101 protein-coding genes (1 of these 101 running past the window's edge) are annotated in these 112,811 nt (G+C 65.2%); 56 read left to right on the forward strand and 45 right to left on the reverse strand.

Annotated features, from left to right (window positions below; translation table 11 throughout):
- The first annotated feature begins 243 nt into the window (after positions 1-243).
- Positions 244-1,929: a transcription termination factor Rho gene (gene rho / locus LJ737_RS08040; protein WP_317206648.1), complete on the forward strand. Its 1,686-nt coding sequence runs from the start codon at positions 244-246 to the stop codon at positions 1,927-1,929.
- Positions 1,930-2,024: 95 nt separating this feature from the next.
- Here the strand turns inward: rho and LJ737_RS08045 are convergent, their stop codons facing one another.
- Positions 2,025-3,257, reverse strand: a complete 1,233-nt coding sequence (locus tag LJ737_RS08045; RefSeq protein WP_227764482.1) for a T9SS type A sorting domain-containing protein — start codon at positions 3,255-3,257, stop codon at positions 2,025-2,027.
- Between the two features lie 198 nt (positions 3,258-3,455).
- On the opposite strand from LJ737_RS08045, the gene LJ737_RS08050 reads away from it, so the two are divergent.
- Both LJ737_RS08050 and LJ737_RS08055 read left to right on the forward strand, forming a co-directional pair.
- Positions 3,456-4,115 carry a DsbA family protein gene (locus LJ737_RS08050; RefSeq protein ID WP_227764483.1) on the forward strand — a complete coding sequence of 220 codons (660 nt, stop codon included), beginning with the start codon at positions 3,456-3,458 and terminating at the stop codon, positions 4,113-4,115.
- Position 4,116: 1 nt separating this feature from the next.
- Positions 4,117-4,983, forward strand: a complete 867-nt coding sequence (locus LJ737_RS08055; RefSeq protein WP_227764485.1) for an SDR family oxidoreductase — start codon at positions 4,117-4,119, stop codon at positions 4,981-4,983.
- A gap of 4 nt (positions 4,984-4,987) precedes the next feature.
- On the opposite strand, the gene LJ737_RS08060 is transcribed toward LJ737_RS08055, so the two are convergent.
- The 3 genes from LJ737_RS08060 to LJ737_RS08070 form a co-directional block, all read right to left on the reverse strand.
- Positions 4,988-5,632: a hypothetical protein gene (locus LJ737_RS08060; RefSeq protein ID WP_227764487.1), complete on the reverse strand. Its 645-nt coding sequence runs from the start codon at positions 5,630-5,632 to the stop codon at positions 4,988-4,990.
- Positions 5,633-5,672: 40 nt separating this feature from the next.
- Complete coding sequence (locus LJ737_RS08065; protein ID WP_227764488.1) at positions 5,673-6,566, reverse strand: UbiA family prenyltransferase; 894 nt, start codon at positions 6,564-6,566, stop codon at positions 5,673-5,675.
- Positions 6,567-6,689: 123 nt separating this feature from the next.
- Positions 6,690-7,481: a class I SAM-dependent methyltransferase gene (locus tag LJ737_RS08070; RefSeq protein ID WP_227764489.1), complete on the reverse strand. Its 792-nt coding sequence runs from the start codon at positions 7,479-7,481 to the stop codon at positions 6,690-6,692.
- Positions 7,482-7,661: 180 nt separating this feature from the next.
- On the opposite strand from LJ737_RS08070, the gene LJ737_RS08075 reads away from it, so the two are divergent.
- From LJ737_RS08075 to LJ737_RS08125, 11 genes are all read left to right on the forward strand, one after another.
- The gene (locus tag LJ737_RS08075; protein ID WP_227764491.1) at positions 7,662-8,378 is read left to right on the forward strand and encodes a hypothetical protein; all 717 of its coding nucleotides are present in this window, start codon (positions 7,662-7,664) and stop codon (positions 8,376-8,378) included.
- A gap of 95 nt (positions 8,379-8,473) precedes the next feature.
- Entirely contained in the window at positions 8,474-8,773 is a 300-nt protein-coding gene (locus LJ737_RS08080; RefSeq protein ID WP_227764493.1) for a winged helix-turn-helix domain-containing protein, read from the forward strand.
- Between the two features lie 41 nt (positions 8,774-8,814).
- Complete coding sequence (locus LJ737_RS08085; protein WP_227764496.1) at positions 8,815-9,189, forward strand: hypothetical protein; 375 nt, start codon at positions 8,815-8,817, stop codon at positions 9,187-9,189.
- Positions 9,190-9,241: 52 nt separating this feature from the next.
- Positions 9,242-10,903 (forward strand): DUF4153 domain-containing protein, encoded by a 1,662-nt coding sequence (locus tag LJ737_RS08090; RefSeq protein WP_227764498.1) that lies wholly within the window; start codon positions 9,242-9,244, stop codon positions 10,901-10,903.
- A gap of 25 nt (positions 10,904-10,928) precedes the next feature.
- The gene (locus tag LJ737_RS08095; RefSeq protein WP_227764499.1) at positions 10,929-11,429 is read left to right on the forward strand and encodes a hypothetical protein; all 501 of its coding nucleotides are present in this window, start codon (positions 10,929-10,931) and stop codon (positions 11,427-11,429) included.
- Positions 11,430-11,468: 39 nt separating this feature from the next.
- Positions 11,469-11,798, forward strand: coding sequence for a hypothetical protein (locus LJ737_RS08100; RefSeq protein ID WP_227764501.1), 330 nt, complete (start codon positions 11,469-11,471; stop codon positions 11,796-11,798).
- Positions 11,799-11,806: 8 nt separating this feature from the next.
- Complete coding sequence (locus tag LJ737_RS08105) at positions 11,807-12,211, forward strand: hypothetical protein (protein WP_227764503.1); 405 nt, start codon at positions 11,807-11,809, stop codon at positions 12,209-12,211.
- Positions 12,212-12,337: 126 nt separating this feature from the next.
- A complete protein-coding gene (locus LJ737_RS08110) occupies positions 12,338-13,096 on the forward strand; it encodes a ferritin family protein (RefSeq protein ID WP_227764504.1) in 759 nt (252 codons plus the stop codon).
- 27 nt (positions 13,097-13,123) lie between these two features.
- Positions 13,124-13,516: a hypothetical protein gene (locus LJ737_RS08115; RefSeq protein WP_227764506.1), complete on the forward strand. Its 393-nt coding sequence runs from the start codon at positions 13,124-13,126 to the stop codon at positions 13,514-13,516.
- Positions 13,513-13,866: a hypothetical protein gene (locus tag LJ737_RS08120; protein WP_227764508.1), complete on the forward strand. Its 354-nt coding sequence runs from the start codon at positions 13,513-13,515 to the stop codon at positions 13,864-13,866. Before LJ737_RS08115 ends, LJ737_RS08120 begins: the two co-directional genes overlap by 4 nt.
- Positions 13,867-13,955: 89 nt before the next feature.
- Complete coding sequence (locus LJ737_RS08125; protein ID WP_227764509.1) at positions 13,956-16,352, forward strand: transglycosylase domain-containing protein; 2,397 nt, start codon at positions 13,956-13,958, stop codon at positions 16,350-16,352.
- A 69-nt stretch (positions 16,353-16,421) separates the two neighbouring features.
- Here the strand turns inward: LJ737_RS08125 and LJ737_RS08130 are convergent, their stop codons facing one another.
- From LJ737_RS08130 to LJ737_RS08145, 4 genes are all read right to left on the reverse strand, one after another.
- Positions 16,422-17,567 carry a hypothetical protein gene (locus LJ737_RS08130; protein WP_227764511.1) on the reverse strand — a complete coding sequence of 382 codons (1,146 nt, stop codon included), beginning with the start codon at positions 17,565-17,567 and terminating at the stop codon, positions 16,422-16,424.
- 147 nt (positions 17,568-17,714) lie between these two features.
- Positions 17,715-18,644 carry a TIGR01777 family oxidoreductase gene (locus LJ737_RS08135; RefSeq protein WP_227764512.1) on the reverse strand — a complete coding sequence of 310 codons (930 nt, stop codon included), beginning with the start codon at positions 18,642-18,644 and terminating at the stop codon, positions 17,715-17,717.
- A 95-nt stretch (positions 18,645-18,739) separates the two neighbouring features.
- Positions 18,740-19,405, reverse strand: a complete 666-nt coding sequence (gene folE, locus LJ737_RS08140; RefSeq protein ID WP_227764514.1) for a GTP cyclohydrolase I FolE — start codon at positions 19,403-19,405, stop codon at positions 18,740-18,742.
- Positions 19,398-19,805 carry a 6-pyruvoyl trahydropterin synthase family protein gene (locus tag LJ737_RS08145; protein ID WP_227764515.1) on the reverse strand — a complete coding sequence of 136 codons (408 nt, stop codon included), beginning with the start codon at positions 19,803-19,805 and terminating at the stop codon, positions 19,398-19,400. Before LJ737_RS08145 ends, folE begins: the two co-directional genes overlap by 8 nt.
- 266 nt (positions 19,806-20,071) lie before the next feature.
- Between LJ737_RS08145 and LJ737_RS08150 the strand changes: the two genes are divergently transcribed.
- The gene (locus LJ737_RS08150; RefSeq protein WP_227764517.1) at positions 20,072-20,776 is read left to right on the forward strand and encodes a DNA repair ATPase; all 705 of its coding nucleotides are present in this window, start codon (positions 20,072-20,074) and stop codon (positions 20,774-20,776) included.
- Positions 20,777-20,853: 77 nt separating this feature from the next.
- Here LJ737_RS08150 and LJ737_RS08155 read toward each other — a convergent pair whose 3' ends face one another.
- From LJ737_RS08155 to LJ737_RS08205, 11 genes are all read right to left on the reverse strand, one after another.
- Entirely contained in the window at positions 20,854-21,435 is a 582-nt protein-coding gene (locus LJ737_RS08155) for an inorganic diphosphatase (protein WP_227764518.1), read from the reverse strand.
- A 28-nt stretch (positions 21,436-21,463) separates the two neighbouring features.
- On the reverse strand, positions 21,464-24,454 hold the full coding sequence (locus tag LJ737_RS08160) for a M1 family metallopeptidase (RefSeq protein ID WP_227764520.1): 2,991 nt from the start codon (positions 24,452-24,454) through the stop codon (positions 21,464-21,466).
- Positions 24,455-24,839: 385 nt separating this feature from the next.
- Positions 24,840-25,196, reverse strand: coding sequence for a 50S ribosomal protein L19 (gene rplS, locus LJ737_RS08165; protein WP_227764522.1), 357 nt, complete (start codon positions 25,194-25,196; stop codon positions 24,840-24,842).
- Between the two features lie 91 nt (positions 25,197-25,287).
- A complete protein-coding gene (gene trmD / locus LJ737_RS08170) occupies positions 25,288-26,025 on the reverse strand; it encodes a tRNA (guanosine(37)-N1)-methyltransferase TrmD (RefSeq protein ID WP_227764524.1) in 738 nt (245 codons plus the stop codon).
- A 35-nt stretch (positions 26,026-26,060) separates the two neighbouring features.
- A complete protein-coding gene (rimM, locus tag LJ737_RS08175) occupies positions 26,061-26,657 on the reverse strand; it encodes a ribosome maturation factor RimM (RefSeq protein ID WP_227764526.1) in 597 nt (198 codons plus the stop codon).
- A 95-nt stretch (positions 26,658-26,752) separates the two neighbouring features.
- Positions 26,753-27,292, reverse strand: a complete 540-nt coding sequence (locus LJ737_RS08180) for a 30S ribosomal protein S16 (protein ID WP_227764527.1) — start codon at positions 27,290-27,292, stop codon at positions 26,753-26,755.
- A gap of 390 nt (positions 27,293-27,682) precedes the next feature.
- Positions 27,683-28,450, reverse strand: coding sequence for an acyl-CoA desaturase (locus tag LJ737_RS08185; RefSeq protein ID WP_227764529.1), 768 nt, complete (start codon positions 28,448-28,450; stop codon positions 27,683-27,685).
- A gap of 209 nt (positions 28,451-28,659) precedes the next feature.
- Entirely contained in the window at positions 28,660-29,376 is a 717-nt protein-coding gene (locus LJ737_RS08190; protein ID WP_227764531.1) for an RluA family pseudouridine synthase, read from the reverse strand.
- A gap of 12 nt (positions 29,377-29,388) precedes the next feature.
- Positions 29,389-30,864 (reverse strand): cell envelope integrity protein CreD, encoded by a 1,476-nt coding sequence (gene creD / locus LJ737_RS08195; RefSeq protein ID WP_227764533.1) that lies wholly within the window; start codon positions 30,862-30,864, stop codon positions 29,389-29,391.
- A 174-nt stretch (positions 30,865-31,038) separates the two neighbouring features.
- Positions 31,039-31,854, reverse strand: coding sequence for a 3-methyl-2-oxobutanoate hydroxymethyltransferase (gene panB, locus LJ737_RS08200; RefSeq protein WP_227764535.1), 816 nt, complete (start codon positions 31,852-31,854; stop codon positions 31,039-31,041).
- Positions 31,855-32,031: 177 nt separating this feature from the next.
- Positions 32,032-34,788: a putative LPS assembly protein LptD gene (locus tag LJ737_RS08205; protein WP_227764538.1), complete on the reverse strand. Its 2,757-nt coding sequence runs from the start codon at positions 34,786-34,788 to the stop codon at positions 32,032-32,034.
- Between the two features lie 172 nt (positions 34,789-34,960).
- Between LJ737_RS08205 and LJ737_RS08210 the strand changes: the two genes are divergently transcribed.
- From LJ737_RS08210 to LJ737_RS08230, 5 genes are all read left to right on the forward strand, one after another.
- Complete coding sequence (locus LJ737_RS08210; protein WP_410779947.1) at positions 34,961-35,794, forward strand: N-acetylmuramoyl-L-alanine amidase family protein; 834 nt, start codon at positions 34,961-34,963, stop codon at positions 35,792-35,794.
- Between the two features lie 83 nt (positions 35,795-35,877).
- On the forward strand, positions 35,878-36,912 hold the full coding sequence (locus LJ737_RS08215; RefSeq protein ID WP_227764541.1) for an MlaD family protein: 1,035 nt from the start codon (positions 35,878-35,880) through the stop codon (positions 36,910-36,912).
- Between the two features lie 267 nt (positions 36,913-37,179).
- Positions 37,180-38,835 carry an acyl-CoA carboxylase subunit beta gene (locus LJ737_RS08220; RefSeq protein WP_227764543.1) on the forward strand — a complete coding sequence of 552 codons (1,656 nt, stop codon included), beginning with the start codon at positions 37,180-37,182 and terminating at the stop codon, positions 38,833-38,835.
- Between the two features lie 36 nt (positions 38,836-38,871).
- The gene (locus tag LJ737_RS08225) at positions 38,872-39,402 is read left to right on the forward strand and encodes a hypothetical protein (RefSeq protein WP_227764545.1); all 531 of its coding nucleotides are present in this window, start codon (positions 38,872-38,874) and stop codon (positions 39,400-39,402) included.
- A gap of 266 nt (positions 39,403-39,668) precedes the next feature.
- Entirely contained in the window at positions 39,669-41,282 is a 1,614-nt protein-coding gene (locus LJ737_RS08230; protein WP_227764548.1) for an ArnT family glycosyltransferase, read from the forward strand.
- Between the two features lie 169 nt (positions 41,283-41,451).
- Here LJ737_RS08230 and LJ737_RS08235 read toward each other — a convergent pair whose 3' ends face one another.
- The gene (locus LJ737_RS08235) at positions 41,452-42,942 is read right to left on the reverse strand and encodes a serine hydrolase domain-containing protein (protein WP_227764550.1); all 1,491 of its coding nucleotides are present in this window, start codon (positions 42,940-42,942) and stop codon (positions 41,452-41,454) included.
- A 164-nt stretch (positions 42,943-43,106) separates the two neighbouring features.
- Here LJ737_RS08235 and LJ737_RS08240 point away from each other — a divergent pair, with 164 nt between their 5' ends.
- Together LJ737_RS08240 and LJ737_RS08245 are read left to right on the forward strand one after the other, a co-directional pair.
- A complete protein-coding gene (locus LJ737_RS08240) occupies positions 43,107-43,688 on the forward strand; it encodes an HPP family protein (protein ID WP_227764551.1) in 582 nt (193 codons plus the stop codon).
- A gap of 250 nt (positions 43,689-43,938) precedes the next feature.
- The gene (locus tag LJ737_RS08245; protein WP_227764553.1) at positions 43,939-45,252 is read left to right on the forward strand and encodes a DUF2268 domain-containing putative Zn-dependent protease; all 1,314 of its coding nucleotides are present in this window, start codon (positions 43,939-43,941) and stop codon (positions 45,250-45,252) included.
- A 94-nt stretch (positions 45,253-45,346) separates the two neighbouring features.
- On the opposite strand, the gene LJ737_RS08250 is transcribed toward LJ737_RS08245, so the two are convergent.
- Both LJ737_RS08250 and LJ737_RS08255 read right to left on the reverse strand, forming a co-directional pair.
- Positions 45,347-46,411, reverse strand: a complete 1,065-nt coding sequence (locus LJ737_RS08250) for a UDP-glucose--hexose-1-phosphate uridylyltransferase (RefSeq protein WP_227764555.1) — start codon at positions 46,409-46,411, stop codon at positions 45,347-45,349.
- 311 nt (positions 46,412-46,722) lie between these two features.
- Positions 46,723-47,223, reverse strand: coding sequence for a helix-turn-helix domain-containing protein (locus tag LJ737_RS08255; protein WP_227764557.1), 501 nt, complete (start codon positions 47,221-47,223; stop codon positions 46,723-46,725).
- 457 nt (positions 47,224-47,680) lie between these two features.
- On the opposite strand from LJ737_RS08255, the gene LJ737_RS08260 reads away from it, so the two are divergent.
- From LJ737_RS08260 to LJ737_RS08280, 5 genes are all read left to right on the forward strand, one after another.
- Positions 47,681-48,715 carry a LacI family DNA-binding transcriptional regulator gene (locus tag LJ737_RS08260; RefSeq protein ID WP_227764559.1) on the forward strand — a complete coding sequence of 345 codons (1,035 nt, stop codon included), beginning with the start codon at positions 47,681-47,683 and terminating at the stop codon, positions 48,713-48,715.
- 142 nt (positions 48,716-48,857) lie between these two features.
- The gene (locus LJ737_RS08265; protein WP_227764560.1) at positions 48,858-49,193 is read left to right on the forward strand and encodes a low molecular weight protein tyrosine phosphatase family protein; all 336 of its coding nucleotides are present in this window, start codon (positions 48,858-48,860) and stop codon (positions 49,191-49,193) included.
- A 37-nt stretch (positions 49,194-49,230) separates the two neighbouring features.
- Positions 49,231-49,758 (forward strand): hypothetical protein, encoded by a 528-nt coding sequence (locus LJ737_RS08270; protein WP_227764562.1) that lies wholly within the window; start codon positions 49,231-49,233, stop codon positions 49,756-49,758.
- Between the two features lie 74 nt (positions 49,759-49,832).
- Positions 49,833-51,560 carry a ubiquinone-dependent pyruvate dehydrogenase gene (poxB, locus tag LJ737_RS08275; RefSeq protein WP_227764563.1) on the forward strand — a complete coding sequence of 576 codons (1,728 nt, stop codon included), beginning with the start codon at positions 49,833-49,835 and terminating at the stop codon, positions 51,558-51,560.
- A 350-nt stretch (positions 51,561-51,910) separates the two neighbouring features.
- Positions 51,911-52,798, forward strand: a complete 888-nt coding sequence (locus tag LJ737_RS08280; protein WP_227764566.1) for a transglutaminase-like domain-containing protein — start codon at positions 51,911-51,913, stop codon at positions 52,796-52,798.
- On the opposite strand, the gene LJ737_RS08285 is transcribed toward LJ737_RS08280, so the two are convergent.
- From LJ737_RS08285 to LJ737_RS08295, 3 genes are all read right to left on the reverse strand, one after another.
- Positions 52,767-54,110 (reverse strand): hypothetical protein, encoded by a 1,344-nt coding sequence (locus tag LJ737_RS08285; RefSeq protein WP_227764568.1) that lies wholly within the window; start codon positions 54,108-54,110, stop codon positions 52,767-52,769. The genes LJ737_RS08280 and LJ737_RS08285 overlap by 32 nt on opposite strands.
- Positions 54,111-54,317: 207 nt before the next feature.
- A complete protein-coding gene (locus LJ737_RS08290; protein ID WP_227764569.1) occupies positions 54,318-54,923 on the reverse strand; it encodes a redoxin domain-containing protein in 606 nt (201 codons plus the stop codon).
- Positions 54,924-54,938: 15 nt separating this feature from the next.
- Positions 54,939-55,610 (reverse strand): 4'-phosphopantetheinyl transferase family protein, encoded by a 672-nt coding sequence (locus tag LJ737_RS08295; RefSeq protein WP_227764571.1) that lies wholly within the window; start codon positions 55,608-55,610, stop codon positions 54,939-54,941.
- A 125-nt stretch (positions 55,611-55,735) separates the two neighbouring features.
- On the opposite strand from LJ737_RS08295, the gene LJ737_RS08300 reads away from it, so the two are divergent.
- The 9 genes from LJ737_RS08300 (at position 55,736) to LJ737_RS08340 (ending at position 67,209) form a co-directional block, all read left to right on the forward strand.
- Entirely contained in the window at positions 55,736-56,668 is a 933-nt protein-coding gene (locus LJ737_RS08300) for a WD40 repeat domain-containing protein (RefSeq protein WP_227764573.1), read from the forward strand.
- Positions 56,669-56,774: 106 nt separating this feature from the next.
- A complete protein-coding gene (locus LJ737_RS08305) occupies positions 56,775-57,782 on the forward strand; it encodes a DivIVA domain-containing protein (protein ID WP_227764575.1) in 1,008 nt (335 codons plus the stop codon).
- Positions 57,783-57,941: 159 nt separating this feature from the next.
- Positions 57,942-58,313 carry a dihydroneopterin aldolase gene (folB, locus tag LJ737_RS08310; RefSeq protein WP_227764576.1) on the forward strand — a complete coding sequence of 124 codons (372 nt, stop codon included), beginning with the start codon at positions 57,942-57,944 and terminating at the stop codon, positions 58,311-58,313.
- A 206-nt stretch (positions 58,314-58,519) separates the two neighbouring features.
- Complete coding sequence (locus LJ737_RS08315; RefSeq protein ID WP_227764578.1) at positions 58,520-58,942, forward strand: BlaI/MecI/CopY family transcriptional regulator; 423 nt, start codon at positions 58,520-58,522, stop codon at positions 58,940-58,942.
- Positions 58,929-61,553, forward strand: coding sequence for a M56 family metallopeptidase (locus LJ737_RS08320; RefSeq protein WP_227764581.1), 2,625 nt, complete (start codon positions 58,929-58,931; stop codon positions 61,551-61,553). The genes LJ737_RS08315 and LJ737_RS08320 overlap by 14 nt, the downstream gene beginning before the upstream one ends.
- A gap of 213 nt (positions 61,554-61,766) precedes the next feature.
- The gene (locus LJ737_RS08325) at positions 61,767-64,349 is read left to right on the forward strand and encodes a DUF5916 domain-containing protein (protein ID WP_227764583.1); all 2,583 of its coding nucleotides are present in this window, start codon (positions 61,767-61,769) and stop codon (positions 64,347-64,349) included.
- A gap of 79 nt (positions 64,350-64,428) precedes the next feature.
- A complete protein-coding gene (locus tag LJ737_RS08330) occupies positions 64,429-65,082 on the forward strand; it encodes a hypothetical protein (protein WP_227764585.1) in 654 nt (217 codons plus the stop codon).
- A complete protein-coding gene (locus LJ737_RS08335) occupies positions 65,082-65,471 on the forward strand; it encodes a VOC family protein (protein ID WP_227764586.1) in 390 nt (129 codons plus the stop codon). Before LJ737_RS08330 ends, LJ737_RS08335 begins: the two co-directional genes overlap by 1 nt.
- Before the next feature lie 100 nt (positions 65,472-65,571).
- On the forward strand, positions 65,572-67,209 hold the full coding sequence (locus LJ737_RS08340; RefSeq protein ID WP_227764588.1) for a carboxylesterase/lipase family protein: 1,638 nt from the start codon (positions 65,572-65,574) through the stop codon (positions 67,207-67,209).
- Between the two features lie 122 nt (positions 67,210-67,331).
- Here LJ737_RS08340 and meaB read toward each other — a convergent pair whose 3' ends face one another.
- Positions 67,332-68,306, reverse strand: coding sequence for a methylmalonyl Co-A mutase-associated GTPase MeaB (gene meaB, locus LJ737_RS08345; protein ID WP_227764590.1), 975 nt, complete (start codon positions 68,304-68,306; stop codon positions 67,332-67,334).
- A gap of 162 nt (positions 68,307-68,468) precedes the next feature.
- On the opposite strand from meaB, the gene LJ737_RS08350 reads away from it, so the two are divergent.
- Positions 68,469-69,869 carry a DUF5723 family protein gene (locus LJ737_RS08350; protein ID WP_227764592.1) on the forward strand — a complete coding sequence of 467 codons (1,401 nt, stop codon included), beginning with the start codon at positions 68,469-68,471 and terminating at the stop codon, positions 69,867-69,869.
- 241 nt (positions 69,870-70,110) lie between these two features.
- Here LJ737_RS08350 and LJ737_RS08355 read toward each other — a convergent pair whose 3' ends face one another.
- From LJ737_RS08355 to LJ737_RS08375, 5 genes are all read right to left on the reverse strand, one after another.
- The gene (locus LJ737_RS08355) at positions 70,111-71,208 is read right to left on the reverse strand and encodes a YncE family protein (RefSeq protein WP_227764594.1); all 1,098 of its coding nucleotides are present in this window, start codon (positions 71,206-71,208) and stop codon (positions 70,111-70,113) included.
- 83 nt (positions 71,209-71,291) lie between these two features.
- Positions 71,292-72,017: a hypothetical protein gene (locus LJ737_RS08360; RefSeq protein ID WP_227764596.1), complete on the reverse strand. Its 726-nt coding sequence runs from the start codon at positions 72,015-72,017 to the stop codon at positions 71,292-71,294.
- 87 nt (positions 72,018-72,104) lie between these two features.
- Complete coding sequence (locus LJ737_RS08365; RefSeq protein WP_227764598.1) at positions 72,105-72,671, reverse strand: NUDIX hydrolase; 567 nt, start codon at positions 72,669-72,671, stop codon at positions 72,105-72,107.
- Positions 72,659-73,126 (reverse strand): VOC family protein, encoded by a 468-nt coding sequence (locus LJ737_RS08370; protein ID WP_227764600.1) that lies wholly within the window; start codon positions 73,124-73,126, stop codon positions 72,659-72,661. Before LJ737_RS08370 ends, LJ737_RS08365 begins: the two co-directional genes overlap by 13 nt.
- 118 nt (positions 73,127-73,244) lie before the next feature.
- A complete protein-coding gene (locus tag LJ737_RS08375) occupies positions 73,245-73,973 on the reverse strand; it encodes a L,D-transpeptidase family protein (protein ID WP_227764601.1) in 729 nt (242 codons plus the stop codon).
- A 184-nt stretch (positions 73,974-74,157) separates the two neighbouring features.
- Here LJ737_RS08375 and LJ737_RS08380 point away from each other — a divergent pair, with 184 nt between their 5' ends.
- Complete coding sequence (locus tag LJ737_RS08380; protein ID WP_227764604.1) at positions 74,158-74,712, forward strand: hypothetical protein; 555 nt, start codon at positions 74,158-74,160, stop codon at positions 74,710-74,712.
- Positions 74,713-75,023: 311 nt separating this feature from the next.
- On the opposite strand, the gene LJ737_RS08385 is transcribed toward LJ737_RS08380, so the two are convergent.
- Positions 75,024-75,815: an SDR family NAD(P)-dependent oxidoreductase gene (locus tag LJ737_RS08385; RefSeq protein WP_227764606.1), complete on the reverse strand. Its 792-nt coding sequence runs from the start codon at positions 75,813-75,815 to the stop codon at positions 75,024-75,026.
- Positions 75,816-76,031: 216 nt separating this feature from the next.
- Between LJ737_RS08385 and LJ737_RS08390 the strand changes: the two genes are divergently transcribed.
- On the forward strand, positions 76,032-76,517 hold the full coding sequence (locus tag LJ737_RS08390; protein ID WP_227764608.1) for an ankyrin repeat domain-containing protein: 486 nt from the start codon (positions 76,032-76,034) through the stop codon (positions 76,515-76,517).
- 42 nt (positions 76,518-76,559) lie between these two features.
- Complete coding sequence (locus LJ737_RS08395; RefSeq protein ID WP_227764609.1) at positions 76,560-77,531, forward strand: alpha/beta hydrolase; 972 nt, start codon at positions 76,560-76,562, stop codon at positions 77,529-77,531.
- Positions 77,532-77,549: 18 nt separating this feature from the next.
- Here the strand turns inward: LJ737_RS08395 and LJ737_RS08400 are convergent, their stop codons facing one another.
- The 5 genes from LJ737_RS08400 to LJ737_RS08420 form a co-directional block, all read right to left on the reverse strand.
- Complete coding sequence (locus LJ737_RS08400) at positions 77,550-78,281, reverse strand: metal-dependent hydrolase (protein WP_227764612.1); 732 nt, start codon at positions 78,279-78,281, stop codon at positions 77,550-77,552.
- A gap of 78 nt (positions 78,282-78,359) precedes the next feature.
- A complete protein-coding gene (locus tag LJ737_RS08405; RefSeq protein ID WP_227764614.1) occupies positions 78,360-81,632 on the reverse strand; it encodes an AsmA-like C-terminal region-containing protein in 3,273 nt (1,090 codons plus the stop codon).
- Positions 81,633-81,936: 304 nt separating this feature from the next.
- A complete protein-coding gene (locus LJ737_RS08410) occupies positions 81,937-82,173 on the reverse strand; it encodes a hypothetical protein (protein WP_227764616.1) in 237 nt (78 codons plus the stop codon).
- Positions 82,174-82,302: 129 nt separating this feature from the next.
- Complete coding sequence (locus LJ737_RS08415) at positions 82,303-83,268, reverse strand: hypothetical protein (RefSeq protein WP_227764618.1); 966 nt, start codon at positions 83,266-83,268, stop codon at positions 82,303-82,305.
- A 146-nt stretch (positions 83,269-83,414) separates the two neighbouring features.
- Positions 83,415-84,404 carry a hypothetical protein gene (locus LJ737_RS08420; protein ID WP_227764620.1) on the reverse strand — a complete coding sequence of 330 codons (990 nt, stop codon included), beginning with the start codon at positions 84,402-84,404 and terminating at the stop codon, positions 83,415-83,417.
- Positions 84,405-85,198: 794 nt separating this feature from the next.
- On the opposite strand from LJ737_RS08420, the gene LJ737_RS08425 reads away from it, so the two are divergent.
- Positions 85,199-86,803: an ABC-F family ATP-binding cassette domain-containing protein gene (locus LJ737_RS08425; RefSeq protein WP_227764621.1), complete on the forward strand. Its 1,605-nt coding sequence runs from the start codon at positions 85,199-85,201 to the stop codon at positions 86,801-86,803.
- A 406-nt stretch (positions 86,804-87,209) separates the two neighbouring features.
- Here LJ737_RS08425 and LJ737_RS08430 read toward each other — a convergent pair whose 3' ends face one another.
- The 4 genes from LJ737_RS08430 to LJ737_RS08445 all read right to left on the reverse strand — a co-directional run bounded on the left by LJ737_RS08430 (position 87,210) and on the right by LJ737_RS08445 (position 92,835).
- Complete coding sequence (locus tag LJ737_RS08430) at positions 87,210-88,154, reverse strand: hypothetical protein (protein ID WP_227764622.1); 945 nt, start codon at positions 88,152-88,154, stop codon at positions 87,210-87,212.
- A 194-nt stretch (positions 88,155-88,348) separates the two neighbouring features.
- On the reverse strand, positions 88,349-88,693 hold the full coding sequence (locus tag LJ737_RS08435) for a hypothetical protein (RefSeq protein WP_227764624.1): 345 nt from the start codon (positions 88,691-88,693) through the stop codon (positions 88,349-88,351).
- Positions 88,694-88,708: 15 nt separating this feature from the next.
- Positions 88,709-90,835, reverse strand: a complete 2,127-nt coding sequence (gene scpA, locus LJ737_RS08440) for a methylmalonyl-CoA mutase (RefSeq protein ID WP_227764626.1) — start codon at positions 90,833-90,835, stop codon at positions 88,709-88,711.
- Positions 90,836-91,011: 176 nt separating this feature from the next.
- Positions 91,012-92,835: a methylmalonyl-CoA mutase family protein gene (locus LJ737_RS08445; protein ID WP_227764627.1), complete on the reverse strand. Its 1,824-nt coding sequence runs from the start codon at positions 92,833-92,835 to the stop codon at positions 91,012-91,014.
- A 148-nt stretch (positions 92,836-92,983) separates the two neighbouring features.
- Here LJ737_RS08445 and LJ737_RS08450 point away from each other — a divergent pair, with 148 nt between their 5' ends.
- The 4 genes from LJ737_RS08450 (at position 92,984) to dnaA (ending at position 97,929) form a co-directional block, all read left to right on the forward strand.
- Positions 92,984-94,246 carry an outer membrane beta-barrel protein gene (locus tag LJ737_RS08450; RefSeq protein WP_227764629.1) on the forward strand — a complete coding sequence of 421 codons (1,263 nt, stop codon included), beginning with the start codon at positions 92,984-92,986 and terminating at the stop codon, positions 94,244-94,246.
- 137 nt (positions 94,247-94,383) lie between these two features.
- On the forward strand, positions 94,384-95,133 hold the full coding sequence (locus LJ737_RS08455; protein WP_227764631.1) for a 5'-nucleotidase C-terminal domain-containing protein: 750 nt from the start codon (positions 94,384-94,386) through the stop codon (positions 95,131-95,133).
- 124 nt (positions 95,134-95,257) lie between these two features.
- The gene (locus LJ737_RS08460) at positions 95,258-96,196 is read left to right on the forward strand and encodes a bifunctional metallophosphatase/5'-nucleotidase (RefSeq protein ID WP_227764634.1); all 939 of its coding nucleotides are present in this window, start codon (positions 95,258-95,260) and stop codon (positions 96,194-96,196) included.
- Between the two features lie 131 nt (positions 96,197-96,327).
- On the forward strand, positions 96,328-97,929 hold the full coding sequence (dnaA, locus tag LJ737_RS08465) for a chromosomal replication initiator protein DnaA (protein WP_227764636.1): 1,602 nt from the start codon (positions 96,328-96,330) through the stop codon (positions 97,927-97,929).
- A 106-nt stretch (positions 97,930-98,035) separates the two neighbouring features.
- Here dnaA and LJ737_RS08470 read toward each other — a convergent pair whose 3' ends face one another.
- Together LJ737_RS08470 and LJ737_RS08475 are read right to left on the reverse strand one after the other, a co-directional pair.
- On the reverse strand, positions 98,036-98,533 hold the full coding sequence (locus LJ737_RS08470; RefSeq protein ID WP_227764638.1) for a hypothetical protein: 498 nt from the start codon (positions 98,531-98,533) through the stop codon (positions 98,036-98,038).
- A 315-nt stretch (positions 98,534-98,848) separates the two neighbouring features.
- Positions 98,849-99,280, reverse strand: coding sequence for an OsmC family peroxiredoxin (locus LJ737_RS08475; RefSeq protein ID WP_227764639.1), 432 nt, complete (start codon positions 99,278-99,280; stop codon positions 98,849-98,851).
- A 94-nt stretch (positions 99,281-99,374) separates the two neighbouring features.
- On the opposite strand from LJ737_RS08475, the gene LJ737_RS08480 reads away from it, so the two are divergent.
- The 9 genes from LJ737_RS08480 (at position 99,375) to LJ737_RS08520 (ending at position 106,829) form a co-directional block, all read left to right on the forward strand.
- Positions 99,375-99,926: a hypothetical protein gene (locus LJ737_RS08480; protein ID WP_227764642.1), complete on the forward strand. Its 552-nt coding sequence runs from the start codon at positions 99,375-99,377 to the stop codon at positions 99,924-99,926.
- 57 nt (positions 99,927-99,983) lie between these two features.
- Positions 99,984-101,480: a GH3 family acyl-acid amido synthetase gene (locus LJ737_RS08485; protein WP_227764644.1), complete on the forward strand. Its 1,497-nt coding sequence runs from the start codon at positions 99,984-99,986 to the stop codon at positions 101,478-101,480.
- A gap of 15 nt (positions 101,481-101,495) precedes the next feature.
- Complete coding sequence (locus LJ737_RS08490) at positions 101,496-101,984, forward strand: hypothetical protein (protein ID WP_227764646.1); 489 nt, start codon at positions 101,496-101,498, stop codon at positions 101,982-101,984.
- A gap of 30 nt (positions 101,985-102,014) precedes the next feature.
- On the forward strand, positions 102,015-102,461 hold the full coding sequence (locus LJ737_RS08495) for an HAD family hydrolase (protein ID WP_227764648.1): 447 nt from the start codon (positions 102,015-102,017) through the stop codon (positions 102,459-102,461).
- Positions 102,462-102,504: 43 nt separating this feature from the next.
- A complete protein-coding gene (locus tag LJ737_RS08500; RefSeq protein ID WP_227764650.1) occupies positions 102,505-102,900 on the forward strand; it encodes a hypothetical protein in 396 nt (131 codons plus the stop codon).
- Complete coding sequence (locus LJ737_RS08505; RefSeq protein WP_227764652.1) at positions 102,897-103,358, forward strand: 3-oxoacyl-ACP synthase; 462 nt, start codon at positions 102,897-102,899, stop codon at positions 103,356-103,358. Before LJ737_RS08500 ends, LJ737_RS08505 begins: the two co-directional genes overlap by 4 nt.
- A gap of 159 nt (positions 103,359-103,517) precedes the next feature.
- Positions 103,518-104,684: a 1-deoxy-D-xylulose-5-phosphate reductoisomerase gene (locus LJ737_RS08510; RefSeq protein WP_227764654.1), complete on the forward strand. Its 1,167-nt coding sequence runs from the start codon at positions 103,518-103,520 to the stop codon at positions 104,682-104,684.
- A 156-nt stretch (positions 104,685-104,840) separates the two neighbouring features.
- Complete coding sequence (locus LJ737_RS08515) at positions 104,841-106,232, forward strand: site-2 protease family protein (RefSeq protein ID WP_227764656.1); 1,392 nt, start codon at positions 104,841-104,843, stop codon at positions 106,230-106,232.
- Between the two features lie 99 nt (positions 106,233-106,331).
- Positions 106,332-106,829: a DUF6702 family protein gene (locus tag LJ737_RS08520; RefSeq protein WP_227764660.1), complete on the forward strand. Its 498-nt coding sequence runs from the start codon at positions 106,332-106,334 to the stop codon at positions 106,827-106,829.
- 242 nt (positions 106,830-107,071) lie between these two features.
- On the opposite strand, the gene LJ737_RS08525 is transcribed toward LJ737_RS08520, so the two are convergent.
- Together LJ737_RS08525 and LJ737_RS08530 are read right to left on the reverse strand one after the other, a co-directional pair.
- Entirely contained in the window at positions 107,072-107,746 is a 675-nt protein-coding gene (locus tag LJ737_RS08525) for a hypothetical protein (RefSeq protein ID WP_227764662.1), read from the reverse strand.
- Between the two features lie 90 nt (positions 107,747-107,836).
- Complete coding sequence (locus LJ737_RS08530; RefSeq protein ID WP_227764664.1) at positions 107,837-109,843, reverse strand: OmpA family protein; 2,007 nt, start codon at positions 109,841-109,843, stop codon at positions 107,837-107,839.
- A 369-nt stretch (positions 109,844-110,212) separates the two neighbouring features.
- On the opposite strand from LJ737_RS08530, the gene lon reads away from it, so the two are divergent.
- Together lon and LJ737_RS08540 are read left to right on the forward strand one after the other, a co-directional pair.
- Positions 110,213-112,720, forward strand: coding sequence for an endopeptidase La (gene lon / locus LJ737_RS08535; RefSeq protein WP_227764666.1), 2,508 nt, complete (start codon positions 110,213-110,215; stop codon positions 112,718-112,720).
- 72 nt (positions 112,721-112,792) lie between these two features.
- Positions 112,793-112,811 carry the start of a DUF7660 family protein gene (locus tag LJ737_RS08540; RefSeq protein ID WP_227764668.1) on the forward strand. It continues 224 nt past the right edge of the window, so the window shows 19 of its 243 coding nt (coding positions 1-19); it begins with the start codon at positions 112,793-112,795; its stop codon lies off the right edge, out of view.

A 112,811-nucleotide genomic window follows, 5' to 3' on the forward strand; every position in this document is an offset into this window, starting at 1 on the left:
GCCGAAGCTGCCGCGCCGGCCCCAGCTGTCAACGGCCGTGCCCCCCGCGGCGCCCAGCGCCCGGCCCGCGGCGGCCGCCCCGCCGCTCCGGAAGCGGCCGGTGAAGCTGCACCGACCCCGGATGCACCCGTCGTAACGCCGGTAGCAGAAGCTCCGGCTGCCCCCGAGGCTGCTCCGGCTGCTTCGGCCCCCGCCGAGCCGGCCGCCCGGCCCGCCGAAGAGGCGCCGCGCGAGCAGCGCCCCGTGCGGTTTGTGGTGCCCCAGCCCGGCCGCGAGCCACGCGAAATTCGGCCCGCCGACTACCGCCGCGACGCACCCCGACCCGACCGCAACCGCGCCTCCGAAACCGCTCCGGTAATGCCCCAAGGCCAGCCGGCGCCGCGCCCCGCCGGCCAGGACGTGGCCCAGCCGCCGCGCATCATCATTCCGCAACCGCCCCGCGGTGAGGAGCGGGAGCAGCGCGAAGGCCGTGAGCCGCGCGACCTGCGCCGCGACGAACCCCGCCGCCGCGACGAACCGCGTCGAGACGATTTGCGCCGCGACGAGCCCCGCCGTGAGGAAGCGCGCCGGGAAGAACCGCGTCGGGAGGAAATTCGCCGCGACGAAGCACGGCCGGAAGAGCCGCGCCGGGAAGACGGTGGCCGCCGCGACGAACTGCGGCGGGACGAGCCGCGCCGCCCGGAAGATGGCCGCGACTTGCGCCGCGAAGACCGGTTCAGCCGCGAAGGACGCCAGCAGCGCCCCGGCGAACCGGGCCAAGCCCAAGGCCAGCCCCAGCAGCGACAGCCCCAGCCGCCGCGCGTGGAATCCCTGGAAATTGCTATTCCGAGCGAAGGTGCCCTGGAAATGATGCCCGACGGCGGCTACGGCTTCCTCCGCTCGCCTTACTACAACTACCTCGCTTCGCCCGACGACATTTACGTGTCGCCGCAGCAGGTGAAGCAGTACTCGCTGAAAGCAGGCGACACGGTAAAGTGCCAAGTGCGTCCGCCTAAGGAGGGCGAAAAGTACTACGTGCTGCTGTCGGTGGACACCATCAACGGCCGCTCGGTGGAAGATGTGCGGGACCGGATTTCCTTCTCCCACCTCACGCCGCTCTTCGCCGATGAGCGTCTGAAGCTGACCACCACTCCGAACCAGCTCAGCACCCGTATTCTGGACCTGTTTGCTCCCATCGGCAAAGGCCAGCGCGGGCTGATCGTGGCGCAGCCGAAAACCGGTAAAACGGTGCTGCTGCAGGAAATTGCCAACTCCATCGCCGAAAACCACCCCGAGGTGTACCTGATGATTCTGCTCATCGACGAACGCCCCGAGGAAGTAACCGAGATGCAGCGAACGGTAAAGGCCGAGGTGCTCAGCTCGACCTTCGACGAAACGGCTGACCGCCACGTGAAAATCGCGGCCATGGCCCTCGACAAGGCCAAGCGCCTCGTGGAGTGCGGCCACGACGTGGTAATCCTGCTCGACTCCATCACCCGCCTGGCCCGCGCCTACAACACGGTGCAGCCTTCGTCGAGCCGCATCCTCTCGGGTGGTATCGACGCCGGTGCGCTGCAGAAGCCCAAGCGCTTCTTCGGGGCGGCCCGCAACGTGGAAAACGGCGGTTCGCTCACCATCATTGCCACCGCGCTGATCGACACCGGCTCGAAGATGGACGAGGTTATCTTCGAAGAGTTCAAGGGCACCGGCAACATGGAACTGCAGCTCGACCGGAAGCTGGCCAACAAGCGCATCTTCCCGGCCATCGACGTGCCGGCTTCGGGCACGCGCCGCGAGGACCTGCTCATGGGCAAGGACGAGCTCAACCGCGTGTGGGTGCTGCGCAAGTTTATGTCCGATATGTCGGCTACCGAGGCCATGGAGTTCCTCAAGGACCGCATGAAGGGCACCCGCGACAACCTGGAGTTCCTCGTATCGATGAACGGCTAAGGGCGCAAGCCTCCCGCCACGAAAAAGCCGGCTGCAAGCAATTGCAGCCGGCTTTTTGCGTAAACAGCAAAACCAGATAGGGCCGCCCGTGCCGTCTACAGCCGCACGACGCGCTGAGTAATGGTGCCGCCCGCGGTGAGCACCCGCACCAGGTACACGCCCGCCGGCTGGCGGCGCAAGTCCACCAGCGGCAATTCCTCGTGGTCGTTGATGCTGTAGGTGCTGATGAGCCGGCCGGCGGCCGAGTATACGGCTAGTTGCCCGCTGCCCACCAGGCCCGGCAGCAGGGCCCGGAAAGTGCCTTCCGCCGCCGGCTGTAGTTCCAGATCGAGGGTGGTGCGGCCGTTTTTGACGACCATCAGCGGGGAGTAGTGCACCGCGCCGTCGAAGTCGGTTTGGCGCAGGCGGTAATAGCTCAGGCGGGAGGGCAGAGGTTTGGCGTCGAGGTAGGCGTAGGAGCGCGGCACCAGGCTGGTGCCTGCCCCGGGCACAGTGGCCACGGCCTCAAATTCGCGGCCGTCGGCAGAGCGCTCCACCGCAAAGCCGGCGTTCTGCTCCTCGGTGGCCGTGGCCCACTGCAGTTGCACGGCCGCCTGCTTGGCTTGCCAGCTGGCCCGGGCGTAGAGCAACGTCACGGGTAGCACCGGCAGCACGGAGCGGCAGGCCGCGTCGTTGTTGATGGGCGCGTTGGGCGTGCAGGTACCGGACCCCGCGCCGCAGTTGTTGGCCACGATTTCCTGCACGCAGATGGTCAGCGAGCTGCTGTAGTTGTTGAAGCCCCCGTTGGACGACGTCACGCAGCCCGCCACGCGCATCCGCCCCGTCCCGTTGGCCGAAACGTTGCCGGTGGTGATGTTGAGCGTGCCGAGTAGGTTGATGTCGCCGTCGAGCGTGATGTTCGACTGGTTGCTCTGCGTCAGGTTGCAGTACAGCGTCAGCACGGCGCCGGAGCTGATGGTGAGGTTGGATTTGTTGATGGCCAACGCGGATACCGCAACCCGACCGGCTTGCGTCAGCCGGACGGTCTGGCTGCCCGTGCCGTCCCCAAGGGTGAGGGTGCGGCCGGGTTGGTCCTGCACCAAGGCCCCGTTGGCGGTGATAACGAGGCTTCCTTCGCCGTTCACCGTATAGTCCCCGGTCAGGGCAACGTTGTGGCCGACGGTTACGGTGGCGCCGGCGCCTGGCACGGAGGCGCAGCCGGTGCCGGTGGCTTTCCAAGTGCTCGGGTCATTCCAGTTACCGTCCTTTTGAGAAGAATATGAGCACTGGGCCTGAGCCGAGTGCAGCAGCCCCAACAGGGCGAAAGTGAGCAAGTAGGCGTTACGCATATCAAAAGGGGAAAGAGTGTTATTTTGCTTTATTGAGATTTTGTATGAATATATATGATAAGTAAATGGTAAATAAATATTAATAATAAAAAAAGTTATAATATGTACTATTCCTCACCAGTTGAATTCTGGTGAGTCAGCTTCCAATCACTTTCACCAATAGCCCACTCCCGGGGCAAAAGCCACCATATTTGCCCTATGGCGACTGACCGACTTGAGCTGCTCTATATTTTCGATCCGCTCTGCGGGTGGTGCTACGGCACGAGCCCGGTAATCGAGCGGCTGGCTGACGAGTTTGCTGACCGCGTCAGCGTGACGGTGCTCAGCGGCGGCATGATTACCGGCGAAGAGGCCGGGCCGATCCGGCAGATGTGGCCCTACATTCAGCAGGCCTCGCAACAGGTGGCAGGGGTGACCGGCGCCGAGTTCGGTGCCGCGTTTCAGGAGTTGGGCGAAGCCGGCGCGTACCACCTCGATTCGGAGCCGCCGAGCCGGGCGTTGACGGTGTTCAAGCAACTCGACCCGTTGGAGCGCGAGGCCGCGTTTGCCCACGCCCTGCAGCGCGCTCATTTTGCCGAAGGACAAGATTTGAACGACCCCGCCACGTACGCCGCCCTGGCCCGCGCCTTTAGCCTCGACGCGGACGAATTTCTGCGCTGGTGGGACAACGACGCCAGCCGCCAAGCCACGCAGCACGAATTCGACGTGGTGCAGCGCCTCGGTGTGCAGGGCTTTCCCACGCTGGTACTGGCCCACGGCAGCCAAGGCTACGTGTTGGCGCGCGGCTACCAGCCCTACGAGCAGCTGAAAGCCGGTCTGGAAGAATTGCTGCGCACCATCGACGCCCCCAGCCGCTAAGATGGACGCCGTGCGCAAGGTGCTGGTAATCGGCGCGACCGGGATGATCGGCCGGCCGGTGACGGCCGAGCTGGTGGCGGCCGGCTTCGAGGTAACCGCGTTGGTGCGCGACGCGGCCCGGGCCCGGCCCTTGCTGCCCGCCGCTGTGCGCCTGACTGCCGGCGACGTGGCCGATGCGGCTAGCCTGCGGGCGGCGCTGACCGGGCAAGACGCGGTGTACCTCAACCTTTCGGTGCGGCAGACAGAGCGGGAAAACGAGTTTCACCCCGAGTTGCAGGGCCTGGAGCACGTACTGGAAGAGGCCCGCGCGGCGGGCGTCCGCCGGGTGCTCTACCTCTCGTCGCTGATAAAGGATTACGCCGGCTTCCGGTGGTGGGTGTTTGAGCTGAAAAAGCAAGCCGCCGAACGGGTGCGCCGCAGCGGGGTGCCCTACACCATTTTTCACCCGTCGGCCTTCATGGAGACGCTGGTGAATACCCAGCTGGCCGGGCCGTTTATCCTGGTGGCCGGGCAGGCGCGGCATCCCATGCACTGGGTGTCGGGCCGCGACTACGGCCGGCAGGTGGCGGCTGCGCTGCGCCTGCCCGCGGCGGCCAACCACGAGTACGTGGTGCAAGGCCCGCAGGCGCTAACCACCCTGCAGGCCGCGCGCGAAGTGGCCCGGCACCACGGCCGGCGCCGGCTGCGCGTGGCTTACGCGCCGCTGGGACTGATCAAACTCTTCGGCCGGCTGCTGCCGCGCATGAATTACGGCTACCACCTCATCGAAGCCCTGAACGAAATGCCCGAACCCTTCGGGGCCGAGGCAACGTGGCAAGAACTAGGGCCGGCCACCGAAACCCTGCGCGACTTCGCCGCCCGGCAGTAGGCTGCTAGCTGCCCACGCCGCCGAGGCGCACCACCTGCTTTTTCAGCGGCGACCAAGCAATGCGCCGTCGGTCTTCCTTGCCCACCAGATACTCGAAGCTGACCACCCCGCTGCGGCGGCGCAGGTCGTCCCAGGTGGTGCGGTCCATGCCGCCGGGCTGGTAAGCGTCCTTAGGACCGATGGCGGGCGTGCGGAACTTGGCCGGGGCGAAAAATTCGTCCATGCGGCGGCGCACGTAGGCCTCGCGCTGCTGCCGGGTCGCGCCGGGCTTGGTCATCTCGTACACCATGCTGGCCTCGAGGTCGGCCGAGCTGAGGGCCTCGCGAAAGATGACGGTGCCGTCGGCGGCGGTGATGGTGAAGGTGGCCTCGCTGCTGAGCACGGAGTCGCCGCGGAGCACCAGCTGGAACAGGTCGGGCGCCGAGGGCGAGGAAAACAGGTGGCGGGCCCGCACCACCTTGAGCGTGTCCGACTGCGCGTTGGCCACAGAAGCGGCGGTGGTGTCCATGGGCTCCGGGGCGGGCGCGTCGGATACCGTGGCTGTGTCGGCGGCGGAAGCGGGGGCGCCGGTGCGCTCGGAGGAGGGTGTGGAGCAGGCGGCCAGGGTGGCCAAGGCCAGCAGGGCGGGGGTAAAGCGGCGGGTCAACATAGCTCGGTTGTACGCACCGCGGCGCCGCGGCGTTTGGCGGCTACAGCGGCAGGCCGCGCTGCTGCCACAGCAGCATCAGCATAAACGCCGCGCTCAGGCACAAAGACGACACCTGGTTCATGCGCATGGTGTGGCGGAAGTCGGCCGCGGCCGGGTCGCGCCACACCTGCCAGACCCAGCAGGTGAAGAGCACCACCACCGGCAACGTGGCCACGGCAAACACGGCCAGGAAGGGCAGCTCGGCCCGCCGCAGATAGGCGTAGCCCAGCACCAGTGCCCCGGCCAGCAGCCCCAGCCCAGCAAACACGAAGGTGCCGCGCAGGCCCAGCAGCAGGCTCAGCGTCTGGTCGCCGCGCTGGCGGTCCTCGCGGTGCTGGTACACCTGCGTGAGCGGGTAAGAGCCGCAGAGAAACAGGCTGCTCACGGCCGCCAGCAGCAGGTTATCGGCCGATTGGATTTCGCCCGCGGCGGCCCCCACGCCCACCTGCGTCATCAGAAACGTAAACGCGCCCTGAAACACGACCACCACCACGGTGCTGATGATGGGGTACTTCTTGAGCCGAATCCGGTCGTAGCTATAGGCTTTCGACACGAGCAGGTACACCGCAAGCAAGGCGGCAAAAGCCGGTGAAATCAGCAGGGCCCCGAGCACGGCCGCCACGTCGAAGAGCACGACCAGGCGCCACAGCTCCGGCGTGACCTGCGGGGGGCGCTCCAGGCCGCCGATGCTGCCCTCGTCGCGGTCGAACCAGGAATTGTAGCCGTTGGAAGCGGGGTAGGCCAGTAGGTGCAGCACCACGAACACGCCCACGGCCCGGCCGGCCGAAAATGGCTCCCGCAGCGCGCTGAGCGCAAACCAGTACACCGGCATCAAATACACCGAAAACGGGATGCGCAGCAGCGGCAGGGCCTTTTTGTAAGGAGCAATGACCAACGAGCAGGGCTAGTAAAGGGTGAGCAGGTGTGCAAGAATAGTCCGAAGGCCTCGACCACAAGCGGCCGCGGCTCCCGCAGCGGCAAGAAACCAATTATTACCCGCTCGGGCCAACTGCCGGGCTCAGGACTCCTGCGGCCAGCCGACGAGGTAGGTCACTTCCGGGCCCCAAGCGTGGCGCACGCGGCCGGCTTGCCAGTGGTAGCGCCCGGAGGGGTCGGCGCGGCGGGCCAGGGCCAGCAGCTGCTCGGGCGGGTACATTCGCAGGATGCTCACCATGCCGTCCCAGATGGTAAACAAGGGAATCAGCGGAATGAGGTAGGTGAACAGCAGCCGGCTCAGGCTGAACGGGCGCACGAAGGGCATGATGCACAGCAGTGCCACCGGCATGACGGTGCAGGCCAGCAGCAACTCCAGCCAGTGCTTGCCCGCGCCCTCGAACACGCCCACGCCGCGGCCGGCCTGCACCGCGTCGCGCAGCAGGGCCTCGGCGGCGGCGGGCCGGAAGTGGTGAAAGGCCGAAAACACCGCCCGGAAGCCCGGCAGCGCCGGCGGCACCTGCAGGGCATTCACCGGCGCGGGCTCGTAGCCGATGGCGCCCGCGGTTTGCGCCTGGAGGTGGCGCCAGGCGGCGGGCTGGGGGTAGAGGTCGGTGAGGGTAACGCGGGCTTCGGGCAGGCCCGCGGCGCGCAGGGCCTGCAGCACGTCCTCGGTGCCGCCGCCGCCGCCCGCGCACAGCTCCAGCACCTGCGTCTGGCCGCTGCGGCGCAGCCCCTCGGCCAGCAGCGGCGCAATGGGGCGGTAGGTGTGCAGGTGCGTAATCATGAAGCGCAGATAGTCCATCATGCCGGCCCGCACCGGGGCCGGAAACCAGGGCTGGTCCTCGAATTCGAACAGGTGCAGACGTAGCTTCATGGCGTCAAGATAGGGGCCGGGGCGCAGTGCGGGCAGGAGCGGGGGCTCGGACCAGCTGCTCGGCCCCGGGAATGGGAAGCGGAGGGCCGCCTCAGCCGGCAGCCGCGGGGAAGTTTTTTTCGGGGCGCAGTTGTGAAACCGGAAAAGTTGTGAAACTTTGCAGCACAAAGTGCTCTGTATATGAAGCCAGCCGTCGACCCATTAGCCCAGCTTGCCGAAATCCGCACCATCATGGAGCGCTCCTCGCGCTTCATTTCCCTGAGCGGGCTGTCGGGGGTAGGGGCGGGGGTGGTGGCGCTGGCCGGGGCCGGTTTTGGGCACTGGTATTTGCACACGCAGTTTGCGGGCCCGGCCCGCACCAACCCATACGAGGCCGCACCCGCCGGTGGCACCTTCGGCAATTCCTCAGGGTTTGTGCAGCTGATGGAAGGCTCGGCCGACGCCCGGCTGGCCACGCTGCCCTTTTTGCTGGCGCTGGCCCTGGGCATCATCGTGCTGGCCGGGCTGGTGGCGGTGTACTTCACCCAGCGCCGCTCGCGCAGCACCGGCCGCTCGCTCTGGGACCCGGTGGTGCGCCGCCTGTTCTGGAGCATGGCCATTCCGCTGGTGGCCGGCGGCCTGTTTTGCCTGAAGCTCTACCTGCACGGGGCCGCCGGGCTGGTGGTGCCGGCCATGCTGCTGTTCTACGGCCTGGCCCTGCTGAACGCCAGCAAGTACACCCTGGCCGAAATTCGGCTGCTGGGCCTTTCCGAACTGGTGGTGGGGCTGGTGGCCATGCTGTTTCCCAACTGGGCCTTCCTGTTTTTCGCCATCGGCTTCGGACTCTGCCACATCGGCTACGGGCTGCTGATGTACAACCGCTACGAACGGCAGGACAACGCGGCCCCGGCCGCCTGACCGTGCCGCCCAACCCGGCCGCGGGTGTTACCTTCGCGCCCCGGCCGCTTTAGCCCCACTGCCGACTTCCGCCCGCCGGGCCGCTTCTCTTCCCCGTGAAACACGCCATCCACCAGCTCAACAAAGCCTTCGACCACCGCGTGCGGCTGGGCGTGATGGCCGTGCTCATGGCCAACGAGGAGGTGAGTTTCGGCGACCTGAAAGAAACCCTGGACCTGACCGACGGCAACCTCGCCAGCCACGCCGCCGCCCTGGAAAAAGCCGGCTACATCCAAGTCAACAAGCAGTTCATCGGCAAGAAGCCCAACACCACTTTCACAGCTACCAAGGAAGGCCGCCAAGCATTCCAGGAGCACCTCGACACCCTCGAAAAACTGCTGCGCCGCGACGGGTAATTTTTTTGCCGACAAACTTTGAAATACAAAGCTCTTTTAAAATGAGTATTCTGCGGTACGAGAAGCCCGAATGGGAGCTGCCTGATTGGGAGTTGCCGGCGGTAATCGATGCGTTGCTGGCCTTGATTGCCTTGGTCGGCGGGGCTGCTGTTCTGGCGCTGCAGGGCCTAGGGCTCATGTTCGTCGCCGAAACCCTGCCGGCCAGGGGGCTGGGAGTGGCGTTGTTCCTCGTGGTGGTGCTGGGCGGCCCGCTGGCCATCGGAGCTTGGGTAGTGCGGCCCATGTGGCTGCGGTGCCGCCATGGTTTTTCGCTTGGCGCCTTGTGCATGTTGCTGCTGGGCAGCACGGCGCTGCTGCTGTGGCTCGGCGCAATCGGCTGGGTGGGCGCCTTGCTGGTCAACGGGGCTACCTTCTAGTAGCAGACGTCTCTTTTTGTCTACAAACTTTGAAATACAAAGCACTTTAAACATGCAAGCTCTACCTCTTTTTACCCCCAGCACGGCTCGGGCCGAAGAAGCGCCCTACGCGGCGCCGCTGTGGCGCCCCGCACAGCTGGTCCTGACCACCACCCAGAAATGGCTGCTGCCGCTGGGCGTTGTGGCCTTCGACGTGCTGTTCTGGCAGCAGGGGCGGGGCCTGAACCTGGCCCTCTTCACCCTGCTGGCGGTGGCCGCGCTGCTGGCGGGGCAGCCCCGCGCCGCTTGGCGCTCCGGGTATTTTCGCCTGAGCCTGGTGGGCGCGCTGGTCAGCTGCGGGGCCGTGACTTGGTACGGCTCGTTCACTGCCGGCTGGGCCTGCATCGGCTCCCTGCTGATGCTGTGGGGCTACGCCAACCAGCCCTTGCTCAAGCAAGCCTCGCTGGCGCTGCTGACGGGCCTGGGCGCGGCCGCGCAGGTGGTGCTGGGCCTGCCTGCCCTGCTGCTGCGCGCCCTGCCCAGCCGCGACACCAAAGCCGGCCGCGTGGGCTGGTACGGACGGCTGCTGCTGGTGCCGGTGCTGATTCTGGGTGTGTTTCACATGCTGTTCGTGCTGGCCAACCCGCGCTACCGCCAGCTGACCGACCGGGCCTGGGCGGCGCTGGGCGAGTGGCTGGGGCAGTTCTTCGAGCTGTTGTCGTTGGGCCACCTGATCTTCTTGGTGCTGGGCCTGGCGGTGACGGCCGCGGTGCTGCTGCGGGTGCCGCTGCCGGGGCTGGCGCAGTGGGAAGCCGGGTTTGGCGAGGTGGTGCGCCGCCGCCGCGACGGGGTAGCGTCCTTCAGCGTGCGGCGCCCTGACTTCCGCCGCCGCGACTTCCGCACGGCCGACCTGCGCAAGGAGTACCTGGCGGCCCTGGCCGTGTTCGGGCTGGTCAACGTGCTGCTGCTGGCCGTCAACGTCATCGACATCAGCTGGATCTGGATTGACTTTCGCCCCGAGCCGGGCTTCGACCTGGCGCAGTTCGTGCACGAGGGCACCTACGTGCTCATCTTCAGCATCCTGCTGGCCATGGGCATCGTGCTCTGGTTTTTCCGCCGCAACCTCAACTTTTACCAGCCGGGCCTGCCCGTGCTGCGCTGGGGCGCCACGGTGTGGGTGCTGCAAAACGCGGTGCTGGCCGTGTCGGTGGGCCTGCGCAACTACCACTATATCACGCGTATGGGCCTGGCCTACAAGCGCATCGGGGTGTGCTTTTTCCTGCTGCTGACGCTGTTCGGGCTCGTTACCATCCTGCTCAAAATCTGGCAGCGCCGCTCGGCTTTCTCGCTGGTGCGCCTCAACAGCGTGGCTGCCTACTTGGTGCTGCTCGCGCTGGCCCTGGGCAACTGGGAAGTCTGGATTGTGCGCTACAACCTTACCGTGGGCTTTCAGCAGGTCGACTACGGCTTCCTGCTCGACCTGCCGGGCCGGGTGCTGCCCGCGCTGGTCAAGCACCGCGCCATCCTGAACCGCACCAAGCACATCACCCGCGACGCCGGCGGCGTCTACAGCCTCTATGAGGAAGTCAGCGCGGCCACGGCCCAGCGCATGCTCGACGAGCGGGTGCGCCGCTGGCAGCAGCGCTACGCGGCCGAGGCCAGCTGGCAGGACTGGAACTACATGGACTGGCAGGCGCACCAGCAGCTGCCGACGGCCGCGCCGGCCGGGCGCTAGCCTTTATTCCAGCCGCTGCTGACCGATGATGACCGTGTTGCATACCGCTTATAGTGCCTACCAGCGCCTGATTTGCCAGCTTGTGGCCGGGGTGTTTACCGCCGTGCTGATTCCGCTGAGCTGGCGCCTGCACGGGCCGCAGGGCGTGGCCGAGCAGCTACGGTTTCTGCAAGACCTGCCTGGCGGCACCCTGGGCCGCGCCGTGGCCGATTGCCTGCAAGCGCATGCGCTGGAGCTCATTCCCGGCTACGAGGACCACGACCTCAAGCACGTGCTGCTGGGCTACGCCATGACGCCCGAAGACGAGCTCAAACTGAAGGCTTTTGCCCTCGGCAACGGCGACTACACTCCTCTCACGTTGGCGCTGGTGGGCACGGGCCTGCTGCTGCCCGCCCTCTGGCCCGAGTTGCGCGCCCACTACCGCCGCGGCCGCCGTGTGCCGCCCGGCGTGTACCGCTGGCGCCTGCGCGACTACGCAACCCGCGACTTGGCCGCGCTGCGCCGGGAAATCGGGCTGGCGGCCTGAGCCGAAGCCCGCTACCTCCATCCATTTTCTCCCTTTGCTATGCGTATTCCCCTCGATTTTCCCGCTGCGCACCGCCCCTGGCTGCGGCGAAGCTTGGGCCTGCTATCCGGCGTGGGCGTGCTGGTGCTGCTGTTTCGCACCATTGACGACTTCCCCGAGTCGCTGCAGCGTACCCTCTTCTTCCTAGGCCTGTTGTTGGCCAACGTGCTGGTGTACCTGCTGGTCACGCGCCGGGGCGGCTCGACGCCCGGCGCCGGCCAAGCGGCGCAGACGCTGCTGGTGGCCGCGGGCGTGCTGCTGCACATGCTCAGCGTGTGCGCGCTGCTGCTTGCCTGCCTGTTTATTGCCCTGGATGTGAACCCGCACTAGCCCGACCGATGAACCGGGCCGTCATCTTGCGGGACAACCCGCCCGCTTCCCTGGGGCAATGGCTGCTGCGGAGCCTGGGCTGGACGCTGCTTGGTCTACTGCTGACCGGATTGGGCTGGCGCGGCTGCGACCCGGCCCTGCTGGATTGGACCCGGCCAGACGGCGGTACGCTGCTGTTTCTGCTGGCGCAGCTCGTAGCCGCCCTGCTGCTGCAGCGGCAGTTGGCCGGCTTCAAGCCCGAGAAAGGCCCGCTGGCACCCGCCAACCGGCTGGTGCACGCAGCCGCCTACAGCTGGTGGGCAATGCAGGCGCTGCTAACCGGCCTCTGGATCATGCTTGACGTGTTTCTGCTGCTCGATTGGCTGTTTACCCAGCTGCTCGGGCGACTCGGCGCGGCGCCCGTTCACCTCTGAGCAAGCGGCCCCTGAACCGGCTCAACCACTCCAAGCGGCGGATGGGTGCGCAAAATGCCCGCGAGTAAGCCCCCATTTTTTCCCATTGCTCTTAATTTCTCGCCGCCTCACCGCGGCCCCACTGCCATGACCTTTGCCGACTGGGCCCGGTACTTCCGCGCCAACCACGCCCACCTCGCCGACCTGAGCTGGGACGACCCGTACCAACTCACCCAACGCGAAAAGCGCGCTGCCGGCCGCTCCCTGCAGCACTTTCAGCGCTTCGAAACCTCCGAGGGGCAGCAGCTGCAGCGGCGGGCTGCCGCCCTGCCCGACCCCGAGTACGCGGCCGCCATCCGCGGGCTCATCAGCGAGGAGGGCGACCATTCTCTGGCCTTAGGCCGGTTTCTGGATCAGCAAGGCCTGCCGCGCCTGCGCCGCAGCTGGGTCAACACCGCCTTTCGCGGCTTGCGGCGCTGGGGCAGCCTCGAAACCACCGTGCGCGTGCTACTCACGGCCGAGGTGGTGGGCACTGTGTACTTCCGCGCCCTCTACCACGCCAGCTTTTCCGGCCTGCTGCAGCAGCTCAGCCTGCGCATCATCCGCGACGAGCAGATGCACGTCAACTTCCAGTGCTTCACCCTCACGCAGCTGCGGCCGCGGGCGTCGCGCCTGGGCTGGGGCCTGCGCCAGCTGCTGCACGGTGGCCTCACGGCGGGCACGGCCCTGGTGGTGTGGCTGTGCTTCAACCGCACGCTCTGGGCCGGCGGCATGGGGCCGGTGGGCTTCTTCGCCGCCGTAGCCGAGGAGTGGGACCGGGCTTGCGCCCTGCTGCGCCACCCCGAAACCATCTGCATCAACCCGCCCCGCACGCCCCAGCGCCCGGTGGCGGAGCGGGCGGCCTAAGTTGCCCATCCGCTTTTCCCTCGATACATGACCTTACTTGCCCGCCCGGCGCCGGCCGCCGAAGCCGCGCGCATCCTGGCCCTGCTCCAACAAGTCAAGGATACCGTCACCATTGCGTGCATGAACCTGCTGCTGCTCGTGCCCATTGCCTGGCCCGGCCTGGTGCTGTACGCCCTGCGTTGGCGCCTGACCAAGCGCGGCGCCAGTCCCTTCGGTAGTTTGCTCTTGTGGCTGCTTACGTTGTTGCACGAAGCATTATGCGTCAAACTGTTTACCGGCAACGAGCACGACCCCGACATGGCTGGCATGCTGCCTTACGAGTACGGCTACCTACTCGGCGTGCTGCTGGCCGTGGGCGGCCTCGTAGCCACGCTGCTAGCTCCGGCCACTGCCGCCGACCCGGCAGAATCGGCCCCATGAGCCCGCTGTTGCTGGCGTGGTACGGCCAGAGCCCGACCACACGCGGCCTGTGGTGGGCCGCGGGCGCCGGGCTGCTGTTGGGCGGCTTGCAGGAGCGGTTTGCGGCCGATATGTGGCTGCAGCCCGACCCGGCGCGGCTGGCGGCGCGGGCGGTGCTCGGCCTGAGCCTGCTGCTGCTGGCGTGGCTGGGGCCGGGCCTGCTCTGGGAGCTGGGCAAGCACTGCCGGCGCTGGTGGGTACGGCTGCTGAGCATGGTCTTCGCCTGCGCGGGGTGGTGCGCGGCCCTGCTGTTCTCGCTGCTCGGGGCGCCGTTGGGGCTGGTTTGGTGGCTCATCAGCGCCAGTAGCTGACCGGCACTGGCACGCGCCCGGCCGGTAAGCGGTATATTTGCACTTCCGCCGGTGCGTGCGCGTTGTGGCAGCCCGGTATATTCTGCCCGATGCCCTCGAAAGACGCCCCGAAAACGCCCGCCCGCCCGTCCAAAGCCCCGCGCCCGAAACGCTCCTGGCCCAACCGCCTTTCGCGTCTGGCCTGGGCCACGTTTGCGCTGGTCGCCGGGTTTTTCTTCCTGCTGCCCATTCTTGTGGCTAGCAATTTCATGTTCCTGTTCGGCAAGTCGCCGAGCCTGGAGGAGCTGGAAAACCCCAAAGTAGAGCAGCCCTCGGAGGTGTACACCGCCGACGGCGTGCAGCTGGGCCGCTACTACCGCGAAAACCGCTACCCGGTGCCGCTCGACAGCATGTCGCCCTGGCTGGTGAAGGCGCTGGTGGCCACCGAAGACATCCGCTTCCAGGAGCACGCCGGCATCGACCCGGAGGCCCTGGCGGGCTCAGTAGCGGCGGCCCTGCGCGGGCAGAAGCGCGGCGGCTCCACCATCACCCAGCAGCTGGCCAAAAACCTCTACAAAACGCGCCGCGAGGAGCAGGGCGCCCTCGGCAAAGTCCCGGTAGTGGGTACCGTGGTGGCCAAGCTCAAGGAATGGCTCACGGCCGTGGAGCTGGAGCGCCGCTATACCAAGGACGAAATCCTGCGCATGTACCTGAACACCGTGGATTACGGCTCGCAGGCTTACGGCATCAAGGTGGCGGCCAAGACCTTCTTCAGCACCACGCCCGACAGCCTCACGCCCGAGCAGGCGGCCGTGCTCATCGGCGGGCTGAACAACCCCACGGCGTTTAACCCCAAGTTTCACCCCGAAGCCGCGACCCGCCGCCGCAACCTCGTGCTCACGCGCATGGCCCAGGCCGGCGTGCTGCCCGCGGCGCAAGCCCAGGCCCTGCAGGCCCAGCCCATCGCGCTGCGCTACCAGGTGGAAAAACACGTCGACGGGCCCGAAAACTACTTCCGCTCGGCCATCAGCCAGTTCGTGAACCGCTGGTGCGAGCAGAACGGCTACGACATGTACCGCGACGGGCTGAAAATCTACACCACCATCGATTCGCGCATGCAGGAGCACGCCGAGGAGGCGGTGCAGAAGCGCATGAAAGCCCTGCAGCGCACCTTCGACAACTTCTGGCGCAACCGTGACTCGGCCCCGTGGGTGGACGAGCAGGGCCACGAAATTCCGAACTTCATCGAGACGCAGATCAAGCGGACCGAGCTCTACAAGAGCCTCGCGGAGCGCTACAAAGGCAACCCGGCCCGCCTCGACTCGGCCCTGCACGCCAAGCGGCCGATGAAGGTGTTTACCTGGAAGGGCGACGGCGACACCACCCTGGTCATGTCCCCGCTCGATTCGCTGGCCTACTACAAGCACTTCCTGCACGCGGGCATGATGTCGATGGACCCCTACACCGGCCACATCAAGGCCTGGGTGGGTGGGCTGAACTACCGCTTCTTCCAGTACGACCACGTGAAGCAGGGCCGCCGCCAGGCCGGCTCCACGTTCAAGCCCTTCGTGTATTTGACGGCCCTCGACAAGGGCTACGCGCCCTGTGACCGGATTCGGGACCAGCGCGTGACCATCAAGTACGTGGAAAACGGCAAGCCCATGGAGTGGCAGCCCGACAACGTGACGCGCGAGTACACCGGCTCGAACATGACCCTGCGCCACGCCATGGCCCGCTCCGTCAATTCCGTGACGGCCCAGCTGACCGAGCGCGTGGGCTGGGAGGAAGTGGCCAAATACGCCCACAAAGTCGGGATTCGCAGCAAGCTGCTGCCGGTGCCCAGCATCGGGCTGGGCTCGGCCGGCGACGTGAGCGTGTACGAAATGGTCAACGCCTATAGCACCTTCGTCAACGGCGGTTTCCGGCCCGAGCCGCTCATCGTCACCCGCATCGAGGACCGCAACGGTAACGTCATCAAGCAGTTCGACCCGCAGCAAACGCCCGCTATTTCGGCCGAAACGGCTTGGCTGATGCTTTACATGCTGCGCGGCGGCATGGAAGAGCCCGGCGGCACCTCCCAGGGCCTGTGGGACTACGACCTGTGGAAAAATGACAACCAGATCGGCGGCAAAACCGGCACTACCTCCAACTACTCCGACGGCTGGTACATGGGCGTGACCAAGGACTTGGTCACCGGCGTGTGGGTTGGCGGCGAGGACCGCTCCATTCACTTCTTCCGCTCCGAGCAGGGCGAAGGCGGCCGCATGGCCCTGCCCATTTTCGGCATGTACATGGAAAAGGTGTACAAGGACTCCGAGCTGGGCATCACGCCGGGCCACTTCGCCAAGTACCCCGGCAAAATCAACAAAAAGTATATCTGCTACAGCGAAGACGACCGGCCCCGCCGCAAAAAGATTGAAATCGACTCCATTGCCACCGACGATTTGCTGGAGCGCATCAACAGCGGCGAAGCCCCGATTCCGGACAGCCTGAAAGTGCCGCAGTAAGTCGGAGTTTAACTCAGTGAAAAGGCCGCCCTCTGGCGGCTTTTTTATTTGGGGTGTATCAGCAGTAGGCTAGCGCCGGCGCCAGAGCCAGAAAAGCAAGCCACTCGCTGCGGCAGCCACCAGCAACGAGTAGAGCTGAAAGCGCCAGCGCCAGTTGTGCGCCGGCGCGGGCTGTGGTTGGATAGCCGCCGCGTTGCCCCAGACCAGAAACGCATCGGCCAAGGGCAGCTGCCCAAACAGGTAGGCCCGCTTGCCGTCCGCGGTGCTGGCCAAGCCGAATGCTTCCATGCTGCCGCGCAGTGCTTCTGCCAATTCCGTTTCGCCGTAGAGCTGTACCGCCCGCCGCCCCACCACCGAGGCTGCCCCGCCGATTTCCCAGATTACAGGCCCCGAGTCGACATCCGCGCCGAGCGTGCTGCCAAACGGGTACTCGCGGATGCCCAGCAGCCCCAGGCGCCGGTCGACGAAATAGCGCTGGTAGCCTTGGAATTGCCGACGCCCAAACGCCGGGTCGATATCGGCAAGCAAGCAAAGCATGAGACTTTGAGAAGAGCCCCGGGCACCTTCGCGCGGTTGTCCGCTGGTAAACTCGACTTCGTGCGGTAGCAGCCCCGAGGAGTCGGTAAAGGCCGCGACCCGCCGCAGCCAGCGGCGGATGGTGCGCTGGTAGCGCGGCGGATAGAGCCGGTCGTGCACGGCCAGCGAGGCCACGCCCACGGCCACATCGGCCGGCCAAGCCAGGTTGCGGTAGGTTTCCAAGTACGGCGAGTCCGCGGAGTCGAGCACTTGGGCCAAGTGGGCGCAGCTGCGCCGAAACGCGGCCGTATCCGCGGCCTGCCGTTCGGCGGGAGTTTGCGCGCCGAGTTGTTTGCCGAGAGCGTAGTTCAACCAGCCGACGTAAAACGCGCCGTAGGGCAGGGGCAGGTCGGGGTTGAAAATGGCCTTGCCTTCCGGCGAAGCAAGTTGCTGCACGGCCCAGCGGCTTTCGGCCACGGCCGCTTGGTGCAGGCGGCTGGCCGGCGGCGCGGCCGCGGCCACTTCACTCCAACTCAGGCTGTAGAGCGCGTTGGTAAACACAAACCCTTCCGGAAATAGCCCCTGCATGTCGGTGGCGGCGCCGGCGTGCAGCCTGGGCTGCAAGTGCCGCAACTGCGCCAGCACATCGGCATTCAGCCGCTGCCCGCCAACGTTAACGTAGATGGGCCGGCGAAGCAAAGCGGCATTCAGGTACAGCAGAAGCGCTAACGCCAGCAGCAAGGGCAGGCTTAGCAGCGACTTAACAATTCGGCGTGGAAATATTGTTGCCATCGAGCCATCGGCCCGAAGTCAGCGCCGACCGGCGTCAAGTTATAGCAAGACGGACTACTCTTCCTCGCGCTGGTAGAAGGAGCGCAGCGCCCCGCGCAGCTCCGGGTACTCGAACTGAAAACCTTGCTGCTCGATTTTCTGGGCACTCACGCGCTGCGAGGCCAGCACAATTTCGCTCATTTCGCCCATCACCAGCTTTAGGCCGAATTCGGGCACTTTGGGCAGCACCAGCGGGCGGTGCAGGGCCTCGGCCAGCGTTTCGGTGAAGACGCGGTTGGTCACCGGGTTCGGCGACACGGCGTTGTAGGTGCCCTTCCACTCCGGTTCCTCCATCATCTGAATGAGCAGGCGGCAGAGGTCGTCGATGTGAATCCAGGACATGTACTGCCGGCCCGAGCCGAGCACCACGCCCGCGCCCAGCTTCACCGGGCGGGCAATGGTGGGCAGGGCGCCGCCCTCGTCGCTGAGCACGATGCCGATGCGCGTGATGACCGTGCGGATGCCCAACGCCTGCACTTGCTGGGCCGCCCGTTCCCACTGCGTCGACACTTCGGCCAAGAAGTCGTCGGCGGGCGCGGGCGGGGCGTCTTCGGTCAGCAGCCGGTCGTCGGCGTCGCCGTACACCCCGATGGCGGAGGCCGATATAAAGGCCTTCACGTGGTGGGGCTTGTCGCGCAGCTCCCGGGCCAGCAGGTTGGTGCCGCCCACGCGGCTGGCCAGGATGTCCTGTTTTCGCTCGTCGGTCCACTTGCCCTCCGAGACGCTTGCGCCGGCCAAATTCACCACGAAATCGGCGTAGCCGATGGCGGCCTCGTCGATTTGCCCGGTGGTGGGGTCCCAGCGGAAGGAGCAGTAGTGGCCGTAGGAGGTTTGCCGGCTGAGGTGCGCTACTTCGTAGCCGGCGTCAATCAGCATTTCCGACAGCCGCATGCCAATCAGGCCGCGGCCACCCGAAATCAACACTTTGCGCAAGGAAGGTTTCATGGAGAGGGTGCTACGTCTTCGGCCCAGAGCGGGGGAAAAGCCGAAACGGGCCGCAAATGTACTGCCCAAACGCAAATCGGAAGAGGGTCAGTTCGTTATTTGCCGATCAGGCGCAGGAACTCCCGGCGCAGGCTCTCGTCCTGCCCGAACCGGCCGCCGTACTCGGCCGTGAGGGTCGAGCTGCTCGTGTCGTTCACGCCGCGGCTCATCACGCACAAGTGGTCGGCCTCGATGAGCACGGCCACGTCGTCGGTTTGCAGGCTTTGCTTGAGCTCCTCGGCAATCTGGCGGGTAAGGCGCTCCTGCACCTGCGGGCGGCGGGCGTAGTACTGCACCACGCGGTTGAGCTTGGAGAGGCCCACCACGTGCTCCCCGGGCAGGTAGGCCACGTGGGCCTTGCCGATGATGGGCACAAAGTGATGCTCGCAGCAGCTAAACAAGGTGATGTCGCGCTCCACCAGGATTTGCTCGTACTGGTAGCGGTTGTCGAAGAGGCGCACCTCGGGGCGCTGCGCGGGGTCGAGGCCGCGAAACCACTCGTGCACGTACATCTTGGCTACGCGCCGGGGCGTGCCCGCGAGGCTGTCGTCGGAGAGGTCGAGGCCGAGCAGGTCCATGATGTGGCGGAAGTGCTCGGTGATGCCGGCAATTTTTTCCTCCTCGCTCAGGGCAAAGGCGTCGGGGCGCAGCGGGGTGCGCAGGGAAGGGGCCAAGTGGGCATCGGCCTGCGGGGCCGCGCTGGGGTCGGGCTGGTTAGCCATGGTATTCTACAAAATTGCGGTCCGTTTCGTGGAGCGTGACCGAAAGGGCCAGGTGCTCCGCCAGATGCGGCCGCAGACGACGCCAGCAGACGGCCGCAATGTGTTCGGCCGTGGGGTTGAGCTGGCGGAAATCCTCGGTGTCCAGATTCAGGTTCCGGTGGTCAAAGGTATCCAGAATCTCGCGCTTGATGAGGTGGCTCAAGTGCTTCAGGTCGTATACGTAGCCGGTGTCCGGGTCGGGCTGCCCGGTCAGGCGTACGGTCAGCACGTAGTTGTGGCCGTGGTAGTTGGCGTTGCTGCACGGCCCGAAGACGGCCGCGTTCTGCTCGTCCGACCACGCCGGATTATACAGGCGGTGGGCGGCGTTAAAGTGCTCAGTTCGACCGATGGTAACTTTCATGGGGCCCATAACCTGCGGAAGATAAACTTTGTTTCGACTTTTGCAACACGTTCAATAACAGTACTTTGGCAAGGATGTATTTTTATGATATTGTATTTAATAAATATGTACAATCATTAATCAAATAAAAGTACAGTATTCCGAAAAAAATCAAGGGTGGCCGAGTGGTGCTTTGTGAGGAGGTGGTTAAATTTGGTGAGTTGTTAACCAAGCCTACTCCTGGTTGACCTCTTTCCCAACGTTTCTTCCAACTCATTTCACTTCTTATGAAATCAGGCGTACTCCTTTCTCTGTTGCTGTTCGTCCTGACGACTGCCGGGTTTGCGCAACGTTCGCCCGTTGACGAAACGGAAATGGCCGTGAAAGGCATTCCGCGCAAAGGTCAGCGCGTCACCATCCAGCTTGACAGCAAGCGCGTCGAAGACTCGTGGGTGAAGCTCATCAACGAGAAAATCGGCAAAGTGAAGGCCGACAAAGGCGTTTACTCCATGGACGGCGTCGTGGTTGAATCCATCTCCAAAACCCCGATCCGCATCATCTCGAAAGTAGATGCCGTGCCGACCGGCACCACCGTGTGGTGGTCGATTGACCTGGGCAATGCCTACCTGAGCAAGGAAGCTACCCCGCAGCAGTGGAAGTCGGCCGAAGCTTACCTGAAAGACTTCGCCCGCAGCCTCTACCGCGAAGACATTGCCCTGCAGGTGCAGGAAGCCGAAAAGGCCCTGATCAACTCGCAGAACAACCACATGGCCGTTATTGCCAAGCAGGACGCCATCAAGAAGGACATCGAGAAGAACAAAGCCAAGAAGCTTGAAATTCAGCAGCAGCTGGCCGAAAACGCCGCCGACCTGGTGAAGCTCAACAACATGGTGGACTCCAACCTGAAAGAGCAGGAAGCCGCCCGCGCCGACATTGTGAACATGCGCGTGCAGCTGGAGTCGGTGAAAGACCGCCTCAACAAAATCGAGTAGTCGCTCCGACGCTCATATGTTTAAAACGGCCCCGCCACTACTGGCGGGGCCGTTTTGCGTTTGGCCCGGGCGCTAACTCAGTCGGCTTTTTGCTGCACCTGCCGAATTTGCTGTTCGGCGGCTTGCTCGTCGCGCCAACTTACCACGCGCACCTCCCCGTGCTCGGCCGAGCGCAGCAGCCACAGCCGCAGCATCTCGCGGGCGGCCGGGTACTGCTGCAGCAGCTCGCGCCAGCTGGTGACGGGCATGATGCGTTGGCTGGGGCGGGCCGGCACGGCCAGCACCACCGGCTCCATCTCCCCGGCCCGGTCAAGCGTGACGAGGCCCACGGGCAGCACTTCCAGCACCGTGCCGGCGGGCAGGCTTTCGGCCAGCACCAGGGCCGGCAGCGGCTGCCCGGCCGGGTGCTGGGGCGAGGCCGGCAGCTTGGTCGACGGTACGAAGCCCGCGTTGGCGGGGTAGGGCAGAAAGCTCACCAGCCGGTCGACGCCGGCGCGCTGCTCGGGTTTGAAGTCGTTGGTGGCCGCGTCGTAGCGGAGCACGCGGTTGGTCCCGGCGGGCGTTTCCACCACCACCTGCAGCAATTGCCGGTCCTCGGAGTAGGTTGGCAGCTCATTAAAACGCGGCTGGCAGCCGACCACAAGGCCGGCTGCCAGCAACAGGAACGCACCAGACCGCAGCCCGCGTTTAGCGCAGGACTTGGTCGAGGAGGCGGAAGGGGTTGACTTTTTGTAGATCAAGCACAAAGCGGATGCGGTGGCTGAAGTCGCGGAAACCGTTGGGCAGCCCGTCGGTGTACTGGGAGCCAGCTACGGGCAGGTACAGACGGAACACGTTGTTGAACAGAGGCACCGCCAGGCCCGCGTCGTAGAACAGGCGCTGGTTGCGGCCGTCGGGCAACAGCTGCCGGCGGTTGACGGCTCCAAAGTCGGCAAAAACGTTGAATGACGTCACCGGCAGCTCGGCTTCCAGGTTCAGCGTGGTCAGCCATTTGTCGGCCGCCACCGGAATGTAGGCCTTGAAGGCTCCGTCACGGTCATCGGTTTGGTGGCGCTGAGCGGCGTAGGTATCCGAAATCTGCTGACGGTCGAGGAAAGCCGTTTGGCGGCGGTAGTCGAAGCTGCCGCTCAGGCCCATGAAGTAGCGGCGGGCGTCGCCTTCGGTTTGCTGGAAGAAGTAGCCGCCGAACAGGCGGGCGCGCACGCTCTTGCCTTGCTTGTAGTAATGCTCGTAGCGCAGGGCAGCGCGGCCGAGCACCGGCGAATCGTAGCTGGTGCCTGCATTGCGCGGGCTAAAGGCGTTCAGCTCGAGGTCGGCGCCGTACTGCTTCACGGCGTCGCCGCCGTCCAAGTTGTAGCGCAGCGTCGGGATGATGTTGTCGCTCAGCTCGTCCTTGGCCCGCACGATGGTGTAGGCCAGCTGCACGGTTTGCTGGGGGCCGGCGGGGCGGTTGCGGCGCAGCTCCAGGGTCACGCTGGGCTCCAGTTTGGTGTAGCGCTCAAAGCGCGTCGCCAAGAAGCTCGTCGTCACGCGCTGCAGCAGGCGGCCGGTGGGCAGCGCGTTCAGGTTGAGTTGCCCGATGCCCTTCAGCTCGGCCTTGCCGAAGCTAAACATGGGCATAGCCAGGTAGCTGATTTTGTTTAGCACCAGCGGATTGTTGTAGAAGGCCGCGCCGAGCATGAACTTGTCGTAGGTGTTGGCCCCGAGCACCGGCAGCCAGTTCAGCGAGGCGTGGTCCCAGCGCTCCGCGCTCAGCAGGGGGCGCAGGCGCACCGATTCCAGCGTCGGCAGGGCCCCGCTGAGGCGGCGCTGGTCGTCGCGGCGGTTGAGCTGGGGCGTGAGGTACTGGGCGTCCACCACCACGGCGGCCACGGCGGGCGTGCGGCGGAAGTTGAGCTGGGTAACGTCCGTGTCCTCGGTTTCCGATTTTTCCTCGGCTTCGCGGCCGCCGAATACCGGCGTCCAGAGCGTTTCCAGCACCTTGCCCGAGGCGTCGACGGTCGATACTGGTACGGCCCAGGGCGCGTTGGATTCGTTGCGCACCAGCACTTTTATTTGTTGGTCGGTGCTCATGATGTCGGCCACCGCGGCGTTGTAGCGGCCGGTGGTGCCCATCATCTGCTGGAAAAACCAATCGAGCTTCTGCCCGCTGGCTTCTTCGAAGGCGGCCTGAAAATCGGCCGGGCCAGGGTGGCGGAACTTCCACCGGTCGAAGTACAGGTGCATGCCCTGGTCGAATTTCTCCTGGCCCAGGTAGGCGGCGAGGTAGCGCAGCAGCCCGGCCGTCTTGCCGTACACCACGGCCCCGTAGTTGTAATTCACGTACTGGGCCGCCGGCAGGGTCACGGCCTGGTCGTAGCCGCGGCTGGCCGGCACCTGCCACTGCAGTTGCGACACGGCGTAGGGCGGCAGGCCCTGCAAATCGAAGCCCTTGGCCACTTTGGGCATTGTTGCCGCCTTGGCAATGGGGTCGGTCAGCTCGGCGCCGGAGGCTTCCGACACGCGGGCTTCCAGGTAGCTGTTCACGCCCTCGTCCATCCACGGGAACTCCCGCTCGTTGGAGGCCAGAATGCCGTAAAACCAGTTGTGGCCCACTTCGTGGATGGTAGCAAACGGGTCCGTCACGGTCACCATCGGGTACTCCATGCCCGAGCCCGCGCTCAGCGCCCCGTCGACGGCCGTGGCGGCGGAGTAAGGGTACTCGCCCACCCAGCGCGAGTAGCCCTGCAGGGCGTAGCGCAGGTCGTTGCGGTGTTTGAGCCAGTCGGCGGCGTTGCGGTTGGTAAACAGCATCCAGGTCGTTACCACGCGCTCCGAGCCGGGCAGCTTCACGGTGTCCTTGAGCACGTTGAAGCGCTTGTCGGCAAACCAGGCGAAGTCGTGCACGCGGTCTTGGGTGTAGCGCAGCGTTTTGGTCGTCGCGGCCGACTGCGGGAAGCTCACGTCGGAGCCGAACGTTTCCGCGCCCTTGGCGGCCGTGGTGGCGGCCAACTGGTCGAGGCGGGCCCGCTCGTCGGGGTTCTGCAGCTCGCCGGTAGCGCCCACCACGTAGTTGTCGGGCAGGGTGATGCGCACGTCGAAGGAGCCAAACTCGGAGTAGAACTCGCCCTGGTCGAGGTAGGGCATCTGGTGCCAGCCGGTGCGGTCGTACACCGCCGGCTTGGGGTACCACTGGCTGATTTGGTAGCTCTGGCCCACGTGGCCCATGCGCGAGAAAGAGTCGGGCAGCTTCACCCGGAAGGGCGTGCTGATGGTCACGCGCTGGCCCGGCTGCAGCGGCTGCGGGAGCGTGAGCTTGGCTATGTCGGGGTTCTTGGGGTCGTAGTCGAGCTTTACCACCTGCCCTTCGACGCGGAAATCGAGTTGGTCGATGTAGCCGCGCTGGTTGGCCTTGGCAAACTCAAACTTGCGCTTGCCCTGCTCGCGCTGCTGGCGGGCAAACGCCGAGGAGTTGTCCTTGTAGGCGTTGGGCCAGAGGTGAATCCAGATAAAGGGCAGCGCGTCGGGCGAGTTGTTGACGTACTGCATTTCCTCGCGGCCGGTCAGCACGTGCTGTTGGTCGTCGAGGGTCACGTCGATGGAATAGTTGACTTCCTGCTGCCAGTAGGGGCGCGGGGCTTGAGCCACGGCCGCCAGCGGCAGCACCGCCAGCGCAAGGCCGGGTAGTAGTTTGTGCATAAAGAGGGAGAGCGAAAGGACGCGACGAAAGTACGCGTTCGGGCCCGATTGGGGTTTGGCGGATGGATTAGAACGTCATTCTGCGCGCAGCCGAAGCGTCTCGCGTGCTGACATTGAACAGCGGCTCGCTCAGACCAAAGTAAAAAGAACGTCATGCTGAGCCTGTCGAAGCATCTCCGCTTCGTCAGATACAATCCAATGAATCGGTAGACATGCTTCGACAGGCTCAGTATGACAATACTGGCGGATGTCAGCCCGCGAGATGTCTTGACAAGCTCGACAATGACGTTCTTTTGGCGCGTGCAGCAACAGCCGCATCGAACACAAAAAACCGGGCCTCCACCGCGAGGGTAGAGGCCCGGTTTGAGCTTGGAGGCAGGATGCCTTAGGCGCGCTTCTCTTTGATACGAGCAGCTTTGCCCGAGAGGCCGCGCAGGTAGAACAGGCGGGCGCGACGCACTTTACCGCGGCGGATCAGCTCGATCTTGTCGAGGTTCGGCGAGATGATCGGGAAGATACGCTCGGTGCCGATTTGGTTCGACACTTTGCGCACGGTGAAGGTCTCACCGTTGGTGCCCGAGTTCCGGCGCTGGATAACCACGCCCTGGAACTGCTGGATGCGCTCCTTGTTGCCTTCGCGGATCTTAACGTGCACGTTTACGGTGTCACCGGCAGCGAATTCCGGGAAGCTGGCGCGGCGCTCTTTGGCTTCCTGGTTGATGAGGTCGAGAAGTTGGCTCATGACAGCAAAAAATCTAAAAAAGGCGGCGCCGCCGCCCGAGTGGTTTCAGTAAGGAGGCGCAAATATAGTGAGTTTCGGCCGAGCTACAACACTAAGCATTAGGTTTTTTCCGGCGGCGCGGCTTGCGCGGCTCCTCAAACGCCTCCGCGGGCATATCCGCCAGCAAATCGGGGCGGCGCTGCTGGGTACGCTGCAGGGCCTGCTCGTGGCGCCAGTCCTCCACCTTGGGCGTGTCGCCCGACATGAGGATGGCCGGCACCGTCCGCCCGCGCCACTCCGCGGGGCGTGTGTACACCGGCGGGGCCAGCAGGTTGTCCTGAAACGAGTCGCTCAGGGCCGATTCCTCGTTGCCGAGCACGCCCGGCAGCAGGCGCACCACGGCGTCGACCACCACGGCCGCACCCAGCTCCCCGCCGCTGAGCACGAAGTCGCCCACGCTGATTTCCTCGGTCACGTACTCCTCGCGGATGCGTTCATCCACGCCCTTGTAGTGTCCGCAGAGCAGAATCACGTTCCGCAGCAAGGACAGTCGATTCGCCGCCGCCTGCCGGAACGTGGGCCCGTCGGGGGTGAGGTAGATGATGGCGTCGTAGGCGCGCTCGGCCCGCAGCCCGTCGATGCAGGCAGCAATGGGTTCGGGGCGCAGCACCATGCCCGCGCCGCCGCCGAAGGCGTAGTCGTCGATCTGCCCGTGCTTGTTGATGGCAAACTGGCGTAGGTCGTGCAGGTGAATGTCGGCCAGGCCTTTCTCCTGGGCCCGCTTCACAATGGAGTGCGCGAAGGGGCTGACGAGCAGTTCGGGCTGGCAGGTGATGATGTCGAAGCGCATGGCGCAGGCGGCGGGGTGAGGCGTGGGTACGGCGGTTACTTGGCGGCTTGCGCGTCCTCCGACGGCTCCGCGTCGTCCTCGTCGTCCGGGGCGCCGGGGTTGAGGTAGATGTCGAGCAGGCCGTCGGGCAAGGTCACGTGCAGCTCCTTGGTGTCCTCGTCGGCGTGTTGAATCAGCTCGTCGACCACCGGAATCAGCACTTCCTGCCCTTGGTAGCGCATGGCCAGCAGCACCTGCTCGGGCAGCTCGTAGAACGACTCCACGGTGCCCAGTGGGCCCAGGTTCGCGTCGACCACGGCGTAGCCCACGACCTCGTGGAAGTAAAACTGGTCTTCTTCCAGCTCGGGCAGGTCGACCAGGGGGCGGTACAGCTTCAGGCCCCGAAACAGCTCGGCGTCCTCGATGCGGTCCACGGTTTTGAGCTTGAGCAGCACGCGGGTGCCGGCCTGCGGCGTGAGGCGCTCCACGCCGAAGCGGTGCAGCTTGCCCGAGCCGGCGGGGCGCTCCACGAAGACTTCCTCCACGCGGCGGTAGTCGTCCACGCTGTCCACGTCCAGCTCGGCCACCAGTTGCCCGCGCAGGCCGTGGGTTTTCACCACGTAGCCCAGTTCGTAGCTTTCGTCAAGGTTCATAGCAGTCGATGAGTTGGCGGGTTAAAAAGTTTAGGAGTTCAAGAGCCTCCCGAAGGCGACTCTTAAACTCCTAACCTCAAAACGCTAAACCTGAATTAGGCGTTTTCCTCGGTGCTTTCGGCGGGAGCCTCGGCAGCTTCGGGCGCTTCAGCGGCCGGAGCGTTGGCAGCGGCGGCAGCGGCTTGCTTCTGGCGCAGCGCCTCGGCGCGGGCTTCGCGCACTTTGGTTTCGGCGGCCAGTTGCTGCTTGCGGGCTTCGTCTTTGGCGGCGCCCACGTTGGTGCGCTTGCCTTCGATTTTGGCCGTCTTCTCGTCGTTCCACTGCTGCAGACGCTGGTCGGCTACGTCCTGCGTGATGGCGCCTTTGATAACGCCGAGCTGCAGGTGCTTGCGGAACAGTACGCCGCGATACGACAGCATGGCGCGCACGGTGTCGGTGGGCTGGGCGCCCTTCATCAGCCAATCGAAAGCCTTGTCGGCGTCGAAGTTGATGGAGGCCGGGTTGGTCAGCGGGTTGTAGGTGCCGAGCTTCTCGATGAAGCGGCCGTCACGCGGAGCGCGCGAGTCAGCAACTACGATGTCGTACATAGCGGCCTTTTTGCGGCCGCGGCGGGCGAGGCGGATTTTAACTGCCATAAACCGTGTCGGTTAGGTGACGCAACTCGTGCGTCGGATGAAAAAAGATTTGGGCTGCAAAGGTAAGAAATAATGCCGCAGATTGGTGCTGGGCGCAAATATTTGTCATAGAACGACCTGCAAAATGGTCATCCTGAGCAGCGCGAAGGACCTCGCATCTTGTACCAACTGAAAAGCGCAGCCGCCAACACCCGGTTACACGGGCTGCGGTGGCTGCGCTTGTTAGGTTGCTGCATTTGCTGAAAAAGAGGCGGTGCTTTGTCGGCAGCGGCGCTGCGGGGGGAGGAAAACCTCTCGCTCTGCTCAGGATGACCGTTCATTTTGCTTCGGCACAATAAAAAAGCCACCCCGGTTTCCCGAAGCGGCTTTTGATGCTCGTGTGGTTCGGCCTTATGCCGCCATCGATACCGGCTGCTTGGCCGATTTCTCGCGCTTGATCTTGATGATGCCGACTTTGTCCAACGTCCAGATGACGGGATAGGTCGGGTCCAACTCCCACCACTTCACGCCGAAGTTGACGCGCATGGGCAGCTTGTGGTGGTTGTTTTGAAACAGCTCGCCGCCGGTGAGAAAGTCGAAGAACAGCGAGTTGCGCGACTTGTCGTTGTTGTCGAAGTTCTGGTAGCCGTACTTATGGCCGCTCCAGTTCACGATGGCGCCGTGCACCGGGCCCATCAAGAAGTGGAAGGGCAGCAGCAGGTAGAGGTACCACATGCTGGCCGGCACCAAGGCCACGTAGAACAGCACGTAAGCCGTGCCCCAGCTCACGCGCGACACCCAATGGTCGCCGATACGCTCCAGCGCGCCCCAGGTGGGGTAGTCGCCCTCGAAGCGCTTGGCCAGCTCGTACTGGTCGTTGAGCACCGAGTTGTAGATGTTTTTCGTCTTCCACATCATCGTGAAGGCGTTCGACGAGAAGTGGGGGGAGTGCGGGTCGTGCTCGGTATCGGAGTACGCGTGGTGCATGCGGTGCAGCAGCGCGTAAGCCCGGGGCGAGAGGTACGACGAGCCCTGCGCCACGTAGGTCAGCAGGAAGAAGAAACGCTCCCAAAAGCGGTTCATCGTGTACATCTTGTGGGCCGCGTAGCGGTGCAGGTAGAACGTCTGCACGAACAGCGACAGGTACCAGTGCCCGACGAAAAACAACAGAATCGGCATGAGGCGGGGTGAAGGGAAAAAGGTTAAAGCCTTGACGCCTAAACGCGTGCAGGGCTGTTTTGTTTGTCCGAAGCGCAAACGTAGCGCCGGGCCGCGGTCCGGCCAATGACGTTCGTCAGCGCCGGCGCATAGCCGGAGCGGGAAGTCGGGGCAGGGGCAAGTTGGCCGTTCAACGGCATTGGCAGCGGTACAAGTTCACCGCCGGGCGGTTAATTCACCAGCTCGCCGCTGCGGATCGGGTCCCACACTTCCGCGTCGGGCAAGGGGGCCACGATGTCCATTTCCTGCTGGGTGACCGGGTGCTTGAACTGCAACCGGCGGGCGTGCAAGGCAATGCTCAGATCGGGCAGGGGGGCCATGGCGCCGTACTTCACGTCGCCGGTGATGGGCGTACCCAGGCCGGTGCTCAGCTGCACCCGGATCTGGTGCGGGCGGCCGGTGATGGGGTTGACTTCGAGTAGGTAGCGGTGGCCCACCTGGCCCAGCACTTTGTAGTTCAACTCGGCGCGCTGGCCCTGCGGGTGCTTCTGGGCGTAAGCCTTGGTCACGTTGCGCATCGGGTCCTTCAGCAGCCAGTGCACCAGGGTGCCCTCGGGCTCCTGCGGGGCTTTGCCCACCAAGGCCCAGTAGGTTTTGTGCATCTGGTTGTCGCGGAACATTTCGTTCAGCCGGCTCAGGGCCTTGCTGGTTTTGGCCAGCACCACGATGCCCGACACGGGCCGGTCGATGCGGTGGCACACGCCGATAAAGGCGTTGCCGGGCTTTTTGTACTTCAACCGCAGGTACTCGGCGGCTTTCACGGAGAGCGGCTCGTCGCGGGTTTCGTCGGCTTGCACCAGCGTGCCGGCGGTTTTGTTGACGATGAGCAGGTGGTTGTCTTCGAACAGAATTTCTTTCTGTTCCGACCAGATGGCAGGTCTATTCACGAGGTAAAAGTACTATTCAGAAAGCGTTTCGGGCGCCGCGCTGTCGTACCAGCGGATGCGGCGCGAGAGGAACATCACAATGCCGAGCACCAGCAGCAGGCCCAGGCTACCAATCAGCAGGGCGTAATCCTGCAACTGAATGACGACGAACACGAAGCCGTAAATGAGCGTGAGCACGCCGGCCGTAATCAGCACCAAGCGCCGCTGCCGGAACACCGCCGCGGCGTAGGCCGTGACCAGCCCGATGATGGCGGCGCCCGCCAAGCCATAAGCCGCATTGAAGGGCATATGTTCCGACAAAGCTAGCAGCAACACGTAAAAAATTACCAACGCCAGCCCCACTAAGATATACTGAAACGGGTGAATGCGCCGCCGGTTGAGCACTTCCACGAAAAAGAAAATCAGGAAGGTGAGCGTGAGCGGCAGCAGCGCGTACTTGGCGGCACGCATGGTTTTCTGGTATTCATTGACGGGCACCAGCAGCCGCACGCCGAACGTGGAGCCGTTCACGTTGGGCTGAAACGCGGCCGTGCGCCAGCGCTGCGGGTAGTTGCGGTTCAGGTGCAGCACCCGCCAATCGGCCGTGAACTGCTGGGCCGTAACCTGCCGCTGGGCGGGCAAAAACGCGCCGATAAAGCTCGGGTCGGGCCAGGGCGCGGCGAGACGGGCGGTGGTTTGGCGGCCCAGCGGCGCCAGCAGCAGGCCGGTGCTCCCGTTCAGGTCCAGCTCGAAGCTGAAGGTGTGGCGCCCGACCAGCGCGGCGGCGTTGGGCACCGGCACCGGGGCGCTCAGGCCGCTGTTGTTGCTGCCGTCCTCCGCGGGCACCTCGTCGGTGCCCTGAAACTTGGAGTAGCGCTGCCGCTCGTTGCGCACGGCGGTTTCGTCGGAGGCCACGCCGGGGGGCGTGCCCACGGGCAGCAGCTGCGGCGAGGGCACGCCCGGCTCGAAACCGCGCGGCTGCCCGTCCCAGCTCAGGCGCAGGCTGTTGCGGATGCCTTTCAGGTCGGAAATGCCGAGGGCCACGAAGGCTTCGGCCCAGTGTATATCAGCCGGGTCCAGGTCGAGGTCGGCCAGGGAGGCGGTTTGAAACACGCCGCGCACCCGAAGCCGGGCCCGGTACACCACCGCCTCGTAGATGCCGCGGTGCCGCCGCTCGGGCTCCAGCTGCCCGGTGGTGGCGAGGCTGTCGGGCAAGAAGCAGAGGTATTCGGTGGTGCGCTGCGGGCGGCCTTTTTCGTCTTGGCTGCGGGCCGTGTAGGGCAGGGCCAGCACGGGCCCGAGCACCAGCTGCGGCCCGCCCCACTTGCCGCTGATTTCGCGGGTGGCGGCATCCCGGTTTTCGGCGCGCTCGGTTATCAGGCTTTCCACCATCGTCGACGGAATCAGCAGCAGGAGCAGCAGAAAGCCGATGGAGAGCAGCTTGATGGTAATCGAGTTGCGCAGCCAGGCGTTGAGCCGATCAACCAAGGAGACGGGGGAAGTAGACATGGGCTAGAACGAGACGCGGCGGAACCAGCCGCCAAACAAGACCGCCGGCCTGCGCAATGCAAGCCGGCGGTAAGCTAAGTCAGAACGAACAGAACCGTCGTCGGCAACCCGGGCACCGACGCCCAGGCATAACGCCGGCGGCGCGCCCGGGCGCATGCGCGGCGGCCGAAATACCTAGTAGGCTTCCTTCTCGTTGGGAAAGTCGCGGCTCTTCACGTCGCTCACGTACTGGGTCACGGCTTGGTGCATCAGGTCGCCCAACTCAGCGTAGCGGCGCAAAAAGCGCGGCTTGAATTCCTGCGTGATGCCCAGCATGTCGTGCACCACCAGCACCTGCCCGTCCACTTCCGGGCCCGCGCCGATGCCGATAACCGGGATGGTGAGCTGCTCGGCCACTTGCTTGGCCAGGGCCGAGGGAATCTTTTCGAGCACCAGGGCGAAGCAACCCAGCTCCTCCAGCAGCTTGGCGTCCTCGATGAGCTTCTGGGCCTCGGCGTCTTCCTTGGCCCGCACGGTGTAGGTGCCGAACTTGTAAATGCTCTGCGGGGTGAGGCCCAGGTGGCCCATCACCGGAATACCGGCCGTCAGGATGCGAATAATCGAGTCCTTGATTTCGGCGCCGCCTTCCAGCTTCACGCCGTGCCCGCCCGATTCCTTCATGATGCGGATGGCCGAGCGCAGCGCCTCCGACGAGTTGCCTTGGTAGGAGCCAAACGGCATATCGACCACCACGAAGGACCGCGTCACAGCCCGCACCACCGAGGCGGCGTGGTAAATCATCTGGTCCAGGGTGATGGGCAGGGTGGTTTCGTGGCCGGCCATGACGTTGGAGGCCGAGTCGCCGACGAGCAGCACGTCGATGCCCGCCCCGTCGAGGATTTTGGCCATCGAGTAATCGTAGGCGGTGAGCATGGAGATTTTCTCGCCGCGCTGCTTCATGGCCTGCAACTGGTGCGTGGTCACGCGCTTGATTTCCTTGTGCTGCGACATCGGAACGGTGCTTGGGTAGCCTGGGTAAAAGGTGAGGGATGCGGAACGGGGCAAAGCTGCGGCTTTTTCCGCAAAAGCCGGGGCCGCGGTGCCTGGTACCGGGCCATAAACAACTTGCCGCCCCTTTCGGCTAGGCAGCGAAAGGGGCGGCAAGACACCGGGCGGCAACGGGCGCGCTTAGCGGTTGAGGAAGGTGCGGTTGCGGTTTAGCTTCAGGTCCTGCAGCAGCGCCGATTTAGCCCCGATGGTCACGTTGAAGCCCTGGATCTGGCCGGTCGGAATCCAGGAACCGGTGATTTGCCAGCAGTGCAGGTCGCGGAAGAAGTTGATGGACGTCACCGTGACCTTGCGCGAGACGAAGTCGTAGCCCGAGGTGTAAGTCAGGCGCATCTTGTCGGTGAGCTTGATTTCGCCGCTCACGTTCATGGCCACCGTGGGCCAGGAGCGGTTGCGGGTGGTGCCGGCGCGGGCCACGCGCGGACCGGGGTCGGAGTACAGGGCGCCGAGCGAGGCATTCAGCGTCCACGGAATCGTGAAGTCGAGGTAGTCGACGTAGGAATCGGGCTGGTTGGGGTTGCCGAGCACCGGGTCGTTGACCGGGGCCGTGCGCTGGTTGCGGTTGACGGGCTGGCCCGGGCGGCGGTTGCTGTCGAACTGGTAGCTCAGCTGCACCGAGGCCTGGTCCAGGCGGGCCAAGCGCCGGCTGTCCTGCTCGAAGAGGTACTTATTGATCAGCGCGCCCGCCGAGTCGCGCTGGTAAAAGTTGAGGGTGCTTGCGACGAGCACGCTCAGCTTCTGAGCTACCTGCGTGCGCAGGCTCACGTTGAGCGGCGCCAGCCTAAACGCCGTGGCCGCGAAGTTGTAGCCCGAGGAAAGGTCGAAGCCGTCGATGAGGCTGACCTTCTTGGTCGGCTCGGTGCCGGTGGTGTCCTTGTCGTTGCGCACCTTCATTTCCACCTGGTTTTGCAGGCTGAAGCTTACCTGGCTGACCTGCCCGCCGCCCGGTCCGGTGCCCGCGAAGCCCTGGTAGCGCGAAAACTGCGAGGGCGTGAACAGCGCCCCGGCCGAGTTGCGCAGGTCGACCGGCAGCAGGCTCTGCGTCGGGTCCAGGGGGTTGTAGGGCTGCTGGTAGTAATTGGAGTTGGCCAGGTAATTGGGCGAATAGGAGTAGCTCAAGCTCGGCGCCAAGCGGTGGCGGATGGCTTGAATGCGCTTGGTTTTGCCGAAGTTAACGGTGCCGTACAGGTTGGTCGACAGCGCGGCGCCCCCGCTGAAGTTGCCCACCCGGAACAAGCCGCGGGCGGTGTCCACGCGAATGGCCTGCGCCTCGGGCACGTAGCGGTAGTTCAGGCGCTTCACAAACCACGATTCGCCGTACGAGGCGCTGGGAGCGAAGGAGAGGTGGCGCAGCAGGGTGTAGTTGCCCAAAGACAGGCCGAAGCGGTGCTGCAGGCTCGTCTGGTAGTTGCGCAGCAGCGGGCCGAGGTTGCTCAGTTGCACCGGCACAGTGCGCGAGGCCGCGTTGCCGCCGAGCAGCGGCAAACCCGACGGCAGCGAGCGAGCGGCCTCCGTGTTACTCAGACGGTTTTGGCCCGTAAACTGGTAATCCACCGAGAACTGCTCGTAGAACCGGCCGCGCGTGGGCATGCCCAGCAGCTGGTAGATGTTCTGGCGCTGCACGGCCAACGACACGTCGGGCAGGGTCAGGTTGACCGTGCCGGTGATGGTGTTCAAGTCCTGCGTGGCCTGCAGCGAGTAGTTGATGGGCAGGTTGCGCAGCTGCTTGGAGTAGCTGATGGAGGAGTTGAAGGCCGGCGTGAGGTAGTTGCGCACGTCCAGGGAGTTCTGCTGGTTGAACTCCGGGCTGCCCGTGCGCACGCTGGCGGCAAAGCGGCCGCCGCCCGGGCGGGGCGTCGGGTTGTGGCTCCACGTCAGCCAGAAGGTGCGCGGCTTGAAGTTCTTGCGCAGGTTGGCGTTGGCACTCAGGTCGCCGGAGCGCAGGATCAGGCCCGCCGGGCGCCGCGAGTAGTTGAATTCCAGCCGGCCCTCGTAGCTGTAGCGCTTGCGGTAGGTCAGGTCGCTGTTCACGCCCCAGCCCCCGAAGGAGTCGGCGTTGCCGGAGTACACGCTGCCGGTCACCCGCAGGCCGATGTGCTCGTTGACCACGAAGTAGTACCCGCCGTTGGTCAGGTAGAAGCCGCGGTCCAGCGCCTGCCCGAAGGTCGGGATGATCAGGCCCGAGGCGCGCGACTTGCCCGGGGTGGGGAAGTAGCCGAACAGAAAGCCCAGCGGCGTGGGAATGTCGCCGATGACGAGGTTGAACGGGCCGGTCACCACCTGCTTGCGCGGCACCACCTTCATTTTCGAGGCGTTGATGAAGAAGTGCGGGTGCTCCAGGTTGCACGTGGTGTAGCGCCCGTGCAGGCCGTAGATTTCGTTCAGCTCGTTTTTCTTCACCACCTCGGCGTGGATGTAACCCTCGCCCTGCTGGGTTATGGCCTCCGCAATCTTGCCCTTGCGCGACTTGAAGTTGTAGGCAATGCGGCCGGCCTGGTAGGTTTCGGCCCCGTCCTTGAACACGGGCTTGTCTCGCACCTTGCCGGTGGAGTCAGCCAAGCCCTCGGCCGTGAGCACGTTCTGGTTGTAGTCGACGGTGATGACGCCCGCTTTCAGGTCCATTTCGCCGTAATTGACGCTGGCCTTGTTGTAGAGCACGGCCTTCTTCTCCTGCACATTGAAGCGAATCGAGTCCTTGGCCTGGTACTTCACCGTGGTTTCGATGTCGCCCTTGGGCTTCACACCCACGCGCAATGAGTCGCCGGTGGCGGCGCGGGCCGTGTCGGGGCGGGCGGCAATGGTGGGAGTGGCAGCGGGCTGACCGGCGGGGCGGGTCGGCGGAGTGGCCGGGCGCTGCTGGGCTTGCGCCAGCCCCACCAATAGGCAATAACTAATCAGCAGGGCGAGCGTACGCCAAGGGCGAAGCACCCGTCTGCTGCGGCATAGCGTTTGAATATGCGCCGCGGAAAGAGTCACGTAGGGCAGATTTGCTTTATTTTGTGGCTAAGAGTGCAAAAATAGCGGGTAGCCGCCCCATCTAACGAACACCGTGCGGAATATTGTCCTTCTCGCGGCGGCGCTGCTGGCGCTGGGCCTCGGCCCGGCCGCGAGCGTAGCGCAGCAGCCCGATTCCAGCGCCGATGCCCGTGGCCGCCAGCCGGCTGCCGCCTACCGCCTGCGCACCGTGGTGCTCGACGCCGGCCACGGCGGCAAAGACAAGGGCTGTGCCGGCCCCGAGGGCGCCCGCGAAGCCGCTGTCGCGCTGAAAATTGTGCTGGAGCTGGGCCAGCTCATCGAGGAGAACATGCCCGATGTGAAGGTGGTGTACACCCGCAAAACCGACGTGTTCGTGGAGCTGGCCGACCGCGCCGGCGTGGCCAACAAGAACAACGCCGACCTCTTTATCTCGGTGCACTGCAACGCCGGCCCCTCGGCCGCCCGCGGCACCGAGGTCTGGACCATGGGTCCGCACAAAACGGAAGCCAACCTGGCCGTGGCCAAGCGCGAAAACGCCGTCATTCTGCAGGAAGACAACTACAAGGAGCGTTACAGCGGCTTCGACCCCCGCTCGCCCCAATCCCACATCCTCTTCTCGCTCTACCAAAGCGCCCACATCGACAACTCCCTGCGCTTCGCGGCCAAAGTCGACCACGAGTTTCGCACTACCGTCAAGCGGCCGTCCCGCGGGGTGAAGCAGGCGGGCTTCCTGGTACTTTGGAAATCCACCATGCCCTCGGCCTTGATCGAAGTGGGCTTTCTGACCAACCCCGGCGAGGAGCAGTACCTAAACGATAAGGGCGGACAGTCGTATATGGCAGCGGGTATTTACCGCGCCTTCCGCCAATACAAGCAGGACCTGGAGGCCAGCAGCGCCGCCGACTAACTGCGCGCCGTTCGCCTATCTTGCCCCGCCATTCGTCGGCGGCCCCGTTATTTCTCTTCCTCCTTCTCTCTCCGCCTTTCCCCGTGTCCAAAGAAGCCAAAGTTGCCTTGTTGGCCGTTGTCGCCCTGGTGGCGTTGTTTGTTGGCTTTCGATTCTTGAAAGGCAGCAACGTATTTTCTTCCGACCGCACTTTCTACGCCGTCTACGACAACGTGGATGGCCTTAACGACGGGGCGGCCGTGTTGCTCAACGGCGTGGCGGTCGGCCAGGTAAAGAAGCGTGAGCTGCTGCCCGCCCAGGCCAATAAGGTGCGCGTGTCCCTTGAAATCCGGAAAGACGTGGAAGTCGGCGACTCCACGCTGGCCAGCCTCAGCGGCTCGCTGCTGGGCTCCAAGTCGGTGACGCTGCTGCAGGGCCGCAACACCAAGATCTTTGAGGGCGGCGAAGAGCTGCGCAGTTACCACGCCGCCAGCCTCACCGACGCCTTCCAGGCCAAAGCCCTGCCCGTGCTCGGCACCGTCGATTCCACGCTGATCCGCGTCAACCAGTTTTTGAGCAAGGAAGCCCGCCTGAGCCTGCAGCAGACGCTGCTGAACTCGCAGGCCACCACCGAGGCCCTACGCAACCTGCTGGTGGCCAACCAGCGCAACATCAACCGCATCACCACCAACATGGCCGAACTGAGCTCGTCGCTGGCCGTGACGGAGCGCAAATTCGACGCCGTGGCCACCAACCTGGCCCTCATTACCGACACGCTCAAGCGCGCCCCGCTGGCCAAGACCGTGCGCGACCTAAACACCACCGTGGCCCAGACGCAGGCCACCATCAAGGGTCTGAACCAGCAGCTGAATTCTACCAAAGGCTCCCTGGGCCTGTTGCTCAACGACGACTCGCTCTACACCAACCTCAACGCCACTTCGGCCTCGGCCAACGCCCTGCTAGTGGATTTGAAGGCCAATCCCAAGCGCTACGTGCACTTCTCGGTGTTTGGCGGGGGCGGCAAGGAGAAGAAAAAGTCCGAATCGGAGGTGAAGCCCGATGGCACCCGCAAGCGCGAAACCAAAACGGTGACCCAGCAAACCTCGCCGGCGCCGGTGGACACCGCCGTGCGGCCCTAAACCGGCCGATTTGCTTTCGAACGGAAAGCCCGCGCCGCATGGTGCGGGCTTTTTTGTGTCGGTGCTATACTGCTCGTAATCCTCATCTGGCGTACGCGCAGCGAAGGCTGCTGCGTTGAGCGCCTCGTGCCAACCCAAGGATGAGAGGCTACTCTTCCAGCCGAAGCATCCTTGCCTAACACTCGTTAGGCTGATGCGTTAAATCAATTACCTTTGGAATCGGCCCGCGCAGGCGGGCATTTCGTCTCCCCAACGCCTCTCATTCCCGTGAATCAGCCCGCAGCCCCCACCCGCCAAGACCTCGAATTCAACAAAAACGAAGACCAGCTCAAGCAGCTGAACTTCCAGCTGCAGAAGCGGCTGGAAAAAGTGCGGCTCGGCGGCGGTGAAAAGCGCATTGCCGCCCACAAGGCCAAGGGCAAGCTCACGGCCCGGGAGCGGATTGACTACCTCATCGACAAAGGCTCGGAAACCGTCGAAATCGGCGCGTTTGCCGGCGAGGGCATGTACAAAGAAGAAGGCGGCTGCCCTTCCGGCGGCGTGGTCGTGGTTATCGGCTACGTGCAGGGCCGGCAGTGCGTCATCGTGGCCAACGACGCCACGGTGAAGGCCGGGGCCTGGTTCCCGATTACGGCCAAGAAAAACCTGCGCGCCCAAGAAATCAGCATCGAAAACAAGCTGCCGATTATCTACCTCGTCGACTCGGCCGGCGTGTACCTGCCCATGCAGGACGAAATCTTCCCCGACAAGGAGCACTTCGGCCGCATCTTCCGCAACAACGCGGTGATGAGCAGCATGGGCATCGTGCAGCTGGCGGCCATCATGGGGCCGTGCGTGGCCGGCGGGGCGTATTTGCCGATTATGTCCGACGAGGCCATGATTGTCGACGGCACCGGCTCGGTATTTCTGGCCGGTTCGTACCTGGTGAAGTCGGCCATCGGCGAAACCATCGACAACGAGACGCTCGGCGGGGCCACCACGCACTCGGAAATTTCGGGCGTGACGGACTACAAGTTCAAGAACGACGAGGAGTGCCTCGACCACATCCGCAACATCTTCGACAAGCTCGGCGCCCAGCCTACGGCCGGCTTCTCGCGCAAGGCCCCGCAGGCGCCGGCGCTGGACGAGAAAGAAATCCTGGGCCTCTTGCCCTCGGACCGCGTGAAGCCCTACGACATGATGGACATCATCCTGCGCCTAGTGGACAACTCGGAGTTTGAGCCCTACAAGGACCTCTACGGGCAGACGCTCATCTGCGGGTTGGCGCGCATCGACGGCTGGGCGGTGGGCATCGTGGCCAACCAGCGCAAAATCGTGAAGACCAAGAAGGGCGCCATGCAGATGGGCGGGGTTATCTACTCCGATTCGGCCGACAAGGCCGCGCGCTTCATTATGAACTGCAACCAGAAGCGCATTCCGCTGGTGTTTTTGCACGACGTGTCGGGCTTCATGGTCGGCTCGCAGTCGGAGCACGGCGGCATCATCAAGGACGGGGCGAAGATGGTCAACGCCATGTCCAACTCCGTGGTGCCGAAGTTCTCGGTCATCGTGGGCAACTCGTACGGGGCCGGCAACTACGCCATGTGCGGCAAGGCCTACGACCCGCGCCTGATCGTGGCTTGGCCCACGGCCCAGCTGGCGGTGATGAGCGGGGCCGCCGCGGCCAACACGCTGCTGCAGATTCAGGTGGCGGCCGCCGAAGGCAAGGGCGAAAAGCTCACCGAGGAGGCTAAAAAGGAAATGTTCGACAAGATCAAGGCCCGCTACGACGAGCAGCTCTCGCCCTACTACGCCGCCGCCCGCCTCTGGGTCGACGCCATCATCGACCCCTTGGAGACGCGCAAGCTGATTTCGGAAGGCATCAGCATGGCCAATCACGCCCCGATTGAGAAGCAGTACAACGTGGGCGTGATTCAGGTGTGAGGCAAGCACCTGAGGGCGTAACGACTCGGCCGGATTATGGCAAATAACGCTTGGGAAACGGCTGCCAAAGCGGTGTGGGCGTGGCTGCGCGGGCCCGTTGCGAACGGGCTGCCGCCCATTGCCCACCCGCGTTCCGCCAAGAACAACCCCGGCCGCTGGGTCGACGCGTCGGCCGACTGGCGCATCACCGAGCGCAGCAGCCTCGCCACGCCGTTGACCACGGCCGCGCTCCAGCACTGGCAAGAAAGCACCTGCTCCTACGCAAGGCTGCGGGTGGACGAGTACCGGCGGCTCTATTTGGACCTGCGCTTTGACTGGCCCGCCGACAGCTACTTCGGCCGGGAAGAGCTGCAAGCCACCGAAGCGGACGCGGCGGCGTGCCAAGGCGTCTATTTGGCGGCGTTTCGGCGGTATGCGGACGATACGGCCGAGCTGGTGGTGAAACAGTCGCCGGGCTTTGCCGGAAGCTTGAGCCTGGTGCTGGAAGGGGTGACGGCGGCGGAATGGCAGCGCCTGCAAAGCCAAGCCTCCAACCTGTATAACTGGCTACCCGAGCAGCACGCGTAAATACTACTGGATGCCTCTTATCAAAGCGCCCCGGCCACTCCGCCGGGGCGCTTTGGCGTTGACGCGGTACATCCCAATGCGAAACGTCTTACTCGACCGGCAAAGCTCCGATGCGTGTGCGATGCAGCCTGCAGGTGGGTGGATTTGCCCACTCCGGGGTAGAGGGAGTGGGCGGGGCCGTTGCCGGCTGCGGCGGGCGCCGATAGTGCGCCGTGGGTACCGTTCGTTGCTATCTTTGTAGCTGTTCAAAACCCAAGCTGCTGCCAATGCTCGTTCAATTAAAGAATTATAGCCGACGTGATTATTTGGTTTTTATCCTGGTATGCGTGCTGCTGATAATTGGCTTTTTGCTGCGCTATTTACAGCTGGAAGAATATCCGCTTACGGTTAATCAGGACGAGCTGTCGAATATTTACGACGGGTACAGCATAGCTCGTACCGGAGCCGACAGGTGGGGTGAAAAGTATCCCGTTATTTTGCGTGCTTTCGGGAATATGGATTACCGTCCGCCCATGTATGCGTGGCTCTGCGCTATTCCAATTGAGCTGTTTGGGTATTCCATTTATTCCGGACGTTTGGTGTCCGTCGTGTTGGGCTTTGTTTCCCTGCTGCTGATTTATTTGGTGGGCGAGAAAATGGGGGGACGCTTGTTTGGGCTATTGGCCTTGTTGCTGGCTACTTTCTCACCCTGGCATATTGTCTTCTCCCGCGTAGCGTCGGAGGGCACGATGTTGCCACCTTTCTTTCTCATCTGCTCCTGCTACCTCTGGCAAAAAGCGCAGGAAAAAGGCTATAGCCTCGCCAGCCTTGCGTGGCTAGGGCTGAGCATCGGGCTCGGTACCAATACCTACCAAGCGGGCAAGCTGACCTTCTTTCTCTTCACTTTGCTGGTGCTGATTGACCTTTGGCGCTACGCTAGCCGCTTCTTTCAAAAGGCTTTGGTACTTGGTATCAGCGCCTTGGTGGGGGCCGGTCCGCAGCTCATAGCCGCCGTGACCATGCCGGACCGCTTCTTGTCCCGGGCCGACGGCAGCATGATGGAGTTTTCGTGGTCGTTTCAATACTTCAATACGCTCTTTAAAAATATCGCGCTGAATTTATCCCCGGATTTCTTGTTCTTTAATTTTGGTGTTGGTAATTATTTTACAGTAGCCCGACTGCTGATGATTGAGTGCCTGTTTTTCTATTTGGGCATGTTTCTCATTCATAAAGTTGTTTCTAAAAACCAAGCTATTAAGCCAGCTTATATTTATGCGCTGCTGTTCATGGCGGTGCTGCCCAGCGCCCTGACGCGGGAAAACCCGCACGCCCTGCGCGCTTCCGGCCTGACGGTATTATTGCCCCTGCTCAGCGCCGCCGGAATTGTGCTGGTATACAAGCATATTAACAACGCGGTGCTGCGCAATGCTTTTGTTGCAGTTACGGTCGGGCTGGCACTGTGGAATGCGAAGTATTTTTTGCAGGAATACACGGCTTCGGATACCCTGATCAAGGAAACAATGCCGGCCTTGACGGCGAAGGGCATTGAGCGGTTGAACAACTACAAAGACTGGTACGATACGGTGGTGCTGGATAAGACCGGTGATGGTTCCCAGATGTACCTGTACGTAGCCAGCTACTGCGGCATGACGCCCGAAGAATTCCAGCGGGCCGAAAAGCGCTACGACGCTTACGGGTGGGACGAATTCAAGCAACTCGGTAAATACCACTTTCTCAACCAAAGCGAGTTGGATGAGCTGTTACAGAAGACAGAATCGAAGGTGCTCATCATGACGCGGACCCGGCATACCAACTACACCGCAGTCGATAGCGTTGAGTTGCCTGGTGAAAAGATGTACATCTACTCCAGCGGGCCGGCGCAGTTGCTGTCGAAAAACTAACCCGCGCCGCGGCCGGCGTCCACGCCGCTACCGAAAGCGCCCCGGCTACTCCGCCGGGGCGCTTTCGTTGGGTTGGCACGAGGCGCTCAACGCAGCGGCCCTCGCGTGCCTTGCTAAATCACGTCCGTTGCTGGCTACGTGGATAGGCTGGGGTGGCCTGCCGGAAAAGCTACTGCTGCTTCAAGTACTCGGCCGCGGTTCGGTTTTTGGGGTTTAGGGCCAGGGCGCGGGTGTAATACTGGGTCGCGAGCTTCTTGTTGCCGAGGGCGGCGTAGGTTTCGGCCAAGCTGTCGTAGGTATTGGCGCTGCCAGGGTAAAGACGCACGTTGAGCTGGAACACCGCCAGCGCATCAGCCAGCTGGCCCTGCTCCACCAGGGAGTAGCCCCAGGCGTTGACGGCCTGCTCGGGCAGCGCGTAGGCCGGGTCGTGGCGGCGGGCTTTCTTTACTTCCTCCTCCAGGTGGCTGAACCCGCGCTGGCGCAGGGTGCGGTGCAGGGCGCGCAGGGTAGGAGGCAGGCCGAAGCCGTCGGCCACGCGCATGTCGGGCAGGTAGCAGGCCGCTAGCGCGTCGACGAACCGCTCGGGGCTGGCGCCTTGCAGGTTGGTCAGCACCACGATGGCCAGGTCGTCCTGCGGGTAGAGGAACACGGCGGAGCGGCCTCCGCCCACCGGCGCCACGGCCGGGTGTTCGGCGCGCGTGACGGTGGGCCAGCCCAGGGCGTAGCCGGTGAGCTTGCCGCCGAAGCCGCGTTCGGTGCCGTCGGTAAGGCGGCCGGGTGTCCAGAGCGTAGTCAGGCTGGCGGGTTGCAACAGCTTGCCGTGTTGCAGGGCTATCAGCCAGCGGGCCATTTCCTCGGCGGTGGAGCTCATGCCCGCGGCCGTGCGCAAGGAGGGCGGAAACACTTCGAACAGATTTTGCAGCTCCTTGCCGCGGCGCACTTGCCCGTCGATGTACTGGGTGAAGGTGTAGCCGCGGGCCATGCGGGGCAGCACGGCGTGGGCGTCGCCGGAGGTGGTGCGGGGCATGCCCACCACGTCGAGCTGCCGCTGCTGGATGAACTGCGCGAAGGGCTGGCCGCTGAGTTTATCAATCAGGCGGCCCAGCAGCAGGTAGTTGGTTTGGTTGTAGGCGAACTGCTGGCCGGGCGGGAAGTCGAGCGGCTGCTTCTGCACCTCGGCCCAGGCGGTTTTTTCGTTGTTTTCGCTTACCAGCGCGTCCTCGGGCATGATGTCGGGCAGACCGGAAGTGTGCGTGAGCAGCTGCCGCACCGTGACCGGGTGCCAGGTTGCCGGCAGCTCGGGCAGGTAGCGGCCCACCGGCGCGGCTAGGTCGAGCTGGCCGGCTTCCACCAACTGCATCACAGCCACGCCCACGAAGGCCTTGGTAATGGAATTCAGGAAAAAGCGCGTCTGCGTGGTCACCGGCACCGAGTCCTGCACGTTGGCCAAGCCGTAGTTGCCCAGCTTGACTAACTGGCCGTGGCGGACCACCGCCAGCTGCACGCCCGGAATGCGCAGCTGGCGCATGGCCTGCCGCACGAGCCGGTCGACGCTGTCGGGAGCAGCCGGCGCTTGGGCCACAAGACGGGGGGCCTGCAACAGCAAGACCAGCAGAGCCGCGGTGCAACGCAACCAAACGAGAGGGGAGAGTAGGCGCATGAACGGTGGAATAAGGAAGAAAGCGGCCGCCGCAGGGCGAAGGAATGCCAGTTAGATGGCAGACCGGCGCCCACCGTTGCCCGGAGCGGACAAGGGGCGGCAAAAATGGGGCGCGTATTTTTGCCCCCAAGAAAACACCGCCGGCTGCGGCCGGCCACCAGGGTATGCGAAGAAGACTGCAGGGGCACGCGCGCCGGATCCGGCTCATTGTGTATGAGGAAACGTTGTTTGACTGGCGGGAGCACCTCTGGACGTTTCTGGGCGCCTTTACCGGCATCGGCCTGATCGGGCTGCTCAACCGCTACCTGCTCGGCCCGGCCGATACGCTGCTGCTGGTCGGCTCGTTCGGGGCCTCCTCGGTGCTGATTTACGGGGTCATCAACAGCCCGCTGGCCCAGCCGCGCAACCTACTGGGCGGGCACGTCATCAGCGCTGTTATCGGCGTGGCAGTGCAGCAGACGGTGGGCGGGGAGCTGTGGCTGGCGGCCGCACTGGCCGTGGCCTTGTCCATTGTGGCCATGCAGATAACCAAAACCCTGCACCCGCCGGGCGGGGCTACGGCCCTGATTGCCAACGTGGGCTCCGCGCAGCTCAAGGCCCTGGGGTACTGGTACGTGCTCATGCCGGTGCTGGCCGGCGCGTTGTTGCTGCTGCTGGTGGCGCTAGTATTCAACAACGCCACGGCCTCGCGCAGCTACCCCAAAAACAAGCACTGGTACCGCATCTGGCGTCGCCGCTACTTCTGAGCCGGCTTGCCCGCCAATGCAAAACGCCCCGGCCACCCAGCCGGGGCGTTTCCCTTCTAGCACAGTACCACCCACCCAAAGCGCGGCACCTTACTCGCCGGCAAAGCTCGGGCGGCAATGTGAGCGGAATGTGTCCGGTGCGTTACCATTATGGGAGGCCTCACAAGGCCCGCTACCGGCTCCTGGGAACGGATAAAGCACTATTTTCGCTCCGGTCGTTCTCGTTAGTAGCCCGCATAATTAGCCGTACATGATGCGCCTGAAACAACTCACGCTGGGCGGGCTGCTGGTCGCCGGCGCCTTGCCCGCCGCGGCCCAGCGCCCTGCTCCGCAAACCGTGTTTACCGACGACGTCGACCGGTTTTGGCAGGCCTACGACAGCGTGCGGAGCACGGCCGAGCCCGCCCGCCAGGTGGCCGCCATGAACCGGCTCTACGTGGCCAAGGGCAGCGAGGGGCTGCGCGCCTTCATGAAAGCCCGCGGTTACTCGGCCGAAGAATGGGTCAGGCAGATCAACCAGTACCCCAAGTTCTGGGACTCGGTGCGGCCCAACACCCTCTCGGTAAAAACGAAAACGGCCGAGATTGAGCGCAGCGTGCAGCGCTTGCGCCGTCTCTACCCCGAACTGCGGGACGGCAAGATGTACTTCACCGTCGGGGGCATGCGCTCCGGCGGCACCGTAGACGGCAACCTGGTGCTGATCGGGACGGAAATAGCCACGGGCACGGCCCAGACCGACGTGTCGGAACTGCCGGGCAAATGGCTGGCGACGGTGTTTGCCCAGCAGCGGCTCGACAACGTGGTGGCCCTGAACGTGCACGAGTACGTGCATACCCAGCAGCGCAGCGAAGGCGCCACGCTGCTGGCAGAGGCGCTGCGCGAGGGCGCCTGCGACTTCGTGGCCGAACTGGCCACCGGCCAGCCCGAGCAGAGCGCCTACAGCACGTACGGCCGGGCGCACGAACCCGAGCTGCGCACGGCCTTCAAGCAGGAAATGTTCGGGGCCGATACGCGCCGCTGGCTCTACAACGGCACCAAGGCCGCCACCGTCGCCGACCTGGGCTACTACATGGGCTACGCCATTCACAAGGCTTATTACCAGCGGGCCAAAAACAAGCGCCAAGCCGTCAAAGACATCATCGAGCTGGACTACACCGACGCCGCGGCCGTCGACGCGTTTCTGACCATGTCCGGCTACTACCCCGAGGGCTGGGACAAAGCTGCCCTGCTCACGGCGCTCGACGCCCGGCGGCCGGTGCTGCTGCAGGTGCTGCCCTTCGCCAACGGCGCCACCACCGTCGACGCGGCGCTGACCGAACTGGTGCTGCGTTTCGACCGTGCCATGAGCCCCACGGGCATGGCTTTCGAGCCGACGGCCCGGGGCAAGGAGTTCTTTCCGCTCAAAAAACCGCTGGGTTTCTCGCCCGACGGGCAGCGCTTCACCCTGCAGGTCGAGCTGCAGCCCAACCATGAGTACGAGTTCGTGGTGAGCCCGCGCGGCTTTGTGTCGCAGGATGGCTTTCCGCTGCGCGAGGCCTACACCGTGCGCTTCAAAACGCGCTAAGGGCTATCGGGTGGCTGCTGCCCGCCCGGTGCACGACTGGGGCATAACCAACAAAGCCCCGCAATGGCTCGTTGCGGGGCTTTGTTGCCTGAGGTTAGCTAGCGGCGGGCTCTGGGGCCTGCTTATAGTGCACTTCCGACAACTCGCGCAGGCGCTGCGCGGCGTACTCGGGCGTGATGTCGCGCTGCGGATTGGCCAGCATTTCGTAGCCGACCATGAACTTGCGCACGGTGGCCGAGCGCAGCAGCGGGGGGAAGAAGTGCATGTGCAGGTGCCACTCGGGGTGCGCCTCGCCGTCGGTGGGTCGCTGGTGCAGGCCGGCCGAGTAGGGGAAGGACGTCTGGAAAAGGTTGTCGTAGCGAATGGTCAGGCGGCGGATGATGTCGGCCAGCGCGTCCCGTTCCTCGTCGGTGAGCTGGGTCACGTCCTGCACCGCGCGGCGCGGCACCACCAGCGTCTCGAAGGGCCAGGCCGCCCAAAACGGCACCAGCGCTACCCAGTGCGCGTTGTCGATGACCACGCGCGTTTGCTGCTGCAGCTCAATGGCGAGGTAATCGGCGAGCAAGGTGCGGCCGTGCTCCTGGTAATACGCCAGTTGCTGCACGGTTTCCTTGGCCGGGTCGCCGGGCATGGTGCGTTGGGCCCAGATCTGGCCGTGCGGATGCGGGTTGGAGCAGCCCATGACCTGGCCCTTGTTCTCAAAAATCTGCACGTAGTTGATGTCCTCGCGCGCCCCGAGCTCGGCAAATTGCTCGGCCCACACGTCTACCACCCGGCGAATGTCGGGCGTGCTCATCTCCGGCAGGGTCAAATCGTGCCGGGGCGAAAAGCAAATAACCCGGCCCACGCCCGATTCGGCTTCGGCCCGCAAGAGGCCGCCCAACTCCACCGAGCCGCGGGGCGCGTCGGGCGTGAGGGCGGCAAAGTCGTTGTCGAACACGAAGGTACCGGTGTAGGGCGGGTTCACGATGCCGCCGGCGCGGGTGTTACCGGGGCAGAGGTAGCACGTCGCGTCGTACGCGGGGCGCTGGGAGCGGTCGGGGGCTTCCTGCTGGCCCTGCCAGGGGCGCAGCGCCCGGTGCGGCGACACGAGCAGCCACTCGCCGGTAAGCGGGTTGAAGCGTCGGTGCGGTTGCTGAGCGAGGTCGAATGATGCCATGACGAAAACGGGCGGCCACAAAGCCGGCAGAAAGGTCGGAAAAAGGAACAGGCAATGCTTGCTATACCGCTGCGGGCCCGGCAGGTTGCCGCCGGGGCTACTTGCCGCCCTAGCGGTTGGCCCGCCCCCGCAGCGCCCCGGGCAGCGGAAGCGCCGCCCAAGCTGACTAGGGAGTTAGCTTCTGACTGCCAGAAATAAGGCTGCCAAGCTTTGGTCGCCGGAGCGCCTTGCCGGCCGAAGGCGCCAGGAACAAAAAAACAGCGCTGACGCGGGGCGTCAGCGCTGGCAAAGGCTTGTTGTGCGGGGTGGGCTTAGGAGGCCTGCATCAGCTGCAGCGCGCCGTCGGTGGTCGTCAGAGCCGATTCGCGGGGCAGGGTGGAGGCGCTCATTTGCTTGAGGGCTTTCTGCACGGTGATGGTGCAGATGCGCTCCGTGTAGCCCATTTCTACTACGCGCTGGGCCAGCAGCGGCAGCGTCCAGCGCCGGTGGTTGGCCGGGGCGGGGCCGCGCATAAGGCGACGCAGCAGCGACTCCAGCTTGGGCGTGAGCTTGGTGGGGGCGCCGCAGCGGGGCACGGCGTGCAGGTAGTCCTGAAAACCCTGCTGGCTGAATGCCCGACGCATGCTGTACACGCGGTCGATGCTCAGGTTCAGCAGCTCGCCCGATTCCTGCGCCGGCATGTCCAGCAACCAGTGCTGCAGCACTTGCGCGCGGTTGCGCTGCTGCCGCGAAATGGTTTCGGAGCTGACGAAATCTTCCAAGTAAGCCCGCTGCTTGCGGGTGAGTTGCAGGGAGTGGCGTTGACGACCCATTGAGACAATTAAGGCTGCGGACGACGGGGGATTGTTTTCACTGACGCTTCGAAAGTATTAAGATCTGTTTTCATGCGCAAACGATTGCGCATGAAAAATTTTGCCAGCACTTTCCTCATGTGGCTTGTTATATAAGATTGGTATTCTTATTTGTGTTTGTAAACAGTTGAAAATCAAAACATTTTATAGACAGGTCTTGGTTATGCACAGGTCAGCTAACCGGAGCTACAAATAGTTGACGGTCAGGCCAACGGCCGAGAAGGGTTGCCTGAGCGGGCTTGTTGTCGTATTTTCCGAGCAATCGATTCCGCAATTTCTGCGGCTCCTAGTAGCTTTGGTGTTCTACCATGCTCGTTTGCTGCGCCGCTGCCCGGCACCGAATGCTGCGGTTTTTCGTTTTTAGTAGTGCCGCCCGGCCCACCCCGCCGCGTATTGCCGCCACCTTGCTTTCAGTACCTTGAATCTCTCTCGCGCTTCCATTGCTGAGCTGGCTTCCAAGCTGAACCTCTCGCCTTCTACTATTTCGCGGGCGCTTAGCGGGCAAGGGCGTATTAGCGAAGAAACCCGGCAGCGGGTGCGGCAGCTGGCCCAGGAGCTGAATTACCAGCCCAACCACCTGGCCGCCGCCCTGCGCAAGGGCCGCAGCAACACCTTGGGCGTCATCGTGCCCCACATCGACGGCGACTTTTTTGCCCGGGTGCTCAAGGGCATCGAGCACGGGGCCACGCAAGCGGGTTTCAACGTGATGGTGTGCCAGTCGAACGAAAACGCGGGGCACGAAAAGAAAAACCTCGACACGCTGCTTACGGCCCAGGTGGAGGGTATTCTGGTGTCGTTGTCGCTGACCACCAAGGACGTGCAGCACTTCGAGGAAGTGCGCCGCCGCGACCTGCCGCTGGTGTTCTTCGACCGGGTACCGGAGTTGCCGCAGGTCAGCGCCGTGGTGCTGGACGATTACCAGGGCGCGTACCAAGCCGTGGAGCATTTGCTCGGCCAAGGCTGCCGGCGCATTGCCCACATCGGCGGGCCCCAGCACCTGAACATCTGCCGCAACCGCTACCGCGCCTACTGCGACGCCCTGCGGGCCCATGACCTGCCCCTCGACGCTTCGCTGGTGCACTTCTGCGACCTGACCCTGCCGGAAGGACGGCAGGCCATGGAAACGCTGCTGCAACGCCGCCCCGACCTGGACGCCGTGTTTGCCGCCAACGACCTGGCCGTGGCCGGGGCCATGCCGGTGCTGCGCGCCGCCGGCCGCCGCATTCCGCAGGACGTGGCGCTGGCCGGCTTCAGCAACGAGCTGTTCACCTTGCTCACCGAGCCGCACTTGACCACCGTCGACCAGCGCTGCGAGGAAATGGGCCGCACCGCCGTGCGCCTGCTCCTCGACATGGTAGCCGAGCAGCCCCACCAGTTTGCGCCGCGCCGCGTGGTGCTGCAGCCCGAGCTGGTCATCCGCGAATCCTCGCAGCAGGCCGCCGCGCAGAAATAGCGGCTTTCGTGGCTGCTGTGGCCCCAGATGGCGTATGCCTAGGTGATTTTTACCGAGAATTAGCTAGTTATTGCTCTATGGCAGCTTGGTCCGGCTCCGCAAGAGCCGGGCGCAACGGCGCAGGGTTATGGCCGAGTCTAAGTTGAAGCTTCTATTCGTGTGCACTGTCAACCAAATGCGCAGCGCCACGGCCCACGAAATCTACCGCGCCGACCCGCGCTTTGAGGTGGAGTCGGCCGGCACCTCCGAGCTGGCCCGGCAGGTGCTCACGCCCGCGTTGCTGGCCTGGGCCGACGCCGTGGTGGTGATGGAAAAACACCACCGCCAGCACATTCGCCGGCACTTCCCGGACGCCTACCGCCAGAAGCGCATCGTGCGCCTATACCTTCCCGACGACTACCTGTACATGGAGCCGCAGCTGATTGCGGCGCTGCGCGAACGGGTGGAAGACGTGTACCGACGCGGGCTGCTGCGCTGATGAGGGCAGTTAACTAATTATCGAGCCAATGAAGAGCATGGCTATTGCAACCGCTACGCTATTACTGCTGAGCGCCTGCTCGGTGCCGTCGGACTCCGAAACGTCCCGGCAGCCCGCCGTAGCACTGCCCCGCCCTGCGTTGCGCACCGAATACTGGCCGGTAGACACGGCAATTCAGCGCGAAGACACCCTGCTGGCCGATGGCTACCGCCTGCGCTGGGCATCGTACAGTCTCAACGACAGCGCCGTCGTGGATACGGTGTGGGACGACCACGGCCCCTTGCTGCAAGGGGCGCACAACGAGCAAACCAAGCTTCGGGGCGAGCAAAACGGCCGGCCGGTATTTGAGGTGACGCTCGGCAAGGAGCTGTTTGGCTACCCGGCAGTCGACCGCCGCTGGCACCTGATCGGGTTCCAGGAAAAGCGCGGCCAGGAAGCGGTTTTTGTGGCTTCCCTCTGCGTGCCGGATTCTGATATCTGCGAAACGGCGGAAATTGGCGTGAGCCCCCAGGGCCGCGCCCGGCTGTTGCGCCGGTTGCTACCCGAGCCGGTGGCGCAGGACTAGCCGTACCTGCAGGATCCGTTTCGCCTGTCGGGCTAACTAGCCCGTATAGCCTAGCTCCGCAACCCATCGAAGCTATGGCCAAAACCGTCTCCGAAATCATTGTCGATACCCTCATGGCGGCCGGCGTCACGCGCGTCTACGGCGTGGTGGGCGACTCGCTCAACGGCATTACCGACGTCATTCGCGCCCGCGAGGGCATCGAGTGGATTCACGTGCGCAACGAAGAGGCCGGCGCCTTTGCGGCCGGCGCCGAAGCCCACCTGACGGGCACGCTGGCCGTGTGCGCCGGCTCCTGCGGCCCCGGCAACACCCACCTCATCAACGGCCTCTACGACTGCCACCGCAGCCGCGTGCCCGTGCTGGCCATTGCCGCCCAAATTCCCAGCCCCGAAATCGGCACCGGCTACTTTCAGGAAACGCACCCCGAAACCACCTTCAAGGAGTGCAGCAGCTACTGCGAGCTGCTGAGCCAGCCCACCCAGGCCGTGCGCATGACCGAGGCAGCTGTGCAGCACGCGCTGGGCCAACGCGGGGTGGCCGTGCTCGTCGTGCCCGGCGACGTGAGCCACGAGAAGGTGCCCGACGCGCCCGCGCCGCGCCTGCCCGTGCTCGGCCGCCGCGCCGTGCTTCGCCCCGCCGATAAAGACCTGCAGGAAGCCGCCGCCCTGCTCAATTCGGCCGCCAGCGTCACCATCATGGCCGGGGCGGGCTGCGCCGAGGCCCACGCCGAGCTGCTGCAGGCGGCCGAAAAGCTCGGCGCGCCCGTGGTGCACGCCCTGCGCGGCAAGGAGTACGTGGAGCCCAACAACCCCTACGACGTGGGCCTTTCGGGTCTGCTCGGCTTTCATTCCGGCTACGAGGCCCTGATGAGCTGCGACGCGCTGCTCCTGCTCGGCACCGACTTTCCCTACGCGCAGTTTCTGCCCCAAGACGTGCGCGCGGTGCAGGTCGACATCCGGCCCGAGCACATCGGCCGGCGCACCCGGGTGGAAGTGGGCCTGGTGGGCGACGTGGCCGAAACCCTGCGCCTGCTCTTGCCTCAGCTGACGCCGAAAACCGACCGCCGCCACCTGGAAAAAGCTCTCGACAACTACCGCCAGTCCCGCCAGAACCTCGACGAGTTGGCCACCGGGGAGCCCGGCGACACCAGCCTGCACCCGCAGTACCTCACCCGCCTGCTCGACGAGCAAGCCGCGCCCGACGCCATTTTCACCTGCGACGTGGGCACGCCCACCGTGTGGGCCGCCCGCTACCTGCGCATGAACGGGCAGCGCCGCCTCATCGGCTCCTTCAACCACGGCAGCATGGCCAATGCCCTGTCCCAGGCCATCGGTGCCCAGCTCACCCGGCCCGGCCAGCAGGTCGTGGCCCTCTGCGGCGACGGGGGGCTGGCCATGCTGCTGGGCGAGTTGCTGACTTTGCGCCAGTTGCGGCTGCCAGTGAAAATTGTGGTGTACAACAACGCCAGCTTGGCCTTTGTGGAGCTGGAAATGAAAGCCGCCGGCTACCTGCAGTACGGCACCGAGCTGGACAACCCCAACTTCGCCGCCTTGGCCGAGGCCGCCGGCCTGCACGGCATCCGCGTGACGGACCCCGGCCAACTGCCCTCGGCCCTCGACGGCTTCTTGAGCCACCCCGGCCCGGCCCTGCTCGACGTGGTGGTCAAGCGTAGCGAACTGTCGATGCCACCCACCATTGCGGCCGAGCAAGTGAAGGGGTTCAGCCTCTACGCGCTCAAAGCCATCATGAACGGCCGCGGGGACGAGCTGCTGGAACTGGCCAAAACGAATTTATTGCGGTAGTTGGTAATCGGGGCGGGCCGACCTGTTGCTCGGCAACGGGGACCGGAAGCCGGGGTAGCCAAGGCCTGCATCGGCGCCCATTAGCGCCGCTACGTATGCCCGCGCAGTGGGCTACGGGGCTGTGTTGCTGGGTGCTGATGCCCGAGAGCAGCAAGTTCTAGACCTTCTGTCTCCCTTGATTCGTTGCGCGCTGCGCGGCCAGGGCAAATTCGCAGCGCGCAATGAACATTCGCGTCCGGCAATACTGTTAAAACCCTTTCGCCGGCTGAGGCCAAACCGCGCCGGATGCTTTTATTTGTGCTTTACCGCCCCGGAGTTGCTGCCCGGCGGCGGCCCTGTTTACGCGCTCCATGACCAACAAAGAACTGAAAGCCCTCATCTCGCTGCTCGACGACGCCGAAATCCGGCCGCAAATCGAGGAGCGTATCCACGAGCTGGGCGAAAGTGTGATTCCCTTCCTGGAAGAAGCCTGGGAGGAAAGCCTCGACCCGGCGCAGCAGCAGCGCCTGGAGGAGCTGATTCACAACTTGCAGTTCAGCGGGCTGCAGGAGCGCCTGCGCGTGTGGCGCGACTCGGGCGGCGAAAACCTGCTGGAGGGTATGTGGCTCATCAACAGCTACCAGTACCCCGACGCCGACCTGCAGGCCCTGAACCGCGCCATCGAGCAGTTGCGCTACGAGGCGTGGACGCTGATGTCGCCCGATATGGGGGCCATCGACCAGGTGCGGGCCCTGAACCACGTGCTCTTCAAGGTGCACCGCTTCGCGGCCAACACCCAGAACTTTCACGCCCCGGCCAACTCCATGCTGCACCTGGTGCTCGAAACGCGCCGCGGCAACCCGCTCACACTCTGCGTGATTTACCTGCTGGTGGCCCAGCGCCTGAAGCTGCCGGTGTATGGCGTGAACCTGCCCAACCTCTTCATTCTCACCTACCGGCCCGACGAGGCGCTGAGCCAGCCGTTTTACATCAACTGCTACAACCGCGGCCTCATCCTCACCCGCACCGACATCGAGCACTACGTGGCCCAGCTAAACCTGCCGGCCAACGACATCTTCTTTGAGCCCTGCTCGCACCTCGACATTGTGCGTCGCGCCCTGCGCAACCTCGCCGTGAGCTTCGAGAAGATGCAGGAGCCCGAGAAAGCCGCCGAAGTGAGCCGCCTGCTCGCCATCCTGACGGGTGAAGAAACCCCGGCCGCTACCTCTAGCGAAGAAGGCGAACCGGACGAGGAGTAAGCCGAATGCGCCGGCGTTTTGGCGCTGCCGGGGGAGGCGCTACATCGGCCGTGGCCAGAGCGGCCGGCATGAGCTTGGCCAGTGCCAGCAGCGGCAGCGACATAAAAATGACTAGCGTCACCAAGTAGCTGTAAGGCACCTGCACGAAGGCGTAAAATGTGGCCAGGTAAACCTTCAGCACCACCAGCGCGAAAAGGCGGTAGTCCAGCGCCGGGCGGTAACGAAACCAGTAGACGGCCGCTGCCAACACTACCAGCAGGCAACTACCCGCCTGCACCAACCGAATTAGCTCGATGCGGTGGAGCAGCGTGCCCGGCGCATACTGATAGAAATACGCTGCGAAGCCCAGGCCCTGGTAGAGCGGCCATGGCTGCTGGGTGCCGGGTAGGAGCTGTTGCCAGTCGCTTTGGGCGGCTCGGAGGTAGGTTTGTTGGCCTAGCGCCAAGGCTTGCCAGTCGTGGCTCAGGAACGGCAGCACATACAGCAGCAGCACGCCAAGCGCTACGCCGGCCGATAGCCGAAGGGCCGAGGTGCGGCCTTCCTGTTGCCAGATCAGGGCCAGCCACAGCGGCACCCACAGCACCAGGGAAAAACGGGATAGAAGGCAAAGCACCAACGGTGCGGCTCGTTGCCAAGAACTACGGCGGTACAGGCTGGCCGCCAAGCATAGGTAATATCCTATGATCAAGCTTTCCACCGAATAGCCAAACAAGCCCACATCCATTTTCAGTACGCCCTGCAGCATCACGAAGGGCAGAACGAGTTTGAGTAGTAACTCCGCCCACCGGCTAGGCTGCTTCACAACGGGCCAGCAGTAGAAAACCAGCAGGGCTACGGCCAGCACGCCCGCCGCCAGCCAGCGGTAATCGAAGCCCAGCACCTCGGGCACGACGAACGGAAGCCAGAGGGCGGGTAGGTAAGTCGGGTACAGCGTGTAGCCCAGCTCGGTGAAGTAGCTGTAGACGGGTTGACCGTGCAGGAGCCGCTCGACGTAGATGTTGATGGACGGAATAACATCCGACGCACTAACGACGAGCGGGCTACGAGCGAAAACACGCGCCAGCCGGGGAATGAACGCTCCCAAGGCTAGCAGCGGCACCACCAGCAGGAACCGGCGCGTGGTTCGCGTTGAAGCCGCGCCGTACCAACCGGTTTGCTGGTAACTACGGGTGGCGAACAAGGCCACCAGCCACGAAGCGAGGTAGAACAGCACCGGCGAGAGGTACGGTCCCGCGCAGTTACGCCAAAAGGTGAGCAACAAGAACTCCAGCACCACAGCCAGTAGCAAAGCCCACCCCCAATAAGCACGCATACAGTAACGATAGTAGAGCGGGAGAAACCCGCAACGGAACTTTTCGAAGCCACACGGCTAGCTCAACGGTGTAAAAATGAGGCGTCCCTGCTGGCGAAACACGTGGAAGAGTTTCGCAAACAGGGACGCCACGCACCTCGCTTCGCCGGCAACTGCCGGGCAACTTCGAGCGGGCTGCCCGCAGCGGGTACGAAGCGGAGAAGCCGCCTAGTTCTTCTTAATCAAGCAGCCCGAGGCGCGTTTCTCCGACACTGCGGCCGCTTGGCCGGCCAGCACCGCGTCGAGGGCGTTTTTCAGGTAGTGGTCCTTGGCGTAAGCCTCCATCTGCGGGTTGTCGTCGATGGCGCCGCGGTAGCGCACGGTGAAGCCGCCGCTGCCGGGCTGCAGCACCACGACTTCCGGTGTTTTGGTGACGCCGAGCAGGGCAACGGTTTTCAGGCCTTCGTCGGTGAGGTAGGCTACGTCGGCACCGCTGGTCTTCACCTTCAGCTTGTCGGTGTCGAGGGTTTCGGCGGTTTGCTCCAGGTTAATGGGCGCCGTCACGAACAAGAATTCCACGCCGCGGCCGGCGTAGGCGCTGGTCAGCTCGGTGAGGCGGCCTTGGTAGAGGCGGGAAAAAGGGCAGGCGGCGTTGGAAAACACCACCACCACGGCCTTGCGGCCGCTGAGGGAGCTGAGCGTGAGGGCCGAGTTGTCGGCGCGCTTCAGGGTGAAGTCGGAAATAACGGCGGTCTGGGCGCGGGCCGAGGTGACGACCACGGTAGCGGTGAGCAGCAGCGCGGCGGCCAGCAGAGAAAGACGGCGAAAAGACATATGAGAAGCTGAAAATCAGCGGGAAAGATCGGGGGAAAAAGTCCAGGTGAGCACGCAGCCCGCGGAAAGCTGCTCGTAGCCGAGCCGGTGGCGCGAAGGAGCTTCGTCGGGCGGGAGCAGGTGGCCGGTGAGCGTGCCGGTGGTGTCCAACGCGAAGGGCTCCAGCTGAATGTGCTCCTTGAAGAGCAGACGGCGGCGGCTGTAGAGCTTGTAGAGCGTTTCCTTGGCGCTCCAGTAAAGGCTGTGTTTTACATCATCCAGACCAGCATCGGTCAACTCCTGATCCGACAAAAATTTGCGGGCGAGCTGCCGGGCTTTGGGCCGTACTAGTTCAACATCTATGCCAACGCGCCCGCGTGCCGTCAGCAGCGCCGCCGCCCACTCGCCGGAATGGGAAAGCGACACGCCGAAATCGGGCTGCCCGGCGACGAACGGCTGGCCCGTGGCCGCATCGTTGCGAATCTGGGCCGGCGCGTCGGTCAACTCGCGCAGCAGGGTGTGGGCCAGGGCCCGGCCGGCCAGCCACTGCCGCGGGCGCTGCGGGTCGCGGCCGGCGGGCAGCAGCGCGGCGTAGTCGGCGGGCGCAGGCAGCTGGGTGAGCAGCGCCTCGGCGGGCTCGGTCAGGTGCCAGATGCCCAGCAGGGTAGGGGTGGCGGCGGGCAGGGAGGTAATGCTGTGCAGCGGCACGACAACGGAAGCTAGCGGAAAGCCGAAGGAAGCGAATTTCGCGGCAACGGCCGGTTGGGCCGCCCGCCGGCCGTACTTTCGCGCTGCCGTTGGCCGGGGTGGCCCGGCCGTTCCCCCGAGCTTCCATGACCGCAGCGCCTCGCCCGCAAGTACACAAGCTGGCTGCTCTTACCGGGCACCGCGACTGCGTGTACGCCCTGAGCGGCCACGCCGCCGACCCCGTTTTCTACTCCGCCGGCGCCGACGGGCTGGTGGTGGCTTGGAACGTGGACGCGCCCGAGCAGGATGGGCAACTGGTAGCCCGCGTCGAAAATTCGGTGTACACCCTGCACTACGAGGCGGCGCAGCAGCAGCTCATCATCGGCCACAATTACCAGGGCGTGCAGGTCATCGATCTGCGCGACAAATCCCTGCGCCACGCCACCGCGCTGCCGCCGCTGGCCATTTTCGACTTCGCCTATTCCGCGCCGCGGCAGCGCCTGTACGTGGCCCTCGGCGACGGCACGCTGGCCGTGCTGCGCACCAGTGATTTTGGCCTCGAACGACTCGTGCGCGTGGCCGACAAAAGCCTGCGCTGCCTGAGCCTGCACGAGGGCCGCGGCGAGCTGGCCGTGGGCAGCTCCGACCACCGCCTGCGCGTGCTCGACGCCGATTCGCTGGAAACCAAGCACACGCTCACGGACGCCACCAATTCCGTGTTTACCTGCGCCTACAGCCCCGACGGCCAACGCCTCTACGCCGCCGGCCGCGACGCTCACCTGCGTGCCTACGCCGCCGACCAGGGCTACGCCGAAGCGCTGACGGTGGTGGCCCATATGTACGCCGTCAATCACCTCTGCTTCAGCCCCGACGGCCGCCTGCTGGCCACCGGCAGCATGGACAAGAGCATTAAGCTCTGGGATGCCGCCTCGGGCCGGCTGCTGCGGGTGGTCGACCGGGCGCGGCACGCGGGGCACGGCACCTCGGTGAACCGCCTGTTTTGGTCGGGGCGGCAGAATCGGCTAGTTTCGTGTAGCGACGACCGAAGCCTGGCCGTGTGGCAAGTCAGTACGGAGTAGTTGGGGGCGGGCAGCGAAGTGAGAGTCGGTGAGTTAGCCCCAACGGCGGCCCGCACTGCTTTCCGCCACGCGCCCTACCGGGCACTCAATACGCAATTCCTAGATCATGAAAATAACCGCCCTCGATATCCGGCAGAAAACCTTTGAACGCGCCTTCCGCGGCGTCGACAAGGACGAAGTAGATGGATTTCTGCTCACGCTCTCGCAGCAGTGGGAGCGGATGACCGACGAAAACCGCGAGTTGCGCCGGCAGCTCGACCAGGCCCAGCAGGACGTGCAGCGCATGCGCGAGGTGGAAACGTCGCTCTACCGCACCCTCAAAACCGCCGAGGACACGAGCACCAGCATCGTCGACCAAGCCCAGAAAAGTGCCGAGCTGAAGCTGCGCGAGGCCCAGATGGAAGCGGAGCGCCTGCTGGCCGAAGCCCGGCAGAAGGCCCGCACCGTGGTGGAAGACGCCTACCGCCAGGCCGAAAAAACCGTGGCCGATATGCAGCGCGAGGTGCAGGGCCTGGGCCAGGACCACCAGCGCCTCGAAAACGTGTACGACGGCTTGGTGCGCGACTTGCAGCAGCTGGCCGGGGCCGTGCAGGAAAAAGCCTCCAAGGCGCAGCAGCGGCAGCGCACGGCGGTAGGCGCTATCCTTTCTCGGGCGGCCAGCGTAAAGGTAACCCGTGAGGAACCCGCCTCGCCTGCAACCGAACCCGCCATGTACGTGCCCGCTCCTTCCGCTTCTTCCGCCGCTGCTATTCCCGCTACCGCGCCCGTCGCGGGCGGCGGCTTCGGCGCCGATGCACCCCGCTCCATCGGCTTCGAGCCCAACGGCCCGCAGCCCGGCAAGCAGCCCCAGCCCGGTGCCCCCTCGCACCCCGAAATCAGTCCGCGCGAGCCGTATGAAAACCCGGGCGTGGCCGAGCCCGGCCGCATTCACCAGCCCGAGCCGGCCACCGTGCCCAATCCCGTGGAGCCGCGCATCGAGCCCACCCAGCCGGACATTCAGCCGGTGGGGCCGCCTTCGCCCGAAATTGCCCCGCAACCCTCGCCGCACCCCGGCTTTGCCGCCGCGCCGGCCGTAGCCGCCGAAACCGAGAAGTCGTTCTTCGACGAAATCTAACGCCGCAACTGACAAAGCATCCGCGGGTGCTGCCCACCTCAAGCCTGCCCTCCGGGGCGGGCTTTTTTGCGTTCCTTTACCGGCCGGGAGTGGCTGCTTACGAACCGGCCCTAGGCAGGCGGCTCCGCTCTCGGTTGTACCACCTCACCATTTCTCCGCATGGGTCAGATTGCACTGGAAGGCCTGGAATTCTTCGCGTTTCACGGCTACTACGACGAGGAGCAGAAAATTGGCAACAAGTACGGCGTGGACCTGCGCGTGCGCACCAACCTCTACCGCGCCGGCAGCACCGACCACCTGTCCGAGACGGTAAACTACGAAGTGCTCTACCGCGTGGTGGCCGAGGAAATGCAGGCCCCGGCCCGGCTCCTGGAGCACCTCGCGCACCGCATCATCGACCGCGTCATGCACGAGTTCGGGCACGTACGTTGGGCCGAGGTCAGCGTGTCGAAGTTCAACCCGCCGGTGGGCGGCATCTGCCAGCGCGCCCGCGTCACGCTCAAGCGCAAGCGGCCCCAGCCGGCGCTGTAGGCCGTTAAAAACGCTTGTGCGGCCGGGTTGGGCCTGGTTAGGCATTGTGAATCAACGAAAAAGCTGCATGGATATGCAGCTTTTTCTATGTCTAATGCGTCCGTTGGAACGGTATTAACGAAATATTTCGTAGCAAAAGCTTGCTTTCTACGATGTGTTTCGTACATATTTGCTACGAAGCCATTCGTAACGGCTTGCTTACCCCGATGACGAAGAAAAACATACCGCGCCCGACGGAATCGGAGCTGGAAATTCTGCAGGTGCTCTGGCAGCACGGCCCGAGCACGGTGCGCCTCGTCAACGACGAGCTGAGCAAGCGCCGCGACGTGGGCTACACCACCACCCTGAAGCTGCTGCAGCTGATGCACGAGAAGGGCATCGTGACGCGCGACGACTCGAGCCGCACCCACGTGTACCGCCCGGCCCTGCGCGAGCAGGAAACCCAGGGGCAGCTCATCGACCGGCTGCTGGAAGCGGCCTTCGGCGGCTCGGCCCTAAAGCTGGTGCAGCAGGCGCTGGGCAACCGCCGCACCACCCGCGAGGAGCTGGACCAGATCCGGGACCTGCTCGACAACATCGACCCGCACGCTACCCCATCCGCAACCGACACCCCCGATGAACTGGCTTGAAACCCTGTTGACGCCCGCGCTGGTGCGCGCCGTCGGCTACACCATTCTGCACTCGTTGTGGCAGGGGGCCGTGGTGGCCCTGGCCCTGGGCGGGCTGATGCTGGTCTTGCGTCGGCACTCGGCGCAGGTGCGCTACCGCGTCACGGCTGCGGCCCTCGGGCTAGTGCTGCTGCTGGCGCTGGTCACCTTCGTGCGCTATTACTCCACCGCCCTGCCGACGAGCCCGGTAGCCGCCGCGGCCGCGCCCACGGTGCTGCCCGCCGCCGCTGAGGTGTCCGCAGTTGCCAGCGACGCTGCGGTGACACCCGAAGGGCCGCTGAGCACCAAGACCGTGCTGCGCTACGTGGAGCACAATCTGCCGCTGCTCGTTACCGTCTGGCTGCTGGGCCTGCTCACGATGACGCTACGCCTGCTCGGCGGGCTGGCCTACGTGCAGCGCCTGCGCCACTACGGTACCCGGCCGCTGGGCATGCTCTGGCAGACGCGCCTAAACAACCTCGCCGAGCGCGCCGGCCTCGATAAGCCCGTGCAGCTGCTGGAGTCGTCCTTGGTGCGCGTACCAGTGGTGGTGGGCCACCTCAAACCGCTGATTCTGCTTCCGATGGGCGCCGTGGCCGGCCTCGCGCCGGCCCAGCTGGAAGCCATTCTGGCCCACGAGCTGGCCCACGTGGTGCGCCGCGACTACCTCATCAACCTGCTGCAGTCGGTGGCCGAAATCCTGCTGTTTTACCACCCGGCCGTGTGGTTCCTGACCGCCACGCTGCGCTCGGAGCGCGAAAACTGCTGCGATGACGTGGCGGCCTCGCTCTGCGGCGACCCGCTGGTGCTGGCCCGCGCCCTGGCCGCGCTGGCCGAGCTGGGCTTGGAACGCGCCGTGGCACCGCGCCTGAGCATGGCCGCTACCGGCCCGCGGGGCTCGTTGCTGGGCCGCGTGCGCCGACTGGTGCAGGGCCGCACCGCGCCTACGTTCACCGAAGGCTTCATGGCGGCCTGCGTGGTGATGGTGGGGCTGCTGCTGCTCTCGTTTACGGCCGCCGCCGCCCTAGCCAACCCGCGCTTCGCCGAAGCCCCGCGCCTGCTGCGCAACACCGTGCTGCGGCCCTTTATCCGCGAGGTCATCAAACCCGAAGAAGTGTGCGCCGAGGTGCCCGAAGCCTGGGAAATATCGACGCGGCCGGAGCAGGTGGTGCAAACCACGACTACTGCCACCACCACGACTACGACGAGCGACGATGACGACCCCAAGCGCAAGCACAAGCGCAAAGGCAGCAGCCAGGTAGTGGTCGTCGACGGGGCCGGGCGCCGCGGCGAGCCGGGCACGGTTATCATCGAGAAGGACAAGAAGGGCCGCGTAACCGATATGTACGTGAACGGCCAGCGCGTCGACGCCGCCTCGGCCGATGGCGGCAAGGAGAAAGACAAGGACAAAGGCAGCCGCACCCAGGTTATCCGCGTGCCCGCGAACGGGCAGACTTACACCTACGTAGGGCCTGGCGACTACAAATTCAACTACAACTTCGACCAGAAATTCAACAGCGCCGAGTTTAAGCAGCAGATGAGAAAGCTGCAGCTGGACCTGCGCCAGCTGGAAAAGCTCAACAGCCAGAACTACACCCTTAGCTACGGCGGTAACGACTGGATGCAGGTGCAGCGCGAGGCCCTGGCCTCGGCCGAAAAGTCGCTGGCCAAAGCCCGCCTCGACCGCGACCTGAGCGAGGAAGAGCGGGAGAAAATCGAGGAAGCCCTCGACAACATCCGCGACCAGCGCAACGACCTGCGCGAGCGGACCCGTGAACACGCCGAGGCCCAGCGCGAGCACGCCGAAGCCATGCGCGAAGCCCAACGCGACCGGGAAGAAGCCCAGCGCGACGTTGAAAACGCCCGCCGCGACGAGATTAACCGCCAGCGCGACGAGCTGCGCGCCGAACGCGACCGGGCCCGCGCCGAGCGCGACCGGGTGCGGGCCGAGCGCGACGCCCGCATCCGCGCCGCCGAAGAGGCCATGATCGACGCGATGGTGAAGGACGGCGTCGTCAAGGACCGTAACGCCTTCCAGCTGACCATGACCGCCCGCGAGCTGACGGTGGACGGCCAGAAGCAGTCCGACGCGGTGGCTGCCAAGTACCGCAAGCTGTACGAAGACGGTACGGGACGCACCATCGGCGAAGCGGGGAAAATCACGATGACCCACAACGGCAACAACATCACCCACATGATATCCGGCAACTTCAGCTCGGATAACTATTGGGTGGCCCCTGAGCCCCCGCTGCCCCCGGCGCCCCCCGCCGCGCCGGGAGCCGCGCCGGCCGCGCCCCGCACCTGGCGCGCCGTGCCGCCGGTGCCCCCCGTAGCTCCGCGGGCCCCTCGGGCGCCGCGCGCCCCGCTGGCGCCCCGCACCACCACCGTCAACGGCGTGAACCTGACCGACCAGCTGCGCCAGGACGGGCTGATCGGGGCCACCGACCGCAGCTACCAGTTCCGCCTCAACGGCTCGGAAATGGTGGTGAATGGCAAAAAGCAGTCGGCTGACACGGCCGCCAAATACCGCAAGCTGATGGGTGGTGCCAAGGGCGAGAAAGTAAACATGAACATCACCATCAACGCCGACTAACCCCATTTTCAGCGTCTGCAGCCGGCCAACACGCCAGCTGCTCTATACCACCGCGGGCCGGCCGGGAATTGTTCCTTGCCGGCCCGCAGTGCGTCTGGCCGGGTAGCACATTTCCGGGCCGGCTGCAGCACAAAACAAATTCCGGAGCCGCCAAGCAACGATTAGGTGGGCGGCTTCATCTATCGCGCACTCCTTTCTCCCGCCGTATTCCAAATGTTACCCCGCGCCCTTCTTTTTCTGCTGCTGAGTCTGCTGTTGAGCTGGCAGGCCAGTGCTCAAACGCCCAAAGACGGCACTGGCTCCGCCACGCCGGCCCCCAAAAAGCACCTGCAGGCCGTGCGCATCACCGGCGGCATTAAGCTCGACGGCGTGCTCGACGAAGCCGCCTGGCAACAGGCATCCATTGCCACCGACTTCATCCAGAACCGGCCCAATCCCGGCCCGCTGGAAAAGCACAAAACCGAAGTGCGCGTGCTCTACGACGACGTGAGCATCTACATCGGGGCCCTGATGCACGACGTGAGCCAGGATTCCATCATGCGCGAGTTGGCGGCCCGCGACAACTTCGGCAACTCCGACTTCATCGGCGTGTTTTTCGATACCTACCAGGACAAGCTCAACGGCTACGGTTTTTTCGTGACCACCGGCGGGGTGCAGATGGACGCGCGCTACTCGCCCGCGGGCGGCGAGGATTTCAACTGGAACGCGGTGTGGGACTCGCGCACCAGCATGCAGGGCACTGACTGGGTGGCCGAAATCCGGATTCCGTACTCGGCCATTCGTTTCGCCAACCAGCCCGAGCAGCACTGGGGCCTGCAGCTGATGCGCCGCCGCAAGCGCGACAACCAGGACTTCTTCTGGAACGAGGTAAAGCCCGCCGTCGACGGCTTCGTGAACCAGTGGGGCACCTTGGAGGGCGTGCGCGACATCAAGCCGCCGCTGCGCCTCTCGCTCACGCCCTACGTGTCGGGCTACGTGAACCACTACCCCTTCGACGAGCAGGGCAAGCGCAACACCTCGACCTCGTTCAACGGCGGGGCCGACGTGAAGTGGGGCATCAACGAGAGCTTCACCCTGGACGCAACGCTGGTGCCGGACTTCGGGCAGGTGCAAAGCGACAACCAAGTGCTGAACCTCTCGCCCTTCGAAGTGCAATTCGCCGAAAATCGGCAGTTTTTCACCGAAGGCACTGAGCTGTTCAACAAAGGCGGCCTGTTTTACTCCCGCCGCGTGGGCGCCCAGCCCATCGGCTTCGGCGACGTGAGCGGGCAGCTGCGCAAGGGCTACCGCGACGCCGAAGGGCGGCGCATTGCGGGCGAGTACGTGGTGCAGAACCCGGGCGTGACGCAGCTGCTGAACGCCACCAAGGTCTCGGGCCGTACCAAGAACGGGCTGGGCGTGGGCGTGTTCAACGCCCTCTCGGGCGACGTGTACGCCACCTTGCAGGACAGCACCTCCGGAGAGCGGCGCAAGGTTCTCACGCAGCCGTTTTCGAACTACAACATCGTGGTGCTCGACCAGTCGCTGAAAAACAACTCGTACGTCTCACTGATCAACACCAACGTGACGCGCTGGGGACAGACCTACGACGCGAACGTGACCGGCGGCCTGTTCCGCTTCGCGAACAAGAAGAACTCCTACGCCGTCGACGGGCGCGTGGTGTACTCGCGGCGGCGCGGCACGGTGTTCGGCTCCGAGGACCTGATTGACGACCGGGACGGCTACAAGTACCGGGTGAGCGTGGGCAAAATCAGCGGCGCCTTCACCTGGAACCTCTCGCACGGCATCGAATCGGGCACCTACAACCCGAACGATTTGGGCATCCTGTTCGGCAACAACAACATCTCCCAGGAGCTGTACATGAGCTACAACAAGTACAAGCCCTTCTGGAAGGTCAACAACTTTTACTCCTGGTGGGGCGTGGCCCACTCGCTGCTCTACGAGCCCACGCAGTACCAGAACCTGAACGTGTACGGCGGCTGGAACACCACCTTTACCAAGCTGTTTCTGACCACCGGCATGAACTTCGACGCCAACCCCGTGACGCGCGACTACTACGAGCCGCGGCAGTACCCGCTGGGCAAATACTGGGTGCGCGTGCCGGCCAACGCCAACGTGGGCGGCTTCATTTCTTCCGACTACCGCAAGAAGCTGGCCCTGGACCTGAACGCGGGCGTGCGCCTCTACCAGGCCGACGGCCGCCTGCCGCGCCCGCGCCGCGCCGGCTACGGCATGGGCTTTTCGCCGCGCTACCGGGTGAACAACCGCCTGAACTTCCGCTACAGCCTCGACTGGAACTACTCGCACAACCAGATCGGCTACGTCAACGGCGGCATGAGCGACGCGGAGCCGCTCGACCAGCCCTTCCTCAACGACGTGGTGCTGGGCCGCCGCGACGTGGTGACCGTGTCGAATGTGCTGCAGGCGGCGTACACGTTTACCAACCGCATGTCCCTGACCATCCGCACGCGCCACTACACCAGCAATGTGCACTACCGCGATTTTGCCCGCCTCACGCCCGGCGGCGACGAGGAGCTGGTGGACTACCGCCGCAACCGCGACAATACCTACAACGCCTTCAACGTGGACGCGGTGTACTCCTGGTGGTTTGCGCCTGGTTCGCAGGTAAGCATTGTGTGGAAAAACGCCGGGAGCAACTTCCTGGAAGCCAACCAGGCCACGCCGCTGTACTTCGATAACCTCTCGAACACCATCAACACGCCGCACAACAACTCGCTGTCGGTCAAAATCCTCTACTACCTCGACTACCTGGCCCTGCGGCCGCGGCGCAGCTAGGTGCCGGATTTGTTGGGCTGTGGTCGTATGTTGCGGGGTAGGCCGGTTGGACTGCCCCGCAACGTTTTTTTACCACCCGATGAATCGCCGAGTCGTTGCGTTATTGAGTTTGCTGCTCGTCGTCGGCTGTGAGCCAAAGCGGCCGCCGGCCGCGCCGCCCCATCTCGGCCCCGCCGCGTCACGGCCTGGTACGCCGGCGTCGGACAGGCCCCGAACCACTACCGACACGGCCGGACCGAGCAACCCGGCCGAACAGCTGCGGCTGATCCACGTCCGCGTCGGGCAGCTGAAAGGGGTGCGGCGTTGGCAAAAGGTGCTCAAACGCGAACTGCACAACTCCACCGACGGCGGCGAGGCGGCTTACTACTACCAGAAGGGGCGCCTTGCCAAAATCGAGGCCCGCAACTACGGCGAAACGGGGCGGCAGCTGGCCGAGTACTACCTGTGGCCGGATGGGCAGCTGGCTTTCGTATTCGAAACAGACTACGAATACAACCAGCCCTACTACCAGGACTCTGCCTGGGTACGGGAAATGGGCGGTGGTGAACGGTTCGATTTCGCCAAGTCACGCATCAAAAAGACGCGCAGCTACTTTGTGCAGAACCAGCTGATGCCGCTGCCGACCGACCCGGCGCGCAGCACCTCGGAAGCCGTTAAGCGTCGGGCTGCCGAACAAAAGCGCCTGCGGGCGGATTTAACGGACCTACTGCATACGCTCAACGCTCCGAACTAATGGCCCAACACCTCGGCAACCTCACCCTGCTCGTCCGCGACTACGACGAAGCCATCCGCTACTACGTCGACGTGCTCGGCTTTGAACTGCTCGAAGACACCGACCGCGGCGAGGGTAAACGCTGGGTGCGCGTAGCGCCGGCCGGTGCGGGCAGTCCCGCGCTGCTGCTGGCCCAGGCGGCCACCGACGAGCAGCGCGCCCACATCGGCAACCAGGCCGGCGGCCGCGTGTTCCTCTTCCTCAACACCGACGACTTCGCCGGCGACTACGCCCGCTACCGGGCCGCGGGCGTGCAATTTCTGGAGGAGCCGCGCCACGAGGAGTACGGCTCGGTGGTCGTCTTTGCCGACCTCTACGGCAACAAGTGGGACCTGCTGCAGCTGAAGTAGCTCGGGCCGCGGGGTTTGCCGCGCGAACCAACGCTGTGGCTGATCGGGCATAAGCGGCGCAGCACCGTGCGTATCTTTTCACCGGCTTACCGCTCCGTCCATGAAGTCAGTATTGCTGTTGCTACTGCTCACCGTGCCGTTTGCGGCCTTGAGCCAGACCAAGAAAACACCCGCCGAGAAACTGGCCGCTAACCAAGTGCGCGTAGCCAGCGGCGTACTCGAAGGCAGCGCGTTGGCCGGCGGTGTTCGGGTGTTTCGGGGCGTGCCCTTCGCCGCGCCGCCGGTGGGAGCATTGCGCTGGCAGCCCCCGCAACCGGTGCAGCCGTGGCCAGGCGTGCGGGCCGCTACCGCGTTTGCCGCCCGGCCCATGCAGCAGCCCGTGTTTGGCGACATGAACTTCCGTTCCCCGGCCGGCAGCGAGGACTGCCTGTACCTGAACGTGTGGACGCCCGCGGCCGCGGCCCGGGAGCGGCGGCCGGTGCTGGTGTATTTCTACGGCGGCGGGTTCATCGCCGGCGACGCCTCCGAGCCGCGCTACGACGGCGAAGCCATGGCCCGGCGCGGCATTGTGGCCGTAACGGTAAACTACCGCTTGGGCGTGTTCGGCTTCCTGGCCCACCCTGAGTTAAGCCAGGAATCGGGCCGGCACGCTTCGGGCAACTACGGCCTGCTCGACCAAAACGCCGCCCTGCGCTGGGTGCAGCAGAACATTGCCGCCTTCGGCGGCGACCCGCAGCAAGTCAGCATTGCCGGCGAGTCGGCCGGGGCTATGTCGGTGAGCGGGCAGATGGCTTCGCCCTTGTCGAAAGGCTTGTTTCGGCGTGCCATCGGCGAAAGTGGCTCGTTGCTGAATTCCAGCTTGGGCCTGACCTCCCTGACCGCGGCCGAGCAAACGGGCGCCGGTTTCGCGGCCCGGCTCAACGCTCCTTCACTGGCCGCTTTGCGCGCCTTGCCCGCCGAGCAGCTGCTGGCCGCCGCCGGGCAGCCCGACGCCCCGCGCTTCGCGCCCATCGTCGACGGCTATTTTCTGCCGCAGGCGGCCGCCGCCATATTCGCGGCGGGGCAGCAGGCGCGGGTGCCGCTGCTGCTAGGCTGGAACTCCGAGGAAATGAATGCCGGCTGGCTGTTGGGCAAGCAGCCCGTCACGCCCGAAACCTACCAGCAAGCCGTGCAAAAGCGCTTTGGCGACCGGGCCGCTGAGGTGCTGAAGCTCTACCCGGGTGCCACTGCCGCCCAGGCCGAGCAGTCGGCTACCGACCTGGCCGGCGACTTGTTTATTGCCTACAGCACCTGGAAGTGGGCCGATGCGCACGCGCGCACCGGTGGGCAGCCGGTATACCGCTACCTTTTCGCCCGCCCGCGCCCGGCCATGACGCCGGCCATGGGCAACGCCACCGCGGGCCTGGCCGGCGGCGTGGTCAAAGCCGACCCCGCCGCGCCCAAGCCGCCCGTTGCCCGCGGGGCGGTGCACTCCGCCGAAATCGAATATGCCCTCGGCAACCTGGCCACCAACACCGTCTACGCCTGGACGCCAGACGACTACAAGGTGTCGGACGTGATGCAGCGCTACTTCGCCAACTTCATCAAAACCGGCAACCCCAACGGCGGCCGCTTGCCCACCTGGCCCGTCGCCCCAGCCGCCGCGCCTCAGCAGCTGCGCCTCGACGTGACCACCCAGGCCGAAGCGGCCCCGCACGAAGCCCGCTATCGGCTCCTTGACGAGCTGCTGAAGAAGTAGACCGGCGCCGCGTGCGTCGTTGCGCGAACTGCCATGTCACGCATTCGGAGCGGTTGTCGTTGATAGGCAACCCACGCTTGTCGTTCCCGGATGCGCGACCTGAAAGCCCGCGCTACTGGCTGCTACAGCCCCAGCAGTTCCGCCGCCGCCGCAAAGGCCGACTGCTCGCCGCGCATCACGCGCTGCTGCAGCTCCGGCAGGCGGGCTGCTATGTCGGGGCGGGCGTAAAACCGCTCTTCCAGCGCCTCGCGGATGCTTTGCTGCAGCCACTGCAGGTTTTGCTCCTGGCGCCGCCGCTCGAAGAAGCCGTTGCCGCGCGTCAGCTCCAGGTAGCGGCCGATTTCCTCCCACACGCCCGGCACGCCCGCGCCCGAAAGGGCCGAGCAGGTGCGCGCCACCGGGGCCCAGCCCGAGGCCGCGTGCGGAAATAGCCGCAGCGCCGACTGGTACTCCACCCGTGCCCGTTTGGCGGCCAGTTCGTTGCCCGAGTCGGCCTTGGTGATGACCACCGCGTCGGCCATTTCCATGATGCCGCGCTTGACGCCCTGCAGCTCGTCGCCGGCCCCGGCCAGCATCAGCAGCAGGAAGAAATCGACCATGCCGTGCACGGCGGTTTCGCTCTGGCCCACGCCCACGGTTTCCACGAAGATGACGTCGAAGCCCGCCGCCTCGCACAGGAGCAGGGCTTCGCGGGTAGCGCGGGCCACGCCGCCCAAGGAGCGGCCGGCGGGGGAGGGGCGGATAAACGCCTGCGGGTGCGCCGCCAGCTGGTTCATGCGGGTTTTGTCGCCCAGGATGCTGCCGCCGCTGCGCTGACTAGTGGGGTCCACGGCCAGCACGGCCAGGCGGTGGCCCTGCTCCACCAAATGCACGCCGAGGGCTTCGATAAAGGTACTTTTGCCCACGCCGGGCACGCCGGTGATGCCCACGCGCACCGAGCGGCCGGTGCTAGGCAACACGGCGGCCAGCACCCACTGGGCCAGCTCCTGGTCGGCGGGCAGGGTGCTTTCGACGAGGGTAATGGCGCGGCTGAGCACGAGCCGGTCGTGGGCGAGCAGGCCCTGAATGTACTGGTCGGCGGTGAGGCGTTTGGGCAAGGCGAGCGGGTAATAGGCCGATTTTCAGCGGCTACTCATCGACTGGGGACGCGGCGGCTTTGGTTCGGACGCTTAAATGTAGCTACTTGCCCCGGCGTTGTGCCCTTACGGTTGTATCCTGCGTTGGCTTCGCTCCCGTCCTCTCTCCACTACCTTCCTGTCATGAAACGATTTTTACCCGGCCTGGCCCTGGGCGCGCTGGCGCTGGCCCCGCTGAGCCTGCGCGCGCAAAACGAACTGAGCAACTTCGGCTCGACGGGCCGCGGCGGCGTGGCCAACACCTTTGTGAGCGACTACCAGGCCATCGGCATCAACCCGGCCAACCTGGCCCGCATCGGTAGCCCCAAGGTGTCGGTGGGCCTCTTACAGTTTGGCCTGGGCATCGGCTCCCAGTCACTCACGCGCGAGCAGATGCTGCGCTTCGTCAAGCGCGTCGACGACAAGCTGACCCCGGCCGAAAAGCAGGAGCTGGCCCGCACCTTCAACTCCGACAACGCGCTGAACATTAACGCGGACGTGCTGACCTTCGGCGCCTCGGTGGATATCCTGGGCCTGGGCACGGTGGCCGTCAGCAACCAGCAGCGCGTGGTGACGCACATGGGCCTGAACAAGAACATGGCCGACATCCTGTTCTTGGGCAAGAACGCGCCGATTTACCAGCAGTACACCTCCGGCACCACCATTCCGCTGGTGTCGACGGCGCTGCAGGGCACGCGCCTGCAGATGAGCTGGCTCAACGAGTTCAACGTGGCCTTCGGCCGCCGCCTGCTCGACAACGACCTGTTTCAGCTCTCGGCCGGCGTGGGCTACCGCTACATCGAGGGCGTGGGCGTGGTCGACATCCGGGCCGAAGACGGCAAGCTCTTCGCGTTCGGGGCCGTGTCGCCCTTGTTCGACATCAACTACGGAAAACTGGCCCAGAACCCGCAGTTCAACTACCGGCACGGCGGCTCGGGCCTGCGCCCGGTGGGCACCGGCAACGGCTTCGACCTGGGCGCGGCCGTGGAAGTGGGCAAGTCGCTGCGCGTGGGCCTCTCCCTGACCGACGTGGGCAGCATGACCTGGAAGGGCAACCTGGTGACGGCCAACGACCAGAAGCTCAAGCAGCTCAGCTCCGACGGCATCGACTCCTACAACCTGATCAAGGAAGTGGCCCAAATCGTCAGCGCCGGCACCGACAGCCTGTTTCAGTACCAGCCCAGCGCCAGCCGCTCCGAGCGCCTGCCCACCAAGCTGCGCGCCGGCGCGGGCCTGCGCATCAGCGAGTACTTCGAAGTAGGTGTGGATGCCACGCTGCCCATGAACGACGTGGCCGGCAACCTGCCCAAGCCCTTCGTGGGCGCCGGCGTCGACTACAAGCCCGTGCACTGGCTGCGCCTGAGCAGCGGCCTGAGCGGGGGCGCCGGCTACGGTTTCAGCCTGCCGTTGGGCGCCACGCTGGCCTTCAAGCACTACGAAGCCGGCATCAGTACCCGCGACCTGGTGGGCCTGTTCGCCTCCGAGCACCCCTACGTGTCGGTGGCCACGGGCTTCCTGCGCTTCAAGTTCGGGGAGCAGAAGTGAGTGATGAGGTGATAAAGGAATTAGGTGATTAGGCCGTCATCCTGAGCAACGCGAAGGACCTTCCTCTGGCCTAGTACCAACTGAAAAGCGCAGCCACCTAGTACGGTGGCTGCGCTTTTGCATTTCTACTGCCAACCAAAAGCGTTAGCACATTGGCATCAGCGGCGGTGCAGGGTTCGAGGAAGGTCCTTCGCTCAGGCTCAGGATGACGTTCTTTTTGCACCACTCCCTGCAGCCCCTCTTACTTGAAATAACTCTGGATGAAAATCGGCAGGCCGAGCTTGCCGCGGCGGCCGCCGAGCTTGATGCCGTCGTCCACATACTTGGCGGCCATGCCCAGGGCGTTGGGGTTTTCGATGACGCCCAGGAAGGGGTTGTCCTCGCGGGCCACGTAGATTTTGCCGTCGGGGCCGAGCTGCAGGGAGCCGATTTTGCGGTTGGCGGAGTTGCCGACGGCCGTCTTGGTGCCGGTGGGCAAGTCCACCTGCCACACCTGGGCGTTGCCGCCGCCGTTGCCGTTGCTGGTGGCGTAGAGCTTGGAGCCGTCGGGCGAGAATTCCACGCCGTAGGCTTCCTCGAAGGGGCCGTAGCTCTTGGGGGCTTTCACCAGGCCGGTGGCGTTGTCGAAGTCGAAGACCTCCACCTTGTTGGCCTCGCGCCAGATGGCCACGGCCAGCTTGCGGCCGTCGGGCGAGAATTTCATGCAGCCGATGGCGTTGCGGCCGGGGCCGGCGTGCATGCTGCCCACGTTGCTGAGGATGGGCTTGGTCTGCACGCCCTCGGGCGTGACGAGGTAACTCACGAAGGCGTTGGAGTTCCAGCGGTGGCCAACCACCCAAATGTCGCGGCCGTTTTTGTGGCGCACGGCGGCCAGCTTTTCCGCCACCGGCGAAATGAGTAAGCCGTTGCTGCGCTTCACGTCGCCCATGCCCTCGGCGTCGGTCATGTCGACGGTGGAGTAGCGCATGCCCACGCTGTTGCCCTCGGCGGCGGTGGTGAAGATGTAGAACACGTTGCCGCTGCCCGGGTCGGGGATGACGAGGGCGCTCTGCGAGGACGATTTGCTACCCGCCAGGTTTTTGCCGTTGGGCATGAGCTGGTGCTGCCGGTTCCACACGTACACGCCGTTGGTGTAGAACAAGAGCTGCCCGCGCGAGGTAGTGGCCACCGACGAGCCTTCGTAGGTGCTGAGCTTGCCGTCGAGCAGCGGGGTGGGGGCGCCCTGGCGGAAATCCAGGCCGGCTTCCTGCCCGAAATACCAGATGGAAGCCTGTTGTTGCGCCCGGGCCTGCAGCGCGAGGAGCAGAGCCAGGGCCAGCGCGAAAAAGCGAGTCTGCATATGCCAAACCGGGCGGCCGGGGAGGTGAACGGCCGGCCGCGCCGTGGGCTCAATAACGCAAAAGCGTGCCGAAACGCTTCGCGCTACCGGAAATGGGGGATTTTTTGGTGTTGCCAGCGGAGAATGTCGGCGCTCAAGGACAAGAGCAGCAAGTGGTTGTTGAGCGGCAGCTGATACGTCTGCTCCCGGTACCGAAACTGGTTGATGTAGCGGGTCAGGCCCAGCTCGTAGCGCAGCTCCAGGCCAAACCGGCCGCCACGGACGCCCACCGCAGCCCGCCCCAGCGCCTGCAGGCGGCGCGGGGAAGCGGCCACCACATCGAGCAGCGCCTGCGTGCTGCCGATGCCGGATCGGTACGCGTCGTCGGCTTGGTTGTAGGCCAGGGCCGGGCCCGCGGCCACGTGCACCGGCCCATGGCCCAGGCGGGAGCCCACGAGCACGCCCGCATCGAGGCGGCGCAGCTGGCGGTAGAAATACGAAATGCCGCCCCAGCCGCCGTCAACGCTGGCCGTGACGTAGCTGTACCCCTTGGCCACCGTGCCCTGCACCTCCGGCTGCATGTACCAGCGCGAAGCGGGGCTGGTGAAGCGGGCGTAGAGGCCTGCCTGCCGCGTGAGCCGCTCCGGCCGCGCTTCGCGGTGATTGGTCAGACGCATGTTGGCCACGTCGACATCGGCCGTGGCCCAATGGGGCGTGAGCAAACCCAGGCCGGCGCGCAAGCCAACGGCGCTGAGGCGGTGCTGGCCCGCCACGGTGGCGGGCAGGGCCAATGCAGCCCACAATGCCAGCGGGCGGTAGCAATACCTCATAACGGAATAGCAAATTTGTGGATTGGGCAGTGGCCCGCGCCTAGCTCAATAATCACTCCAGCGGCCCGACGGCCCAAGCGGCCGCCGTCAGAGGGCCCACTCCCCGGCCGTCAGCCGCGGCAGCAGCTGGCGCACGATGCGGTAGCTCAGGCCCCAGAGTTTATGCTCGCCGATGCGGATAAACGACACCGGCGCGGGCCGGGGCCACTCGGGCAGCTGCCAGTGCTCGGTGGCGTGCCGGGCGGGGTCGAGCAGCTCGCTCAGGGGTACTTCCAGCACTTCCAGCACCTCGCGCTCCAGCCAGCGCCACACCGCCGGCCGGGTAATGCGCCCGAGGTAGGGCGTGACGCGGTAGCCGGTGGGCGTGCTCACGTAGGGGAGCTCGGCCAGCACCTGCACGGCCGTGCGCGGCAAATACACCTCTTCCTCGGCCTCGCGCAGGGCCGTGTCGAGTAGGCTGCTGTCGGTTGGGTCCTGCTTGCCGCCGGGAAAGGCCAGCTGCCCGCCGTGCACACCGAAGTTGCTGCGCACCAGCAGCACCAGGCGCAGCTGCCCGGCGTCGTCGCGGTACACGGGCACGAGCACGGCGGCCTCGCGCAGCTGCGCGGCCGCGGGCGGCAGGGCCGATTCGTCGGGCGGTATCAGGCCGTCCACGACTGCAGCTCGATGACGTTGCACTCCGGGTCGGCCACGTAGGCCCAGGTAATGGCGCGGCCCAGCGGCGTCATCTGCGTGACGACCTCGCCCAGGGCCGAGCCGCCCTCCGCCAGCACCACGGCGCGGGCCGCGGCCACGTCGGCCACCTCGAAGGCAATGTGGCCGAAACCGGGGCGGTTTGGGGCGGTGCGGGCGCGGTTGGTCAGCGGGTCGTAGCCGAAGATTTCCAGCGTGGGGCCGCCGGGGCCGTGGCCGGGCAGGCGCAGGTGCACGCCCCGTTGCCGGGTGCCGCGCTGCGCGCCCGAGTGCAGGGCTTCGTCGGTGTAGTCGCGCTGGGGCAGGGTACGTTCGCAGCCAAACACGCGCTCGTAGAAGTCGGCCAGGGCTTCCCAGTCTTCGGCGGTGAGGTTGGTGTGGGCGTAACGGGCGGAGAGTAAGGGCGGCGTTTCCACTAATGCGTCGGGTGTTGCGGGGTACGGCGGATATTCGGAACGAACGGGCAATATACCCATTGCGCCGAACCCCGGCCGAACAATTTTGCCCCGGTACTGGAGCGGCGGCGGCGCGCGGTCAGCGTACCCCGTAGTCGCCGGCTGCGTCGGTGGGCGGCAGGGTGCGGTGCTGCTCGAAGTAGCGGTACACCGGCGCCAACGTCTGCCAGAAGGCGTAGTGCGGGCTGTGCCAGTGCGCGTCGAGGTCGGTGGCCGTCAGCTCAAACGGGAAGATGTGCACCGGAATGTCGGCCTGCCCGGCGGCGCGGGCTTCTACGGCCAGCACGTACAGCTCCTCGATGTAGGCATCGGTGATGGGCAGGCAGCCGATGGTGACGTCGGAGCCGTGGATGAAGATGTCGCCGCCGGGGTCGGCCTCGCCGCGGGCGCGGTCGGTGGCGTTGGGGTAGTCGAGGCCCAGGGAGAGGTGGTACAGGCTGTTGGGGTTGTAGCGGTCGATGCGGTAGCAGCCCTCGGGCACCTGCCCGTCGCCGGCGCGCAGCTTGGGCCCGAGCGTGCCCGAGGTGCCGGCAATGGCGTAGCGGCGCAGCAGCTGGTAGCGGCCTTGTCCGCGGTTGCGGGCCCACACTTCCACGCGCCGGCCCACCTTAAAGGCGCGCAGGTACAGCTCCAGCTGGTCGGCGGCGAGGTGGCGGCGCTGCAGGTCGGTTTGCAGGGCGCTCCAGCGGGCGGCGTAGGCCGTGCGCACCCGCGGGAAGCGTTGCTGGGTCAGGCGGAACGTGGCATCGGTGGGCTCGGGCCCGAGGCCCAACAGCAGGGGCCAAAACAGCAATAACAGGGCGCGCATGCGGCGACAGAGAATGACAATACGCCGCCTTAACGGTGGAGCAGAAGCGCAAATTATGCAAGCAACGGAACATAGACTAATTCAAGAACCGCGAGAACGAAACCTTGGCCCGGGAAATAATTTGTTGCACTCACCGCCGTTACTTCAACCCGCTGATTCGTACCCACAACCATCTTTCCGCTCTATGGCTTCTTCCGTTTCTGCCCCGGCCGCGCACCGGCGCCCCGGCTCCACGCAGGCCATGCTGCAGCGCTACGCCCCGGTGGCCCGCTACGTCAACTACGCCCTGCTGGCCTTCTGCTTGCTGCTGGCGCTGGACTGGGCCCTGCCCGTGCGCCGCTACGAAAACGAGGCCGTGCTCAGCCGCCTGGTGGTGATGACCTCGTCGTCGGCTTCCGACCCGCGCATGGCCTACGACATCGTCACGCCTCACGCCAAGTTTCGCATCCCCAGCGAGCAGGGCGCCCGCGTGCGCGACGAGGACCGCGTGACGGTGTGGATTACCCCGCTGTTGGGCGTGGTGCGGCAGGTCAGCTCCCCCGCTTCGCCCGAAGGCGCTACGCCGTTTCGGCCCGCCAATGGCACCATCTACGGCCCGTTTGCGCTGGCGCCCCTGCTCTTGCTGGTGGTGGCGCTGGTGGGCGCCTGGCCGCGCCGCACGCCCGAAACGCGCATGAACACGGCCGTGGCCGGGGCAGTGCTGGCCCTGGTCACGCTGGGCATCCTGATTTGGGTATAAACGTATCGGCTCAACAGGCCGCGCCCTGCGTAGCAGGACAGCGCTGATAAACGAAAGAACCTCATGCTGAGCCTGTCGAGGCAGCTCTCCCGCTTCGCCTGCTCCTCTCGGTCGTCATTCCGAGCGAAGTCGAGACATCTCGCGTGCTGGCGTCAGCTACTATTTTTTCGTTGGGTTACTATTGGATGTCAGCACGCGAGATGTCTCGGCAAGCTCGACATGACGTTCTTGTTTAATGCCGATCAACGAAGCGGTAGAGCTGCTTCGACAGGCTCAGTATGACGTGCATGTATTAGTCCAACTGACGCCGCTTAGCCGATGCTGCGAATCACGCCGCCGTCGACGCGCACGGAGGCCCCGTTGGTGGCGGCGGCCAGCGGGCTGGCCAGGTAGGTCACCATCGTCGCAATTTCGTCGGTGGTGATGAAGCGCTTGAGCAGGGAGGAGGGGCGGGCGTGGGCGAAGAAGTCCCGTTCGGCTTCCTCGCGGGTCTGGCCTTCGGCGGCCAGCTTGCCGATGAATTCCTCCACGCCTTCGGAGGCGGTGGGGCCGGGCAGCACCGAGTTGACCGTCACGCCCGTGCCGGTGGTCAGCTCGGCCAGGCCGCGGGCCACGGCCAGCTGGGCCGTTTTGGTGGTGCCGTAGTGAATCATTTCGGCCGGAATCTGCAGGCCCGATTCGCTGGAGATGAAAATGATGCGGCCCCAGTTGCGCTGCAGCATGGGCGGAAAGTACTGGCGCGCGAGGCGCACGCCGCTGAGCACGTTCACCTCGAAAAAGCGCAGCCAGTCCTCGTCGGGAATGTCGGCAAAGGGTTTGGGCTCGAAAATGCCCACGTTGTTGACCAGAATATCGACCGTGGGCACCTCGCGCAGCAGACGCTGCACTTCGTCGGCCCGCCCAAAATCGACGGCTACGCCGCGCACGCGGGCCCCGGGCGTCTCGGCCAGGATGGCGGCGCGGGCCTGCTCAATACGGGCTTCGGTGCGGCCGGTGAGGATGACCTGGGCGCCCTCGGCGGCCAGGCGCTTGGCAATGGCCAGGCCGATGCCGCCGGTGGAGCCCGTGACCAGGGCCGTTTTATCGGTGAGTTGTAAGTCCATGCGAAAACAAAGCGGGGTAGATGAAACTTCCTGCCTAAACCGCCCGGCGACGGGTTTGTCTGGCCCGCGGCGAAAAAACCGCGGTGGGCGGTGGGCCGTACGCTGCCGTCGAGCAACTTGCGACGGCGCTGCCGCGGCCTGCGGCTGGGCGGCGCAAAGCTTTTCGGGCCGGCTGCGTATGCAGGGCCAAGTACGCCTTAACCCCTTCCGTCTGCCATGTCCTTTTCCTCTGCCCGCCCCGAAGACCTGCTCATCGACGCTGCCCGCCGCGGCGACGTGGCCTACATCCGCGAACTGCTGGCCGCCGGCGTCGACGTAAACACCCAGAACGGCAAGGGCTTCACCCCGCTCATCATTGCCACCTACGACGACCAGCTCGACGCCACCCGCGTGCTGCTGGAAGCCGGCGCCGACGTGAACGTGCAGGACGTGAGCGGCAACACGGCCCTGATGGGCGTCTCGTTCAAGGGCTACGCGGAGGTAGCCCGGCTGCTCATCCAGCACGGCGCCGACCTAAACCTGCAAAACGGCAACGGCGGCACCGCGCTCATGTTTGCCACCCTCTTCGGCCGCCACAACATCGTGCCCATCCTGCTTGAAGCCGGCGCCGACACCAGCATCCGCGACGTGCGCGGCCTTTCGGCCCGCGACCTGGCCATTCAACAGGGCAACGACGTGGCCCTGCAGCTGCTGCCGGCTTAGCCGGCCCGGCATAGATTTCAGGTGCCCGATTTTCCGAACCGCATGCCGTCTGCCGCCCCCGCCTACACGCCCGACATCCTCGGCCCCGATTTCGAGCAGCTGCGCCTGGAGCAGCCCGCCGACTACGAGGGCGCGGTGGTGAGCACGCTGGTGCGCCACCGGCCCGCCGCCGCGCCCGCCACGCGCCGGGCAGTGCTCTACGTGCACGGGTTCACCGACTATTTTTTTCAGCGCGAGCTGGCCGAGCAGTGGACGGCCCACGGCTACCGCTTCTACGCCCTCGACCTGCGCAAGTACGGCCGCTCCCTGCTGCCGCACCAGCGCCCCAACAACGTGCGCGACTTGCGCGAGTATTTCGCCGACCTCGACGCGGCCCGCGCCATCATGCAGGCCGAGGGCGCCGCGCTGCTGGTGCTCAACGGCCATTCCACCGGCGGGCTCATCAGCGCCTTGCACGCGGCGGCGCACCCCGGCGCCTGGGCGGCGTTGGTGCTCAACAGCCCGTTTCTGGAAATGAACCAGCCGCGCTGGCTGCGCGAAGGCGTGCTGCCGCTGGTGGTGCGCCTGGGCCACCGCTGGCCCGATTTGCCGGTGCAAGCCAACCTGCCCTTCGGCTACGGGGAAAGCCTGCACCGGCACTACCACGGCGAGTGGGACTACAACCTGGACTGGAAACCGCGCCGGGTATTCAACGTCAACGCCGGCTGGCTGCGCGCCATCCGCCGCGGGCACCGGCAGGTGGCGCAGGGCCTGGGCATCACGGCGCCGGTGCTGGTGCTGCACTCGGCCCGCACGGTGCAGCACTACCACCCCTTCAACGAGGAGTACTTCCAGGCCGACGGCGTGCTGAACGTAACGAACATCCGCGACCTAGCCCCGCGCCTCGGCCCGCGGGTGACGGTCGAAACCATCGAAGGCGGCATGCACGATTTGGTGCTTTCGCGCCCCGCCGTGCGGGCCGAGGTCTACCAGCGCGTGTTCGAGTGGCTGGCCAAGACCTTGCCCGGGGCTTGAGGCCGGCGCGGGCCGGGGCTAGCGCAGCTGCCCCAGGTCCAGCGTTTCGCCGGCTTGCAGGGCGTGCACAGTCACGCCATCCGCGGGCGCGAGGTGGGCGCGCAGCTGCTCGGGCGTGCCGGTGAGGGCGGGGTAGGTGCCGTAGTGAAAGGGTACCACGTGCGGGGTGCGCAGCAGGCGGGCGGCGTGGGCCGCTTCCCGCGGGCCCATGGTGTACCGGTCGCCGATGGGCAGCAGGGCCACGGTGGGCTGGTAAAGGTCGGCCAGCAGGCGCATGTCGCCGAAGAGGGCGGTGTCGCCGGCGGCGTACACCACGGCACCGTCGGAAAAGGTGAGCACGAAGCCCACGCCCTCGTGTGCGAAGCCCGCGGTGCCGTCGGGCAGGTCGATGTGGGCGCCGTGGAAGGCCAGCGTCATGGTCACGCGCACGCCGAACGCATCTAGGGAGCCGCCCTTGTTCATCGGCTCAAACTGGGTGGTGGGCACGCCCTGCTCGTAGAGGTAGAAGCGCACCTGCGGCTGGGCAATGCAGCGGGCGCCGGTGCGGGCCAGCAGCCCCGGCAGCTCGGGGTCGAAGTGGTCGTCGTGGCCGTGGGTGACGAGCACCACGTCGGCCTGCTCCGGCTGCCAGAGGTGCGCCGGCACGAAGGGGTTGTTGGTAAACCACGGGTCGATGAGCAGGACGCGGCCCTCGGGCGAGGTGAGACGAAACGCGGCGTGGCCGAGAAACTGCAGCTGGGTGGCGGGCATGGGCAAAACGGGCTGGACGAGGCCGCGAAGGTAACAGCACTGGCCGGGAGCTAACCGCCGCTCAGCCGAGTCGACCAATCAGCGTAGCGGCGCCGCCCGCAGCAGACGCAGAGTGGTGTCGATGGGCTGGCGCAGCAGCAACTGCCGGTATTCCTGCTGCAGCCGGGCTTGCTGCTCTTCTTTTTCCCGGCGCTTGAAGGGGCGCACCGAGTAGCGCATGCGGCCGTGGGGCCGCCGCAGGTTCACGTAGAGCAGGTGCCGGTCGGGGCGGCGGGCGGGGGCGCCGTCGCGGATGCGGGCTGTGCGCTGGCGGAAGTTGCCGAGCACTGCCTGCATGGGGTTCAGGCCCACATAGAGGTTGCTGCGGCCGGTGAGGAAGTACACGCCGCTGATTTCCAGGTCGGTCAGGTTGCTGTTGAGGCGCAGCTCGGGCACCAGCAGCCGTTCCTGGTCGAGAAAAAACCGGGTGCTGACGGGGCGGAAGTACAAGTGCTCGGTGCGGTGCGGGCTGAGCAGGCGCAGGGCCTGCTGGAGCGGCGCCACCCGCAGCAGCTCTAGGTTTTGCACGTCGGCGCGGGCGTAGCCCTGGGTGCGGGCCACGGCGGGCAGAAACGTCGCGTCGAGGTCGGTGTGCACGTCGGCTTCGCAGGTCATGGTGCCGCGCACGTTGGCCGGGCCGAGCACGTCGAAGCCCAGCGCCTCGGCCAGCTCAAACAGGCGTGGCAGCTGAATGTCCTGCAACTGGGCCTGCGCATGCAGCGGGTGGTGGCCCTGGCCGGCGTTGGTTTGCAGCCGCCCGCGCAGCCGCAGTTGCCCGCCGAAAGCCTGCAGCGTGCATTCGTCGAGGCGGGCCTCGCCGGGGCGCAGGTGCGAGGTGAGGCGGAAGCCCGTGCCGCTGAGCGCGCCGTAGCGCACGTGCTCGGCCCGCACGTGCAGCCGGGCCGTGAGCAGGTTGCCGCTCAGCAGCGCCGAAGCCCGGCCCGCGCCCGGCCGCGCCGGCTCCGCCGCCGCGGTGGCCAGGGTATCGGCGGTGGCTTCCTCGTCGTCATCGTCGGGCTGCAGGCTGGCCAGCAGCAGCAGCAGGCGCTGCACGTCGACGGAAGCGTAGCGCAAATCCAGGCTGGCGTCGGCGGCCAGCAGGCGCGGGCCGGCCATACGCGCCGAGGCCTGCGCAAAGCCCACGCCGCCCGAGGTGGTGGCGAAATACAGCGCCGGCATCCGGAACGTCGAGCCGCTTTTAACCACTTGCAGCCGCACCTGCCGCAGGTTTTCGCCCACCGGCATCTGCAGTGCATTCACCTGGCAGCTGATCTGCCCGTTGGCCGTTAGCAGCAGCCGGCGCAGCGGTGACTGGCCCGCAGCTATCCGCGGCCGCGCCGCTGCGCCGGGCGGGCCGCCCGCCGCCGGGCGCACCGAGCGGCGCAGCAGCCGCGCCACCCGTTGGTAATCGACGGTGCCGAAACGCATGGTCAGCTGAAACTCACCGGCCGAGCGGCCGCGCGCCAGCGGCCCCGGCCACGCGGCCCGGCCGAGCATTTCGCCGCCCCACACCCGCGCCGACAACCCGCTGAGCGTGGTGCGCCACCCGTCGCGACGCACCAGGGCGCGCAGCTGCCGCAGCGTGTCGGTGGGCAGCACGAGCCGGGCGCAGCGCAGGGCCACACGCAGGCGCAGGCCGGGCGGCAGCAGCGAGCTGTCGGCGGCGGCTTTGGTGGGCCGGCGGCTGCGCGCCGGGCCGGTGAGCCGCGGGCGCAGCAGTTCGCCCAGCCGGGCTACGCGCAGCTCGTCCACCGCGAAGCGTCCGTCGATGCGGGTGGTGGCGCGCTGCCCGGTCAGGTAATCGAGCAGGTTCACGGTGCGCGCCTGGGCCTGAAAGCGCATGCCGTCGACCTGCCCCGAGAGGTCGTTGAGCTGCCAGAGGCTGTCCTGCAGGCCCAGGCGCACGTTCAGGGCCCGCACCCGGGCGTGGCGGCTCGGAATGTCGAAGGAGGCATGGTGCAGGGCTACGTGGCCGCGCACCGACAAGCTGCCCGCCGGACCGGGCGGCGCCGACTGGTTCGGGCCCGGGGGCAGCGGGCCGCGTAGGCGCACGTCCAACTCCGCCGCGCCCCCGTGGGCCCGCCAGGCGCCGGGGGCCACCAACGCGGCCAGGGCCGGTACATCGGTGCGGCCGCGCAGGCGCCCGTTCACGGTGGGGCGGGTGAAGTCGCGCACCTGCAGATGCAGGTCAAGCTGCCCGAGCGGGGAGTAGATGCGGCAGCGCTGCAGGGTGAGCGTGGTAGTGCGCGGCTGGTGGGCCGCGCCGTTGTCGAGCACGCCCACCAGGTCCCAGCGGCTGATGCGGCGGCTGGAATCGGGCCAGACGAGGCGGGCCCGGCGCAGCTCCAGGCGCAGCACGTTGCGCGGCAGCACCGTTGGGCTGCTCAGCCCGCTCACGGTGTAGCGCAGGTGGGCCTGGCTCGGGCTGCGGGCCCCGCGCAGGTAGCCCAGCAGGCTGGGCGGCAGCACCGCGGGCAGCACGTCCATCAGCCGCTGCCGGCCCTCGAAGCGCAGGTGCAGCCAGGAGCCGGCCGGGGCCCGGGCGGCCGTGGTGTGCGTGCCGCCGATGCGGATGGTGTCGCCGCGCAGGGTGGCGTAGGTGCCCGGCTCGAACGTGCCCCGGCGCCGCCGGAAGTCGTAGCGGTAGCGCGCCCGGGCCTGCACCGGCTCGTGGGCCAGCAGCGTGCCGGTGCGGCCGTTGTGCAAGGAGTCGAGCCGGCCGCCGAGTGCGCCGCGCACCGTGAGCTGCCCGCCGCGCAGCCGCAGCTGAAACTGCCCCTGCACCACCTGCGCGGCGAAGCGGCTGCGCTTGTAGTCGTTGCGGAAACTCAGGCGCACGTTGCGCAGCTGCACCGTGGGCAGCTCCACGTCGAGCGGCGGGGGCTGCCCGGGGCCGCTGCGGCGCCGGCCGTGCAAGGTCCAGCGCCGGCCGAGCGAGTCGACGTAGGCGCGCAGCAGCCCGTCGCGCAGGGTGAGCACGTCGACGCGGACTTGCCCGCGCAGCAGGGCCTGCAGGTTCAGGCGCAGGTCGGCGCGGTCCACTTGCAGCACCGGCTCGGCGCGCTGGTAGGCGGTGTCGGTGAGGGTGAGGTGGCGCACGGCGGCCGTCAGGTGCGGAAAGTCGCGCCAGGAAAGGTGCAGCTCGAAGGGGCTCACCACCAGGTCGGAGCTTTCGGCCAGCTGCTGGCGCAGGTGCCGGGCCAGGTAAGCGCGGCCGTAGCGCGTGCCCAGCAGCCCGGCTCCCAGCAGCAGCCCCAGCAGTACCAGTCCTAACAATAGCCCGGCCCCGCGCCGGAAACCAAATCGAGCCATACCATGCGCAATGCTGCCTGAAGATGCGGCAAAAGCAGCTTAGCCGGCGCGGCCGTCCGGCCCGCCGCTGCCAATACGGGCAACGCGGCCCGCCGGCTGCCCGCGGGTCCCCGTTTGGCCGGCTGCCCGGCGCCGTGCCGACCTTCTGCTGGCCTCTCGGCGCCGTCCCGACCGGTCGGAGCGCCCGAGCGACGGCGCTGGCCCGTTGCTGCGCTACGCCACCGGGCCCATCAAGCAAGCGCCCCGGCGGGCTCCAACGCAATTGCACGTAGGAACCCGCCGGGGCGCTTGATGGCAAGCAGGCTTACCGGTCGATGCGGCGCAAGCCCTGGTAGAACAGCTGCCCGCCGATGACGCCGGCCCCCACTACATCGGCCGCGAGGCGCAGGTAACGCAGCGCAGTGGTGCTCGGGTCGAACAGATCGAACAACAGCACCACAACCTGGTGGAAGGCCACGCCCAGCGGCACCAGGCTGAGCAGGACGAGCAGGAACCCCAGGTATTCCTGGCGGCGCCGCGGCAGGCGGAAAGCAGCAGTCATAAGCAAGCGGATTGGTTGGAGTTGAAATGCGCCAAAAGGTAGGGCAAAACAGCTATACGCCCGCCGCCAGCCTTGGCCAAGGCTTCATCCAAGCCGGTGGGGCGTAAGCCTGCCGAGCACCCGGCCCGCTTACAGCTGAGCCATAAAAAACGCTTTCAGCTCGTTGAAGATAAGCATGTCGGTGCCGTGGCCGATGTGGGCGTAGGTTTTGAAGCGGACGTTGAGGCGCTGCTGCTGGTACACCTGTTGGCAGTACTGCCAGCGCGCCGGCTGCATTTGCCGGCCCAGGTGCTCGTAGATCAGGGCCCGCTCCACGTCGTCGTAGGCGTCGTCGAAGGCCGCGGCGTCGTTGTCGTCGAGGGCGCCCATGTAGAAGAACTGCGGCACGGCGCGGTAGCGCTGCCAGTCGAGGCGGTGGCCGGTGAGCTGCCGGTAGTCGGCCAGGCCCAGCGGGTAGGGCAGGGCGGCGCCGTCTACCTTGTCCAGGGGCAGCAGGAGCAGGCCGTTGAGCCCGCCGCCGGCCACAGCCCGCACCCGTTCGGGGTGGAGCACGGTGAAGCGGTTGACGAAGGTGGCCGAGGCCGAAAAGCCGTTGAGCAGCACTTTTTCCTGGGCCTGAACCTGCAGGGCGCGCAGCTGCTCCCGGGCGTCGTCAATCATATGCAGCAGCTGCTCATCGAGCCGGGCCAGCTCGCCGGTGGCGTGCAGCGCGTCCTTGTCGAGGGCGTGGGTGTAGAGCAGCGGCTGAGACGCCGGGCGCGGAAACACCGGCGTGAGCAGCGGCAGCCCAATTTCGCGGGCCAGCGGCCGGCTCAGCCCCGCCTTTGGCCCGGCAATAGCTATGCGGGCGGCCCGCTCGTGCACGGCCAGCGTGTCGTTGAGCAAGCCGGTGTTGTTGGGCTCCACCATCAGGTAGGTGGGCGCGTTGCGCGGGGTGCGCTTGGGCACCAGCAGAAAGTAAGGGTAGTTGAACCCCTTGGCCGGGTTGGCTGCAATGCGCAGCAGCGTATCGGGGGCGGCGGAGGGCGCGGCGTGGCTGGCAAAGGCCAAGCCGAGGCCGCACAACGCCAGCAGCAGGCGGGTAAGAACGTTCATGGCGCGGGGGCTGATGATGCGGCTCAAACGTAGTCGGGCCCGCGGCTTCGGCCCAAATCCCGGGGCTCACATGAAGATGTAGCCACGCCCTGGGCAGCGCGGAAAATGCCCGCTCACACGCCGGTGGGCCGGCCTCACAGGCGCCGCTACCGGCCCGCCGACGTGCGAACAAATTCCTTGAGCGTCCAGTCCTGAATGTGCCCCAGCGCGACGGTGCGCATCAGGTTGAACTGGGCGTAGGCCAGGGCCTGCCCGCTGGCGGCATCCACGAGCTGGTAGCCGTGGTTGCGGTACACGGTGAGGTAGCGCGCGTAGAGGTAGCGCGGGTCGGCGGCGGCCACGGCGGCTTCGATGACGGCCCGCTCCACCACCTGCACCGGATACGGGTACAGCTTGGCAATCTGCGCCTCGGGCAAGTCCGCGTCCAATCGGGCCCGGTCGAGCAACAGGGTTTTCTGCGCCAGGGCCGGACCGCTCTGGCCAATGCGCTGCAGCTGCGCCTCCTCGATGTCCTTGTCTTTCTGCTTTTGCATGCGGGCCGCCACGTAGCGCTGCATGGCCTGCACCGCGTTGATGGCGTCGCTGGTGAAGTAGGTTTCGCTCCAGTAGCTGTTGGGGTGCGGGGCAAAGCTGGCCGAGGCCACCGGCCGCCGGCGCGCGTCTTCGGGCACGTCGTTGGCCAGCACCTGCAGCGAGCCGCCGAAGTTGAGTTTCTCCGGCTTGCCTTCGGCGCTCAGCACTATCGAAGTGACGGTGATGCCGTGCGGCCCCAGCCCGCCGAGGCGCAGCAGCAGGTGCGAGGCTTCCTTGTCGCGGTAGTGCGCGTCGGCCTGGGCCGAGTTGATGAACTCCACTTTCGTGAGCGTCCAGAACTTGACGGCGGTGCGCAGGGCCTCGTTGCGGGCGGCCAAGTCGGCGCGAAACAGGGCCGTTTCCTTGGGGTCTTTGGCCATGCGCCGCTGGGAAGCCGCGTCGGTGGGCTCATCTTCCATGACCACCAGCAGCGGCTCCCGGGTAAAGCGGTCAAAATTGACAAACTGGGCGCTGCCCACAATGGGCTGATACACCTTTACAAGTTGGGCACGCAGGCTGACGCTGGGCAGCAGCAACAACAGCAGAAAACAGGCGAAACGCATAGAAAACAGAAGAAATCAATCGGCGGCTCCGCAGCCGCTAGCGGGTGGTCGTTGGGGCAGGAGAGCGGGCTTAGCCGGGCCGATAAGCAGTAAGAATAACTGGCAGACCGACCGGAGCCGGCACGAACAAGCGAATAGGCATGAGGGAAGTAGGACGAATGGAATGGACAAAATTCAGCGGCTACAAGTAACGCAAAATAGCCGCTTCACTAGCCTGCCCGGCGCTACTAGTTGCCTCTGCCGCCGCGCATTGCCTATATTTGCCCCTGGATAGCCACTTCGCACTCCAATGGAAATTCTCTGAGCAACGCCCGTTGACGGCCCGCCGACCTTCGATTTCGCCTCGCGAAACGAATCCGCGTGCAGATTTTCCATTCGTTCGTCCCGCCCCTGCTGCCGGCCCGACGACCCAACCCCGCCCCTTATGTAATCCAGCCGACGGCCCCGCCGGAGAGTAGCGCCCGCCCCGCGTGGGGCACTTGCGCTATGCCCGCCCGCGTGCCCTTCAGCCAGCCGCGGCGCCCGAAGGCGCCGGAGCGGCTGCGCATGGCCGCCGCCACCCAGCCCGGCCCTAGAGCTGCGTAGCCGCGGCTTCATCGTCACTGGTACGGACGCCCGGTCTTACGGCCCGGCGTGCCTTGCGGCTGGCGCTGCCCCGGCCCGTTGCCCCTCCTCTTTTTGCTATGTAATCCGCTTGCTGCCCTTCCCAGGAGCGGCTGCCGATGCTGCTGGCCGCTGCCTTGCGCCCTTCGGGGCCCCAGTTTTGGTTTCACCCGCTAGCTCCCATTTTCCTTATGAGTATCGTCGCCAACCACCTTTCGTATACCCACGCCGACGGCCACCTGCTGTTTCACGACCTGCACCTGGCCGTGCCCAGCGGCGGCAAGGCTTCGCTGGTCGGGCCGAACGGCGCCGGCAAATCCACCCTGCTGCGCCTGTTGGTCGGGCAGCTGCCGACCACGGGCGAAATCAGCCGGTCGGAACCCGCCTACTACGTGCCCCAGCACCTGGGCCAGTACGACGCCCTCACCGTGGCCGAGGCCCTGGGCGTGGCCGGCAAGCTGCAGGCCCTGCACGCCATTCTGGCCGGCGACGCTTCGCCCGAGCAGTTTGCCCGCCTCGACGACGACTGGAGCATCGAAGAGCGGGTGCAGGCGGCCCTGGCGCACTGGCAGCTGCCGCACCTGGCCCCGGCCCAGCCGCTCGGGGGCCTCAGCGGCGGCGAGAAAACCAAGGTGTTTCTGGCCGGAGCGCAGCTGCACGGCGCCGGCCTGCTCTTGCTCGATGAGCCCTCCAACCACCTCGACGCGGCCAGCCGCCAGCTGCTCTACGACTTTTTGGGGCGCACGCCCGCCACGCTGCTCGTCGTCAGCCACGACCGCGCCCTGCTGCGCCTGGTGGACCTGACCCTGGAGCTGCTGCCCGACGAGGTGGCCGTGTACAGCGGCAACTACGACTTCTACCAGACCCAGAAGCAGACCCAGCTGGCAGCCCTGCAGGCGCACGTCGACGCGACGGCCAAAACCCTGCAGCAAGCCCGGCAAAAGGCCCGCGACGTGGCCGAGCAGCGCCACAAGCAGGACGCCCGCGGCACGGCCCAGGGCCAGAAAAAGGGCCTGCCGCGCATCGTGGCCGGCCACCTCAAGCGCCAAGCCGAGCAAAGCTCCGCCCAGCTGCGCGAGGTGCACCACGCCAAAATCGACGGGCTGAGCCAGGACCTGCAGCAGCTGCGCGGCCAGCTGCGCGAGCAGCAGGTGCTCAAAATCGACCTGAGTCACTCCGACCTGCACCGCGGTAAAATCCTGGTGGACGCCCAGGGACTGGACTTTGCCTACCCGGGCCAGCCGCCCTTGTGGCCGCAGCCGTTGCAGCTGCAGTTGCGCTCGGGCCAGCGCCTGCGCATCAGCGGCCCTAACGGCGCGGGCAAAACCACCCTGCTGCGCCTGCTGCTGGGCCAGCTCGCGCCCACCGCCGGCCAGCTCCACCGCGCCGACTTCACCCACTTCTACCTCGACCAGGAGTACTCGCTCATCGATAATCGGCGCACGGTGTTCGAGCAGCTGCAGGCCTACAACTCGCGCCAGCTGCTGGAGCACGAGCTGAAAACGGTGCTGCACTACCACCAATTCGCGCCCGAAAGCTGGGACCGGCCCTGCGCCGGCCTCAGCGGCGGCGAGAAGATGAAGCTGCTGCTCTGCTGCCTCACCGTGAGCAACCGCGCCCCCGACCTGCTCATCCTCGACGAGCCCACCAACAACCTCGACCTGGGCAGCCAGCAGGAGCTGACCGAAGCCCTAAAAACCTTCCGCGGCACTCTGCTGCTCATCTCCCACGACCAGCACTTCGCCGACGACATCGGCGTGGAATCAACCATCGAATTGCTGGGGCAAAAACGCTAGCAGGTCATGATGCCGCGGGTGGCAGGCGCGTCCCGGGGGCGGCGAAACCCAGTCCGGCCCCAGGGCATTTCAGGGTGTGCGCACGGCAAGAAAGCCCGTCATGTCGAGCGCAGCCGACACATTTCGCTTGATAGCAACCGTCATGCTGAGCGCAGTCGAAGCATCCCTCCCGCTTCGTCTGCAACGATTCAACGAAGCGGGAGAGATGCTTCGGCTATGCTCAGCATGACGTTCTGAATTGTCTGTTCAACGTCCGCACGCAGGATGTCTCGTGGGGCCCGACATCACAGGCTTTCTTGCCGTTTAGGCGAAGCGGTAGCGCTGCTTCGCCTGGCGCGGACGCCAACTCAAGCAGGACGGCTTAAAAGGCGTCAAAACGCCCGGTTTCGGTTACTGGCCACTGACCTTAGTCGGCCCCCTTGCCGAACTGGGCCAAGCCTTCGAGCACCCATTCCTGCACCTTGGGCGTGCTCACGCCCTGGCCCAGCTGGTACTTGGCGAAGGCCACCACCCGGCCGTCGGCCATGTCGACGAGCTGGTAGGCGTGGTTCTTGTTCAGCAGGACGTAGCGGGCGTACAGGTAGCGGGCATCGGCGGCGCGCACCGCTTCTTCGATGACGGCGCGCGGCACCACCTGCACCGGGTAGGGGTAAAGCTCGGCCACCCGCGCCGGCGTCAGGTCTGCGGGCAGCAGCTCCTGGTCCAGCAACAGGGTTTTGGTCCGGCCGGCGGGGCCGGCGGCCAGCTCGGCCCGCAGGCCCTGGCGGTATTGCTGGTCGGATACTCCGCCGGCGCGGGCCAGCAGGTAGCGCTGCATCTGCTGCAGGGTGTTCAGCAGGTCGCTGGCCGCAAACTGGTCGTGGAAGCGGCGCACCAGCACCGACTGGGTGGTGTAGTAGCAGCCCAGTACCGTCTCGACGTGCACGTTCTTCTTGCCCGGCGTTTTCTGGTGCACGTTCAAAAACACGGCTGGGCACACGTCGTTGTAGGTATCCGCCTGCCCGGCTTTCAGCACCAGCCGGGGCTGGCCGTCGGCGAGCAGGCTGTCGAGCTGCGCCGGCGTACGCACCTGCACCTGCGGCGAAAACGTCCAGAACTGCCCCGCCTGGCGCATGTGCTCGTTGAAGGTGGCTATGTCGGCCCGCAGCGTGGCAAACAGCTCCGGCTTCTTGGCCGACACCTTCGCCACGAAGGGCGGTACGTCTTCCAGCAGCAGCACCAGCGGCATGGTGCGCAGCGGCCCGAAGCTCGCATAGTCGGTGGGGAAGAAGGGGACGTGGGCTTCCTGGGCGTGGCCGCGGTGGGCCAGCAGCAAGCTTAGGCAGCCCAGCAACAAAATGCGTAAACGCATGGAATAGCAAGGGAAAGCAGCCGGCGAACCGGTATTGAACCCGCAAGATACTTCCCGGGCGGCAACAGCCGGTTGTCGGCTCCCGGTTCGGCCGGCCCGCCGCGGAACCCGCCGGGCATAGAAAAAGCCGGGGACGGTCCGGCTTTTCCATGGATAGCAATAGGTGTAATTCGGCGAGTAGGAGGAGAGGGGGCTTAGCCCTGGGCCGCCGCTGGCTTCTGGGCGGGCCGGGCCGCCGCGTCGGTTTCGGCGTCGGTGAGGCGGTAGCGCTGGCGGCGCACCGCGTCGGGCCCGAAGACCAGCTTGGCGGCTTTGTTGAGCTGCTGGGCGTAACCGAAGGCCGCGTTCTGCACCTTCACGTAGGTGTCGGTGCCTTCCTGGTTGCTGCCCTTGCGCATCTCGTGGGCCGTGTCCACCGAGTCGAGGCGGGCGGCCAGGGCTTTGAGGCCGGCCAGCTGCGGGGCCGAGTAGCCCTCGGTGGCCAGCTCGGCCTTGTCGCGCTCGGCGGCCTGGGCGGCCATGTCGAGCAGCAGGCGCATTTCTTCGGGGTCGACCTATTCCACGGCGCTCAGCTTCCCCAAAATCTCCTGCGCCGCTACGGCAATGACGGTGCCGGGGCCGTAGATGCCGGTCACGCCGGCGTCGTAGAGGAACTGGTAGTCTTGGGCGGGGATGACGCCGCCGGCAATGACGAGGATGTCTTCGCGGCCGAGCTTGGCCAACTCGTCGATGAGCTGGGGCACGAGGGTTTTGTGGCCGGCGGCCAGCGAGGACACGCCCACCACGTGCACGTCGTTTTCGGCGGCTTGGCGGGCTACTTCCTCGGGCGTCTGAAACAGGGGGGCAATGTCCACGTCGAAGCCCACGTCGGCGAAGGAGGTGGCAATGACTTTGGCGCCGCGGTCGTGGCCGTCCTGGCCCATTTTGGCCACCATCATGCGGGGGCGGCGGCCTTCTTTCTGGCTGAACTCGTCGGCCAGCTGCCGGGCCTTGGCAAATTCCTGGTCGTAGTCCATTTCGGCGGAGTACACGCCCGAGACGGTGCGGATGGTGGCCTGGTGGCGGCCGAAGACGGTTTCGAGCGCGTCGGAGATTTCGCCCAGGGTGGCGCGCAGGCGGGCGGCCTGCACCGCCAGGTCGAGCAAATTGCCCGGGCCGGAACGGGCGGCCTCGGTCAGCGCGGCCAGGGCCTGCTGCACGGCGGCGTTGTCGCGCTCCGAGCGAATCTTGTTCAGGCGCGCAATCTGCGACTCGCGCACGGCGGCGTTGTCGATGTCGAGGATTTCAATGTCGGTCTTCTCGTCGACCTGGTACTTGTTGACGCCGACGATGATTTCCTTGCCCGAGTCGATGCGGGCCTGCTTGCGGGCGGCGGCTTCCTCGATGCGCAGCTTGGGCAGCCCGGTTTCAATGGCCTTGGCCATGCCGCCGAGCTGTTCGACTTCCTGGATGAGCGCCCAGGCCTTTTCGGCCAGCTCGTGGGTAAGCGTTTCCACGTAGTAGGAGCCGCCCCAGGGGTCCACCACGCGGGTGATGTCGGTTTCGTGCTGCAGGTAGAGCTGGGTGTTGCGGGCAATGCGGGCCGAGAAGTCGGTGGGCAGGGCAATGGCCTCGTCCAGGGCGTTGGTGTGTAGGCTCTGGGTGCCGCCCAGGGCCGCGGCCAGGGCTTCCACGGTGGTGCGGGCCACGTTGTTGAACGGGTCCTGCTCGGTGAGCGAGTAGCCCGAGGTCTGGCAGTGGGTGCGCAGGGCCAGGGACTTGGGGTTTTCGGCCCCGAACTGCTTGATGAGCTTGGCCCAGAGCAGGCGGCCGGCGCGCATCTTGGCAATTTCCATGAAGTGGTTCATGCCGATGGCCCAGAAGAACGACAGGCGCGGCGCAAACTGGTCGATGGTCATGCCCGCTTTGAGGCCGGCCCGCACGTACTCCACGCCGTCGGCCAGGGTGTAGGCCAGCTCCAGGTCGGCGGTGGCCCCGGCTTCCTGCATGTGGTAGCCCGAGATGCTGATGGAGTTGAACTTGGGCATCTTCTGCGCCGTGTAGCTGAAGATGTCGGCAATGATGCGCATCGACGGCTCGGGCGGGTAGATGTAGGTGTTGCGCACCATGAACTCCTTCAGAATGTCGTTCTGAATGGTGCCGGCCAGCTTCTCGGGCGCCACGCCCTGCTCCTCGGCCGCCACGATGTAGAAGGCCAGCACCGGCAGCACCGCCCCGTTCATGGTCATCGACACCGACATCTGGTCCAGCGGAATCTGGTCGAAGAGAATCTTCATGTCCTCCACCGAGTCGATGGCTACGCCGGCCTTGCCCACGTCGCCGACGACGCGCGGGTGGTCGGAGTCGTAGCCGCGGTGCGTAGCCAGGTCGAAGGCAACCGACAGGCCCTTCTGCCCGCCGGCGAGGTTGCGGCGGTAGAAGGCATTCGATTCCTCGGCCGTGCTGAAGCCCGCGTACTGGCGGATGGTCCAGGGGTTCTGCACGTACATCGTGGAGTACGGCCCGCGCAGGTAAGGCGCCTGCCCGGCCCCGAAGCCCAGGTGGTCGAGCGGGGCCACGTCGTTGGCGGTGTAGTAGCCCTTGAGGTCAATGCCTTCGGGCGTGGGGGAGGAGGCGGGCTGCACCGGCGGCGCGGGTTGCGGCGCGGCGTCGTAGGGAATATGGGCGAAGTCGGGTTTCATGGAGTCTGGCTGGGGCCGCGGCGGGCCGCTGGCTAGTCGTTGCCTAAATCAGTCGTCTGTCATCCTGAGCGCAGCGAAGGACCTTATCACGTTTGATAGTAACATCCGACGCCTGTCGTTCTTCGGTGATAAGGTCCTTCGCTGCGCTCAGGATGACAGGCGTATGGTCTACTGCCTTATCGTCCTTGCAGACGGGCTAACACATCATCCGTGCTGTAGCCCGACACGGTGAATTCCTTGAAGCCAAAGTATTTCACCGCGTCCTGCATGGTGGGCAGGTCGCAGGCCAGGAGCACGGGAGCCTCGTGCTGCAGCTGCTCACCGTCCTCCTCGCTGTCGTCGGGACGGTTGCGCACGAAATCGGCGAACTGCTGGAACTGCTCGGGCCGCGCCGACATCAGCGTGGCTTCCTCGGGCGAGGAGAAGAGCAGCGAAAGGTCGCCCTTGGCCGGCAGCTCCGACATGGCGGGGCGCTGCTCGGCGGGCAGCAGGCGCACGAAGGAGTCGTAGATCTGCTGAATGGTGTCGGTGCCGAGCAGCACCACGGCGGCTTTCTTCTTTTTGAGCTCCTTGCGGATGAAGTGCATGGCCGTGGCCAGGCGCAGCACTTCCGAGGGGTACGCCGCCCGCGTCGAGTCGAAGCTGCGGCTGCGCAGCAGCCGCTTGGGGTCGAAGCTGAACTGCTCGTGCAGGTTCTGGAAGCGGTTGGTGCCCACAATGACCTGCTCGCCGGTGGCAATGCGCCGGAATTCGTCCAGGGTCTTGAGGCGGATGCTCTCCATCACCTTGCCGCGGGTGACGAGGAAGCCCCCGGCCGCTTCGGTTTGCTGCAGCAGCGCCCAGGCTTCCCGGGCCAGCTGGTCGGTGAGCGTCTCAATGAAGTAAGAGCCAGCGGCGGGGTCGGCCACGCGGTCGAGGTAGGCTTCTTCGCGCAGAATCACCGGCACGTTGCGGGCAATGCGGGCCGAAAACTCGCTGGGCTCGGCGTAGAGGCTGTCGTAGGGCGTGACGGAAATCGAGTCGGCCCCGCCGAGCACCGCGCTCATGGCCTCGGTGGTCACGCGCAGCATGTTGGTGTAGGGGTCCAGGGTGGTCTGCGTCCACGACGAGGTGGTGGCGTGAATGCGCAGCGTGGCGGCCACCTCGGGCCGCACCCCGAAGGCGTGCAGCACCGTGGCCCAGAGCCGGCGCAGGGCGCGCAGCTTGGCAATTTCGGTGAAGTAGCTCGGCCCGATGCTCACGTGGAAGTGCAGGGCCGCGGCCACGGCCGTGGCGTCGATGTCAAGGTCGTGGGCCGTCAGGTTGTCCAGAAACGACACGGCAATGCTGAGCGAGTAGGCCAGCTGCTGCACGGGCGTGGCGCCGCGGTTGCCGAAAAAGGCCGCGTTGATGGCCAGCGGGAAAAACTCCGGCAGGTGGCGCGTCAGCTGCAGGCAGCGCAGCAGCGCGTGGGTCTGCATGGCGTAGTCGTCGGGCAGGGTGCTGGGGCCCGGGGAGTAGCGCAGAAAACCGCGCAGCGGCGCGTTGCCGGCCGCGTCGAGCAGGCGCAGGGCAAACTCCTCGGGCTGGCGGCACACGGTGAAGCCCAGGATGGCGCTGTCCAGCGGCAGGGTGGCCGCCAGGTAGCCCAGGTCGAAGGTTTCGGGCTCGGCCAGGTCGAAGTGGGCCCCGTCGGCCCCGCCCTGCAGGGCTCGGGCCGCGTGGTCGATGGCAGCGCGGCCCTCGTTGCCGGCGGGCACCAGCACCGTGGGCAGGTTGCGCCAGGAGTTGGGGGCCGTGCGCTGGCGCTGGCGCACCTGCGGGGCGGGCAGCTCGCCCAGGGCCGCCAGGGCTTCGCGGTGGTAGAAGGGCTCCAGGGTGAGCCCGTCGGGCGTTTCCCAGCGCAGGTCGGCCGGGTCGGCCCCTTTCAGGTCGCGCGCAATGCGGGCCTGCCAGGCGGCCGAGCTCAGCGGCTCAAATTCGGAAAAGGATAAGGCGGCGGGACGGGGGCTGTCGGACATAAGCGTGCTAACAGGCAGCAGACGGGCCAAAACGGCCCGCATCGGTGCCCGCAAGATACTAGCTTGCCCGCAACGATGACGCGCGGCGCCGGGTTGGGGCGCATATAGAGGCGGCCGGTATCTTTGACGCTGGATTATTCGGTTCAGCATGAAAAAACCTCTATTTCTAACGCTTTTAAGTTTGGCGTTGCACACGGCGGGTCTCGCCCAAACTGATTTTCGCCCCGGCTACGTGCTGCCCCTGACCGGCGACACCCTGCGCGGGGAGTTGGACTACCGCGGCAGCCTGCGCAGCAGCCGGCTGTGCCGCTTCCGGCCGGCGGCCGGCGCCCCCGCCACCGAGTACCGCCCCGAGCAGCTGCGCGGCTACGGCTTCGCGGGCAGCAAGCACTACGAGGCGCGGGCCGTGGCCCTGGCGGCCGGCCCCGACTCCACCCGGCTGTTTCTGGAGCGGCTGGTCAGCGGCAAGGCCGCGTTGTACTTCGTGCGCGACGACCAGGGGCAGGACCATTTTTACGTGGCCAAAGCCGGCGGCCCGCTGCGGGCTCTGCGCCAAACCTCGGGAGAAACCACCGTCGACGGCCTGCGCTACCAGCAAACCAACCGGGAATACCAAGGCGTGCTGGCCGACGTGTTCGTCGATTGCGTGACGGTGAAAGCCGGCGTGAGCAAGGTGCGCCTGAACGCGGGCGACCTGACCGCCGCCGTGCGCGGCTACAACGCCTGCAACGTGGTGCAGCCTCTGCCGCTGCTGGGCAACAACACCCGCACGCGCATTAGCGTGGTGCTCGGCGTGGCGCAGTCCACGCTCGGCTTTGCCACCGGCAACCTGCTGTCGGAGCAAGACTTTCGCAGCCAGCCAGCCCCGGTGCTCGGCCTGGGCTTCTATTTCCCGCTGGCCAACCTGAGCGAGAAGCTGGGCCTGGCCGTGGACCTGCTCTACACCCGGGAGAAGTACCAGGAACGCACGTTTCGGAGCAAGCAGGCGGGCTACGGCAGCGAGCAGCAAGCCAAATTCAACGATGCCTACCTCTTGTTACCGGTGCAGCTGCGCTACTCGCTGCCGCAGTTCAAGCCCGAGCCGTTTTTGCAGCTAGGCGGCAGCGTCGGCTACGCGCTACAGCTCGGCGGCGAGTACCGCTACCGCGCCCAGTTGCCGCCCTACGACTACAACGCCTGGACGCCCATCTACACCACTGACGGGCAGGCGCGCAGTGCTGGCCTATTCAGCCGGCGGCAGCTGGCCTTCGGCGCGGTTGCCAGTATCGGGTTGGGCAAGCTGACGGTGGCCGGGCGGCCCTTCGCCGTGGAGCTGCGGGCCGAGCGCACCAACGGCGTCACGGACGCCACCTTGTACAGCTCTTCGTTTACGCGCTTTTCCGCGCTGCTCCACGTCGGCCTGCGCAAGTAGCGCTGCCGCGTGGCACTGCCATCAGCCAGCCGCCGGCTCTGGGGTTTTGCCCGGGGCCGGCGGCTACTTTTTGGCCCTCACGGGAACCAGCAGCGGCCCGCCGTATCTTTGCGTTTTGCATGTCGTTTTTCCCCTCGATGTCCCGATTTCGTTTTCGCGGCGCGGCGCTGGTACTGCTGCTGGCCGCCACGGCCTGCCAGCGCGGTGCCCTGCAGCCCAAGGCCCAACTGACCACCACGGCCCAGCCCGTGACGGCCGCCCAGCCCGCCGACCCCAAGGTGGAAGCCGTGGTGGCGCCCTACCGCCTGAAAGTCAAGCAGCAGATGGACGAGGTTATCGGCCACGCCCCAGAAGCCATCCGCAAGAACCCCGGCGAGTCACCCCTGGCCAACTTCGCCGGCGACGTGCAGCGCGAGCGGGCTGCCAAGGAGCTGGGCCAGCCCATCGACCTGGGCGTGATGACCAACGGCGGCCTGCGCGCCGAGCTGCCCGCCGGCAACATCACCACCGGCTCCATCTTCGAGCTGATGCCCTTCGAGAACGAGCTGGTCGTGCTCGACGCCCCGGCTTCGGTGGTGCAGCAGCTGTTCAACTACGCTGCGCCCATCAAAATGGCCATTTCGGGCGCCACCTACACCGTTGTCGACGGCAAGCCCACCGACATCCGCATCGGCAAGGACGTGTTTGACGCCGCCAAGGACCGCACTTACACCATTGCCATCAGCGACTACCTGGCCGGCGGCGGCGACCGGCTCGACTTCTTCCGCGCCCTGCCCCCGCGCCACACCAACGTGCTGCTGCGCACGGCCTTCAACGACCACATCCGCCAGCTCACCAAGGAAGGCAAGCCCGTGACGGCCAAAGCCGAAGGGCGGGTGAAATTTTAATGTGGACAATGTGTCTGGATGCGAGTGAAAGTGAGCAATGAATGACCTCCCGGCCGCTCATTGCTGACGAAGCCGCTACGCCGACACATTAATCACACTTCCCACATTTAATCATAGTAGAAACATGCTCCGTCGCGACTTCATCAAAACTTCGGCGCTGGGTGCGGCCGGTCTGGGCCTCGTGGGGCCGGGGCTGATCAGCTCGGCCGCCGCGGCCGCCCAGCCGGTGCGCCTCACCATTCTGCACACCAACGACATGCACTCGCGCATCGACCCCTTCCCGGTGGGCTCGGCGCAGTGGGCCGACGAGGGCGGCATGGCCCGGCGGGCGGCGCTGGTGGCCAAGATTCGGCAGGAACAGCCCAACGTGCTGCTGCTCGACGCGGGCGACATCTGGCAGGGCACGCCCTACTTCAACTTCTTCGGTGGGGAGCTGGAATACAAGCTCATGAGCCAGATGCATTACGACGCGGCTACCCTGGGCAACCACGACTTCGACAACGGCCTGCAAGGTCTGGAAAAGCAGTTGCCCAACGCGCAGTTTCCCTTCCTGATTGCCAACTACGACTTCTCCCAAACGTCGCTGAAAGGCCGCTTCCAGCCCTACAAGGTGTTTGAGAAGCAGGGCGTGCGCATCGGCGTGTTCGGCGTGGGCATCGAAATGGCCGGCCTGATTTCCGACAAGAACTACGGCGCCACCAAGTACCTCGACCCCATTGCCGTGGCCCGGGAGCAGGTGCAGCACTTGCGCGGGGCCGAGAAGTGCGACCTGGTCATCTGCCTCTCGCACCTGGGCTACAAGTACGAGTCGGCCAAGGTGGACGACCACAAGCTGGCCGCCGGCGCCCCGGGCATCGACCTGATCATCGGCGGGCATACCCACACTTTTCTCGACGCGCCGACGGTGGTGGAAGGGCCGCAGGGCCACAAGACCCTGGTGAACCAGGTGGGCTGGTCCGGTATCAAACTTGGACGAATCGACTACGTGTTTGACCGCGCCACAAACCGCAAAGGAGTGGCAGCGGCTGAGTCGTTGAGTATCAACGCTTCAGCGCTGAGCTAGCGGAAATCAGTTTGGCGCTCTGCCGACTTTTCCACATTTTTGTCTCCCCCTAGCCGAAACCGGGTTCCCAAACCGGGTTTCGGCTGGCTTTGCCCGTACCCTCCCACACACCGCTTGCGCAGCCTGGTTTAATGCAGAAGGATTGCCGTACCGTCTGGGTCAACTGCCTGCGTGTGATTCGCGGGAGCGTGGGGGAGCAGAGCTTCCGCACGTGGTTTGAACCCATTGTACCGGTCGCGCTGCAAGGCAACCTGCTCATCATCCAGGTGCCCAGCCAGTTCTTTTACGAATGGCTGGAGGAGCACTACGTGGACGTGCTCAAGAAGGCCATCGTGCAGGAGCTAGGCCCCGACGGGCAACTGGAATACTCGGTGGTGGTGGACCAGGGCAACGAGCAGGCCCGGCCGCGCACCGTAAACCTGCCCGCCACCCGCGGCGGGGCCGCGCACCGCGCCCCGGCCAACACGCCCACCGCCGCCCAGGTGCGCCCCATGGCGCCCCAGCCCGGCCCGGCCGCCGACAACGCGCCGCCTGCCCGGCCCCCTTACAACCCCAACGGCCAGCCGTACGCCCCCGGGGGTAACGCCGGTAATCCCTACCCCAAGCGCCAGCCCGCGGGCGGCGGGGTAGCGGCCGTGGCCCCGGCGCCCGCCCCGCTGCGCAACCCCTTCGAGGTGCGCACCGTGGGCGACCGAAGCTACCTGGACTCGCAGCTCAACCAGAACTACTCGTTCACCAACTACATCGAGGGCTCGTGCAACCGCCTAGCGCGCTCAGCCGGCTGGGCCGTGGCCGAAAAGCCAGGCACGACCTCGTTTAACCCGCTGATGATTTACGGCGGCGTCGGGCTGGGCAAAACTCACTTGGTGCAGGCCATCGGCAACCACATCAAGGAGCACGCTCCGGGCAAGTTCGTGCTCTACGTGTCGGCGGAGAAGTTCACTAACCAGTTTATCGAAAGCCTGAAAACCAACTCGGTGCAGGATTTCGGCAACTTCTACCTGCTGGTCGACATCCTGATTCTGGACGACGTGCAGTTCTTGGCCGGCAAGGACCGCACCCAGGAAATGTTCTTCCACATCTTCAACCACCTGCACCAAGCTGGCAAACAGGTCATCATGACCTCCGACGTGCCGCCGCGGGAGTTGAAGGGCTTCGAGGAGCGCCTGCTCAGTCGCTTTAAGTGGGGCCTGACGGCCGACTTGCAGAGCCCGGACTTCGAGACTCGCGTGGCCATCATCATGAACAAGATGCAGGCCGACGGCATCGACATTCCGCCGCAGGTGGTGGAGTACCTCGCGTACTCCGTCGAGACGAACGTGCGCGAGCTGGAAGGCGTGCTGATTTCGCTCATTGCGCAGTCGAGCTTGACGCGCCGCGAAATCGACCTGGAAATGGCCAAGCAGGCCCTGCGCCACATCATCGAAGACGTGGAAGCGGAGGTGAACCTGGACTTCATCCAGAAAACCGTGGCCGAGCACTTCAGCATCCCGGTGGATTTGCTCAAGGCCAAAACCCGCAAGAAAGAAGTGGTGACGGCCCGGCAGGTGGCCATGTACTTCGCCAAGGAGCACACCAATCACTCGCTCAAGAGCATCGGTTACCACTTCGGCGGCCGGGACCACAGCACCGTCATTCACTCGGTGCAGACCGTGTCGGACCTCATCGACTCCGACAAAACCTTCCGCACCACCATTCAGGAGCTGCGCAAGAAGTTTACGGGCGGCAAGTAGCTGGTAGGCCCGAACTAAACGGGAGAAACAGAAGAACGTCATTCCGAGCGAGGCCGAGGAATGACGTTCTTCTGTTTTGGGGGCTGACGTAGCAATAGGGCAAGCCCTACAGCTCCGAGGTCGTGCGCTCTTCGAAATCCAGCTTGTTGTGCTGGGCGAAGTCCTGCAGCATGGTGCGCAGCTGCTGGCGGCGGCGCTTGCCGCGCACCTGGCGCAGGTTCAGCGAGTAGCTGGTGCCGTCCTGCATGCGCAGCAAGAGCTGGCGCGGCTCCAGCAGCAGGGCGCGCATGTCGCGGGCCTCGAAGGGCTGCTTGCCGATGAAGAGGCCGGGCTTGTGCACCAGGTAGGAAGGCGTGATTTCCAGGTAAGTCTGGGTGCCAAACAAGGGCAAGTTCTGCACCAGGATGTAGAAGATGTAGAGCACGGCCAGGCCCAGGAACATCCAATCGAGGTAGCGCAGCACGCCGGGCGTGCGGTTCGGGTCGCCGAGGATGGAGAGCAGGGGGTAGGCTACGGCTACCAGGCCGAACACCAGTTGACCGAAAAACGGCACGCGGGAGGTGTTGGCGGGCTGCAGCCCGATGCGGGTATACGATGACGGCATAGGCAAAAATGCGGGAGAGGCGACAAAACTACTGAAAAGGCTGTAGCCGCTCGTTAAACGAGCGTTGTCGGCCCGGCAGCTGAAAAAAAGAACGTCCTTCCGGCTCGGACGCGCCTTGGGCCCCGCGCCCGGGAGCAATGCGCCCCAATTCCGCATCAGCCCTACGTATTCAAAAAAGAACGTCATTCCGAGCGCAGTCGAGGAATCTCGCGTGGTTGATCAGCTAGTAAACCCAACGATTGGAATTACCACCGGACGTTAACGCAAGATTCCTCGACTCCGCTCGGAATGACGTTCAATTAAAAATGGGCAGTGCTACGACTTCAGCGTTGCCGAGGCCAGCGTCAGCTCGGCGCCGCCCTTGAGCAGGGCCGAAATCGGGCAGTTTTCCTTGGCCGTTTCGGCGTAGCGCTGGAATTCCTCCTGCGTGAGGCCTTCTACTTCGCCTTCGGTGGTCAGCGCAATCTTGGTCACCTTGGGCACGTCGCCGGAGGTGTCGAGCGTCACTTTCGACTCGGAGCGGAGCTGCTTGACCTGCTTGCCGTCCTTGGTCAGGATGACGTCGAGAAACATGGTGTAGCAGGCGGCGTGGGCGGCGGCTACCAGTTCTTCGGGGTTGCTGCCTTTTTCGCCGTTGAAGCGCGCCCCGACGGAGTACGGCACTTTTACCAGCCCGCTCTGGGTGCTGATTTCGCCGCTGCCTTTGCTGTCGCCGTTCCACACGGCCGTGCCACGTTGGTTGATCATGGAAGTAAAAGTTGAGTTTGGAAGGAAGGTGAAAACTGAGCTAACTCGGCCATAGATACAACTAAGCCGGGCCGTAGGTTTGGCCGCTGATGCCGTGCAGTATACTCAAGATTCTAAGGAAACGCCCGCTGCTAGCCCGCCTACCGGCGCCGCACCCACCCGGCTGCGGCGCTGGATCATTGGCCTGGGGTGGCTGGGCCTGGGCCTGTGGCTGGCCGACGAGCTGTCGGAGCAGGTGCCGTTCGAAACCACCGACTACGCCCTGCTCAAGGCCTTCAACCTGACCCGCGACGTGCTGCTGTATCTCTGGCCCGCGGCGCTCTGGCTGCAGTTTTCAAGGTTGCTGCCCCCGTGGCTGGAGCTGGGCGCGTTTGGATTCGCGGTGCTCGGGACGCTGGTTTGGGTGGTACTCACGCTGGGACGCTTGTTGGGGGAGGACGCTCCGTGGAGCGATGAGCGCGTGCTCTACGAGCGGCCCGACGACCCGCGGGCCCGCGTGGCCGTGCAAGCCAGCGGGAATTACTCCACCGCGCCGCTGCGCTACCGCGTCGTGCGGCTGACGCCCGTGCCCGGCCCCTGGCAACGCGTCGAGCCCGTTGATACTGCGCGCTTCGACGCCCGCGGCTGGCAGCGGGTAAAGCGGTAAAAGCTACTTTTACGGTCCGTCCCGCTTCACTCATTCACTCATTCACTCATTCACCGAATGGGCCTGAAGTCCCTCCTGAGCCGCCCGCTCGCCGCCTACACCGTTCGCCAGTACCAGCAGTGGGCGCGCCAGCCCGAACTAGCCCAACAGCGCATCCTGCAGGAGCTGCTGCGCCGCGGCCGCGCCACCGCGTTCGGGCGCGACCATCAGCTGGGGGCGGTGCGCAACGCCCGCGAGTTTCAACAGCGCGTGCCGGTGCGCGACTACGAAGGCCTGAGCCCCTATTTCGACCGCGTGAAGCAGGGTGAAAGCAGCGTGCTCTGGCCCGGGCAGCCCTTGTACCTGGCCAAAACCTCGGGTACGACCTCCGGCACCAAGTACATTCCCATCACCCGGGACAGCATAGCCAACCACATCAACGGGGCCAAGGACGCGCTGCTGCACTACGTGCACGCCTCGGGCCGCCCGCAGTTTCTCGACGGCAAGCTGATGTTTTTGTCCGGCTCGCCGGAGCTGGAGGAAGTCGGCGGCATCAAAACCGGGCGGCTCTCGGGCATCAGCAACCACCACGTGCCGGCCTACCTGCGCCGCAACCAGCTGCCGAGCTACCCCACCAACATTATCGAGGACTGGGAGCAAAAGCTCGACCGGGTGGTCGACGAGACCCTGGACCAGCCGATGACGTTGATTTCGGGCATTCCGCCCTGGGTGCAGATGTACTTCGACCGCATCACCCAGCGCACCGGCCGGCCGGTGGGGGAGGTGTTTCCGGACTTTCAGCTGTTCGTCTACGGCGGCGTGAACTTCGAGCCTTACCGGCGCAAGCTCTTCGAAAGCATCGGCCGCGCGGTGGACACGGTGGAGCTGTTCCCGGCTTCGGAGGGCTTTTTTGCCTTTCAGGACGAGCCCGGCAACCCCGGCATGCTCTTGCTGGCCGACGCGGGCATCTACTACGAGTTCATTCCCGCCGAGCGGTTCTTCGAGCCCAACCCGCCGCGCCTCACGCTGGCCGAGGTGGAGCTGGACCGCAACTACGCCCTCGTGGTCAGCTCCAACGCCGGGTTGTGGGGCTACTCCGTGGGCGACACCGTGCGTTTCGTGAGCCTGCGCCCGCACCGGGTGGTGGTGTCGGGCCGCATCAAGCACTTTCTGTCGGCCTTCGGGGAGCACGTCATCGGCGAGGAAGTAGAGCAGACGCTGCGCGAGGCCCTGCAGCAGTTTCCGGAAGCCGAAGTGGTCGAATTTACCGTGGCCCCGCGGGTAAGCGAAGCCGGATCCGAACCCTCGCGCCACGAGTGGCTGGTGGAATTTGCTCGCCCGCCTCACGACCTAGCCGCCTTTGCCGCCGCCTTGGATGCCGGCCTGCGCCGCCGCAACGTGTACTACGACGACCTGCTGGCGGGCAATATTCTGGCGCCGCTCTTGCTCACGCCGCTGCCGGCCGGGGCGTTTCAGCGTTACATGCGCAGCCAGGGCAAGCTCGGCGGCCAAAACAAGGTGCCGCGGCTCAGCAACGACCGGGCGCTGGCCGATGGGCTGCTCGGCGCGGGGTAAGCAAGCGAATCCAGTATGAACATCATCCCGAACCCCGCGCCGGATGCGCCCGGCAATGAGTGGCAACTGGTCAACCCGCGCAGCTACGGCCGGCAGTGGCGCCGGGAGCTGCCGCTGTTGCTGCTGGCCCTGGGGCTGCTGATCTGGGCCGGCTTGATCGGCTACCTCGGGCCGGTGCTGCTGATAGCCGCGCTGGGGCTGCTGTACGTGGTGCAGGAGCGGCACCCGCGCTGCATCACCCTCACGACCGACACCATCACCGTCGAGTACTACCAGCAATTCCGGCCGCGGCAGTTCGTCTGGCCCCGCGCCGAAACGATAGTGGGGGAGCTCAGCAAGCCCGGCAGCCTGCTCTCGTCGCGGCCGGTCTACGAGTTGCGGCTGGCTTACGCCGAGCACGCCCTCACGCTGAGCACCGCCGACGGCTTCAGCCAAGCCCAGCTGCAGGCTTTGTACGACGAGCTGGAACCGCCGGTGGAGTTGGACGAAGCCGACCCAGCCTAGACGGCTGGCCCGACTGTTAGCCCGGAAGCCATGCGCGTCGCCTTCGACCTCGACAACACCCTGATTCGCTCGGCCCACCCCTTCGCGCTGGAAACGCCGCGGCTGGGCTGGCTGGCCCGGCTGCTTGGCCACGAACAGCTGCGGCGCGGGACGAAGGCGCTCATGCGACACTGCCAGCAGCAAGGCTGGGAAGTGTGGGTGTACACCACTTCGTACCGCTCATCCGGCTACATCCGCCGTCTGTTCGGGCTGCACGGCATCCGCCTCGCCGGCGTCGTCAACCAAACCCGCCACGAACGGACGGTAACGGCCCGCTGCTCCAAGCACCCGCCTACCTTCGGCATCGACGTGTTGGTGGACGACTCGGAGGGCGTGCGGCTGGAAGGGGAGCGGCACGGGTTTCGCGTGCTGGTGGTACGGCCGGAGGACGAGGAGTGGGTGGAAACCGTGCAGCGGAAACTACTGCAACCGGTGTAGGTTCGTAACAACTAGACTGCCGACGCGAAACCAAGGTATTGGCATGATTACCGCCGTTTTTTTGTTTGTTGTGGCCATGTTTCTGGGCTGGCACTGGCGAGCCAGCCGCCGGCGTATACAACCGCTGCTGGCCGAAGCTTTCCAAGCCGGGGCCGTGGTGCGGGAGTACAGCATGCCCAACCCGCTGACGCCACTTAGCCATCCGTATGTAGAATACACGGCCGCTGACGGAACTGTAATGGTGCAACGGCTGGAATATCCCAAGCGCAAGGAGCAGGAGCTTGCTATTGGCCAAAAAGTAACTGTATTGGGTTACCGAGGACATTTATACTACTCGTCAGCTTTGACGAAGGGAAAGAACGCCGACTTATTCATTGCCCTTGTGCTAGGCATTGGAGCACTGGCCAAGCTGCTAGATGCCTTTTTTCATTTTCTATGAGTTCCGCTTCCGAAACCAAACATCAACTCCACGCCGCCTGCCTCGCCTTTGTCGAGCAGCGCATGGCCACTTGCCAGGCCGCCATCGACGCGGCCCAGGAATCGGCCAACTCCGAAACCAAGAGCAGCGCCGGCGACAAGTACGAAACCGGCCGCGCCATGGCCCAGAACGAGCGCGACCGAAACGCCGTGCAGCTGCACGAAGCCAAGCAACTGCTCGGCGAGCTGCAGCGCATAGCCCCGGACCGCGCCTGCGACGCGGTGCGGCCGGGCGCCTTGGTCACCACCAGCCTGGGCCGCTTCTACGTCAGCATCAGCGCCGGCAAACTCACCGTCGACGGCCAGGACTACTTCGCCGTGTCGGCTGCGGCGCCGGTGGCCCAGGCACTGAGCGGCAAGCGCGCGGGCGAGTCGGCCACGTTCAACGGCAAGGCTATTCGGGTGGAGGCGGTGGCTTAGTTTGCAACCAAGCAGCTGCGCCGGTAAGCATAGGGACGCTGCGGTGAGGGCGTCGGTTCAACGCTGCTCGGGTTCAAGAGCCCGCCGGGCATGCGGCCTCGGCCGAAGCCGCTTACCTTTGTCTTTCCCACTGCCCCCGTCCCGCCGCACTTTCCCCGCATGACCTCCCCTCAACCCCGCTCCCTGGCCCTGCTGGGCTCCACCGGCTCCATCGGCACCCAGACGCTCGACGTGGTGCGCGCCCACCCCGGCCGCTTCCGCGTGGCCGTGCTCACCGCCCAGCGGCAAGCTGACTTGCTGGTGCAGCAGGCCCGCGAGTTTCGGCCCGCCGTGGTTGTCATCGGTGACGAGGCGCAGTACGCCGGCGTGAAAGCGGCTCTGGCCCAGCAGCCCGAAACGACCGTGTTGGCCGGCCCTGCCGGCCTGGCCGAAGCCGCCGCCCGCCCCGACGTGGACGTGGTGCTGACGGCCCTGGTAGGTTACGCCGGCCTGCTGCCCACCATTGCGGCCCTGAAAGCAGGCAAAACCATTGCCTTGGCCAACAAGGAAACCCTGGTGGTAGCCGGGCAGCTCGTCACCAGCCTGGCCCGGCAGCACGGCGCGGCCATTTACCCCGTCGACTCCGAGCACTCGGCCATCTTCCAGTGCCTGGTAGGGGAGCAGCCCGGCTCGGTGGAGAAAATCATCCTTACGGCCTCGGGCGGGCCTTTCCGCGGCCGCTCGGCCCAGGAACTGGCCCGCGTGACCAAGGCCCAGGCCCTGAAGCACCCCAACTGGGACATGGGCGCCAAAATCACCATCGACTCCGCCTCGCTCATGAACAAGGGCCTGGAGGTCATCGAAGCCAAGTGGCTGTTTGGGCTGGCCGATGAGCAAATCGACGTGGTGGTGCACCCGCAGAGCATCATTCACTCCTTGGTACAGTTCCAGGACGGCTCCCTGAAGGCCCAACTCGGCCTGCCCGACATGAAATTGCCCATTCAGTACGCCCTGGGCTACCCCGAACGCCTGCCCAACCAGTTTCCGCGCTTCTCCTTTCTTGATTACCCCACGCTCACCTTCGAGCGGCCCGACGGCGACACCTTCCGCAACCTGCCGCTGGCCTTCGAAGCCATGCGCCGCGGCGGCAACGCGCCCTGCGTGCTCAACGCCGCCAACGAAGTAGCCGTGGCCGCTTTCCTGCGCGAGCAAATCGGCTTCCTGCAACTGCCCGACGTGGTGGAAAGCTGCCTGCAACGGGTTTCGTACCTTGCCGAGCCTTCCCTTGACGATTACGTGCAGACCGACGCGGAAACCCGGCGCGTGGCGGCGGAGTTGGTGAAGTAGCTAATTCTCAATAACGGGCCCACGCTGTCGTCCTGAGCGCAGCGAAGGACCTTATCACAGTTGAACGACCCGCGGCAGGTAGTTACTACCTCGCGTGGCAAGGTCCTTCGCTGCGCTCAGGATGACAGACGGATTTTACTTGACAACTAACAACGAATGGAAATTCTAATCATGGTCGGCCAGCTGCTGCTGGGCCTCTCCATCCTAGTAGGCGTGCACGAGGCCGGGCACATGATTTCGGCCAAGTGGTTCGGCATGCGGGTGGAGAAGTTCTCCATCGGCTTCCCGCCTAAGATTTTCGGCAAGCAAATCGGCGAAACCGAGTACATGATTGGCGCCGTGCCCCTGGGCGGCTTCGTCAAGATTACCGGCATGGTCGACGAGTCGCTGGACACCGACGCGCTCAGCGGGCCGCCCAAGCCCTACGAGTTCCGGGCCAAGCCGGCCTGGCAGCGCCTCATCGTGATGCTCGGCGGCATCATCGTCAACGTCATCACCGGCATCGTCATCTTCTCGGCCCTGACCTACGCCTACGGCGAGCAGTTCTTGCCCGCCAAGGAGGCCGAAAAGTTCGGCATTGCCCCCAGCAAGCTGGGCGAGCAAATCGGCTTCCGCACCGGCGACAAGATTGTGAAAATCAACGGCCGGCCCTTCGACGAATTCAACGACGTGTACGCCACCGACGTGATTTTGGGCAACGGCAGCTACTACACCGTGGAGCGCAACGGGCAGCTGCTCGACATTGCGGTGCCCAAGGACTTCATGGACAAGCTCGCCGACAGCGACGAAGCCTTCTTCGTGGCCCCGCGCGACCCGTTCGTAGTGGAAGAAGTGGTACCGGGTGGTCCGGCTTCCAAGGCCGGTCTGCTCCCCGGCGACCAAATTACCCGCGTCGGCACCCAGGACATTCGCTTTTTCTCGGAGCTGCAGCAGGCCCTGGCTCTGAACGCCAACCGCGTGGAGAAACCCTCCCTGCTGCAGCGCGTGGTCAACGGCGTGAGCGGCAAAACCACCCCGCCCGCCCCGGCCGACAAAATCACCGACGTGCAGGTGCTGCGCAACGGCGCCCCCGTAACCCTGCACGTGCGCATCGACGAGGACGGCAAGGTGGGCTTCCGGCCCAAGTCGCTGCTGAACTTCAGCACCCGCAACTTTGGCATGGCTGAGTCGATTCCGCGCGGCACCAAGCAGGCGTTTGGCGTCATCGGGGCCCAGCTGAAGGCCTTCGGCAAGATTTTCCGCGGCGAAGCCTCGGCCCGCAAGTCGCTGGGCGGCCCCATTGCCATTGCCCAGCAGTACGGCGGCAAGTTTGACTGGGAGAAGTTCTGGTTCCTGACCGGTATGCTCTCGATGGTGCTGGCCTTCATGAACCTGCTGCCCATCCCGGCCCTCGACGGCGGCCACGTGATGTTCCTGACCTACGAAATGCTTTCGGGCCGCAAGCCCTCCGACAAATTCCTCGAAAATGCCCAGAAAGTGGGCATGGTGCTGCTGCTGAGTTTGATGGTGTTTGTGTTCTTCAACGACATCTTTAAGTCGATTTTCTAAGCCCGCAGCCGCCGCCGAAACGCGTAATGCCATCCTCCGCCGCGGAAGATGGCATTACTTTTTCCCCGGCGTTGTTGCAGACCTTAGATTCTTCTGTTTATGCGTCGATTACTCGCCCTTGGGGCTTTGTTGCTCGCCCTAGCCACGGCGGCCTGGGCCCACGCCTACCACGCCAGCATTATGGAAGCGCGCCTGAACGCGAAAACCCAGCAGCTGGAAGTGGCCCTGAAAGTCTTCAGCGACGACCTGGAAACGGCCCTGTCGGCGGGGCAGCCGCGGCACCTGAGCTTGAGTGAGATGGCGCCCGCCCAACTCACGCCCTTGCTGGCGACTTACGTGCGCCGCACCGTGGCCATCGGCACCAGGCCCGGGGAGGCGCTGCCCATCACCTACATCGGGCAGCAGACCGAGAAAGACGCGCAGTGGCTGTACTTCAGCGTGAAGCTGCCCGCCGCGGCGCGCGGCCTGAACCTGCGCCACCGCTTGCTCCTGGAGCAGTTTCCGGATCAAATGAACGTGGTGAACCTCGAAGCGGCCGGCAAAAAGCAAAGCGCGCTGTTTCGGGAGGGCAACGAGGAGCAACGCCTGAGCTGGTAGCTGGCGGGAAAACAGGCCGTCATCCTTCATCTGGCGTACGCGCAGCGAAGGGTCTTGCTCTCACCCCGCACCGCCGCTGATTCCAACGCGCTGGCTCTAATCCGCTGGAGTCAAAAAGCGCAGCCACCAACCTTTTAAGGCGTTGGTGGCTGCGCTTTTTGGTTTGTACAAGCTGCGAGGAAGGTCCTTCGCTTTGCTCAGGATGACTGGGCAAACAACGGGCTGTTTTTTCTCCGACCTGCTTACTCCCGGGCTTTCTGGCCCAGACCGATGCTCAGGCCCAGCGACACTTCCAGGCCACCGGGGGCATACACGATGCGGTGGGCCAACCGGTCCACGGCGTCGGGCAGCTCCTGGCCCGGGTCCATGTGGTAGCGCATGGGGTTGCCGCTCACGCGCAGGCCGTAGCCCATGGTCCCGATAAGACCCACGCGGCCGGGGCGGCGACCGGGCTGCCAGCGCAGGCCCGAACGCAGGTGCAGCACGGTGCAGGGGCGCACCGTGAGCGTGCCGGTGCGGTAGCCGTCGCCCTCGTACCAATCATCGCCGCCGCCTTCGCGCAGTTCGATGCTGTCCCAGCCGCCCGAGCGCACGAGGTTCAGGCCGAAGTAGGGCGACATGCGGCGCTCCGGCGCGAGGAAGTAGCGCGTGCCCACTCCCAGCTTGGTGCCGCTCAGCCCGATGCCGGTGCCCGCATTCACGTCGAGGCGGCGCGTAACGAGGTGGCTGACTTCCAGGCCGAAACCGTAGGGCGCGTCCCAGCCCATCGACAGACCCAGGGCCGTAGCCCGGTATCGGGTAGTGGCCGGCAGGTCGGTGGGGGCTTGGGCAGTGGCGGCGCCGGCAGTGGCTAGCAACAAGGCCGCAGCGGCCAGTCCGCGTCGTAGAAAATGAGTAGTGGGAAACGGTGAATTCATAGCACGAGGGAGTTCAGGTCAGGCCAAGAGAAACCACGGGGCTGCCCGAGGCTGCGCCGGCCACCTGACATGATGATGTGAGGCGGCGTCTTAATTCCAGCCGCCGGCTTCCTTGGCTTGCTTTTGCTCGGTTTCGGGCTTGACGAGGCGGAACTCCACCCGCCGGTTGGTGCGCATATCCTCCTCCGTTACCTCTTCCTTCAGGGGCACGGTGCTGCCGTAGCCCCGGCTTTCGATGCGGTTGGGTTTGAGCTTGCCCTTGGTCTCGATGTACTTGCGGATGGCGTCGGCGCGGTCCTGCGAGAGTTTCTCGTTCACGTCCGGGTCGCCGGCGGCGTCGGTGTGGCCGGCAATGCGCAGCTTGGTGTCGGGGTGGTCGACCATGAACACCACGATGCGGTCGAGGGTGGCGTGCATCTCTTGGCGGATGGTCGATTTACCCGCGTCAAATTCGATGTTGCGGAAAATGAGCGGGATGTTGTAGTCGATGCTGGTGGTCATCAGCTTCATCACCGTATCGGCCTTCAGGTCAAATTTCTTTTCCACCGTGAAGTAATCCGGGCTCTGAATCAGCATCACGTACTTCGAGCCGTCAATGAGGTCGAAGTCGAAGGAGCCGTCGGGGCGCACGTACTTGGAGGCCACTTCAATGCCGTTGTCCACGTCGATGATGCTGATGATGCCGTTCAGCGGCTTCTGCGTCACGGAATCAATCAGCGAACCTTCTACGTGAGTGGTAGCCAGCGGCTGGGCCTCCATCGGCAGCGGAAAGGAGTAGAGGTCCAGATTCTTCATCTGCTTTTCCTCTGAGCGGGCGTAGTAGAGGTTCTTGGAGTCTGCGTCGATGGTGAAATAGTACTCCGAGCCCTTGCCGTTCACCAGCGGGCCGATGTTGATGGGCTCCTGCCAGCGCCCGCCCACGCGGTAGGCCTTGTAGATGTCGAAGTCGCCGAAATTCAGCAGCTGCCCGCGCGAGGAGAAGTACAGCACGTTGTAGAGCGGGTGGTAGAAGGGACTGACCTCACTTTCGCGCGTGTTGATGATGGGCCCCATGTTCTGGGCCTTGGCCCACTGCCCGTTCTTGAGCTTGAAGGTGAACCAGATGTCGGACAAGCCGAAGCCGCCGATGCGGTCCGACGCAAAATACAGCGTGTCCTCGGTGCGCGAGAGGGTGGGCTGCGAGTCCCAGCCGGTGGAGTTGACGGCCATGCCCAGGCTTTGCGGCACCGTCCACTGCCCGTTCTTGAACTTCGACACGAACAGGTCGCAGTTGCCGTGGCAGGTGGGGCACTCGCAGCGCGAGAAGTACATGGTGGTGCCGTCCTTCGAGAGGCAGGCCGAGCCCTCGTTGTAGGGCGAGTTGATGGGCTTGGGCAGGGGCACCGCGTCGAGCCAGGACTCGCCCTCGCGCTTGGCCACGTACAGGTCCTCGTCGACCACGTTGTGAATGCCGCGCGTTTTGCGCTTGGAGGAGAAAATCAGCTGCTGCGAGTCGTCGTTGTAGCTCGGGCCGTAGTCTTCCACCTGCGAGTTGATGCCCGGGCCCATGTTGGTGTACACGCCCTTGGGCGGCCGGAAGGTGGCAATGTTCTTCCGGTACTCCACGATGTCGTAGTAGGTCTTGAGCGGCACGTACAGGTCCGCGTCTTTCTGCTCCAGCGAGTCGTAGTAGAGCTGCACTTTCGTCACGTCCTGGCGGTGGTGCTTCAGAGCGAGGCGGTAATAAGCCTTGGCCTTGTCCTCGTTGCCGGTGCGCTCGTAGAGCTGGCCCAGACGCCAGAGCATCATGTTGTTCTTGTAGAAGTTCTCGATGCCGAACTGGGCCACGTACTTCTCCAGCAGGTTGCGGGCGGCCGTCCAGTTCTTGCGCTTTTCGGCCTTGGCAATTTCGCGCAGCTGCTTTTTGTCCTCGAAATACGGAATGCGGTTGATGTTGATGAAGTCGGGCGTGGCGTCGGGGCGCACGCGCAGCTGCCGCGTAATCTTGCCTTTGAGGGCCCGCTGCTGGTTGGGTAAGTGCTTCTGGGCCTTTGCCGGCGCGGTCAGCGCAAGCAGGCCGAGAAGTAATAACAAATACTGGCGTATCAAACGAGACATAGAAGAAGCAGCGCGGGAGCCCGGCGTGGGAAGCACAGGGCCTCAAAAATATAGCTTTTCGGTGACGGAACGCTACGGCATAACTGGACTAAGAGGGGAGAGGGTAGAAGGTTATAATGGATTGCGGTTTAAAATTGAGAATCTAGAAAAGAAATCCTATTTGTTCTGTCAGCTTCGTAGCTCCGGCCGCTTGCATATTCAGCTCGGTACTGGTGGCTCATGGCGTGCCCGGCGGCCTGCCGCAGTGGCGGTGTCCGCTTGCACACGCTGGCATGGCATGGCACTTGACAAAGCGGTATCTTCGTTTTCCGGATGGCCGCTGCGCCGTTCGGGGCTGCCATTCTGGCGCTGCTGCGCCTTCCCTACGCTATGCCTAAAAAATCCCATCCGCGTTTGCCCGCCGGGCTTCACCTCATGACCGACGGCCCCGACGAGCTGGTGCAAGTCGTGTCGGCTGACCCGGAACAGGGAACCCCCGAGCCGGGCGAAACGCCGGAAACGCTGCCCATTCTGCCCGTGCGCAACACCGTGCTCTTTCCCGGCGTGGTGCTGCCCGTTACCGTCACGCGCAAGAAAAGCATCCGCTTGGTGCGCCGTGCCTACCGCGGCAACAAGCTGGTAGGCGTGGTGGCGCAGAAAACCGGTAACGCCGAGGACCCCGCCGTGGCCGACCTCTACGAGGTGGGTACCCTGGCCCGCATCCTGAAGCTGCTGGAGCTGCCCGACGGCAACACCACCATCATTATTCAGGGCCAGCAGCGCTTCCGCATTGCGGAAGTCACCCAGAGCACGCCCTACTATTCGGCTCGCGTGGAATACCTGCCCGAGCTGATGCCCACGCGCTCGACCAAGGAAGTCAAGGGCTTGGTGGCCTCGCTGAAAGACGCGGCCACCAAGATGCTCAAGCTCAACCCCGAAATTCCGCAGGAAGCCCAGGTGGCGCTGGACAACATCGAGTCGCCGGCGTTTCTGATTCACTTCCTGGCCTCCAACCTCAACGTGGAGGTGGGCCAGAAGCAGCAGCTGCTGGAAATCAACGAGGGCCAGCAGCGCGGCACCCGCCTGCTGGAGCTGCTGCTCAAGGAAATCCAGCTGCTCGAAATCAAGCACGAAATCCAGAACAAGGTCCACACCGACCTGGACCAGCAGCAGCGCGACTATTTCCTGCGCCAGCAGCTCAAAGTGCTGCAGGACGAGCTGGGCCAGGAAGGCCCCGACCAGGAGCTGGACAAGCTGCGCCTGCGGGCCAAGGACAAAAAGTGGCCCGAGGCTGTGGCCAAGCACTTCCAGAAAGAGCTGGACAAGCTCGGCCGCATGAGCCCCATGGCCGCCGAGTACCCGGTGAGCCTGAACTACGCCGAGTTCCTGCTCGATTTGCCCTGGGCCGAGTACACCAAGGACAACTTCAACCTCGCCCGCACCCGCAAAATCCTCGACCAGGACCATTACGGCCTGGAAAAGGTGAAGGAGCGCATCCTGGAGTACCTGGCCGTGCTCAAGCTCAAGCAGGACCTGCGCGCCCCGATTCTGTGCCTCTACGGCCCGCCCGGCGTGGGCAAGACTTCCCTGGGACGCAGCATTGCCACGGCGCTGGGCCGCAAGTACGTGCGCCTCTCGCTGGGCGGCGTGCGCGACGAAGCGGAAATTCGGGGGCACCGCAAAACCTACGTGGGCGCCATGCCCGGCCGCATCATCTCGCAGATCAAGAAGGCCGGCGCCTCCAACCCGGTGATGATTCTCGATGAGGTGGACAAGCTCAGCTCCGACTTCCGCGGCGACCCGCAGGCGGCCCTGCTGGAAGTGCTGGACCCCGAGCAGAATTCCACCTTCACTGATAACTACCTGGAAGTGGAGTACGACCTCTCGCGCGTGCTCTTCATTGCCACCGCCAACTCGCTCGAGTCCATTCACCCCGCCCTGCGCGACCGGATGGAAATCATCGATTTGACGGGTTACACGCTGGAAGAAAAAACCCAGATTGCCAAAAAGCACCTCTGGCCCAAGCAAGTGACCGAGCACGGCCTCACGGCCAAGGACGTGAGCATCAGCACCGCCGCCGTGCAGCGCGTGATTGACGACTACACCCGCGAATCGGGCGTGCGCAGCTTGGAGCGCAAGCTCGGGGCGCTGGCGCGCAACATTGCCAAGCACAAGGCCATGAAGCAGGCCTTCCCGGCCAAGCTGGAGCCCGAGGACGTGACGAAAATCCTCGGCGCGGCCACCTACGACCGCGACCTGTACCAGGACAACGACACCGCCGGCGTGGTGACGGGCCTGGCCTGGACGTCGGTGGGCGGCGACATTTTGTTCATCGAAAGCCTGCTGAGCCGGGGGCGGGGCAAACTCACGCTGTCGGGCCAGCTCGGCGACGTGATGAAGGAATCGGCCGTGACGGCCTTGAGCTACCTGCGCAGCCGGGCCGAGGAGCTGGGCATCGACTACCGCCTCTTCGACCAGTACGACCTGCACATTCACTTCCCCGAGGGTGCCGTGCCCAAGGACGGGCCGTCGGCGGGCATTGCCATTTTCACCAGCATTGCCTCGGTGTTTACGCAGCGCAAAGTCCGCTCGCACCTGGCCATGACCGGCGAAATCACCCTGCGCGGCAAGGTGCTGCCGGTGGGCGGCATTAAGGAGAAAGTGCTAGCGGCCAAGCGCGCCGGCATCAAGGACATCATCCTGAGCCACAAAAACCGCAAGGACATCCTGGAAATCCCCGCCGAATACGTCAAGGACCTGCAGATTCACTACGCCGACCGCGTCGACGACGTGCTGCAGGTGGCCCTGCTCGACGAGCTGGTGCCCAAGCCGCTGAAGCTGGTCGTGCGCGAGGAAGAAAAGGCTCCGGTGCCGCTGCACGAAGTGGAAGTGCAGTAGCCGGTGGGTTTAGGTAGTTTAGCCCCGCCTCAGCAGAGTAGCTGAGGCGGGGCTTCTCTTTTGATTACCACTATGGATGCGGAACAGGTGA

It is taken from the genome of Hymenobacter sp. 15J16-1T3B (assembly GCF_020711235.1).
Taxonomy (GTDB): domain Bacteria; phylum Bacteroidota; class Bacteroidia; order Cytophagales; family Hymenobacteraceae; genus Solirubrum.

What these genes read in the sequence shown, in the direction of transcription:
- LJ737_RS08460 (WP_227764634.1), top strand. Translation starts at nt 95,258, where the DNA reads ATGCTCCGTCGCGACTTCATCAAAACTTCGGCGCTGGGTGCGGCCGGT.
- LJ737_RS08135 (WP_227764512.1), bottom strand. Translation starts at nt 18,644, where the DNA reads ATGAAACCTTCCTTGCGCAAAGTGTTGATTTCGGGTGGCCGCGGCCTG.
- LJ737_RS08245 (WP_227764553.1), top strand. Translation starts at nt 43,939, where the DNA reads ATGATGCGCCTGAAACAACTCACGCTGGGCGGGCTGCTGGTCGCCGGC.
- lon (WP_227764666.1), top strand. Translation starts at nt 110,213, where the DNA reads ATGCCTAAAAAATCCCATCCGCGTTTGCCCGCCGGGCTTCACCTCATG.
- LJ737_RS08400 (WP_227764612.1), bottom strand. Translation starts at nt 78,281, where the DNA reads ATGCCCGCCACCCAGCTGCAGTTTCTCGGCCACGCCGCGTTTCGTCTC.
- LJ737_RS08425 (WP_227764621.1), top strand. Translation starts at nt 85,199, where the DNA reads ATGAGTATCGTCGCCAACCACCTTTCGTATACCCACGCCGACGGCCAC.
- LJ737_RS08420 (WP_227764620.1), bottom strand. Translation starts at nt 84,404, where the DNA reads ATGCGTTTCGCCTGTTTTCTGCTGTTGTTGCTGCTGCCCAGCGTCAGC.
- LJ737_RS08390 (WP_227764608.1), top strand. Translation starts at nt 76,032, where the DNA reads ATGTCCTTTTCCTCTGCCCGCCCCGAAGACCTGCTCATCGACGCTGCC.
- LJ737_RS08060 (WP_227764487.1), bottom strand. Translation starts at nt 5,632, where the DNA reads ATGTTGACCCGCCGCTTTACCCCCGCCCTGCTGGCCTTGGCCACCCTG.
- LJ737_RS08100 (WP_227764501.1), top strand. Translation starts at nt 11,469, where the DNA reads ATGCGTATTCCCCTCGATTTTCCCGCTGCGCACCGCCCCTGGCTGCGG.
- LJ737_RS08290 (WP_227764569.1), bottom strand. Translation starts at nt 54,923, where the DNA reads ATGTCTTTTCGCCGTCTTTCTCTGCTGGCCGCCGCGCTGCTGCTCACC.
- LJ737_RS08410 (WP_227764616.1), bottom strand. Translation starts at nt 82,173, where the DNA reads ATGACTGCTGCTTTCCGCCTGCCGCGGCGCCGCCAGGAATACCTGGGG.
- LJ737_RS08180 (WP_227764527.1), bottom strand. Translation starts at nt 27,292, where the DNA reads ATGGCAGTTAAAATCCGCCTCGCCCGCCGCGGCCGCAAAAAGGCCGCT.
- folB (WP_227764576.1), top strand. Translation starts at nt 57,942, where the DNA reads ATGGGTCAGATTGCACTGGAAGGCCTGGAATTCTTCGCGTTTCACGGC.
- LJ737_RS08525 (WP_227764662.1), bottom strand. Translation starts at nt 107,746, where the DNA reads ATGAATTCACCGTTTCCCACTACTCATTTTCTACGACGCGGACTGGCC.
- LJ737_RS08110 (WP_227764504.1), top strand. Translation starts at nt 12,338, where the DNA reads ATGACCTTTGCCGACTGGGCCCGGTACTTCCGCGCCAACCACGCCCAC.
- LJ737_RS08225 (WP_227764545.1), top strand. Translation starts at nt 38,872, where the DNA reads ATGGCAAATAACGCTTGGGAAACGGCTGCCAAAGCGGTGTGGGCGTGG.
- LJ737_RS08350 (WP_227764592.1), top strand. Translation starts at nt 68,469, where the DNA reads ATGAAACGATTTTTACCCGGCCTGGCCCTGGGCGCGCTGGCGCTGGCC.
- LJ737_RS08405 (WP_227764614.1), bottom strand. Translation starts at nt 81,632, where the DNA reads ATGGCTCGATTTGGTTTCCGGCGCGGGGCCGGGCTATTGTTAGGACTG.
- LJ737_RS08270 (WP_227764562.1), top strand. Translation starts at nt 49,231, where the DNA reads ATGGCTATTGCAACCGCTACGCTATTACTGCTGAGCGCCTGCTCGGTG.
- folE (WP_227764514.1), bottom strand. Translation starts at nt 19,405, where the DNA reads ATGGCTAACCAGCCCGACCCCAGCGCGGCCCCGCAGGCCGATGCCCAC.
- LJ737_RS08445 (WP_227764627.1), bottom strand. Translation starts at nt 92,835, where the DNA reads ATGTCCGACAGCCCCCGTCCCGCCGCCTTATCCTTTTCCGAATTTGAG.
- LJ737_RS08315 (WP_227764578.1), top strand. Translation starts at nt 58,520, where the DNA reads ATGACGAAGAAAAACATACCGCGCCCGACGGAATCGGAGCTGGAAATT.
- LJ737_RS08335 (WP_227764586.1), top strand. Translation starts at nt 65,082, where the DNA reads ATGGCCCAACACCTCGGCAACCTCACCCTGCTCGTCCGCGACTACGAC.
- LJ737_RS08280 (WP_227764566.1), top strand. Translation starts at nt 51,911, where the DNA reads ATGACCAACAAAGAACTGAAAGCCCTCATCTCGCTGCTCGACGACGCC.
- LJ737_RS08120 (WP_227764508.1), top strand. Translation starts at nt 13,513, where the DNA reads ATGAGCCCGCTGTTGCTGGCGTGGTACGGCCAGAGCCCGACCACACGC.
- LJ737_RS08435 (WP_227764624.1), bottom strand. Translation starts at nt 88,693, where the DNA reads ATGCGCCTGCTGCTCGACATGGCCGCCCAGGCCGCCGAGCGCGACAAG.
- LJ737_RS08145 (WP_227764515.1), bottom strand. Translation starts at nt 19,805, where the DNA reads ATGAAAGTTACCATCGGTCGAACTGAGCACTTTAACGCCGCCCACCGC.
- LJ737_RS08510 (WP_227764654.1), top strand. Translation starts at nt 103,518, where the DNA reads ATGACCTCCCCTCAACCCCGCTCCCTGGCCCTGCTGGGCTCCACCGGC.
- LJ737_RS08285 (WP_227764568.1), bottom strand. Translation starts at nt 54,110, where the DNA reads ATGCGTGCTTATTGGGGGTGGGCTTTGCTACTGGCTGTGGTGCTGGAG.
- LJ737_RS08230 (WP_227764548.1), top strand. Translation starts at nt 39,669, where the DNA reads ATGCTCGTTCAATTAAAGAATTATAGCCGACGTGATTATTTGGTTTTT.
- LJ737_RS08150 (WP_227764517.1), top strand. Translation starts at nt 20,072, where the DNA reads ATGAAATCAGGCGTACTCCTTTCTCTGTTGCTGTTCGTCCTGACGACT.
- creD (WP_227764533.1), bottom strand. Translation starts at nt 30,864, where the DNA reads ATGTCTACTTCCCCCGTCTCCTTGGTTGATCGGCTCAACGCCTGGCTG.
- dnaA (WP_227764636.1), top strand. Translation starts at nt 96,328, where the DNA reads ATGCAGAAGGATTGCCGTACCGTCTGGGTCAACTGCCTGCGTGTGATT.
- LJ737_RS08330 (WP_227764585.1), top strand. Translation starts at nt 64,429, where the DNA reads ATGAATCGCCGAGTCGTTGCGTTATTGAGTTTGCTGCTCGTCGTCGGC.
- LJ737_RS08355 (WP_227764594.1), bottom strand. Translation starts at nt 71,208, where the DNA reads ATGCAGACTCGCTTTTTCGCGCTGGCCCTGGCTCTGCTCCTCGCGCTG.
- LJ737_RS08360 (WP_227764596.1), bottom strand. Translation starts at nt 72,017, where the DNA reads ATGAGGTATTGCTACCGCCCGCTGGCATTGTGGGCTGCATTGGCCCTG.
- LJ737_RS08250 (WP_227764555.1), bottom strand. Translation starts at nt 46,411, where the DNA reads ATGGCATCATTCGACCTCGCTCAGCAACCGCACCGACGCTTCAACCCG.
- LJ737_RS08305 (WP_227764575.1), top strand. Translation starts at nt 56,775, where the DNA reads ATGAAAATAACCGCCCTCGATATCCGGCAGAAAACCTTTGAACGCGCC.
- LJ737_RS08050 (WP_227764483.1), top strand. Translation starts at nt 3,456, where the DNA reads ATGGCGACTGACCGACTTGAGCTGCTCTATATTTTCGATCCGCTCTGC.
- LJ737_RS08430 (WP_227764622.1), bottom strand. Translation starts at nt 88,154, where the DNA reads ATGCGTTTACGCATTTTGTTGCTGGGCTGCCTAAGCTTGCTGCTGGCC.
- LJ737_RS08075 (WP_227764491.1), top strand. Translation starts at nt 7,662, where the DNA reads ATGAAGCCAGCCGTCGACCCATTAGCCCAGCTTGCCGAAATCCGCACC.
- trmD (WP_227764524.1), bottom strand. Translation starts at nt 26,025, where the DNA reads ATGCGCTTCGACATCATCACCTGCCAGCCCGAACTGCTCGTCAGCCCC.
- LJ737_RS08095 (WP_227764499.1), top strand. Translation starts at nt 10,929, where the DNA reads ATGATGACCGTGTTGCATACCGCTTATAGTGCCTACCAGCGCCTGATT.
- panB (WP_227764535.1), bottom strand. Translation starts at nt 31,854, where the DNA reads ATGTCGCAGCACAAGGAAATCAAGCGCGTGACCACGCACCAGTTGCAG.
- rimM (WP_227764526.1), bottom strand. Translation starts at nt 26,657, where the DNA reads ATGAACCTTGACGAAAGCTACGAACTGGGCTACGTGGTGAAAACCCAC.
- LJ737_RS08090 (WP_227764498.1), top strand. Translation starts at nt 9,242, where the DNA reads ATGCAAGCTCTACCTCTTTTTACCCCCAGCACGGCTCGGGCCGAAGAA.
- LJ737_RS08450 (WP_227764629.1), top strand. Translation starts at nt 92,984, where the DNA reads ATGAAAAAACCTCTATTTCTAACGCTTTTAAGTTTGGCGTTGCACACG.
- LJ737_RS08515 (WP_227764656.1), top strand. Translation starts at nt 104,841, where the DNA reads ATGGAAATTCTAATCATGGTCGGCCAGCTGCTGCTGGGCCTCTCCATC.
- LJ737_RS08125 (WP_227764509.1), top strand. Translation starts at nt 13,956, where the DNA reads ATGCCCTCGAAAGACGCCCCGAAAACGCCCGCCCGCCCGTCCAAAGCC.
- poxB (WP_227764563.1), top strand. Translation starts at nt 49,833, where the DNA reads ATGGCCAAAACCGTCTCCGAAATCATTGTCGATACCCTCATGGCGGCC.
- LJ737_RS08385 (WP_227764606.1), bottom strand. Translation starts at nt 75,815, where the DNA reads ATGGACTTACAACTCACCGATAAAACGGCCCTGGTCACGGGCTCCACC.
- LJ737_RS08300 (WP_227764573.1), top strand. Translation starts at nt 55,736, where the DNA reads ATGACCGCAGCGCCTCGCCCGCAAGTACACAAGCTGGCTGCTCTTACC.
- LJ737_RS08415 (WP_227764618.1), bottom strand. Translation starts at nt 83,268, where the DNA reads ATGAACGTTCTTACCCGCCTGCTGCTGGCGTTGTGCGGCCTCGGCTTG.
- LJ737_RS08105 (WP_227764503.1), top strand. Translation starts at nt 11,807, where the DNA reads ATGAACCGGGCCGTCATCTTGCGGGACAACCCGCCCGCTTCCCTGGGG.
- LJ737_RS08485 (WP_227764644.1), top strand. Translation starts at nt 99,984, where the DNA reads ATGGGCCTGAAGTCCCTCCTGAGCCGCCCGCTCGCCGCCTACACCGTT.
- LJ737_RS08160 (WP_227764520.1), bottom strand. Translation starts at nt 24,454, where the DNA reads ATGCACAAACTACTACCCGGCCTTGCGCTGGCGGTGCTGCCGCTGGCG.
- LJ737_RS08475 (WP_227764639.1), bottom strand. Translation starts at nt 99,280, where the DNA reads ATGATCAACCAACGTGGCACGGCCGTGTGGAACGGCGACAGCAAAGGC.
- LJ737_RS08455 (WP_227764631.1), top strand. Translation starts at nt 94,384, where the DNA reads ATGTCCCGATTTCGTTTTCGCGGCGCGGCGCTGGTACTGCTGCTGGCC.
- LJ737_RS08375 (WP_227764601.1), bottom strand. Translation starts at nt 73,973, where the DNA reads ATGCGCGCCCTGTTATTGCTGTTTTGGCCCCTGCTGTTGGGCCTCGGG.
- LJ737_RS08185 (WP_227764529.1), bottom strand. Translation starts at nt 28,450, where the DNA reads ATGCCGATTCTGTTGTTTTTCGTCGGGCACTGGTACCTGTCGCTGTTC.
- LJ737_RS08115 (WP_227764506.1), top strand. Translation starts at nt 13,124, where the DNA reads ATGACCTTACTTGCCCGCCCGGCGCCGGCCGCCGAAGCCGCGCGCATC.
- LJ737_RS08470 (WP_227764638.1), bottom strand. Translation starts at nt 98,533, where the DNA reads ATGCCGTCATCGTATACCCGCATCGGGCTGCAGCCCGCCAACACCTCC.
- LJ737_RS08235 (WP_227764550.1), bottom strand. Translation starts at nt 42,942, where the DNA reads ATGCGCCTACTCTCCCCTCTCGTTTGGTTGCGTTGCACCGCGGCTCTG.
- LJ737_RS08055 (WP_227764485.1), top strand. Translation starts at nt 4,117, where the DNA reads ATGGACGCCGTGCGCAAGGTGCTGGTAATCGGCGCGACCGGGATGATC.
- LJ737_RS08255 (WP_227764557.1), bottom strand. Translation starts at nt 47,223, where the DNA reads ATGGGTCGTCAACGCCACTCCCTGCAACTCACCCGCAAGCAGCGGGCT.
- LJ737_RS08320 (WP_227764581.1), top strand. Translation starts at nt 58,929, where the DNA reads ATGAACTGGCTTGAAACCCTGTTGACGCCCGCGCTGGTGCGCGCCGTC.
- LJ737_RS08045 (WP_227764482.1), bottom strand. Translation starts at nt 3,257, where the DNA reads ATGCGTAACGCCTACTTGCTCACTTTCGCCCTGTTGGGGCTGCTGCAC.
- LJ737_RS08085 (WP_227764496.1), top strand. Translation starts at nt 8,815, where the DNA reads ATGAGTATTCTGCGGTACGAGAAGCCCGAATGGGAGCTGCCTGATTGG.
- scpA (WP_227764626.1), bottom strand. Translation starts at nt 90,835, where the DNA reads ATGAAACCCGACTTCGCCCATATTCCCTACGACGCCGCGCCGCAACCC.
- LJ737_RS08340 (WP_227764588.1), top strand. Translation starts at nt 65,572, where the DNA reads ATGAAGTCAGTATTGCTGTTGCTACTGCTCACCGTGCCGTTTGCGGCC.
- LJ737_RS08530 (WP_227764664.1), bottom strand. Translation starts at nt 109,843, where the DNA reads ATGTCTCGTTTGATACGCCAGTATTTGTTATTACTTCTCGGCCTGCTT.
- LJ737_RS08490 (WP_227764646.1), top strand. Translation starts at nt 101,496, where the DNA reads ATGAACATCATCCCGAACCCCGCGCCGGATGCGCCCGGCAATGAGTGG.
- LJ737_RS08505 (WP_227764652.1), top strand. Translation starts at nt 102,897, where the DNA reads ATGAGTTCCGCTTCCGAAACCAAACATCAACTCCACGCCGCCTGCCTC.
- LJ737_RS08325 (WP_227764583.1), top strand. Translation starts at nt 61,767, where the DNA reads ATGTTACCCCGCGCCCTTCTTTTTCTGCTGCTGAGTCTGCTGTTGAGC.
- LJ737_RS08380 (WP_227764604.1), top strand. Translation starts at nt 74,158, where the DNA reads ATGGCTTCTTCCGTTTCTGCCCCGGCCGCGCACCGGCGCCCCGGCTCC.
- LJ737_RS08495 (WP_227764648.1), top strand. Translation starts at nt 102,015, where the DNA reads ATGCGCGTCGCCTTCGACCTCGACAACACCCTGATTCGCTCGGCCCAC.
- LJ737_RS08395 (WP_227764609.1), top strand. Translation starts at nt 76,560, where the DNA reads ATGCCGTCTGCCGCCCCCGCCTACACGCCCGACATCCTCGGCCCCGAT.
- rplS (WP_227764522.1), bottom strand. Translation starts at nt 25,196, where the DNA reads ATGAGCCAACTTCTCGACCTCATCAACCAGGAAGCCAAAGAGCGCCGC.
- LJ737_RS08070 (WP_227764489.1), bottom strand. Translation starts at nt 7,481, where the DNA reads ATGAAGCTACGTCTGCACCTGTTCGAATTCGAGGACCAGCCCTGGTTT.
- LJ737_RS08520 (WP_227764660.1), top strand. Translation starts at nt 106,332, where the DNA reads ATGCGTCGATTACTCGCCCTTGGGGCTTTGTTGCTCGCCCTAGCCACG.
- LJ737_RS08500 (WP_227764650.1), top strand. Translation starts at nt 102,505, where the DNA reads ATGATTACCGCCGTTTTTTTGTTTGTTGTGGCCATGTTTCTGGGCTGG.
- LJ737_RS08240 (WP_227764551.1), top strand. Translation starts at nt 43,107, where the DNA reads ATGCGAAGAAGACTGCAGGGGCACGCGCGCCGGATCCGGCTCATTGTG.